At 67.9% G+C, this 114887-nt stretch carries 108 protein-coding genes, 1 tRNA gene and 3 rRNA genes (2 of these 112 only partly in view); 95 read left to right on the top strand and 17 right to left on the bottom strand.

Translation table 11 applies throughout. From position 1 onward, the window contains the following. Nucleotides 1-501, bottom strand: partial view of a fumarylacetoacetate hydrolase family protein gene (locus OSC27_RS03105; protein WP_267179945.1) — the 5' portion only. Its footprint begins 375 nt before the window's first position; only the first 501 of its 876 coding nucleotides appear in the window; it begins with the start codon at nt 499-501; its stop codon lies off the left edge, out of view. Nucleotides 502-569: 68 nt separating this feature from the next. Between OSC27_RS03105 and OSC27_RS03110 the strand changes: the two genes are divergently transcribed. Then, nucleotides 570-1493: an alpha/beta fold hydrolase gene (locus OSC27_RS03110; RefSeq protein WP_267179946.1), complete on the top strand. Its 924-nt coding sequence runs from the start codon at nt 570-572 to the stop codon at nt 1491-1493. Here OSC27_RS03110 and OSC27_RS03115 read toward each other — a convergent pair. Beyond that, complete coding sequence (locus OSC27_RS03115; protein WP_267179947.1) at nt 1484-2203, bottom strand: glycosyltransferase family 2 protein; 720 nt, start codon at nt 2201-2203, stop codon at nt 1484-1486. The two genes, OSC27_RS03110 and OSC27_RS03115, sit on opposite strands and share 10 nt — an antisense overlap. Before the next feature lie 194 nt (nt 2204-2397). Between OSC27_RS03115 and gdhA the strand changes: the two genes are divergently transcribed. Together gdhA and OSC27_RS03125 are read left to right on the top strand one after the other, a co-directional pair. Continuing rightward, complete coding sequence (gene gdhA / locus OSC27_RS03120; protein ID WP_416348803.1) at nt 2398-3753, top strand: NADP-specific glutamate dehydrogenase; 1356 nt, start codon at nt 2398-2400, stop codon at nt 3751-3753. A 439-nt stretch (nt 3754-4192) separates the two neighbouring features. Next, nucleotides 4193-4564 (top strand): FKBP-type peptidyl-prolyl cis-trans isomerase, encoded by a 372-nt coding sequence (locus tag OSC27_RS03125; protein WP_267179949.1) that lies wholly within the window; start codon nt 4193-4195, stop codon nt 4562-4564. 157 nt (nt 4565-4721) lie between these two features. Here the strand turns inward: OSC27_RS03125 and OSC27_RS03130 are convergent, their stop codons facing one another. Next, nucleotides 4722-6050 carry an MFS transporter gene (locus OSC27_RS03130; protein ID WP_267179950.1) on the bottom strand — a complete coding sequence of 443 codons (1329 nt, stop codon included), beginning with the start codon at nt 6048-6050 and terminating at the stop codon, nt 4722-4724. A 254-nt stretch (nt 6051-6304) separates the two neighbouring features. Between OSC27_RS03130 and OSC27_RS03135 the strand changes: the two genes are divergently transcribed. After that, a complete protein-coding gene (locus OSC27_RS03135) occupies nt 6305-6799 on the top strand; it encodes an adenine phosphoribosyltransferase (protein WP_416348819.1) in 495 nt (164 codons plus the stop codon). A gap of 6 nt (nt 6800-6805) precedes the next feature. Here OSC27_RS03135 and OSC27_RS03140 read toward each other — a convergent pair whose 3' ends face one another. Continuing rightward, entirely contained in the window at nt 6806-8032 is a 1227-nt protein-coding gene (locus tag OSC27_RS03140; protein ID WP_267179952.1) for a cobalamin-independent methionine synthase II family protein, read from the bottom strand. 282 nt (nt 8033-8314) lie between these two features. Beyond that, nucleotides 8315-9025: a TetR/AcrR family transcriptional regulator gene (locus OSC27_RS03145; RefSeq protein ID WP_267179953.1), complete on the bottom strand. Its 711-nt coding sequence runs from the start codon at nt 9023-9025 to the stop codon at nt 8315-8317. Nucleotides 9026-9111: 86 nt separating this feature from the next. Here OSC27_RS03145 and OSC27_RS03150 point away from each other — a divergent pair, with 86 nt between their 5' ends. From OSC27_RS03150 to OSC27_RS03200, 11 genes are all read left to right on the top strand, one after another. Then, nucleotides 9112-9987: an SDR family oxidoreductase gene (locus OSC27_RS03150; RefSeq protein ID WP_267179954.1), complete on the top strand. Its 876-nt coding sequence runs from the start codon at nt 9112-9114 to the stop codon at nt 9985-9987. A 132-nt stretch (nt 9988-10119) separates the two neighbouring features. Beyond that, nucleotides 10120-10389 carry a 30S ribosomal protein S15 gene (gene rpsO, locus OSC27_RS03155; protein ID WP_267179955.1) on the top strand — a complete coding sequence of 90 codons (270 nt, stop codon included), beginning with the start codon at nt 10120-10122 and terminating at the stop codon, nt 10387-10389. Between the two features lie 156 nt (nt 10390-10545). Next, nucleotides 10546-11313: a fructosamine kinase family protein gene (locus tag OSC27_RS03160; protein ID WP_267179956.1), complete on the top strand. Its 768-nt coding sequence runs from the start codon at nt 10546-10548 to the stop codon at nt 11311-11313. 170 nt (nt 11314-11483) lie between these two features. Continuing rightward, on the top strand, nt 11484-12686 hold the full coding sequence (locus OSC27_RS03165) for an LLM class flavin-dependent oxidoreductase (RefSeq protein ID WP_267179957.1): 1203 nt from the start codon (nt 11484-11486) through the stop codon (nt 12684-12686). After that, nucleotides 12683-13327 carry an FMN reductase gene (locus OSC27_RS03170; protein ID WP_267179958.1) on the top strand — a complete coding sequence of 215 codons (645 nt, stop codon included), beginning with the start codon at nt 12683-12685 and terminating at the stop codon, nt 13325-13327. The genes OSC27_RS03165 and OSC27_RS03170 overlap by 4 nt, the downstream gene beginning before the upstream one ends. Nucleotides 13328-13365: 38 nt before the next feature. Beyond that, the gene (locus OSC27_RS03175; RefSeq protein ID WP_267179959.1) at nt 13366-13797 is read left to right on the top strand and encodes a VanZ family protein; all 432 of its coding nucleotides are present in this window, start codon (nt 13366-13368) and stop codon (nt 13795-13797) included. 317 nt (nt 13798-14114) lie between these two features. Beyond that, a complete protein-coding gene (locus OSC27_RS03180) occupies nt 14115-16406 on the top strand; it encodes a polyribonucleotide nucleotidyltransferase (protein WP_267179960.1) in 2292 nt (763 codons plus the stop codon). Between the two features lie 388 nt (nt 16407-16794). After that, entirely contained in the window at nt 16795-17961 is a 1167-nt protein-coding gene (gene pdhA, locus OSC27_RS03185; RefSeq protein ID WP_267179961.1) for a pyruvate dehydrogenase (acetyl-transferring) E1 component subunit alpha, read from the top strand. After that, nucleotides 17958-18968: an alpha-ketoacid dehydrogenase subunit beta gene (locus tag OSC27_RS03190; protein ID WP_267179962.1), complete on the top strand. Its 1011-nt coding sequence runs from the start codon at nt 17958-17960 to the stop codon at nt 18966-18968. The genes pdhA and OSC27_RS03190 overlap by 4 nt, the downstream gene beginning before the upstream one ends. Next, on the top strand, nt 18965-20230 hold the full coding sequence (locus OSC27_RS03195) for a dihydrolipoamide acetyltransferase family protein (protein WP_267179963.1): 1266 nt from the start codon (nt 18965-18967) through the stop codon (nt 20228-20230). Before OSC27_RS03190 ends, OSC27_RS03195 begins: the two co-directional genes overlap by 4 nt. 100 nt (nt 20231-20330) lie before the next feature. Beyond that, nucleotides 20331-20984, top strand: coding sequence for a VOC family protein (locus tag OSC27_RS03200; protein WP_267179964.1), 654 nt, complete (start codon nt 20331-20333; stop codon nt 20982-20984). A 95-nt stretch (nt 20985-21079) separates the two neighbouring features. On the opposite strand, the gene OSC27_RS03205 is transcribed toward OSC27_RS03200, so the two are convergent. Then, on the bottom strand, nt 21080-21724 hold the full coding sequence (locus OSC27_RS03205) for a TetR/AcrR family transcriptional regulator (RefSeq protein WP_267179965.1): 645 nt from the start codon (nt 21722-21724) through the stop codon (nt 21080-21082). 89 nt (nt 21725-21813) lie between these two features. Between OSC27_RS03205 and OSC27_RS03210 the strand changes: the two genes are divergently transcribed. The 6 genes from OSC27_RS03210 (at nt 21814) to OSC27_RS03235 (ending at nt 29337) form a co-directional block, all read left to right on the top strand. Further along, a complete protein-coding gene (locus tag OSC27_RS03210) occupies nt 21814-23364 on the top strand; it encodes a carboxyl transferase domain-containing protein (RefSeq protein WP_267179966.1) in 1551 nt (516 codons plus the stop codon). Between the two features lie 5 nt (nt 23365-23369). After that, complete coding sequence (locus OSC27_RS03215; protein WP_267179967.1) at nt 23370-25529, top strand: biotin carboxylase N-terminal domain-containing protein; 2160 nt, start codon at nt 23370-23372, stop codon at nt 25527-25529. Beyond that, nucleotides 25526-26707: an acyl-CoA dehydrogenase family protein gene (locus OSC27_RS03220; protein ID WP_267179968.1), complete on the top strand. Its 1182-nt coding sequence runs from the start codon at nt 25526-25528 to the stop codon at nt 26705-26707. The genes OSC27_RS03215 and OSC27_RS03220 overlap by 4 nt, the downstream gene beginning before the upstream one ends. 44 nt (nt 26708-26751) lie before the next feature. Continuing rightward, nucleotides 26752-27225: a MaoC family dehydratase gene (locus OSC27_RS03225; protein WP_267179969.1), complete on the top strand. Its 474-nt coding sequence runs from the start codon at nt 26752-26754 to the stop codon at nt 27223-27225. After that, a complete protein-coding gene (locus OSC27_RS03230) occupies nt 27222-28037 on the top strand; it encodes an HpcH/HpaI aldolase/citrate lyase family protein (protein WP_267179970.1) in 816 nt (271 codons plus the stop codon). Before OSC27_RS03225 ends, OSC27_RS03230 begins: the two co-directional genes overlap by 4 nt. Before the next feature lie 241 nt (nt 28038-28278). Continuing rightward, nucleotides 28279-29337: an aldo/keto reductase gene (locus OSC27_RS03235; RefSeq protein WP_267179971.1), complete on the top strand. Its 1059-nt coding sequence runs from the start codon at nt 28279-28281 to the stop codon at nt 29335-29337. An 8-nt stretch (nt 29338-29345) separates the two neighbouring features. On the opposite strand, the gene OSC27_RS03240 is transcribed toward OSC27_RS03235, so the two are convergent. Then, nucleotides 29346-29936, bottom strand: a complete 591-nt coding sequence (locus OSC27_RS03240; RefSeq protein WP_267179972.1) for a TetR/AcrR family transcriptional regulator — start codon at nt 29934-29936, stop codon at nt 29346-29348. Nucleotides 29937-30118: 182 nt separating this feature from the next. On the opposite strand from OSC27_RS03240, the gene OSC27_RS03245 reads away from it, so the two are divergent. Together OSC27_RS03245 and OSC27_RS03250 are read left to right on the top strand one after the other, a co-directional pair. Beyond that, nucleotides 30119-31495 carry a M16 family metallopeptidase gene (locus OSC27_RS03245; protein WP_267179973.1) on the top strand — a complete coding sequence of 459 codons (1377 nt, stop codon included), beginning with the start codon at nt 30119-30121 and terminating at the stop codon, nt 31493-31495. Between the two features lie 30 nt (nt 31496-31525). Then, nucleotides 31526-32128 (top strand): histidine phosphatase family protein, encoded by a 603-nt coding sequence (locus OSC27_RS03250; protein ID WP_267179974.1) that lies wholly within the window; start codon nt 31526-31528, stop codon nt 32126-32128. Nucleotides 32129-32167: 39 nt separating this feature from the next. Here OSC27_RS03250 and OSC27_RS03255 read toward each other — a convergent pair whose 3' ends face one another. After that, the gene (locus OSC27_RS03255; RefSeq protein ID WP_267179975.1) at nt 32168-32728 is read right to left on the bottom strand and encodes a GNAT family N-acetyltransferase; all 561 of its coding nucleotides are present in this window, start codon (nt 32726-32728) and stop codon (nt 32168-32170) included. A gap of 70 nt (nt 32729-32798) precedes the next feature. Between OSC27_RS03255 and dapB the strand changes: the two genes are divergently transcribed. Then, nucleotides 32799-33590 (top strand): 4-hydroxy-tetrahydrodipicolinate reductase, encoded by a 792-nt coding sequence (gene dapB, locus OSC27_RS03260; RefSeq protein ID WP_323373899.1) that lies wholly within the window; start codon nt 32799-32801, stop codon nt 33588-33590. Then, nucleotides 33587-34042: a hypothetical protein gene (locus OSC27_RS03265; RefSeq protein ID WP_267179976.1), complete on the top strand. Its 456-nt coding sequence runs from the start codon at nt 33587-33589 to the stop codon at nt 34040-34042. The genes dapB and OSC27_RS03265 overlap by 4 nt, the downstream gene beginning before the upstream one ends. A gap of 21 nt (nt 34043-34063) precedes the next feature. Here the strand turns inward: OSC27_RS03265 and OSC27_RS03270 are convergent, their stop codons facing one another. Together OSC27_RS03270 and OSC27_RS03275 are read right to left on the bottom strand one after the other, a co-directional pair. Continuing rightward, entirely contained in the window at nt 34064-34981 is a 918-nt protein-coding gene (locus OSC27_RS03270; RefSeq protein WP_267179977.1) for a TIGR01777 family oxidoreductase, read from the bottom strand. Between the two features lies 1 nt (nt 34982). Then, nucleotides 34983-35408: an OsmC family peroxiredoxin gene (locus OSC27_RS03275; protein WP_267179978.1), complete on the bottom strand. Its 426-nt coding sequence runs from the start codon at nt 35406-35408 to the stop codon at nt 34983-34985. Between the two features lie 161 nt (nt 35409-35569). Between OSC27_RS03275 and dapA the strand changes: the two genes are divergently transcribed. From dapA to dapF, 12 genes are all read left to right on the top strand, one after another. Then, a complete protein-coding gene (gene dapA / locus OSC27_RS03280) occupies nt 35570-36547 on the top strand; it encodes a 4-hydroxy-tetrahydrodipicolinate synthase (protein ID WP_267179979.1) in 978 nt (325 codons plus the stop codon). 87 nt (nt 36548-36634) lie between these two features. Next, nucleotides 36635-38311 (top strand): ribonuclease J, encoded by a 1677-nt coding sequence (locus OSC27_RS03285; RefSeq protein WP_267179980.1) that lies wholly within the window; start codon nt 36635-36637, stop codon nt 38309-38311. A gap of 75 nt (nt 38312-38386) precedes the next feature. Further along, nucleotides 38387-41221 carry an FtsK/SpoIIIE family DNA translocase gene (locus OSC27_RS03290; RefSeq protein ID WP_267179981.1) on the top strand — a complete coding sequence of 945 codons (2835 nt, stop codon included), beginning with the start codon at nt 38387-38389 and terminating at the stop codon, nt 41219-41221. 4 nt (nt 41222-41225) lie between these two features. Further along, nucleotides 41226-41834, top strand: a complete 609-nt coding sequence (gene pgsA / locus OSC27_RS03295) for a CDP-diacylglycerol--glycerol-3-phosphate 3-phosphatidyltransferase (RefSeq protein ID WP_267179982.1) — start codon at nt 41226-41228, stop codon at nt 41832-41834. Next, a complete protein-coding gene (locus tag OSC27_RS03300; RefSeq protein ID WP_267179983.1) occupies nt 41827-42336 on the top strand; it encodes a CinA family protein in 510 nt (169 codons plus the stop codon). Before pgsA ends, OSC27_RS03300 begins: the two co-directional genes overlap by 8 nt. 177 nt (nt 42337-42513) lie before the next feature. After that, the gene (locus OSC27_RS03305; protein ID WP_267179984.1) at nt 42514-42825 is read left to right on the top strand and encodes a helix-turn-helix domain-containing protein; all 312 of its coding nucleotides are present in this window, start codon (nt 42514-42516) and stop codon (nt 42823-42825) included. Between the two features lie 177 nt (nt 42826-43002). Next, entirely contained in the window at nt 43003-43233 is a 231-nt protein-coding gene (locus OSC27_RS03310; RefSeq protein WP_267179985.1) for a DUF3046 domain-containing protein, read from the top strand. Between the two features lie 184 nt (nt 43234-43417). Then, nucleotides 43418-44494, top strand: a complete 1077-nt coding sequence (recA, locus tag OSC27_RS03315; protein ID WP_267179986.1) for a recombinase RecA — start codon at nt 43418-43420, stop codon at nt 44492-44494. 123 nt (nt 44495-44617) lie between these two features. After that, complete coding sequence (locus OSC27_RS03320) at nt 44618-45157, top strand: regulatory protein RecX (protein WP_267179987.1); 540 nt, start codon at nt 44618-44620, stop codon at nt 45155-45157. A 35-nt stretch (nt 45158-45192) separates the two neighbouring features. Further along, nucleotides 45193-46770 (top strand): tRNA (N6-isopentenyl adenosine(37)-C2)-methylthiotransferase MiaB, encoded by a 1578-nt coding sequence (gene miaB / locus OSC27_RS03325; protein ID WP_267179988.1) that lies wholly within the window; start codon nt 45193-45195, stop codon nt 46768-46770. Then, nucleotides 46757-47704 carry a tRNA (adenosine(37)-N6)-dimethylallyltransferase MiaA gene (miaA, locus tag OSC27_RS03330; RefSeq protein WP_267179989.1) on the top strand — a complete coding sequence of 316 codons (948 nt, stop codon included), beginning with the start codon at nt 46757-46759 and terminating at the stop codon, nt 47702-47704. The genes miaB and miaA overlap by 14 nt, the downstream gene beginning before the upstream one ends. Before the next feature lie 9 nt (nt 47705-47713). Beyond that, nucleotides 47714-48595 carry a diaminopimelate epimerase gene (gene dapF / locus OSC27_RS03335; protein ID WP_267179990.1) on the top strand — a complete coding sequence of 294 codons (882 nt, stop codon included), beginning with the start codon at nt 47714-47716 and terminating at the stop codon, nt 48593-48595. Nucleotides 48596-48668: 73 nt separating this feature from the next. Here dapF and OSC27_RS03340 read toward each other — a convergent pair whose 3' ends face one another. Beyond that, on the bottom strand, nt 48669-49298 hold the full coding sequence (locus OSC27_RS03340) for a class I SAM-dependent methyltransferase (RefSeq protein WP_267179991.1): 630 nt from the start codon (nt 49296-49298) through the stop codon (nt 48669-48671). A gap of 45 nt (nt 49299-49343) precedes the next feature. Here OSC27_RS03340 and hflX point away from each other — a divergent pair, with 45 nt between their 5' ends. Next, a complete protein-coding gene (hflX, locus tag OSC27_RS03345) occupies nt 49344-50921 on the top strand; it encodes a GTPase HflX (RefSeq protein WP_267179992.1) in 1578 nt (525 codons plus the stop codon). Between the two features lie 16 nt (nt 50922-50937). On the opposite strand, the gene lexA is transcribed toward hflX, so the two are convergent. Further along, nucleotides 50938-51618, bottom strand: coding sequence for a transcriptional repressor LexA (lexA, locus tag OSC27_RS03350; protein WP_267179993.1), 681 nt, complete (start codon nt 51616-51618; stop codon nt 50938-50940). A 332-nt stretch (nt 51619-51950) separates the two neighbouring features. Between lexA and OSC27_RS03355 the strand changes: the two genes are divergently transcribed. From OSC27_RS03355 to OSC27_RS03395, 9 genes are all read left to right on the top strand, one after another. Then, nucleotides 51951-52298, top strand: coding sequence for a LysM peptidoglycan-binding domain-containing protein (locus OSC27_RS03355; protein WP_267179994.1), 348 nt, complete (start codon nt 51951-51953; stop codon nt 52296-52298). Nucleotides 52299-52308: 10 nt separating this feature from the next. Next, entirely contained in the window at nt 52309-53394 is a 1086-nt protein-coding gene (locus OSC27_RS03360) for a histidinol-phosphate transaminase (RefSeq protein ID WP_267179995.1), read from the top strand. A 53-nt stretch (nt 53395-53447) separates the two neighbouring features. Beyond that, the gene (gene hisB / locus OSC27_RS03365) at nt 53448-54056 is read left to right on the top strand and encodes an imidazoleglycerol-phosphate dehydratase HisB (RefSeq protein WP_267179996.1); all 609 of its coding nucleotides are present in this window, start codon (nt 53448-53450) and stop codon (nt 54054-54056) included. Beyond that, nucleotides 54053-54685, top strand: coding sequence for an imidazole glycerol phosphate synthase subunit HisH (hisH, locus tag OSC27_RS03370; protein ID WP_267179997.1), 633 nt, complete (start codon nt 54053-54055; stop codon nt 54683-54685). The genes hisB and hisH overlap by 4 nt, the downstream gene beginning before the upstream one ends. A gap of 101 nt (nt 54686-54786) precedes the next feature. Beyond that, nucleotides 54787-55533 (top strand): bifunctional 1-(5-phosphoribosyl)-5-((5-phosphoribosylamino)methylideneamino)imidazole-4-carboxamide isomerase/phosphoribosylanthranilate isomerase PriA, encoded by a 747-nt coding sequence (gene priA / locus OSC27_RS03375; protein ID WP_267179998.1) that lies wholly within the window; start codon nt 54787-54789, stop codon nt 55531-55533. Next, entirely contained in the window at nt 55517-56353 is an 837-nt protein-coding gene (locus tag OSC27_RS03380; protein ID WP_267179999.1) for an SseB family protein, read from the top strand. Before priA ends, OSC27_RS03380 begins: the two co-directional genes overlap by 17 nt. A 146-nt stretch (nt 56354-56499) precedes the next feature. After that, nucleotides 56500-57318 (top strand): amino acid ABC transporter substrate-binding protein, encoded by an 819-nt coding sequence (locus tag OSC27_RS03385; RefSeq protein WP_267180000.1) that lies wholly within the window; start codon nt 56500-56502, stop codon nt 57316-57318. A gap of 46 nt (nt 57319-57364) precedes the next feature. Next, nucleotides 57365-58054 (top strand): amino acid ABC transporter permease, encoded by a 690-nt coding sequence (locus OSC27_RS03390; protein WP_267180001.1) that lies wholly within the window; start codon nt 57365-57367, stop codon nt 58052-58054. After that, nucleotides 58038-58838 carry an amino acid ABC transporter ATP-binding protein gene (locus OSC27_RS03395; RefSeq protein WP_267180002.1) on the top strand — a complete coding sequence of 267 codons (801 nt, stop codon included), beginning with the start codon at nt 58038-58040 and terminating at the stop codon, nt 58836-58838. Before OSC27_RS03390 ends, OSC27_RS03395 begins: the two co-directional genes overlap by 17 nt. 14 nt (nt 58839-58852) lie before the next feature. On the opposite strand, the gene OSC27_RS03400 is transcribed toward OSC27_RS03395, so the two are convergent. Beyond that, the gene (locus tag OSC27_RS03400; RefSeq protein WP_267180003.1) at nt 58853-59203 is read right to left on the bottom strand and encodes a DUF1844 domain-containing protein; all 351 of its coding nucleotides are present in this window, start codon (nt 59201-59203) and stop codon (nt 58853-58855) included. A 273-nt stretch (nt 59204-59476) separates the two neighbouring features. On the opposite strand from OSC27_RS03400, the gene infC reads away from it, so the two are divergent. The 18 genes from infC to OSC27_RS03490 all read left to right on the top strand — a co-directional run bounded on the left by infC (nt 59477) and on the right by OSC27_RS03490 (nt 77813). Next, the gene (gene infC, locus OSC27_RS03405; RefSeq protein WP_267180413.1) at nt 59477-60109 is read left to right on the top strand and encodes a translation initiation factor IF-3; all 633 of its coding nucleotides are present in this window, start codon (nt 59477-59479) and stop codon (nt 60107-60109) included. Further along, on the top strand, nt 60109-60303 hold the full coding sequence (gene rpmI / locus OSC27_RS03410; protein ID WP_267180004.1) for a 50S ribosomal protein L35: 195 nt from the start codon (nt 60109-60111) through the stop codon (nt 60301-60303). Before infC ends, rpmI begins: the two co-directional genes overlap by 1 nt. Nucleotides 60304-60329: 26 nt before the next feature. Continuing rightward, nucleotides 60330-60722 carry a 50S ribosomal protein L20 gene (gene rplT / locus OSC27_RS03415; RefSeq protein ID WP_267180005.1) on the top strand — a complete coding sequence of 131 codons (393 nt, stop codon included), beginning with the start codon at nt 60330-60332 and terminating at the stop codon, nt 60720-60722. Between the two features lie 108 nt (nt 60723-60830). Beyond that, complete coding sequence (locus OSC27_RS03420) at nt 60831-61652, top strand: TrmH family RNA methyltransferase (protein WP_267180006.1); 822 nt, start codon at nt 60831-60833, stop codon at nt 61650-61652. A 119-nt stretch (nt 61653-61771) separates the two neighbouring features. After that, nucleotides 61772-62557: an amino acid ABC transporter ATP-binding protein gene (locus OSC27_RS03425; protein WP_323373903.1), complete on the top strand. Its 786-nt coding sequence runs from the start codon at nt 61772-61774 to the stop codon at nt 62555-62557. A gap of 33 nt (nt 62558-62590) precedes the next feature. Beyond that, nucleotides 62591-63466: a glutamate ABC transporter substrate-binding protein gene (locus OSC27_RS03430; protein WP_267180007.1), complete on the top strand. Its 876-nt coding sequence runs from the start codon at nt 62591-62593 to the stop codon at nt 63464-63466. Nucleotides 63467-63566: 100 nt separating this feature from the next. Beyond that, a complete protein-coding gene (locus OSC27_RS03435; RefSeq protein ID WP_267180008.1) occupies nt 63567-64214 on the top strand; it encodes an amino acid ABC transporter permease in 648 nt (215 codons plus the stop codon). A 53-nt stretch (nt 64215-64267) separates the two neighbouring features. Continuing rightward, entirely contained in the window at nt 64268-65092 is an 825-nt protein-coding gene (locus tag OSC27_RS03440; RefSeq protein WP_323373904.1) for an amino acid ABC transporter permease, read from the top strand. Between the two features lie 71 nt (nt 65093-65163). Then, on the top strand, nt 65164-66204 hold the full coding sequence (pheS, locus tag OSC27_RS03445) for a phenylalanine--tRNA ligase subunit alpha (protein ID WP_267180010.1): 1041 nt from the start codon (nt 65164-65166) through the stop codon (nt 66202-66204). Between the two features lie 3 nt (nt 66205-66207). After that, nucleotides 66208-68886, top strand: coding sequence for a phenylalanine--tRNA ligase subunit beta (gene pheT, locus OSC27_RS03450; protein ID WP_267180011.1), 2679 nt, complete (start codon nt 66208-66210; stop codon nt 68884-68886). A gap of 215 nt (nt 68887-69101) precedes the next feature. Next, entirely contained in the window at nt 69102-70145 is a 1044-nt protein-coding gene (gene argC, locus OSC27_RS03455) for an N-acetyl-gamma-glutamyl-phosphate reductase (RefSeq protein WP_267180012.1), read from the top strand. Beyond that, nucleotides 70142-71290 carry a bifunctional glutamate N-acetyltransferase/amino-acid acetyltransferase ArgJ gene (argJ, locus tag OSC27_RS03460; RefSeq protein WP_267180013.1) on the top strand — a complete coding sequence of 383 codons (1149 nt, stop codon included), beginning with the start codon at nt 70142-70144 and terminating at the stop codon, nt 71288-71290. The genes argC and argJ overlap by 4 nt, the downstream gene beginning before the upstream one ends. Further along, a complete protein-coding gene (gene argB, locus OSC27_RS03465; RefSeq protein ID WP_416348804.1) occupies nt 71290-72234 on the top strand; it encodes an acetylglutamate kinase in 945 nt (314 codons plus the stop codon). The genes argJ and argB overlap by 1 nt, the downstream gene beginning before the upstream one ends. Then, nucleotides 72231-73439, top strand: coding sequence for an acetylornithine transaminase (locus OSC27_RS03470; RefSeq protein WP_267180014.1), 1209 nt, complete (start codon nt 72231-72233; stop codon nt 73437-73439). Before argB ends, OSC27_RS03470 begins: the two co-directional genes overlap by 4 nt. Nucleotides 73440-73466: 27 nt before the next feature. Further along, nucleotides 73467-74420 carry an ornithine carbamoyltransferase gene (gene argF, locus OSC27_RS03475; protein ID WP_267180015.1) on the top strand — a complete coding sequence of 318 codons (954 nt, stop codon included), beginning with the start codon at nt 73467-73469 and terminating at the stop codon, nt 74418-74420. 107 nt (nt 74421-74527) lie between these two features. Beyond that, nucleotides 74528-75724, top strand: a complete 1197-nt coding sequence (locus tag OSC27_RS03480) for an argininosuccinate synthase (RefSeq protein WP_267180016.1) — start codon at nt 74528-74530, stop codon at nt 75722-75724. A gap of 35 nt (nt 75725-75759) precedes the next feature. Further along, on the top strand, nt 75760-77217 hold the full coding sequence (argH, locus tag OSC27_RS03485) for an argininosuccinate lyase (RefSeq protein ID WP_267180017.1): 1458 nt from the start codon (nt 75760-75762) through the stop codon (nt 77215-77217). Further along, nucleotides 77214-77813 (top strand): DNA-3-methyladenine glycosylase, encoded by a 600-nt coding sequence (locus tag OSC27_RS03490; protein WP_267180018.1) that lies wholly within the window; start codon nt 77214-77216, stop codon nt 77811-77813. The genes argH and OSC27_RS03490 overlap by 4 nt, the downstream gene beginning before the upstream one ends. A gap of 64 nt (nt 77814-77877) precedes the next feature. Here OSC27_RS03490 and OSC27_RS03495 read toward each other — a convergent pair whose 3' ends face one another. Next, nucleotides 77878-78495, bottom strand: coding sequence for a hypothetical protein (locus OSC27_RS03495; RefSeq protein WP_267180019.1), 618 nt, complete (start codon nt 78493-78495; stop codon nt 77878-77880). After that, nucleotides 78492-79130 (bottom strand): DNA-binding protein, encoded by a 639-nt coding sequence (locus tag OSC27_RS03500; protein ID WP_267180020.1) that lies wholly within the window; start codon nt 79128-79130, stop codon nt 78492-78494. The genes OSC27_RS03495 and OSC27_RS03500 overlap by 4 nt, the downstream gene beginning before the upstream one ends. Before the next feature lie 131 nt (nt 79131-79261). Between OSC27_RS03500 and tyrS the strand changes: the two genes are divergently transcribed. From tyrS to OSC27_RS03640, 28 genes are all read left to right on the top strand, one after another. Further along, a complete protein-coding gene (gene tyrS, locus OSC27_RS03505; protein WP_267180021.1) occupies nt 79262-80569 on the top strand; it encodes a tyrosine--tRNA ligase in 1308 nt (435 codons plus the stop codon). Nucleotides 80570-81135: 566 nt separating this feature from the next. After that, a 16S ribosomal RNA gene (locus OSC27_RS03510) occupies nt 81136-82664 on the top strand. Between the two features lie 431 nt (nt 82665-83095). Next, nucleotides 83096-86208, top strand: a 23S ribosomal RNA gene (locus OSC27_RS03515). Between the two features lie 134 nt (nt 86209-86342). After that, nucleotides 86343-86459, top strand: a 5S ribosomal RNA gene (rrf, locus tag OSC27_RS03520). Together the 16S, 23S and 5S rRNA genes form the textbook arrangement of a ribosomal RNA operon. 147 nt (nt 86460-86606) lie before the next feature. After that, nucleotides 86607-87311 carry a hypothetical protein gene (locus OSC27_RS03525; RefSeq protein WP_267180022.1) on the top strand — a complete coding sequence of 235 codons (705 nt, stop codon included), beginning with the start codon at nt 86607-86609 and terminating at the stop codon, nt 87309-87311. Beyond that, nucleotides 87308-88000 (top strand): hypothetical protein, encoded by a 693-nt coding sequence (locus OSC27_RS03530; protein ID WP_267180023.1) that lies wholly within the window; start codon nt 87308-87310, stop codon nt 87998-88000. Before OSC27_RS03525 ends, OSC27_RS03530 begins: the two co-directional genes overlap by 4 nt. Continuing rightward, complete coding sequence (locus tag OSC27_RS03535; RefSeq protein WP_267180024.1) at nt 87975-88994, top strand: HAD-IIA family hydrolase; 1020 nt, start codon at nt 87975-87977, stop codon at nt 88992-88994. The genes OSC27_RS03530 and OSC27_RS03535 overlap by 26 nt, the downstream gene beginning before the upstream one ends. 233 nt (nt 88995-89227) lie before the next feature. Beyond that, nucleotides 89228-89503, top strand: coding sequence for a hypothetical protein (locus OSC27_RS03540; protein ID WP_267180445.1), 276 nt, complete (start codon nt 89228-89230; stop codon nt 89501-89503). Further along, the gene (locus OSC27_RS03545; protein ID WP_267180025.1) at nt 89496-90296 is read left to right on the top strand and encodes a TlyA family RNA methyltransferase; all 801 of its coding nucleotides are present in this window, start codon (nt 89496-89498) and stop codon (nt 90294-90296) included. Before OSC27_RS03540 ends, OSC27_RS03545 begins: the two co-directional genes overlap by 8 nt. A gap of 5 nt (nt 90297-90301) precedes the next feature. Further along, nucleotides 90302-91219, top strand: coding sequence for an NAD kinase (locus OSC27_RS03550; RefSeq protein ID WP_267180026.1), 918 nt, complete (start codon nt 90302-90304; stop codon nt 91217-91219). Between the two features lie 6 nt (nt 91220-91225). Then, nucleotides 91226-92968: a DNA repair protein RecN gene (gene recN / locus OSC27_RS03555; RefSeq protein WP_267180027.1), complete on the top strand. Its 1743-nt coding sequence runs from the start codon at nt 91226-91228 to the stop codon at nt 92966-92968. A 59-nt stretch (nt 92969-93027) separates the two neighbouring features. Next, the gene (locus tag OSC27_RS03560) at nt 93028-95565 is read left to right on the top strand and encodes a glycosyltransferase (protein ID WP_267180028.1); all 2538 of its coding nucleotides are present in this window, start codon (nt 93028-93030) and stop codon (nt 95563-95565) included. Between the two features lie 96 nt (nt 95566-95661). Next, the gene (locus OSC27_RS03565) at nt 95662-97350 is read left to right on the top strand and encodes a CTP synthase (RefSeq protein ID WP_267180416.1); all 1689 of its coding nucleotides are present in this window, start codon (nt 95662-95664) and stop codon (nt 97348-97350) included. Beyond that, nucleotides 97343-97999 (top strand): NUDIX domain-containing protein, encoded by a 657-nt coding sequence (locus OSC27_RS03570; protein ID WP_267180029.1) that lies wholly within the window; start codon nt 97343-97345, stop codon nt 97997-97999. Before OSC27_RS03565 ends, OSC27_RS03570 begins: the two co-directional genes overlap by 8 nt. Nucleotides 98000-98066: 67 nt before the next feature. Further along, nucleotides 98067-98966: a site-specific tyrosine recombinase XerD gene (gene xerD, locus OSC27_RS03575; RefSeq protein ID WP_267180417.1), complete on the top strand. Its 900-nt coding sequence runs from the start codon at nt 98067-98069 to the stop codon at nt 98964-98966. A 226-nt stretch (nt 98967-99192) separates the two neighbouring features. Beyond that, complete coding sequence (locus tag OSC27_RS03580) at nt 99193-100140, top strand: ParA family protein (protein ID WP_267180030.1); 948 nt, start codon at nt 99193-99195, stop codon at nt 100138-100140. Beyond that, the gene (locus tag OSC27_RS03585) at nt 100130-100972 is read left to right on the top strand and encodes a segregation and condensation protein A (RefSeq protein ID WP_416348820.1); all 843 of its coding nucleotides are present in this window, start codon (nt 100130-100132) and stop codon (nt 100970-100972) included. The genes OSC27_RS03580 and OSC27_RS03585 overlap by 11 nt, the downstream gene beginning before the upstream one ends. Beyond that, nucleotides 100965-101591, top strand: coding sequence for an SMC-Scp complex subunit ScpB (gene scpB / locus OSC27_RS03590; protein ID WP_416348805.1), 627 nt, complete (start codon nt 100965-100967; stop codon nt 101589-101591). Before OSC27_RS03585 ends, scpB begins: the two co-directional genes overlap by 8 nt. Further along, nucleotides 101578-102330 (top strand): pseudouridine synthase, encoded by a 753-nt coding sequence (locus tag OSC27_RS03595; RefSeq protein ID WP_267180031.1) that lies wholly within the window; start codon nt 101578-101580, stop codon nt 102328-102330. Before scpB ends, OSC27_RS03595 begins: the two co-directional genes overlap by 14 nt. Beyond that, nucleotides 102327-103439, top strand: coding sequence for a prephenate dehydrogenase (locus tag OSC27_RS03600; RefSeq protein WP_267180032.1), 1113 nt, complete (start codon nt 102327-102329; stop codon nt 103437-103439). The genes OSC27_RS03595 and OSC27_RS03600 overlap by 4 nt, the downstream gene beginning before the upstream one ends. Continuing rightward, nucleotides 103436-104131 carry a (d)CMP kinase gene (cmk, locus tag OSC27_RS03605; RefSeq protein ID WP_267180033.1) on the top strand — a complete coding sequence of 232 codons (696 nt, stop codon included), beginning with the start codon at nt 103436-103438 and terminating at the stop codon, nt 104129-104131. The genes OSC27_RS03600 and cmk overlap by 4 nt, the downstream gene beginning before the upstream one ends. A gap of 119 nt (nt 104132-104250) precedes the next feature. Then, the gene (gene der, locus OSC27_RS03610; RefSeq protein WP_267180034.1) at nt 104251-105783 is read left to right on the top strand and encodes a ribosome biogenesis GTPase Der; all 1533 of its coding nucleotides are present in this window, start codon (nt 104251-104253) and stop codon (nt 105781-105783) included. Between the two features lie 290 nt (nt 105784-106073). Further along, nucleotides 106074-107024 carry an NUDIX domain-containing protein gene (locus tag OSC27_RS03615; protein WP_267180035.1) on the top strand — a complete coding sequence of 317 codons (951 nt, stop codon included), beginning with the start codon at nt 106074-106076 and terminating at the stop codon, nt 107022-107024. A gap of 53 nt (nt 107025-107077) precedes the next feature. After that, the gene (locus OSC27_RS03620) at nt 107078-107500 is read left to right on the top strand and encodes a GNAT family N-acetyltransferase (RefSeq protein ID WP_267180036.1); all 423 of its coding nucleotides are present in this window, start codon (nt 107078-107080) and stop codon (nt 107498-107500) included. A gap of 39 nt (nt 107501-107539) precedes the next feature. Further along, the gene (locus tag OSC27_RS03625) at nt 107540-108310 is read left to right on the top strand and encodes a dienelactone hydrolase family protein (protein WP_267180037.1); all 771 of its coding nucleotides are present in this window, start codon (nt 107540-107542) and stop codon (nt 108308-108310) included. A 121-nt stretch (nt 108311-108431) separates the two neighbouring features. Beyond that, nucleotides 108432-108505, top strand: a tRNA-Pro gene (locus OSC27_RS03630). Between the two features lie 240 nt (nt 108506-108745). Continuing rightward, nucleotides 108746-109099 (top strand): sulfate permease, encoded by a 354-nt coding sequence (locus tag OSC27_RS03635; protein WP_267180038.1) that lies wholly within the window; start codon nt 108746-108748, stop codon nt 109097-109099. 275 nt (nt 109100-109374) lie between these two features. Next, nucleotides 109375-110520, top strand: a complete 1146-nt coding sequence (locus OSC27_RS03640) for a hypothetical protein (RefSeq protein ID WP_267180039.1) — start codon at nt 109375-109377, stop codon at nt 110518-110520. Between the two features lie 77 nt (nt 110521-110597). Here OSC27_RS03640 and OSC27_RS03645 read toward each other — a convergent pair whose 3' ends face one another. Continuing rightward, nucleotides 110598-111851, bottom strand: a complete 1254-nt coding sequence (locus OSC27_RS03645; RefSeq protein ID WP_267180040.1) for a helix-turn-helix domain-containing protein — start codon at nt 111849-111851, stop codon at nt 110598-110600. A 141-nt stretch (nt 111852-111992) separates the two neighbouring features. Between OSC27_RS03645 and OSC27_RS03650 the strand changes: the two genes are divergently transcribed. Next, nucleotides 111993-112994 carry an IS481 family transposase gene (locus OSC27_RS03650; RefSeq protein WP_267180041.1) on the top strand — a complete coding sequence of 334 codons (1002 nt, stop codon included), beginning with the start codon at nt 111993-111995 and terminating at the stop codon, nt 112992-112994. Here OSC27_RS03650 and OSC27_RS03655 read toward each other — a convergent pair. Beyond that, entirely contained in the window at nt 112991-113788 is a 798-nt protein-coding gene (locus OSC27_RS03655) for a hypothetical protein (protein WP_267180042.1), read from the bottom strand. The genes OSC27_RS03650 and OSC27_RS03655 overlap by 4 nt on opposite strands. Before the next feature lie 426 nt (nt 113789-114214). Here OSC27_RS03655 and OSC27_RS03660 point away from each other — a divergent pair, with 426 nt between their 5' ends. Further along, on the top strand, nt 114215-114887 hold the 5' portion of the coding sequence (locus tag OSC27_RS03660) for an AAA family ATPase (RefSeq protein ID WP_267180043.1). 326 nt of this gene lie beyond the right edge of the window; the window shows 673 of its 999 coding nt (coding positions 1-673); the start codon lies at nt 114215-114217; its stop codon lies off the right edge, out of view.

Raw genomic sequence — 114887 nt, forward strand, 5'->3', positions numbered from 1 at the left:
GTCGTTGACGACGGTGTAGCCGAAGACGTAGTCGAGCGCGTCACGAACCGAGACGTCGCGGGCGGGCCGGCCGATGATCACACCGAGTTCGGCCTCATAGTCCACCTGGTCCGAGAGGTCGGCGGGCCACGAGGTGGTGCCCTCGTGCCCGGTGAGCGAGTTGGGCCACAGCGAGAACACCGTCGCGGCTTTCTCCACGCGCAGCTTCAACTCGTCCGAATGCGCCGCATAGTTGGCGCCGATCGCGATGATCTGCGGCGGGCGCAGAACAGCGGATGCGTGACGCAGCGTCTCGACGGGCGGGCATGCGGCACCGGCATCCCTCGCCCGTTGAACGGCCGATTGCACCCGCTCGAGCTGATCACGCCCTCCCTCGAGCAGCTCCTGCAGGTCGCGCGGCGCGTCGTCGAGAGCCTCATCGACGAAGAGAGCGCGGCCGTCTTCGATGACGGCCAATCGTGGTCGGTGCTCGGCTTCAGTGCCGAGATGGGCGAATCTCACCCTCTCAGGCTATCGGGCATGCCGCCGTTCGCCCGCCCGCCGCCACGCGCTCGCGCTAGCGTGATGACGTGTCCACCCACGAACGTTCGCTGTCGAGTGCGCAGGCCGAGGCCGCCGCGCGCGACGCCCGTATCGGCGATGTCGACTGGAGCAGACTGCCCGACGGCGCCAGGCGGCTCCGGTTCGTGGCGCCCAGCGGCGCCCTCGCGGCGTTCAGCCTCGGCGACGAGGCGAACCCCCGCGTGGTGCTCGTGCCCGGCGCGACCGGGTCGAAGGAGGACTTCCTGCTGCTCGCGCCTCTTCTCGAGAGAGCCGGCTTTTACGTGCAGGCGTTCGACCTCGCAGGTCAGTACGAATCAGCGGATGCCGCGCCCGCCGACGGCGGCCGCTACGACGCCGACCTCTTCACGGCAGACCTCGAGGCGTTCCTCGCCTCAGGGCCGCCCGCGCATCTGCTCGGATACTCCTTTGCCGGCATCATCGCCCAGCTCGTCACGGTCGCGCATCCCGAACTCGTGCGCAGCCTCACCCTGCTGACAGCGCCGCCGCTGACGGGCCAGGCGTTTCGCCGAATCCGCTGGATCGGGTGGCTTGCCCCATTCCTGTCACCGCGCGTTGGCGCCTCGCTCCTGATCTGGGGCATCGTCACGAACAAGAACCGGGTGCCGCCGGGACGCCTGCGGTTCGTGCGCTCGCGGTTCGCCCGCACCCGTCGCTCGAGCGTCGACGACATGGTCGGCCTCATGATGAGAACACCGGATGTTCGCGATCGGCTCGTCGAAACCGGCATCCCTCTGCTGGTCGCTGTGGGCATGCGCGACCTGTGGCCGATCTCGCTGCACTCGCGTTTCGCCCGGCAAATCGGCGCGAGACTCGCGGTGTACCGCACCGGGCACAGCCCCTGTGAGACGGCGCCGCACCAGCTCGCCGCCGACATGCTCGCTCTCTTCGAGGAGGCGGAGGGTGGACTGCCGGCCCATCGTCAGCCGTAGCGCACGCGCCGGCGCCATGGGGCCTCTTCCGGCAGGTGCATGCGCAGAGTCGCATACGCCCAGCTGAGCCGGCGCCCGAGGCCGGTCCATGAGCTGAACGGGCGGGCCGAGATGCCCACGCGAAGTCCGTCGTCGTAGCGCACCACCTGGCCGGGCTCGAGATGCAGGCTCAGGTCGAGATCGTCGTGGATCTCGCGCAGCTCGCGATGCACGCTGCCGCGCACGCGCCGCCACACGTCGCGGCGCATCGCGAAGTTCGAGCCGAAGACGGGCGCATGGCCGAGCCAGATGGTCATCGCCCAGAAGTAGCCGCCGATGTACAGCGTCTGTCCGAGCCGCCGCACCAGGGCGTTGCCGTCGTAGAAGTCACCAGGCCCGGTCAGCAGGTCGATGTCCGGCGCGTCCGCGAACGCGGCCTCGATGCGCAGCAGCCAGTCGACGCCCGGCCGCGAGTCCGCGTCGAGCCGGGCGATGAGCTGCCCGCTTGCGGCGTCATAACCAGCGGATGCCGCGGGCCAGATCCCGACGGTCGGCTCCACCACCACGCGGGCGCCGGCCGCGCGTGCGACGGCGGCCGTCGCATCCGTACTGCCGTTGTCGACCACGACGATCTCGTCGGGCAGGCGGAGTCCCGCCTGCAGGTCTGCGAGGCATCGCTCGAGCATGACGGCGTCGTTACGCGCCGGGACCACAACCGAGATCGATGTCATCGACGAGGGAGCCTCCTGTGCGAGTGAGCGAGCGAGTGGGCGCCAGTGAGTGGCGCGAGCAAGTGGCGCGCGCGAGTGGCGCCGCTCAACCTGGCAGCCTACGCCGCTGCCGCTGACACACGCGAAGCGCTCTTTCGCGCATCCGCTAAAGTCGTCAATGCTCATCCCTTATGGAGAAAGGCTGTGTTCGCACCGTGCCACACGCTCGCATTGAATCGCTCTTCGAAGATGTTCTTCGCCGCAACGCGGGGGAGCCGGAATTCCACCAGGCCGCCCGCGAGGTTTTCGAATCACTCGGCCAGGTCATCGAAAAACACCCGCAATACGCGGATGCCTCCATTCTCGAGCGACTGTGCGAACCCGAACGTCAGATCATCTTCCGCGTGCCGTGGGTCGACGACTCCGGCCATGCGCGCATCAACCGCGGCTTCCGTGTGGAGTTCAACTCGGCTCTCGGCCCGTACAAGGGCGGGCTTCGGTTCCACCCGTCCGTCACGCTCGGCACCGTCAAGTTCCTCGGCTTCGAGCAGATCTTCAAGAACGCCCTCACCGGCCTGCCCATCGGTGGCGGCAAGGGCGGCAGCGACTTCGACCCGAAGGGCAAGAGCGAGCTTGAGATCATGCGCTTCTGTCAGTCGTTCATGACCGAGCTGTACCGCCACCTGGGCGAATACACGGATGTGCCTGCCGGCGACATCGGCGTGGGCGGCCGTGAGATCGGCTACCTCTTCGGCCAGTACAAGCGCATCACGAACCGCTACGAGTCCGGCGTGCTCACCGGAAAGGGCGTCGGCTGGGGCGGTTCGCGAGCCCGCACCGAGGCCACCGGCTACGGCGCCGTATTCTTCGCCGAGCAGATGCTCGCCACGCGTGGCGAGAGCTTCGACGGCAAGAAGGTGCTCGTCTCCGGCTCGGGCAACGTGGCGCTCTACGCCATCGAGAAGGTGCACCAGCTCGGCGGAACCGTCGTCGCGTGCTCGGATTCGACGGGCGTCGTGTACGACAGGGACGGGCTCGACTTCGAGCTGCTTCAGCAGGTGAAGGAGGTCGAGCGCGGGCGCCTCAGCGTCTACGCCGAGCGCCGCGGTGCCGCGTCGGAGTACCGCGCCGGCGGCAGCATCTGGAGCATCGCCGACGAGACGCGTATCGACGTCGCGCTGCCGTCTGCCACTCAGAACGAGCTCGACGAGGCAGACGCGCAGGTGCTCGTGAAGTCGGGCGTCGTCGCGGTAGCCGAGGGCGCGAATATGCCGTCGACCCCGGGCGCGGTGCGCGTGTTCTCGCAGGGCAATGTGCTGTTCGGGCCGGGCAAGGCCGCGAACGCCGGTGGCGTCGCGACGTCGGCGCTCGAGATGCAGCAGAACGCGTCGCGCGATTCGTGGAGCTTCGAGTACACCGAGGAGCGCCTTGCCGAGATCATGCGCAACATCCACGAGAGCTGCGCCGCGACGGCCGAGGAGTACGGCGAGCCGGGCAACTACGTGCTCGGTGCCAACGTCTCGGGCTTCACCAGGGTCGCCGACGCCATGCTCGCGCTCGGCGTCATCTGAGCGGAGGTCGACGCGGTCGGCCGGGCCGGACCAGGTGGTCGGGTCCGGCTAACGCGCGGGCCGGACCACCTGCGAGATGGGCGTCGCGAGAGCGGCGCCCCATCCATTGGTGAGGCGCCCATCCATTGGTTAAAAGACTCGTCGTCCGGTGGTGCGGCGATGCCTGCGACTCTCCCGGACGACGAGCTGACCTGTTAACTAGGGTGCGACAGTCGCGCGAGGAAATCAAGGCCTATTCGATGAGCAACCGCACTCGCCCTGACCATGCCGCTCACACCAACCCCTGCGGTCGCGGCCGAGAGGCCAAAAACGGCCCTTAAGACGCCGCCATAAGGGCGTTTTTTGGCCTCTCACGGGTCTGGGGGTGGCCTCTCACGGGCCTGGGGGAGGGGGAAGGCTCGATTAGCGTCGCGGTGCGAAACCGGGTTGGATGGATCCCATGAGCGATTCAACCAACGTGAAGCCCGAGATCGAAGCGCCCGAGGGCCCCGCACCCGCCGAACTCGTCGTCGAAGACATCGTGCCGGGTTCGGGAGCCGAGGCGGCGCCCGGCTCGACTGTCAACGTGCACTACGTGGGCGTCGGCTACGACTCCGGCGAGGAGTTCGATTCGTCGTGGAGCCGCGGTCAGTCCATCAACTTCCCCCTGACGAGCCTGATCCGCGGCTGGCAGGAGGGCATCCCCGGCATGAAGGTCGGCGGCCGCCGCAAGCTGACGGTTCCGCCGAGCCTCGCGTATGGCCCTGCCGGCGGCCACCCGCTGGGCGGCCAGACGCTCATCTTCGTCATCGACCTGCTCGGCGTCAGCTGACCTCTGCCGGTTGAGGAGGCGCGAAGCGCCGTCTCGAAACCCACCTCTGCAGCCGGTTGAGGAGGCGCGAAGCGCCGTCTCGAAACCCATCCCTGCAGCGGGTTGAGGAGGCGCGAAGCGCCGTCTCGAAACCCCCCGCGCACACCGCCCCCCCCTTCTACGGCTCCGGCGCAAACGAGTCGTACTGGCGGAATCCGCGCTGCACCCGCATGAGCACCGCCAGGATCACGACGATCGCGAACCCGCCGAGCGCCGGCGGGAACCACAGCGCGATCACTGTCGCCAGAATGCCCGCGTAGAGATCTCCGACGCGCGGTCCTCCGGTGACGACCACGGTGAACACGCCCTGGATGCGCCCGCGCACCGCATCGGGCACCGCGGTCTGCAGGATCGTCATGCGGAAGATCGCACTCACGTTGTCGGATGCGCCTGCCGCCGCGAGAAAGAGGGTGGCGAGAGCGAGTCCCGGCACGCTGACCCGGGCGAAGTCCGTCGTCGCGTGCGTCATGCCGCCCAGCTGCATGACGCCGAGAACGGCCCCGAACGCGAGGATCGACGCCCCGTATGCGGTGATGGCCCGCCCGATCGCCCGACCTTGCCTGCGCACGTGCCCGAGCGGCCCTGAGAACACGCTGCTGATGAGCGCGCCGATGGCGAAGGCCGCCGTGAGAATGCCGACCGTGACGGCGCCGCCGCCGAGCACGAGTGCGCCAACGGCGGGGAACAGCGCGCGCGGCTGCCCGAAGGTCATGGCCACGATGTCGACGATGAAGGTCATGCGCACGTTGGGCGCGCGACGAAGGAAGCGCGCCCCATCCGCCAGCGAACGCAGCCCTGGCTTCACGATGTCGCCCTCGGGAACGATTGACGGCAGTGTCGCAATGCCGAGGAACGCGCTGACGAACAGGACGACGTCGACCATGTAGGTCCAGCCATAGCCGACGCTGGCCACCAGCACGCCCGCCAGCGCGGGACCGAGCGTGATCATGACGCCCGAGCTGATGCCCGTGAGGGCGGATGCGGCCGGCAGCAGCCGGGCCGGCAGCAGGCGTGGCAGGATGGCCGCCCGCGTGCTGCCGATCACCGTCGAAGCCACGGCGTTCACCGTCGTGAGCAGGTACAGCGGCCACACGGACTCCACGTGCAGCCAAGCGAGTGCTGCGATGGTGGCCGTCGAACTCCACGCCACGATGGCCGAGACGAGGGCGATGCGACGGCGATCGAAGGCGTCGGCCAGCATGCCGCCGTAGAGCCCGAACACGATCATGGGCCCGAGGGCGAAGAGCGCGACGAGCGCGACGGCGAGCGTCGAGCCGGTGAGGTCGTAGATCTGCAGACCGACCGCCACGATGGTGAGCTGCGAGCCGATGCCGCTGATCGAGCTGCCGATCCACAGGCGCGCGAAGGCCGGGCTCTCGCGCAAGGGGGCGAGGTCGACGAAGAGGGGTTTGCGTACCGGAGCCTCGATCTCGACGGGCTCGGTCACGAGAGCGTGCCTGGGCGGTGCGGCATGATTCTCCATTCTGCCAGTGGGCTGTGGCGGCCGCGGGTGCGGTACCGGGCGCGGCCGCGGGTGCGGCAGCGGCAGCGGATGCGCCCGCGCACCAGCGCGGCGCGGCCCGGCACAGCGTCTAACGTTGAGACGTGACTGACGATTCCGCCTCCGGCGCCGACTCCGCCCCCACCTTCGACGGCGCCTCCGCTTCCGACGCGTCCTCCGCCTCCGCAAGCGTCGAGCGGCTGCTCGCGACGATCCCCGACTTCCCGGAACCCGGCATCCTGTTCCGCGACCTGGCCCCGGTCTTCGCCGACGCGCCGGCGTTTCGCGCCATCACCGACGAGCTTCTCGAGCGGTTCGAGGGGCGGTTCGACGCGGTCGCCGGCGTCGAGGCGCGCGGGTTCGTGCTGGCCGCTGCGGCCGCCTACGCATCCGGCACCGGCCTCGTCATTATCCGCAAGCCGGGCAAGCTGCCCGGCAATGTGCTCACCGAGCGCTACGACCTCGAATACGGCAGCGCCGAACTGCAGCTCGAGCCCGGCCACCTGCCTGCCGGCTCACGCGTGCTGATCCTCGACGACGTGCTCGCGACGGGCGGCACGCTCGCCGCCGCCGCGCACCTCACCGAGCGGGCCGGTTACGCAGTCGCGGGTTTCGGGGTTGTACTCGAGCTCGAGGGGCTCGGCGGGCGCGGCCGGCTGGGCGGTTACGAGACGCAGACGCTGCTCACCGTCTGAGGGCGTCTACTTCCAGAGCCGCTGCGTCGCGATCTCGGCGCCCTTACCGAGCGTCTCGAGCTTGGCCCACGCGATCTGAGGGTGGATGCGCCCGCCCAGCCCGCAGTCGGTCGAGGCGATCACGCGCTCGCGGCCGACAAGTGAGGCGAACCGCTCGATGCGCTCGGCAACGAGTTCCGGGTGCTCGACCACGTTCGTGGCGTGGCTGACGATGCCGGGCAGAATGAGCTTGCCGTCGGGCAGCGTCACGTCCTCCCAGACGCGCCATTCGTGCTCGTGCCGGGCGTTCGCGGCCTCGAACGAGTAGGCGCCGGCGTTGATCTCGAGCATGAGATCGACGATGTGGCGCAGTTCGATGTCGGTCGTGTGCGGGCCATGCCAGCTGCCCCAGCAGAGGTGGAATCGGATCTGCTCTTCGGGCAGCCCCCGCAGCGCATGGTTGAGAGCCTCAACGCGGATGCGCGTGAACGCCCGGTAGTCCTCGACGCTCGGTTCGGGGTTGACCTGGTCCCAGTTCTCGGCGATCGAGGGGTCGTCGATCTGCACTACGAGACCCGCGTCGATGATGGCCTTGTACTCCTCGCGCATCACGTCGGCCCACGCCCAGATGAACTCTTCCTCGGTGGCGTAATGCTCGTTGCCGATGCGGCTGGCCGAGCCGGGGGAGAGCGAGGTGATGAAGCCCTCAGTCAGGCCCGCGGCATCCAGTGCCGTCTTCAGGTTCGCGATGTCGGAGGCGATGGCGTCGTGCCCGATGTACGAGATGGGGCCGGTCGCCGTCGGGAACGCGGTGGCGTTGCGCCCGAGCGCGATCCCGCTCGTCGGGTCCTGGTACGCCTCGGCGAAGCGGGTCCAGTCGCGGCGGTCGGCGAACGAGGTGAGGCGCACGGCTCCGGGCTCGCTGCGCACGGGCTTCGCCATGATCGGGTTGTAGTCGGTGAGTTCGAGTCCCGCGGTGCGCTGGAACGAGTAGGTCCACCACGCGCCGTAGTCGATTGCGGCCGACATGGCCTTGCCGAACTCGCCGTCGTTCGGGAACGTGATGCCCGCCTGCTTCTGCCGCTCCACGATGTCGACGACGGCCTCGCGCTCGAGCCGATCGAACTCGGGCGTTCTGGCGAGAGTGAAGCCGTCTTCCTCGAACCCGCGCGCGTCGTTCGCGGCGATGAGTTCGGCGGTGCGCGGCAGGCTGCCGGCGTGCGATGTCTGGATTCGGTCAGTGCTGTCAAGCATGATGCCTCGTTTCGTCTGGGTCGTGTGGCCGCCGTGCCGGTGGGCCGGTAGCCGCCTGCACGGGACTCCGTCTGAGCGGGTGGCCGGCTCGGCTGGTAGCCGGTTCGACTTCGTGTATTCGATGGATGCCGGCGCCAGGCGCCGGTGCCGCAGCGATGCCCATGACAGGCGCGAGGCTTCGCGTGGTCGCTGCACCACTCAGGCTGCCACACATCGAAGCGGATGGCAGGGATTGCGTCACGGTGCGTAGCAGGGGGCCCTCGCGTAGCCCGGCTCCCCGGCTCAGTCAGCGGCGATGCGGTCGAGCCATTCCGCCATCAAAACGCGTTCTGCCTCGCTGAGCACGGAGGTTTCCGAAAGTCCAGCGCGCAACGCGATCGCTGCCGCGCTGATCCCAGCGCTCGGTGCGTCGTCGACATCGGTCAGCACGGCGCGCTTGATGGCGGCATAGATGGAATCGGCGAGAGCGGAGTCGCGGCGCTCGATCGGCATGGCCAGCAGCGCGAGTACGACACCCGTTCCGGCGGCGTGGATCATGTCGACCGCGCGCCGTTCGGTGACCGCGAGTCTTCCGGCAAGCGCGACCCGGTGCACCCGTTCTCGAAGAATGTCGATACCACCGGCCGAAGCGGTCAGGCGCTTGCCGCGTTCTGGCTCGGCAAGGAGCGTGAACAGGGCCGGATTGGCCAGGCCGAATCCGACGTGCGTGCTCCAGCCGCGATCAAGGTCCGCCAGCGCATCATCCGTCTGCACGCCCGATCGTTTGGTGTCGACGTACGCGGAGAACACGTGCTCGGCTACAGCATCGAGCAAGCCTTCTTTGTCGCCGAACAGCCGGTAGATCGTGGGCGCCTGCACACCGGCTGCCGCTGCGACGGATCGCGTCGTCACCGCGCCAACGCCGCCTTCGTTGATGAGCCGAGCGGCAACGTCGACGATGTCGGCGCGCGTGCGATTTCTGTCGTCGCCACGCCCGCCCATATCGCTCTCCATGCATCGATGGTAACAAGAATGCGTTATCACGGTATATATCGCTGCTAACGTTATTTGCGTTCCAATGGAAATCGAAGGGATTGAACATGATTGTCATCACCGGTGCAACAGGACAACTGGGTTCTCAGGTTGTGGAGCAACTGCTCAGACACGTTCCTGCCGAGCACGTCGGGGTCAGCGTTCGCAACACTGAGAAGGCCCGCGATCTCGCTGACCGCGGCGTCCGGGTGCGCAGGGGAGACTTCAACGACGCTGACTCTCTGGCTTCCGCGTTCGAAGGCGCGAAGCGAGTGCTCATCGTGTCGTCCAATTCCTCGGGACGTGAAGCGGTCGCACAGCACGCCATGGCAATCGATGCCGCTCGAGACGCGGGAGCAGAGCGCGTGCTCTACACCAGCCACCAGGGCGTCAGTGCGCAATCCGAGTTCGCTCCCATGCTCGACCACGCGGCGACGACGGCCTATCTGTCGACGCTCGGGACGCCGTTCACGACGCTGCGCAACGGGTTCTACGCGTCGACCGTTCCGCTTCTGCTCGGCCAGGCCTTACAGACCGGGGAGATTGTTGCGCCGGCAGATGGACCTGTCTCCTGGACCACCCATGCCGACCTCGCCGAAGCCGACGCAGCGATCCTCGCCGACCCAAGCCTCCTCGGCGACGGAGAGACACCGCCGCTGACCGCCCGCGACGCCCACGACCTTGACGACATCGCCCGGATGCTCACGGAGTTGACTGGCCGCAGTATTCGCCGGGTCGTGGTCGAAGATGAAGAGTGGGTTCTGAGCCTGATCGGTCACGGTGTTCCCGTGGCTCAAGCTCGGCTGCTCCTTGGAATGTTCCTCGGCTCCCGGAACGGTGAGTTCGCCGTCACCGATCCTGCGCTCGAGCAGGTGCTCGGCCGCCCCGCGCAGCCGATTAGTACCGTTCTCGGAGATCTCGTTTCCGGCTCCCGGGCCGCGTGACGAACCGCCCGCCGAGGAACGCCTCGTGCGGGTGCTAAACTCGTGCAGTTGCCGTGTGAACGGCCGCGGATAAAGAGAGCTCCGGCATCCTGCCGACGGGCACCGCGCAGCGAGAGAAAGGGGATCGAATCTATGGCACTTGAAGCAGATGTCAAGAAGGCGATCATCGAAGAGTACGCGACCCACCCCGGTGACACCGGATCCCCTGAGGTTCAGGTGGCAATCCTGACCAAGCGGATCACGGGCCTCACCGAGCATCTCAAGGAGCACAAGCACGACCACCACTCGCGTCGTGGCCTGCTTCTTCTGGTCGGTCAGCGTCGCCGCCTGCTCGGCTACCTGGCAGACATCGACATCAGCCGTTACCGCTCGCTCATCGAGCGCCTCGGACTGCGTCGCTAGTCTCACGGTAAGCCGCGCGAGCGGTTCCCACGGGTCTTCCCCACGGGATCTTCGTTCGACAACGCGAACTTCTTGCAAGGGCCGTCACCTATTCGGTGGCGGCCTTTTGCGTGCCCGGTGGTCGGCCCGGGCGGCCACGGGCGCATAGTGGACCTCGTGGACAGTCACACTCTCACGAAGACCAGGGCCGATGCACCGCCGGGCTTCTTCGAGGCCGAGGCCGCCGGGCTCAGCTGGCTCGCCGACGCGCACGGAGTGCGCACGGCCGACGTCATTGAGGTTGAGCCCGGCCGAATCGTTCTCGAACGCGTCCCCGAGACGCAACCGAGAGCGGATGCGGCGCGCCGGTTCGGCGCGGCACTCGCGCACACGCACGCGGCCGGTGCCGACGCCTTCGGGGCGCCGCCCGAGGGCTGGGACGGCCCGCTCTACATCGGTCGTCGCGAGATGCCCGCCGTGCACGAGCACTCGTGGGGTGCGTTCTACGCCCGCGACCGGGTGCTGCCGTTCCTGGCGGCGGCCGAGGCGGCGGGCACCGTCGATCGGCGGCAGGCCCGCGACATCCGCGAGGCATGTGAGCTGATCGCCGGCGGTGCGTTCGACGATGACGAACCGCCGGCCCGGCTGCATGGCGACCTCTGGAACGGCAACGTGCTCTGGGGCGTCGACGGGGTTGTTCTCATCGACCCGGCCGCGCACGGCGGGCACCGCGAGACCGACCTCGCGATGCTCGCCCTCTTCGGCTGCCCGTACCTGGACGACGTGCTCGCGGCCTACGACGAGGCGTCGCCCCTCGCCGCCGGGTGGCGCGAGCGCGTGCCGCTGCATCAGCTGCACCCGCTGGCGGTGCACGCGGCCGGGCATGGCGCCTCGTACGGGTTCGCCCTGCACGACGCGGCCCTCGCGGCGCTCGCCCTCGCGTGACCCACAGGACGCGGAACGGCAGGGAATACGAAGCCGAGCGACGGGTGGGCGGGTGGGAATACCAGCACGGCGCATTCGTTACATAGACCAGATACATGCAAACGCATGGAATAATGAAGGTCGCGGAGCGACACGAAAGACGCGAGTAAGAGGGCAGGACGATGGCGGACATGCAATTCGGAATCTTCACGGTCGGAGACGTCACCACCGACCCGACGACGGGCCGCACGCCGAGCGAGCACGAGCGCATCAAGGCCACGCTCGCGATCGCGCAGAAGGCCGAGGAGGTCGGCCTCGACGTGTTCGCGACGGGCGAGCACCACAACCCGCCGTTCATTCCGTCCAGCCCGACGACGACGCTCGGCTACCTGGCGGCGAAGACCGAGCGCATCCTTCTCAGCACCTCGACCACGCTCATCACCACCAACGACCCGGTGAAGATCGCCGAGGACTTCTCGGTGCTGCAGCACATCGCCGACGGTCGCGTCGACATCATGCTGGGCCGCGGCAACACGGGCCCCGTGTACCCGTGGTTCGGCGAGGATATTCGCCAGGGCATCCCGCTCGCCATCGAGAAGTACGCGCTGCTGCACAGGCTGTGGCGCGAAGAGGTCGTCGACTGGCAGGGCCAGTTCCGCACGCCGCTGCAGGGCTTCACCGCCACGCCGCGCCCGCTCGATGGCGTGCCGCCGTTCGTCTGGCACGGCAGCATCCGCAGCCCCGAGATCGCCGAGCAGGCCGCCTTCTACGGCGACGGATTCTTCTCGAACCACATCTTCTGGCCGGCGTCGCACACCGCGAAGATGATCGCGTTCTACCGTCAGCGCTTCGAGCACTACGGCCACGGCACGGCCGCGCAGGCCATCGTGGGTCTCGGCGGCCAGGTCTTCATGCGCAAGAATTCGCAGGATGCCGTTCGCGAGTTCCGCCCGTACTTCGACAACGCCCCGGTCTACGGCCACGGACCGAGTCTCGAAGAGTTCACCGCCGAGACTCCGCTCACAGTCGGCAGCCCTCAGCAGGTCATCGACCGCACGCTCGGTTTCCGCGACTACGTGGGCGACTACCAGCGCCAGCTCTTCCTCATGGACCACGCCGGCCTGCCCCTGAAGACGGTGCTCGAGCAGCTCGACCTGCTCGGTGAGGAGGTCGTGCCGGTGCTCCGACGCGAGTTTGCGAAGAACCGGCCCGCCGAGGTCCCCGACGCGCCCACGCACGCGTCACTCGTTGCTGCGGCCGAGCGCACGGCGGCGAGCGACACGGCGGCGAGCGACACGGCGGCGAGCGACACAGCGGGGGAGCGCACCGAGACCGCCGACGCCGCAGACGCGCCCGCGGCATCCGCTCACAACCCCTCGGAGGTGGCACGATGACCGGACTCTCGGCCACGAAGAAGCGCACGCTCGCCGTCGTCTCGGCCGGTCTCAGCCAGCCGTCGTCCACACGCATGCTTGCCGACCGGCTCGCGGCGGCCACCATCTCGCGACTCGAAGAGCAGGGCTACGAGGTCGAGGCGTCGACGTTCGAGCTGCGCGATGTCGCCCAGGACATCATGAACAACATGCTCACCGGGTTTCCGAGCGCGAAGCTCGAGGCGGTCATCGAGAAGGTGACTGGCGCAGACGGACTCATCGCGGTCACGCCCATCTTCACCACGAGCTACAGCGGCCTGTTCAAGTCGTTCTTCGATGTCATCGACAACCAGGCCATGGCCGGCATGCCCGTTCTCATCGGCGCCACGGCGGGAACTCCGCGCCACTCGCTCGCCCTCGACTACGCGCTGCGGCCCATGTTCACCTACCTGCACGCGACCGTGGTGCCCACCGGCGTGTTCGCCGCGTCGGAGGATTGGGGCAGCGGGGCGGATGCCGGCAGCACGCTGCCGGACCGGATCGAACGCGCGGCCGGCGAGCTGGCGCCGCTCGTGGCCGCCTCCGAGCGCAGCACCCAGGTGCGGGATCCGTTCACCCTCGACCGCTCCTTCAGCCCGATCGGCGGATTCCAGGCGCAGTAGCGCGGCATCCGCACAGCGGCATGCGGCATCATGGCAGCATGCTGCATCGCCACCCCGTGCTCGCGCTCATCACGGTGGCATACCTCGCGTTCGTCGGATGGCTGACGCTTGGCCCGCAGCCCGTCGACACGGCTCACGACAGCTGGCTGTGGCAGTTGCTGCGCGTCCTGCAGCAATACGACGCGACCTCGTGGATCACCTATTCCCGACTCGAGTTCGGCGCGAACATGGCGATGTTCTTTCCCGTCGGCCTGTTCTTCCTGCTGCTGCTCGGGCGGCGCTACTGGTGGCTGTCGATCTTCCTCGCGTTCGCCCTCACCGCGGGCATCGAGAGCGCCCAGCTGTCGATCCCTGGTCGAGTGTTGGATGTGCGGGACATCATCTCGAACACCACGGGCGGCGCGCTCGGCGTCTTCGTCGGGCTGATCCTCACCTGGCGGCCGACGGCGAGGAGCACACGCACGGCCTGAGCCGCAATACCGGGGTTCGCACAGGCCACTCTGGTAGTCTTTTCACGGTTGACCGGGCCATCCGGTCGCCAGACAATCGAATACCGAGCATTACATAACGGAGCAGGCCGGCACGAAGCTGGTCATCGGTGGTGATATCCCGTCTCGAACGGTGTATTTCTACTGTTGGCCAGAGCAGAAGCCAAAGCGCCTACCGCCCTCTCGGGCGAGCGCCCCTTCCTGCCCGCTCCTGCTCCTTGACGAGCCGCGCCCACACGGGGTGCGGTGCTTCGCGCCGGTTATGGCGAGAAGAGAACAACGTAAGGAGAAACCCCCCTATGGAGGGTCCAGAAATCAAGTTCGCCGAGGCCGTTCTCGACAACGGCAAGTTCGGCAAGCGCACGGTCCGGTTCGAGGCCGGCCGCCTCGCGCAGCAGGCCCAGGGCGCGGTCGCCGCCTACCTCGATGAGGACACCATGCTCCTCTCCGCCACGAGCATCGGAAAGCAGCCGAAGGACAACTTCGACTTCTTCCCGCTCACCATCGACGTCGAAGAGCGCAGCTACGCCGCGGGCAAGATCCCCGGCTCGTTCTTCCGCCGCGAGGGCCGCCCCTCGACCGAGGCCATCCTCGTCTGCCGCCTGATCGACCGCCCGCTCCGCCCGTCGTTCGTGACGGGGCTGCGCAACGAGGTTCAGGTCGTCATCACGGTGCTCTCGATCGCACCGGGTGAGTACTACGACTCGCTCGCGATCAACGCGGCATCCGCCTCGAGCCAGATCTCGGGCGTGCCCTTCTCAGGCCCGATCGCCGGCGTGCGCCTCGCGCTCATCCCCGGCGCGTCGAAGGCCGACGACCAGTGGGTCGTCTTCCCGAACCACGAGCAGGTGCAGGAGGCCGTCTTCGACCTCGTCGTCGCCGGCCGCGTCGTCACAGACAACAACGGCAACGACGACGTCGCGATCATGATGGTCGAGGCCGAGGCCACCGAGAACAGCTGGAACCTGATCAAGGGCGGCGCCACCAAGCCGAGCGAAGACGTCGTGGCCGAGGGCCTCGAGGCTGCGAAGCCGTTCATTCGCCAGCTGGTCGACGCGCAGGCCGAGCTCGCACGCCAGGCCGCGAAGCCGCTCGTCGAGTACCCCGTCTTCCTGCCGTACGCGCAGGAGACCTACGACGCCGTCGCCGGGTTCGCCTACGACGAGCTCGTGCAGGTGTACCAGATCGCCGCCAAGATCGAGCGTCAGGACGCGGATGACGCGCTCAAGGCGCGTGCCAAGGAGTTCATCGCGGGCAAGGTCGCGGCGGGCGAGCTGCCCGAGTCCGCGAACGGCGAGGTGTCGGCCGCGTACAAAGCGGTCACCAAGGTCGTCGTGCGAGGACGCATCCTTCGTGACGGCGTTCGCATGGACGGTCGTGGGCTTGCGGATATCCGCCCGCTCGACGCCGAGGTGCAGGTCATCCCGCGCGTGCACGGCTCCGCCATCTTCCAGCGCGGCGAGACCCAGATCCTGGGTGTCACCACGCTCAACATGCTGAAGATGGAGCAGCAGATCGACTCGCTGAGCCCGATCACCAAGAAGCGCTACCTGCACCACTACAACTTCCCGCCGTACTCGACCGGTGAGACCGGCCGTGTCGGCAGCCCGAAGCGCCGCGAGATCGGGCACGGCTTCCTCGCCGAGCGCGCGCTCGCGCCGGTGCTGCCGAGCCGCGAGGAGTTCCCGTACGCCATCCGCCAGGTCTCCGAGGCGCTGGGCTCCAACGGCTCCACGTCGATGGGTTCCGTCTGCGCATCGACCCTGTCGCTGCTGAACGCCGGCGTGCCGCTGCGCGCCCCGGTCGCCGGCATCGCCATGGGCCTCGTCTCCGACACCGTCGACGGCGAGACCCGCTACGCGGCGCTCACCGACATCCTCGGTGCCGAAGACGCCCTGGGCGACATGGACTTCAAGGTTGCAGGCACGAGCGAGTTCGTCACCGCCATCCAGCTCGACACGAAGCTCGACGGCATCCCGTCGTCGGTGCTCGATGCCGCGCTGAAGCAGGCGAAGGATGCGCGTACGACGATCCTCTCGGTGCTGAACGCCGCGATCGACCAGCCTGACGAGATGGCGCCTACCGCCCCCCGCGTCATCAGCGTGCAGATCCCCGTCGACAAGATCGGCGAGCTGATCGGCCCGAAGGGCAAGACGATCAACGCCATTCAGGACGAGACCGGTGCCGACATCTCGATCGAGGAAGACGGCACCGTGTACATCGGTGCGGTCGACGGCCCCTCGGCTGAGGCGGCGCGCGCGCAGGTCAACGCCATCGCCAACCCGACGAACCCGGAGGTCGGCGAGCAGTTCCTCGGAACGGTCGTGAAGATCGCCGCCTTCGGCGCGTTCGTCTCGCTGCTGCCCGGCAAGGACGGCCTGCTGCACATCTCTGAGGTGCGCAAGCTCGCCGGCGGCAAGCGTGTCGAGAACGTAGACGACGTGCTCGGTGTCGGCCAGAAGATCCTCGTGGAGATCACGAAGATCGACGACCGCGGCAAGCTGTCGCTCGCGCCGGTCATCGCCGACGAGTCCGGCAGCGACGCAAAGCCCGAAGGCGCGACGGAACCGGCTGAGGGCGCCGACGCGTAACACTGAGATCCACAACGGATGCCCGCCCCGCACTGCCGGGGTGGGCATCCGCTCGTTAACCCGCGCGTCTTCCTTCCTTCTCGAGGCTCCCGGGACCCGAAATTGGTTCCCGGACCCCCTGTAAGTGGTCCCGGGACGCTGTTTCGGGTCCCGGGACCGCTTAAGCGAGACGGGTGACCGGTGGCGAACGGCGACTGCGCAAAGTGACCGGATGAGCGCGGCCGGGAGTGCCGGTGGTGAGCAGATTGCGCACCGGCATCCGCTTCTCTTGTACACGCTGATGTGCGCGCGTAGCCTGAGGGCACTTTCGGCGACGAGGCCGAGGGTCGGGCGCGGGCGCCACAAGCGGCCGTGACCGTCATCGCGACAGCAAAGGTTGCGTGGACGAATGTCGACCGAGACAGTGTGGAGTGGGACGGCCAAGGAGCGCCTGGGCGCCGCAGACCTGCCGGAGCACACGGGCAGGGCGGCGTCGGATACCTCTGACGTTGTGCAGCTCATCACCGCGAGCGGAACCCGCATCGACGACCCGCAGTACTCGCCGTGGGTTGCTGACGTCACGAGCGAGCAACTGCTCTCGCTCTTCGAGGACATGGTCGTGGTGCGCCGGATCGACACCGAGGCGACCGCACTGCAGCGCCAGGGACAGCTGGGGCTCTGGCCGCCGTTGCTCGGCCAGGAGGCCGCGCAGGTCGGGTCCGCTCGGGCACTGCGCGACGATGACTTCGTCTTCTCCACCTACCGCGAGAACGCGGTCGCGTACTGCCGCGGTGTTGCGCCAACCGACCTCATGCGCGTGTGGCGCGGAACGGCGGCATCCGGCTGGAACCCATACGACGTGGGCATGGCGACGCCGCAGGTGATCATCGGCGCCCAGACCCTGCACGCCGTCGGCTACGGCCTCGGCCTGCAGAACGACGGTGTCGACTCGGCCGTCGTCTCGTACTTCGGTGACGGTGCGACGAGCCAAGGCGACGTGAGCGAGGCGCTCGTCTTCGCCGCGACCTACCGCACCCCCGTCGTCTTCTTCTGCCAGAACAATCAGTGGGCCATCTCAGAGCCCGTCACGCTACAGGCCCAGCGCGCCATCGCCGATCGAGCGCCTGGCTTCGGGATCCCCGCCGTGCGCGTCGACGGCAACGACGTGCTCGGGGTGCTCGCGGTCACGCGCGTGGCGCTTGAGCGGGCGCGGCGCGGCGAGGGGCCGACCTTCATCGAGGCGGTCACCTACCGCATGGGACCGCACACGACCGCCGACGACCCCACCCGGTATCGCGACCCCGACGAACTGACGCTCTGGGCCGCCAAGGATCCGATCGACCGGCTCGCCGAACTGCTGCGTGCCAGCGGCGACCTCACGAGCGAGCGTGAGCGCGCGGTGGGCGAGAGCGCCGACCGTGTCGCCGCCGAGGTGCGGGCCGGCTGCATGGGGCTCGCCGATCCTGAGCCGCTCGCCGTCTTCGACCACGTCTACGCCGAGCCGCACTCCGGCCTCGCGGCCCAGCGCGACGCCTACGAGCGCTACCTGGCCATGTTCGAGGCGCCGGCATCATGACGACCCTCACCATGGCGAAGGCGATCAACGCGGGCCTGAAGCAGGCCATGACCGACGACGACCGGGTCGTGCTCATGGGGGAGGACATCGGCACGCTCGGCGGCGTCTACCGGGTGACCGACGGGCTGCAGCGCGAGTTCGGCCAGCGCCGCGTCATGGACACCCCGCTCGCGGAATCCGGCATCCTCGGTGCCGCCGTCGGCCTCGCCTACCGCGGCTACCGGCCCGTGTGTGAGATCCAGTTCGACGGCTTCATCTACCCGGCGTTCGATCAGATCGTCAGCCAGGTGGCGCGCATGCACTCGCGCACGGCGGGCAACGTGCGCATGCCCATCACGATCCGCGTGCCGTTCGGCGGCGGCATCGGATCGGCCGAGCATCACTCCGACTCGCCAGAGGCCTACTTCGCGCACGCTGCCGGGTTGCGCGTGGTCGCCGTCTCGACGCCCCAGGACGCCTTCACGGTGATCCGCCAGGCCACCGCCTCGGACGACCCCGTGCTCTATTTCGAGCCCAAGCGCCGCTACCACGTGAAGGGCGAGGTCGACACGGATGCCGCGTTGTCGGCCGCGACGCCCATGGATCGTGCGCGCGTGGTCGTGCCCGGCACTGACGTGACCCTCGTCGCCTACGGTCCCATGGTCGCAACCGCCTGCGACGCGGCCATCGCCGCATCGGACGAGGGCGTCTCGATCGAAGTCGTCGACCTGCGTTCGCTCTCGCCCATCGACGTGGACACCCTCGTGGCCTCGGTGGCCAGGACGCGCAGGCTCGTCGTTGCGCACGAGGCCGCGCAGTCCGGCGGCCTGGGCGCCGAGGTCGCCGCCCTCGTGACCGAGCGCTGCTTCGACACGCTCGCCCACGCCCCGGTGCGCGTGACCGGCTTCGACATTCCCTACCCAGTGGCGAAGCTCGAGATGCAGCACGTGCCCGACCTCGACCGCATCCTCGATGGCGTCGATCGCGCCCTTGGCCGCGCCAACTCGCTGACGGGGGTGGTGGCATGACGACCGCGACGAAGGACTTCATGCTGCCCGACCTCGGCGAGGGCCTCACCGAGTCGCAGCTCGTCGCCTGGAACGTGCGCGTCGGCGACCGGGTCTCGCTCAACCAGTCCATCGCCGATGTCGAGACGGCGAAGGCGCTCGTCGAACTGCCCTCGCCATACGCGGGCGTCGTCTCCCGCCTCTACGTCGAGCCCGGCACCACGGTGGGCGTCGGCGAAAAGCTGCTCGCCTTCGACATCGACGAGACGGCGGATGCCGGTGAGACGCCCCCGCCCGCGGCAGCACCCCCGGCCGCCGCACCCCCAGCCACCGCACCCCCGACGGCAGCGCCCGCCGCGGCAGCATCCGCGGCGGCAGAGTCTCAGGCCGCAGAACCCGCGGCCGCTCCTCCCGCCGACGACTCCCCGCTGCCCAACCTCGTCGGCTACGGCGCAAAGGCCGAGACCGGCGCACGCCCTACCCGCCGCCCCCACACCCCGCCCACAGGCGGGCCCGGGAGTTCGCGCAGCGAGCGTCTCGAAACCCACCCCGCACGCCGGTCGAGCAGCTTGCAGCACGAGCGTATCGAAACCCGCACCCCCATCACCGGCGTGCGCCGCCACACCGCCGACGCGATGGTGCGCAGCGCTTTCACCGCCCCGCACGTCACGACGTTCCTCACGATCGACGTCACCCCGACGCTCGACCTGCTGACCCGCCTCCAGGGCTCTGGCGAGCTCGCAGGCCATCGCGTCACCGTCCTCACGGCAGTGGCGAAGGCGGTGTGTCTCGCGATCTCCCGCACCCCCGCCGTCAACGCGCACTGGGATGAGGAGGCGGGCGAGATCGTGCAGTTCGGAACGGTCAATCTCGGCATCGCGGCAGCGACCCCGCGCGGGCTCATGGTGCCAAACATCAAGAACGCCGAGGCCCTCACCCTGGCCGAACTCGCCGACGCGCTCACCGACCTCGTGACGACGGCGAAGGCCGGCCGCACGGGCCCCGAAGATCTGGCCGGCGGCACCATCTCCATCACGAACGTCGGCGTGTTCGGCGTCGACGCCGGCACGCCCATCCTGAACCCGGGCGAGGCGGCCATTCTCGCCCTCGGGGCCGTGCGGCGCCAACCGTGGGAGCACGAGGGCGGCATCGCGCTGCGCAGCGTCGTGACTCTGGCTCTCTCGTTCGACCACCGCCTGGTCGACGGCGAGCAGGGTTCCCGCTTCCTTGCGGATGTCGGACGCATCCTCTCCGATCCGGCTCGTCTCATCGCCATGATCTAGCCTCATCGCCAGGGTTGAGGGGGCGGGCCGTGTTCCCAGCGGCCCGGGTCACGGTCCGGCGGGTCTGGACTCCCGCGCACCGCTGGGGGAGAGTGGAGCCATGACCACTCTTACCCCGCAGGAGACAAGTGACCGCCTCGAGTCGACGGTCTTCGTGCACCTTGCCGGCGCCCTGCACGCCACGTACTCGACGAGCGACTTCGCCACGGCAGCCGCCCTCGTTGCCTCGATCGCCGTCGAAGCCGACGCCATGAACCACCACCCCGACGTGCGGCTCGGCTACGGCTCGGTCGGGGTCGAGCTCAGCTCGCACGACGAGGGCGGTGTCACCGATCGCGACATCGAGCTGGCAGAGAGAATCCAGGGCCTTGCGGATGCCGCCGGCGCGACCACCGAGCACGTGCACCCGTCCGGCTACGAGCTGGGCATCGACACGGTCGATGCCGAGCGCATCCGCCCGTTCTGGCGTGCCGCAATGGACTACGCGGAGCAGCCAGAAGACAACGGTGAGATCACGCTGGTGGACCCGCGGGGAGTCGGCCCGGCCATCTGGTTCCAGCACATGGACCCGCCGCGCACCGACCGCAATCGCATCCACCTCGACGTATACGTGCCGAGCGTCGAGGCCGAAGAGCGTGTGCGCTCGGTGCTCGAGAACGGCGGCACCCTGGTGACCGACGAGCACGCGCCGAGCTGGTGGGTTCTGGCCGACGTGGAGGGCAACGAGCTCTGCATCTGCACGTCTGAGAGCTGATCCGCTCAGCGTTCGCGCCAGCCGCTCAGCGTTCAGCCGCTCAGCGTTCAGCCGCTCAGCGTGTCAGCCGCTCAGCGTGTCAGCCGCTCAGCGTGTCAGCCGCTCAGGCCCGCCCACGCCATCTGCTCGAGCACGGGCCGCACGGCCGCGGCGTCGTCTGAACGCGCCCGCAGCCCCACGCTGTGCGGCGTCGAGTTGATGAGGCCGAACGTCGCCTGCACGCGGAAGCGCAGCTGCTCGGGTGCGAGTTCGGGCCTCAGCTGGGCGAGAACGCCCATCCACAGCTCGATGTAGCGGCGTTGCAGGCTGCGAACGGCCCGGCGCTCTGGCACCGCGAGGCTGTCGAGGTCGCGGTCCTGCACGCGAATGACGTCGGGCTTGCCGAGGGCGAAGGCAACGTGGAAGCGGATCAGCGCGTGCAGCGCCTCGTGCGGATCCGGCGCGCGCTCGACGACGTCGGTTCCGCCCGCGAGCAGATCCTCACTCACACCCACGAGCAGCGCGGCGAGCACGGCCTGCTTGCCGGCGAAGTGGCGGTACACCGCAGGCCCGCTCACGCCCGCAGCCATGCCGAGCTCATCCATCGTGACGCCGTTGAAACCGCGGCGGGCGAAGAGCCCCGCGGCCGCGTCGAGCAGGGTGCGGCGCCTCGTGGCCTTGGCCGCGCCGCGGGGGGTGAGGGGTTCGGCAAGGTCAGCCGCCGTGCCAGACGACTCCGTTCCGACCGCCTCGTGGCGCATCCGCTTGCCTCGCTCGCTCTCGACATTTCGGTTAATGAATACTAACGTGTGGAGTGAGTTAAGAACCATTAACCGAAAGCGGTGATGACGTGACGCAGCGCACCCTGGTCGACGAGCTGCACCGGCGCCTGGCGCAGGTCGCCCTCGGCGGGCCGGAGCGAAGCAGGCAGCGTCACCTCGAGCGCGGCAAGCTGCTGCCGCGCGAGCGCATCGACCGGCTGCTCGACAACGGCAGCCCGTTTCTCGAGATCGCACCGCTCGCCGCGTGGGGCATGTACGACGACGCGAGCCCGGCCGCCGGTGTCATCGCGGGCATCGGCCTCGTACACGGCCGGCACGTGCTCGTGATCAGCAACGATGCAACCGTCAAGGGTGGCACCTACTACCCGATGACGGTCAAGAAGCACCTGCGGGCGCAGGAGATTGCGCTCGAGAACCGGCTGCCGTGCGTGTACCTCGTCGACTCCGGCGGCGCGTTCCTGCCGATGCAGGACGAGGTGTTCCCCGACCGCGAGCACTTCGGCCGCATCTTCTACAACCAGGCGCGCATGTCGGCCGCGCGCATCCCGCAGATCGCGGCGGTGCTCGGCTCGTGCACGGCGGGCGGTGCGTACGTACCCGCGATGAGCGACGAGACGGTGATCGTGCGCGGGCAGGGCACCATCTTCCTCGGCGGCCCGCCTCTCGTGAAGGCGGCGATCGGCGAGGTCGTGACCGCCGAGGAGCTGGGCGGGGGAGAGCTGCACGCGCGCGTCTCCGGTGTGACCGACCACCTCGCCGACGACGACGAGCACGCGCTCGAGATCGTGCGGCGGATCGTCTCGACGCTTCCCGAGCCCGAGCCGCGAGCGTGGGCGATGCGCCCGCCCGCCGACCCCGCCGTGCCCACCGAGACTTTGGCCGACCTCGTGCCGGTCGACGTGCAGCAGCCCTACGACGTGCACGAGGTGATCACGCGGCTGGTCGATGCCGGCGAATTCCACGAGTTCAAGGCCGAGTACGGCGCCACGCTCGTCACCGGCTTTGCGCACATCGAGGGTCATCCCGTCGGTATCGTCGCGAACAACGGCGTGCTCTTCAGCGAGTCTGCGCTGAAGGGCGCGCACTTCATTGAACTGTGCGACCAGCGCGGCATCCCGCTCGTCTTCCTGCAGAACATCTCGGGCTTCATGGTGGGCACGGATGCGGAGGCCGGCGGCATCGCCAAGCACGGCGCGAAGATGGTGACCGCCGTCGCCACCTGCCGTGTGCCGAAACTCACCGTCGTCATCGGCGGCTCGTTCGGGGCCGGCAACTACTCGATGTGTGGTCGCGCGTATTCGCCCCGATTCCTGTGGATGTGGCCGGCCGCGCGTATCTCGGTCATGGGCGGGGCGCAGGCGGCATCCGTTCTCGCCACCGTCACCCGCGACACGCGTCAGGCGCGCGGCGAAGACTGGTCGGCCGACGAGGAGGCCGCGTTCCGCGCCCCCATCCTCGAGCAATACGAGCGGCAGGGCGACCCGTACTACTCGAGCGCGCGCCTCTGGGACGACGGCATCATCGACCCCGCCGACACCCGCACCGTGCTCGCTCTCGCGCTCGACGTGTGCTCACGCGCCCCGCTGCCCGAGCCGGCCTTCGGCCTGTTCAGGATGTGACGGCCATGTTCGACACCGTGCTCGTCGCCAACCGGGGTGAGATCGCCTGCCGCATCATGCGCACGCTGGCTGCGCTCGGCATCCGCTCGATCGCCGTCTTCAGCGAGGCGGACCGTGGGGCCAAACACGTGAGGCTAGCGGATGCCGCCGTCTGCATCGGCCCCGCGCCCGCCGCGGCAAGCTACCTCAACGTGGCCGCCCTCATCGCCGCAGCCCGCGCCACCGGGGCGCAGGCGATCCATCCCGGATACGGATTCCTCTCGGAGAGCGCCGGCCTCGCCGCCGCCTGCGCCGACGCCGGAATCGTGTTCGTCGGCCCCGGCGTGCACGCGCTCGAGGTCATGGGCGACAAGATCCGGGCGAAGGAGCAGGCGGAGTCTGCCGGTGTCGCCACCATTCCCGGCGAGGCGCGGCCCGGAATGAGCGACGACGCGCTCCAGGCGGCGGCGGAGCGCATCGGCTTCCCCGTGCTCGTCAAACCGTCCGCTGGCGGGGGCGGCAAAGGCATGCAGGTGGCGAGGAATGCGGCCGAGCTCGGTGAGGCGCTTCCGGCCGCGCGACGCGTGGCCGCATCCGCTTTCGGCGACGACACCCTCTTTCTCGAGCGCCTCATCGAGAGGCCGAGGCACATCGAGGTGCAGGTGCTCGCCGACACGCACGGCGCGATCGTGCACCTGGCCGAGCGCGAGTGCTCGCTGCAGCGCCGGCACCAGAAGGTCATTGAGGAGGCACCCTCCCCGGTCATTGACGAGCCCACCCGCGCCCGGCTCGGCGACGCGGCCTGTCGCATCGCCCACAGCGTCGACTACGTTGGCGCGGGAACCATCGAGTTCCTCATCTCTGACGAGCGGCCCGACGAGTTCTTCTTCATGGAGATGAACACCAGGCTGCAGGTCGAGCACCCCGTCACCGAACTCGTCACGGGCATCGACCTGGTCGAGCAGCAATTGCGGGTCGCGGCAGGCGAACCGCTCGCGTTCACGCAGGCCGACGTACGACGTGAGGGCCACGCCGTCGAGGCGAGGCTCTACGCCGAGAACCCCGAGCGCGGCTTCCTACCCACCTCGGGCACCGTGCTCGCCCTGCATGAGCCGAGCGGCGCCGGCGTGCGCGTCGACAGCGGGCTCGCCGTCGGCACCGTCGTCGGATGCGACTACGACCCCATGCTCGCCAAGATCGTCGCGCACGGCGCCGACCGGGCCGAGGCCCTCGCCCGGCTCGAGGCGGCGCTCGCGCACACCGTTGTGCTCGGCGTGCCGACGAACGCAGAGTACCTGCGCGCCCTCGTCGCCGACCCTGACGTGCGCGCGGGCCGTCTCGACACGGGGCTCATCGAGAACCGGCTCGCCGAGATGCGGTTCCGTACGGTCGGCGCCCCCGCGCTCGCCGCCGCCGCGCTCCTCATGCACGGCGAGGCGCAGAGGAACGCCCGGTCAGCGGCGCAGGCGCGCGCGAGCGGCCTCTGGCAGCAACCGAGCGGATGGCGCCTCGCCGGCTCGGTGCCCTCCTCGTACGCGCTGGCAACCGGCGCCGACGCGCCCCCCGTCGTGGTGCTTGTCGACTCCGGGAGGACTCCGGCGAGCCGCGCTGGGAGCGACGGCGAGAGCGATGCTGGGACCGACGGCGAGAGCGCGGCCGGGAGCGACGGCGAGAGCGCGGCCGGCAGCGGTGCTGCGACGGTCACCATCGACGGTGCGGCCTACCGAGTACGCCTCGAATCTGACTCCGCCCGCGGCGGTTCTGCACTCCTCGAGCTCGACGGGGTCGTGACCCCGCTGACGCTCGCGCGAGACGGGGATGACATCTGGGTGGCGGAGGAGGGCTGCACCTGGATGCTGCAGGTGCACAGCCGTGAGCGTCTGCTCGCCGAGCGCCGCGCCGGCATGCAGCGGGGCACCGGTGCGGCGGGCGGGGAGATCCGCACGCCCATGCCGGGAACCGTGGTGCAGGTGGCCGCCGCCGACGGCGACGAGGTGGCCGAAGGCGACACGATCGTGATCGTCGAGGCGATGAAGATGGAGCACAGACTCCGCGCCCCTCAGCCGGGAGTGGTTCACCTTGAGGTCGGCAACGGAGAGAGGGTGCGCGTCGATCAGGTCGTCGCCCGGGTCGTCGCCGCCGGCGGCGGCGACGCATCCGCTGGTGAGGAAAGAGGAGAGAGATGACCGAATCGTTCGCAAGGCTGGAGCTGAGTGAGGAGCAGCGCCGGCTCGCCGAGACGGTGCGCGACTTCGCCGACACGGTCGTGGCACCGGCGGCATACGAGTACGACACGAAGCGCAGCCTTCCGTACGGCATCATCGCGCAGATGGGCGAGCTGGGGCTGTTCGGCCTGCCGTTCAGTGAGGAGTACGGCGGCCAGGGCAAGGACTATGTCTCCCTGTGCCTCGCGGTCGAGCAGCTCGCGCGCGTCGACCAATCGCTCGCGGTCACCCTCGAGGCGGGCGTCGGCCTCGGCATGATGCCCGTGTACCGGCGGGGCACCGAGGAGCAGAAGCAGCGGTGGCTGCCGGACTTGACGGCAGGGCGCGCGCTGGCGGGCTTCGGGCTGACCGAGGCCGACGCAGGCAGCGACGCGGGCAGCACCCGCACGACGGCCGAGCTCGTCGACGGCGAGTGGGTCATCAACGGCTCGAAGCAGTTCATCACCAACTCGGGCACCGATATCACGAGCCTCATCACCATCACCGCGGTCACGGGCGAATCAACGCGAGCAGACGGCAGCGTGAAGAAGGAGCTGTCGGCCATCCTCGTTCCCGCGGGAACGCCCGGTCTCACGGTCGAGCCGGGCTACGACAAGGTGGGCTGGCACACGTCCGACACGCACCCGCTCACGCTCAATGACGTGAGGGTGCCGGAGCAGAACCTGCTGGGCGAGCGCGGGCGCGGCTACGCCGACTTCCTCACCAGTCTCGACGAGGGCCGGGTGGCGTTCGCCGCGCTCTGCACCGGCGTCGCGCAGGGCTGCCTGGAGGAGGCCGCGCGCTACGCGAAGAGCCGCACCGTCTTCGGCCGCACCATCGGCTCGAACCAGCACATTGCATTCACGATCGCGCGCATGCAGGCGCGAACACAGGCGGCCAGGCTGGCGTGCTACGACGCCGCGTTCAAGCTGGCGGCCGGCCGGCCGTTCAAGCTTGAGGCATCGATCGCGAAGCTCGTGGCGAGCGAGGCCGCCGTCGCGAACGCGCACGACGCGTCGCAGATCTTCGGCGGCTACGGGTTCCTCAACGCCAACGTCGTGGGCCGGCACTACCGTGACTCCAAGATTCTCGAGGTGGGGGAGGGCACGACCGAGGTGCAACTCATGGTCATCGCCCGCTGCCTCGGGTTCGAGGCGTAGGCGGCCCGAGCGCGACGAGGGGCCAGATCGATGGCGAGGAGACGATGAAAGAGATCGAGCAGCGAGGCCTGTACTACGAGGAGTTCGAGCTGGAGACGCGCTACCTGCACCGCCCCGGCCGCACGGTCACAGAGGCGGACAACGTGCTCTTCACGACCCTCACCATGAACCCGCAGGCGCTGCATCTCGACGCCGCGTTCGCGGCGACGCAGCCGTTCGGTGAGCGTCTCGTGAACTCGCTCTTCACACTCTCCACCATTGTCGGCGCGTCGGTCGCGCAGCTCACGCAGGGCACCACGGTCGCGAACCTCGGCTTCGGTGAGGTGACGTTCCCGCATCCGCTCTTCCACGGCGACACCCTCTATTCCGAGACGATTGTGGAGGCCAAGCGTCTCTCGGTGTCGCGGCCGGGTCAGGGCATCGTGACGTTCATGCACATCGGCCGCAATCAGCGTGACGAGGTCGTGGCGACGGCGCGGCGCTCCGCCCTGGTCTGGTGTCAGGGGCGGCGTCCATGACCGCGTTCGAGCTCGGCCCCGCGCTGCTCTTCTGCCCCGCCGACCGGCCGGACCGTTACGAGAAGGCTGCGGCCCGGGCCGACGCCGTGATCCTCGATCTCGAGGACGCTGTCACTCCCGACGCCCGCCCTGCCGCCCGCGAGGCGCTGCGCCGGCATCCGCTCGACGCCTCGCGGACCATCGTTCGCCTCAACGAGCTCGGCACCAACGACAGCAGAGCGGATGCGGCGGCCGCCTCCGCGGCCGGCTATCGGTACGTCATGGTGCCGAAGGCCGACGATCCGGATGCCGTGGCGGCGCTGGAGTTCGACGTGATCGCCCTGTGCGAGACCGCGGCGGGAGTGCTCGCGGCCGAGCGGCTCGCGGGCCTGCCGAACGTCGTGGCGCTCATGTGGGGAGCGGAGGATCTGGTGGCCTCGCTCGGCGGCACCTCGAGCAGGCACCCCGACGGCCGCTACCGCGAGGTCGTTCGGCACGCCCGCTCTGCGGTGCTGCTCGCGGCGGCAGCTGCAGGCAAGGCGGCGATCGACACGGTGCACCTCGACATCGCTGCACTCGAGGCGCTCGCCGATGAGGCCTCGGATGCGGCGGCGGTCGGCTTCACCGCATCCGCCTGCATCCACCCCGGGCAGGTCGAGACGATTCGGGCGGCCTATCGACCGAGCGCCGACGAGCTCGCGTTCGCGCGCGATGTTCTGGCGGCCGCCGAGGGCAGGCCGGGCGCGTTCGCCTTCCGCGGCAGTATGGTCGACGCGCCGCTTCTGCGTCACGCGAGACAGGTGGTTGCCCGCTCGCACAGGCACGTCGAGTAGCGCGAAGCGCGCGTCCCCCACATGCCGGTCGAGTAGCGCGAAGAGCGCGTCCCCAACATGCCGGTCGAGTAGCGCGAAGCGCGTATCGAGACCCGTCCGCCCCCTCATATCCAAAGATTTGATAACAGTTCACTCGTGGCGTCATGGCAACGTCCGAGGCGTGGCATACGCTACGGAATATCGGGGCGATTCGCAGCCCGCTCCGGTACAAGACGGCATGGCGCGGGGGTGGGAGGCAACAATGGCGCAGAGCCTGCCGCACCGCGTCAAGAACCTGCTCACGGGCGTCACGCCGGCCATCACGAGACCGCCTACGGGCCCCGTCGAGACACCAGACGACATCGACGGCCGCCTCGATCTCACCGGTCCGCTCTCCATCGTGGCGCGTCGCCGTCTCGGCGAATCCGACCTGACGGTGCACCCCGTCGCGCTCGGCGCGCGAGAGTTCGGCACGAGCGTCGAAGACGAGGTGGCCAGGCGCATCCTCGACCGCTATGTCGCCCTCGGCGGCAACCTCATCGACACGGCCGACTCCGCCGGTCAGGGCGCCAGCGAGACCGTCATCGGGGCGTGGCTGCGTGAGCGAGGAATGCGCGACACCGTCGTTCTCTCCACCAAGGTAGGCAGGCATGCGGATGCCTCGGGGCTCGGCCCCGTCAGCATCGTTCGTGCCGTCGAGGCCTCTCTCGCCCGTCTCGGCACCGACCACATCGACCTGCTCTACCTCGACGGGGAAGACGCGCAGGTGCCGCTCGACGAGAGCCTGTCGACGGTCGAGTGGCTCATCGAGACCGGCAAGGTGCGCTGGCTCGCCGCCACCGGATTCTCGGCTGAGCGGCTGATGGAGGCGCGCATCCTGGCCTCCACGGGCCTGCCGCGGCTCGTCGCCGTGCAGAGCCCGTACAACCTCATGCACCGCACGGAATTCGAGAGCGGGCTGCGCATCGTGGCGTCGGCCCAGGGTCTTGCGGTCATGCCGCAGGCGGCGCTCGCTCACGGGTACCTCTCGGGGGCATTCCGCTCGCGCGCCGATCTCGGTCAGGCGTCCCCGGCGTCTGCCGCCGCGGGTCAATACCTCGGCAGGCGGGGGAGCAGAGTGCTGGCAGCGCTCGATCGCGTGGCGGCCGAGCTCGACACGACCGTGACGAGCGTGGCGCTCGCGTGGCTCCTCGCCAAGCGAGCCGTCGTCTCACCCGTCGTGACGGTGCGAGCCCCGGGGCAGGTGGATTCGCTGGTACTGGCCGCAAGCATCCGCCTCACACGCTCGCAGATGCGTGAGCTCGATCGCGTCTCAGAGTGAGGGAGGGCTCAGGCCTCTGCTTCGGCCAGCAGCCGCTCCGTCGAACGGTGCAGCGCCGCGTTCGCAGCGATGGAGTCGCCGACGTAGCCGCCGGCGAGGGCTCCGTCGCGGGCCAGCAGGTAGTCGTCTGCGGCGTTGCCGGGCTGCGGGTGGCCGATCGCTCGCATGAGCGCCTCGATGCGGTCGGCATACCAGTCACGATGTGCCGTCACGGCAACTCGAACCGGGTGCGCCGGGTCGGCGAACTGGGCGGCGGCGTTGATGAACGGGCAGCCACGGAAGCCTGTGCGGGTCGCCTCGACGCCGATCTTGACGGTGAGGGCGCGGATGACCTCGCGCGGGTCATCGAGCCGCGCTTCGGCGTCGTCGAGGAACTCGCGGATCTCGCGGTCGCGGCCCTCGACATAGGCGATGATCAGCAGATCCTTGGAACGGTAGTGCTTGTAGAAGGTCGCCTTCGTGACATGCGCGGCGGCGATGATGCGATCGACACCCACCGTGTGGATGCCTTCCGTGTAGAAGAGATCGTCGGCGGTCGCGAGGATCTTCACCTTCGAGGGAGCGGGCGGCCGGATGGCCGATCGGGCAGTAGCGGCCATCCGGCGCGGCTCCTTGTTACTCGGAGGAGGCGTTCGGGTCGCCTCCGGCGGTTCCGCGACAGGTGCAAGGGTGGGCCGCGGAAGTTCTTCTCGCACCAGTATAGCCTAGACAGACCTGTCTGTTTGTCCCCAAATCGTACAGACAGGAGACGACGGTCGCCGCTGGCGTAGGGTGGAGGGTGATGAACGGCGCAGTTGACCTCCCGCTCGGCGCTGCCGAACTCACGTTTGCAGCCACGGGCGATGCCCTGGTCAGGCGAACCGTTCTGCCGAGCGGCGTGCGAATCCTCAGCGAACACGTGCCCGGCTCGCGCACGGCGACGATCGGCTACTGGGTAGCGGTCGGGTCGAGAGATGAAACGGGTCCTCGCCCCGCAGGGGCTGGCGTGCTCGGTCACGCGTCGAGCTTCGGGTCAACGCACTTCCTCGAACATCTGCTCTTCAAGGGCACGGGCAGCCGCAGTGCGCTGGACATCGCGGTGGCCTTCGACTCGGTCGGCGGCGAGCACAATGCCATGACCGCCAAGGAATACACCTGCTACTACGCCAAGGTGCTCGACCGCGACCTGCCGATGGCGGCCGACGTGCTGACAGACATGATCACCTCGTCGGTCCTCGACAGCACCGAGTTCGAGAATGAGCGCGGGGTCATCCTGGAAGAGCTGGCGATGGCCGAGGACGACCCGGCAGATGTGGTGAACGAGAGGTTCTTCGAGGCCGTTCTCGGCGCGCATCCGCTTGGCCGGCCCATCGGTGGCAGCCCAGACGCCATCCGGGAGGCGACGCGGGAGGCCGTCTGGGGCCACTACCGATCCAACTACCGGCCGCAGGATCTCGTCATCACGGCAGCGGGCGCAGTTGACCACGATCGCCTCGTCTCGGACGTACAGCGCGCCCTCGTCGCGGCCGGCTGGGATCTCGGCCGGCGGGCGGCACCCGTGCCGCGCCGCGACGGCACGCCGGCCGACGCCTCCGGCACCGGTCGCCTCGTCACGGTGCAGCGGCCCATCGAACAGGCGAACATCCTCGTGGGCGTGCCGGGCATCACGGCCGGAGACGAGCGGCGCATGACCATGAGCGTGCTCAACTCGATTCTCGGTGGCGGCATGTCGAGCAGGCTGTTCCAGGAGGTGCGTGAGAAGCGTGGCCTCGCCTATTCAGTGTACTCGTTCTCTGCCGCGTTCTCTGACGCCGGGGTGTTCGGCCTCTACGCCGGCTGCTCGCCGGCGAAGGCACACGATGTCTCAGAGCTGCTCCTCGCCGAGCTGCACAGAATGGCCGAGCATGGCGTGAGTGCCGACGAGATGTCCCGGGCGGTCGGCCAGCTCTCGGGCGGGTCCGCCATCGCCCTCGAAGACTCCGACACGCGCATGTCGAGGCTGGGCCGCGCCGAGATCACGCTTGGCGAGTTCATCGACCTCGACGAGAGCCTGCGCCGGCTTGCTCGCGTCACCGCCGACGACGTGCGCGAGCTCGCCGCCGACCTCGCCTCTCGCTCCGTCTCCGTCGCCGCCGTCGGCGCGGTGGAGGAGAGCGCGTTCGATTCGATCGTCTCCTGACCTCAACGCAACAGAAGAAAGAGCCGCTCGATGCCCCACTACCTCTACCTCGTGCGCCACGGCGAGCAGCAGGACGCCGAATACGGAATGCCGGACGGCCCCCTCTCAAGCCGCGGCAAGCGGCAGGCCACGCTCATCGCCGAGCGCCTTGGCGGCGTCCCCTTCACGAACACATTCCACTCGCCGCTCAACCGCGCTGCCGAGACCGCGGCCATCATGGCAGAGCGGATGCCGGCGCTGAATCCGCAGCCGTCGAGCCTCCTGTTCGACTGCATCCCGTCGGGGCCGTCCCCCGAGATGCCGAAGGCGTTCGAATCGTTCTACGGAGCCATCACCGAGGCCGAGATCGAGGCAGGCAGGGCACAGATGGCGGATGCGGTCGATGAGTTCTTCGCGCCGGGTCGCGGCGATCGACATGACCTTCTCATCACCCACAACTTCGTCATCGGCTGGTTCGTGCGCCACGTCTTCGACGCGCCCGCATGGCGATGGATGGGCCTGAACCAGGCCAATTGCGGCCTCACCATCATCCGGGTGCGCTCGGCCAAGCCACCCGTGCTCGTGGTGCACAACGACCTCGGCCACCTGCCGGTCGAGCTGCGCACGGGCCTGCCAGAGCTCCAGCCCGTCTGAGCTCCGGCCCGGCCGGGCTCCAGCCAGCCTGCGCAGTCGCTAGAGCGACTTGCGGTACCAGGTCGTCGCGTTCGGGTTGTCGTTGTATGGGGCGATGCTCTCGTAGCCACTCGCCCGGTACAGGCCGCCGGCCGCCTCGAGGCTGTCGTTGGTATCGAGCACGACCTCGCTCGCCCCGAACGCGGCCGCCCGCCGCTCCAGCTCGGTCAGCAGTGCACGCCCAAGACCGCGCCCACGCGCCGCCGGGCTCAGCCACAGGTGCTTCACCTCGAAGCGCACGCGCTCCGCGTTCTGCACGGTCTCGGCCTCGGGAGCGCGCAGCGTGGTCGCGCCATCAACGGTCTGCTCGACGAGGCGGCGCAGACCGGAAGGGGCGGCCTGCGGAAGGCGGCGAATGCCGCCGCATCCGATCGCCGTGTCATCGTCGTCGACGACAACGAGGAAGACGCCTTCGGGTGCGACGAACTGCTCGGGCGCGGGGAAGGTCGTGCGGTAGCTGCCCTGGGCCTCGGGGAAGGTTTGCGCCCGCTCGGCGAAGTACGAGGCAAGCAGGTTGTGCGCGGTCGCCTCGTCCACCGCGCTCTCGCGAAAGGTCGTCACGCCACAAGCGTATGCGTGCTGAGCACGCCTGCCGTCGAATGCCACCGCGCCCACCGGCTAGATTGTCTTGGTGACTATTCGCGTGGCCGTGACCGGGGCAACCGGCAAGCTCGGCTCGGTGGCCGTGAGGCTCATCGAGCAGGCAGACGACCTCGAACTCGTCGCCGCCCTCGACTCGCGCACCTCGCTCGAGGCCATGCGGGGCGCCGATGTACTGCTCGACGTGACGCTGCCCAGCGTGAGCGAGCGCATCGTGCGGTACGGGCTCGACGAGGGGCTCAACGTCGTCGTCGGCACGTCGGGCTGGTCGGCCGAACGCATCGCGGGCGTGGCTGGCGGCCTCGGCGCCGAACAGGGCGTCATCGTCATTCCCAATTTCTCTCTCGGCTCGGCGCTCGCAACCTCGTTCGCGGCCCAGGCGGCCACGTTCTTCGACTCCATCGAGATCATCGAGGCGCATCGCGCGACCAAGATCGACTCGCCCTCGGGAACCGCCGTTCGCACCGCCGAGCTCATCGGCGAGGCGCGGGCCCAAGTGGGTCCGCCGCTCGCGCCGCACTCCGACCAGCGCGCGCGGGGCCAGCAGGTGGCGGGCGTGCCCATCCACAGCATGCGGGTCAACGGCCTCGCCGCACGCCAGCAGGTGCTGCTCGGCGGCCAGGGCGAGACGCTCACGATCACGCACGACACCCTCGACTCGAGCGCATACGAGGCAGGAATCCTTCTCGCCCTTCGCCGCGCGGCCACGCAGCGCGGCATCACGGTCGGCCTCGAGAACCTGATCGACCTGTCGGGTGCGCCAACCGGCGGCCGTCCGTCGAAAACCGGTGCCCGCCCGGAGAAGAGCGGCCCCGCCGAATGAAGAATCGCGTCGCCGCCCTCGTCATGGCGGCGCTCCTGCTCCTCTACATCGTGCTGGTCGGCCAGCGCGCCATTCTGCTGCTCGCCTCCGGCAACGGCGTCGGCATCGCCATGGGTGTTGCGCTCATCGTCATGCCGATCGTGGCGGTGTGGGCGCTGGCACGCGAGCTGCTCTTCGGCCTGCACACCGAGCGGCTCGTCGCCATTCTCGACGCCGAGGGCGGGCTACCAGAGGAGGAGCTGCCGCATCGCGAAAGTGGCCGGCCGCTACGAGACGCCGCCGACGAGCAGTTCCCCGCGTTCGCGCACGAGGTCGAGCAGCAGCCCGAGAGCTGGCGCGCGTGGTTCCGGCTGGGGCTCGCGTACGACGCATCGGGCGACCGGCGCAGGGCGAGAGCCGCGTTGCGTCGCGCGATCGAGCTGCATCGGCGCGAGCCCGCGCATCCGGCCTGATCTCCGGCTGCCGCCAGACCCTCACCTGCCCAGCAGCGCCGCAACGGCCTTCTGCACCGTGTCATGCCGAAAGACGAAGCCGTCGTCGATGAGCCGCGTCGGAACGACCTTCTGGCTCGCGAGAAGCAGCTCACGGCCGGCATCGCGCAGGGCGAACTCGATGAGTCCCTCCGGCGCGCGCAGGCCATACGGCCGCCCCAGCTGACGCGCGAGCTCGCGAACCAGCACGTCTGCCGTCACGGGCGAGGGGCCGACCAGGTTCACGGCCCCCTCGACCCCCGAGCGCATAAGGTGACGGATGGCCGCAGCCTCGTCGTGCAGGCTGATCCACGGCCAGTGCTGCCCGCCCGTGCCGAGCGGCCCCGCGAGTCCCAGCCGAGCCAGGGGCAGCAGCGGCCGCATCGCACCGCCGTTGCCGAGCACGATGCCGCTGCGGACGAGCACGACGCGGGTGCCCTCGGGCGCGAGCCGAGCGGCCGTCTCCCACTCGTCGACGACATCGGCGAGAAACCCCTCGCCCTTCGGCGAGCTCTCCGTGAGCCGTGCACCGGGCCGGTCGCCGTAGTAGCCGACGGCGGAGGCGTTGATCAGGACAGCGGGCGGCCTCCGCGACATGCCCATCGCATCCGTCAGCGTGCGCGTCGCCTGCAGTCGCGACTGCCGGATCTCCTCCTTGTACCCCGCCGTCCACGGCAGGTGGGCGAGCGAGGCACCCGAGAGGTTGACGACGACGTCGACGTCGTCCATGAGCGTGAAGTCGATGATGTGCGCGCTCGGAGCCCAGTTGAACTCGGCCGCGCTGCCCGGTCGACGGCGCACGAGCCGCAGCACGGTGTCTCCCTCGCGCTCGAGCTGGCGCGCGAGCTCCGAGCCGATCATGCCGGACGCGCCGCAGATCAGAACCCGCAGGGGCCCGGTGCGGCGAGCCGATGCCGCCACGTCAGGCGAGGTCGGCTTCGAGCGTGACGGGGATGCCGCTGAGAGCCCGCGAGACGGGGCAGGTGCTCTTCGCCTCCTCGGCAAGACGCTGGAAGTCGTCCTCCTCGATGCCCGAGACGGTGGCGTTGACGAGCAGGTGGCTGCCGGTGATGCCCTGGGCCGGGTCGAAGGTCACGGCTGCCGTCACCTGGATGCTCTCCGGCGGCGTGCCGAACTGGCCGAGCAGGTTGGCGAACGCCATTGAGAAGCAGGCGGCATGGGCGGCGCCGAGCAGTTCCTCGGGGTTGGTCGTGTTGTCGCTTCCCTCGGAGCGCGCCTTCCAGGTCACGCCGAACTCGGCGGCGTGCGACGAGTCGAGGCTGAGCCGGCCGCTGCCCGACTTCAGATCCCCGCTCCAGACGGATGTCGCTTCGCTTGTCAGTGTCATGGGTGCCTCCTGGGCCGTGGCGCGATGCCGCAATCGCAGGCCGCGCGAGCTGACGTGGAGTGTTCAGCCTAGCGCCGCCGTGCCGTCGCTGTGCCCCGCATTGGGGGTATTCGAAGGTGTTCCGGTGCGCCGCGCTCAGAGCACCCGGTAGCCTGTATCTCGTGTCTACGATCGAGAACCCGTTCGGGCAGGTGCTAGTCGCGCTGGTGACTCCGTTCACCGCCGAGGGAGAGGTCGACTGGCCCGCCGTCGAGAAGCACATGGACGACGTGATCAACGACGGCGCCGACGGCATCGTGATCTCGGGCACCACGGGCGAGACATCGACCCTGACCGACGCCGAGAAGATCCGGCTCGTCGAGGTCGGCAAGCAGGTCGCCGGCGGTCGCGCCAGGATCATCACGGGCGGCGGATCGAACGAGACCGCGCACGCCATGCAGCTGGCCCGGCAGAGCGAGAAAGCGGGCGCCGACGGCAACCTCGTCGTCACGCCGTATTACAACAAGCCCACGCAGGCGGGACTCCTCACGCACTTCCGCATGATCGCCGACGCGACCGACCTGCCCGTCATCCTCTACGACATCCCAGGCCGCACGGGCGTTCCCATCGCCTACGAGACCATCCTGCGGGCGGCGAAGCACCCGAACATCGTCGCCATCAAAGACGCCAAGGGCGACTTCAGCCAGGTCTCCCGGGTGCTCAACCACACCGACCTGCTGTACTTCTCCGGCGACGACACGAACGTGCTTCCCCACCTCTCGATCGGCGCGACCGGGCTCATCGGCGTGACAAACAACATCGCCGCCCGGCCGTACCGCACCATGATCGACGCCGTCAACGCGGGCGATCTCGCCACGGCGACCGCCGCGCACAAGAAGCTCGAGCCGCTCGTGCGCGCCGTCATGACGCATGTGCCGGGCACCGTCGCCGCCAAGTACATCCTGCACGGCCTGGGCCGCATCAACAGCCCGCGCGTGCGCTTGCCGCTCGTCGGCCCGGAGGAGTGGGAGGCGGCGCAGATCGAAGACGAGATTGCGCTCGTCAACGACATCCCCGGCGTCGACTTCACCAACTTCCGCCCCGACCGCAACGCCGCCGCAGGCGGCGCGCTGCCCAAGGTGGCAGGCACCACGCGGTAGCGCCGTCAGGCGCCATCCGTCATCGACATCGACCGACACGCGCCTCGCGCACACGACAACTGCACATGTACGACAACTGGAGGGCCCATGCCCAATCTCGTCTCTGATCCGCCCGCTCTCACGCCGGGAACCCTGCGCGTCATCCCCACCGGCGGGCTCGGCGAGATCGGGCGCAACATGACGGTGTTCGAGATCGACGGCAAGATCCTCATCGTCGACTGCGGCGTGCTGTTCCCGGAAGAGAACCAGCCAGGAGTCGACCTGATCCTGCCCGATTTCGCGCCCGTCCGCGACCGCCTCGAAGACATCGTGGGAATCGTGCTCACACACGGCCACGAGGACCACATCGGCGCCGTGCCGTACCTGCTCAAGCTGCGCGCGGACATCCCGCTCATCGGCTCCGGCCTCACGCTCGCGCTCGTGGAGGCGAAGCTCAAGGAGCACCGCATCACGCCGTACAGCCTCACAGTGCACGAGGGGCAGAGCGAGAAGCTGGGCCCATTCGACCTCGAATTCGTGGCCGTCAACCATTCGATTCCGGATGCGCTCGCCGTGGCCATCACCACCGCCGCCGGCGTCGTGCTGCACACCGGCGACTTCAAGATGGACCAGCTGCCGCTCGACGACCGGCTCACCGACCTGCGGGCCTTCGCCAGGCTGGGGGAGAAGGGCGTCGACCTGTTCCTCGTGGACTCGACGAACGCGGACGTGCCGGGGTTCACCGCGCTTGAGCGCTCGATCGGTCCCGTGCTCGACAACGTGATCGCCCGGGCGCCGCGGCGCGTCATCGTCGCGAGCTTCTCGAGCCACGTGCACCGGGTTCAGCAGGTGCTCGACGCTGCCCACGCCAACGGGCGCCGGGTGGCGCTGCTGGGCCGCTCGATGGTGCGCAACATGGGGATTGCCGCCGAGCTCGGCTACCTCAGGGTGCCGGAGGGTGTGCTCATCGACTTCAAGAAGGCCGGCGACATTCCCGACAACAAGATCGTCTACATGTCGACCGGTTCGCAGGGCGAGCCGATGGCGGTGCTCGCGCGCATGGCCAACCTCGACCACCAGATCGAGGTGGGCGACGGCGACACCGTCATTCTCGCGTCGAGCCTGATCCCCGGCAACGAGAACGCCGTGTATCGCGTCATCGACGGGCTCACCAAGCTCGGCGCGACCGTCGTGCACAAGGGCAACGCGAAGGTGCACGTCTCCGGCCACGCGGCCGCCGGCGAGCTTCTGTACTGCTACAACATCCTGAAGCCGAAGAACGTGATGCCCGTGCACGGCGAGTACCGCCACCTGGTGGCGAACGCCAAGCTGGCGCAAGACACGGGGGTGCCCACCGAGAACACGATCCTCGCGGAGGACGGCAGCGTCATCGACCTGAAGGATGGCGTCGCGCGCATCGTCGGTCAGCTCGACCTCGGCTTCGTCTACGTCGACGGGTCGAGCGTTGGCGAGATCACGGATGCCGACCTCAAGGATCGCCGGATCCTCGGCGAGGAGGGCTTCATCTCGATCATCGTGGTCGTCGAGGCGGCGACGGGGCGCATCATCACGGGTCCGGAGATCCACGCGAAGGGCTTCGCCGAAGACGACAAGGTCTTCGACACCGTCAAGCCGAAGATCCAGGCGGCGCTCACCGAGGCGGCGCAGAACGGGGTGCGCGACCCGCACGCCCTCAGCCAGGTCGTGCGCCGCACGGTCGGCCGCTGGGTGTCGACGAGCTACCGCCGCCGCCCGATGATCGTGCCGCTCGTCATCGAGGCCTAAGCGGTTTCATCCGCTGACGTGACACCCGGTCCGGGCTAACCGTCGATGACGGTGGCGGAAGGTACCGTTTATTTCATGGCTACGAGCACCAAGTCGACCTCGCGCGCCCGGGGGGCGTCCACGCGGGGATCGTCCGGGCGCAAGAGTCCGAGCAAGACATCCGCGCAGAAGACGGTCAAGTACCCGGCGGCAGAGCAGAGGCCGTCCCTTGCCGGGCGCATCTGGATGGGCCTGGCGCACCTGACCGGCGGCGCGGCGCGGGCACTCGGCCCCGAGAAGCTCGAGAAAGAGGAACGCCGAGACGGACTGCCGTTCTTCGTCGTTCTGCTCGCTGTCGCGGGTGCGGTCGTCGAATGGTTCTTCATCAACGCCTCCGTCGCCCAGACCCTCGACGCCTGGACCTTCGGTGGCCTCTTCGGCCGCGTCGCGTTCGCGCTCCCGGTCATCATGCTCATCTTCGCCGTGTGGCTCTTTCGGCATCCGAGCTCCGTGCACGACAACACGCGCATCGGCATCGGCCTCATCCTGCTGCTCGTCACGGTCTCCGGTCTCTGCCACATCTTCAGCGGCCACCCCGAGCCGAGCGAGGGCATGCCGACGCTGGCTCGAGCGGGAGGCATCATTGGTTGGATGATCGCTGCGCCGCTCATCGCCCTCATCACGGGCGTCGGCGCCACCATCGTCGTGATCGCCCTGCTTGCGCTGAGTCTCTTCATCATCACCAAGACGCCGCCTAACAAGATCGGTGCGCGCTCACGCGAGCTGTATGCGTACCTCTTCGGGGCGCAGCTGCCCACTGAAGAGGAGCGGCAGGAGGAGAAGCAGGCGGCGAAGGCCTCCAAGACCACACAGGTCGAGCTGGACGGACTCGGCGACGACGCGGCCGACGACGAGTCCTCGCCAGGCGGGCCCCTCCCGTGGTGGCGTCGCAACAAGTCCCAGCGTGAGGAAGACCCGGCGTACGACAGCCCCATCGCGCAATCGTTCACCGACCTTCTCGGCCCGGCGGTTGCCGGGGGAGGCGAGTTCGACTCGGTGCTCGAGCAGCCCGTGCCCGATCCCGACGACGACCACTACAAGACCGAGGTCATCTCCGAGCTCAAACAGGCAGAAGACGCGCTCAAGCGCTTCACGGGCGAGGCTGACTCGCTCGGCGCTAGCGGGCTGCACGACGATGAGACGGATGCTGTGGCAGGCCCCAACGGCGGCACCGGCCCCGAGGCATCCGCTGTCGGCAACGCTGCCGCAGCCCCGCCCGCCCCGCCTGCCCCGTACCGACTGCCGTCGGTCTCCACGCTGTCGGCGGGTACCCCTGCCAAGAGCAGGTCGCAGGCGAACGACGATGTGGTGGCGGCGATCACCGACGTGCTGAAGCAGTTCAAGGTCGACGCGAAGGTCACGGGCTTCTCGCGCGGGCCGACGGTCACGCAGTACGAGGTCGAGCTCGGGCCCGGCGTCAAGGTCGAACGCGTGACGGCTCTCAGCAAGAACCTGTCGTACGCGGTGGCGAGCAACGAGGTGCGCATCCTCTCGCCCATCCCGGGCAAGAGTGCGATCGGCATCGAGATCCCTAATTCTGATCGCGAGACGGTCTCGCTCGGTGACGTGCTGCGTTCCTCCGCCGCGACCAAGAGCGCGCATCCCATGACGATCGGCGTCGGCAAAGACGTGGGCGGCGGGTACGTCGTCGCCAACTTGGCGAAGATGCCGCACCTTCTCGTCGCGGGGGCGACGGGTTCGGGCAAGTCGAGCTTCGTCAACTCGATGATCACGAGTCTGCTCATGCGCGCCAAGCCGGCCGACGTGCGCATGGTGCTCGTCGACCCGAAGCGAGTCGAGCTCTCCATCTACGCGGGCGTGCCGCACCTCATCACTCCCATCATCACGAACCCCAAGAAGGCGGCCGAGGCGCTGCAGTGGGTCGTCAAAGAGATGGATATGCGTTACGACGACCTGGCGAGCTTCGGGTTCCGTCACATCGACGACTTCAACAAGGCCGTCGTGAACAACGAGATCGTGCTGCCTGCCGGCAGCGAGCGCGTGCTCAAGCCGTACCCTTACCTCCTCGTGGTGGTCGATGAGCTCGCTGACCTCATGATGGTCGCGCCTCGTGACGTGGAGGATTCGATCGTGCGCATCACGCAGCTCGCGCGCGCGTCCGGCATCCACCTCGTCCTCGCCACGCAGCGCCCGAGCGTCGACGTCGTCACCGGCCTCATCAAGGCCAACATCCCGTCGCGCCTGGCATTCGCCGTCACGAGTGTCACCGATTCCCGCGTGATCCTCGACCAGCCGGGCGCCGACAAGCTCATCGGCCAGGGAGACGCGCTGTTCCTTCCCATGGGCGCCTCGAAGTCGATTCGCGTGCAGGGCGCGTGGGTGAGCGAGGGCGAGATCGCGCGGGTTGTCGAGCACGTGACCGCGCAGGCGCGCCCCGAATACCGGCAGGATGTCGCGGCGGCAACCGAGAGGAAGGCGATCGATTCCGACATCGGCGACGACCTGGAGCTTCTGCTCGCGGCCGCCGAGCTCGTGGTCTCGACGCAGTTTGGTTCCACCTCTATGCTGCAGCGCAAGCTGCGCGTCGGGTTCGCCAAGGCGGGCCGACTCATGGACCTGCTCGAATCGCGCGAGATCGTCGGGCCGTCGGAGGGGTCCAAGGCGCGCGACGTGCTCGTGACCGCCGAGCAGTTGCCCGGCGTGCTCGCGCGGCTTCGCGGCGAGGATGGCCCGGCAGGTACCGGTGGGGCGGCAAGCCCGGGCGGCTCTGCCGCCGCATCCGATCCGACCCACCCCCACGCCCCGGATGACCGTTACGGCGACGACCCGGTCGCCGCGCAGACGGTGGGCTACCCTGAAGAAGATGGGCCCTCAGACGAGGATGCCTGGCAACTGACCGGCAGGGACTGACCGCATGACGCACGCCGACGGCGCCGACGAGCCCGGCGCCGCCCTCCCGCCGAGCAACTGGAACCTGCCGAACCTCATCACGATCGTGCGGATCCTGTTTGCGCCGGTATTCCTTTGGCTTCTTCTGGCGGATGCCGGCGCCGACGGCCCCATGCGCTGGATCGCGGCGGTGCTCTTCATCGTCGGCATCGCGACCGACGGCGTCGACGGCGCGATCGCCCGAGGCCGCGGCCTCGTCACCGAGCTCGGCAAGCTGCTCGACCCGATCGCCGACAAGATCCTCACCGGCGCGGCCCTGGTGGCGCTGTCGATCCTCGCTGAGCTGCCGTGGTGGGTGACCATCGTCATCCTCGTTCGCGAATGGGGCATCACGCTTATGCGCTTCCTCGTCATCAACGAGGGCGTCATCGCCGCGTCGCGCGGGGGCAAGCTGAAGACCGTCATGCAGTCGGTGGCCATCTCGTTCGCGCTTGTGCCGCTGTGGCTGTTCTTCGGTGACTGGATCTACTGGGTCAACGGCATCCTCATGACGATCGCCGTCATCCTCACCGTCGTCACGGGCCTCGAGTACGTCGTCAACCTTGTTCGCAGCCGCCGGTCCCGCCATGGCTGAGCACGGCGCAAGGCCAGCGGATGCGGCAGCCGACCTCATCGCCGAACTCACCGCGCGCGGCCTCACCGTAGCGCTCGCGGAGTCGCTCACGGGCGGAGCGCTCGCCGCCGAACTGACCCGGCCGGCCGGCGCATCGGCCGCGATCCTGGGCGGCCTCGTGGTGTACGCCACTGAGCTGAAGCACACGCTCGCCGCCGTCGATTCAGAGCTGCTGGCAGAGCACGGCCCGGTGCATCCGGCGGTTGCGGCCCAACTCGCAGCGGGAGTGCGCCATCGTCTCGCCGTCTCCGGCAGGCCGGCGGATATCGGCGTCTCAACCACCGGCGTCGCCGGCCCCGCCTGGCAATCCGGCCGCGCGCCCGGAACGGTCTTCGTCGGAATCGACTCGCCACGGGGGTCGCGGGTGGTCTCATTGCAGCTGACCGGGGACCGGGCGCGCATCCGTGCCGCGGTCGTCGCGCACGCGGTCGCCGAACTGCAGGAGGAAGTGGCTCGGCTCTGAGCTCTCCTGAACCGTCATCACGGGAATACGACTCACGATGGGGCCGTTACAGCCGATGGTTCACAACAAAACTCCAGTCGCTTTCGATTAATGTTGTGGGTAAGGGATGCGTGTAATGTGGGGCATTCCAACAGCAATAGACGTCGACGGCAGGCAGGTAAAGAAGGGGAGGCTCCAATGATTCTCGTACGTCAGGAAATCGGCGACGTACTCAGGGACTTCCGCCTGCAGAAGGGCCGGACCCTGAGGCAGGTCGCCAGTAGGGCAAGCGTGGCGCTCGGTTACCTGAGCGAGGTCGAGCGCGGTCAGAAGGAGGCGTCGAGCGAGATCCTCGCCTCGGTGGCCGACGCACTCGAGACGCCGATCTCGGTCATCATGCGTGAGGTGGGGGACCGCCTGGCCGTGCTCGAGGGCATCGAACCGATGATCCCCGACACGGTGCCAGACGAGTTCGTCTCGGCAATGGATGTCGATCTCGTCGCACGCTGAGCACCGTATCAAGGCATGAAGGGCGCTTCCGGCGGTTGCCGGAAGCGCCCTTCTCTCATATCCCGACCACGTTGGCCCCGGAGCGCGAAGCGCGTCTCGAAACCCACGCCTCTACGTGGGCCCGGAGCGCGAATCGCGTCTCGAAACCCCACCCGCCCCAACCCCTAAGGTGATCCCATGCGACTGAGCGAGTTCCGCCGGGCGATCGACGATGAGTTCGGCCTCGCCTACGGCGGCGTCGTCATGCGCGACCTCGTGATCCCTGAGCTCGGCCAACGCACGCCGGAGGCGGCGCTGGCGGCCGGCGTGCCCGCGCGTGATGTCTGGCTCGCGGTCTGCGCGGCCACTGACGTGCCGCGCTCCCGCTGGTACGGAGCGGGCCTTCCTGCGCCGAAACCGGCATCCTGACCCGCAGGAATGTACGACACGCCGAGGGGCGCAGTCTCGAAGATACGTTCGGTTCTTGATACGCTCTTCACAGCGGCGTTCGGCGGGGCATTCTCCACCGTTCACCGGGCCGTGCGACCGGAATGTCGGAGCCTCCGCGTACAGTCGGTCTCGTCAGTGAAGCCCAGGAGAAAAGAGTCGTCACATGCCATCATCAGCCGACCGCGAGAAGGCCCTTGAAACGGCCCTCGCCCAGATCGACCGCCAGTTCGGCAAGGGCTCGGTCATGCGCCTCGGCAGCGACGAGCGTGCACCGGTCGAGGTCATTCCCACCGGTTCCATCGCGCTCGACGTGGCGCTCGGAATCGGTGGCCTGCCGCGCGGCCGCATCGTCGAAATCTATGGGCCGGAATCCTCAGGTAAGACCACGCTGACCCTGCACGCCATTGCGAACGCGCAGCGCGCGGGCGGCATCGCCGCCTTCGTCGACGCTGAGCACGCGCTCGATCCCGAGTACGCCAGGAAGCTCGGCGTAGACATCGACTCGCTTCTGGTCTCACAGCCCGACACGGGCGAGCAGGCGCTCGAGATCGCCGACATGCTTGTGCGAAGCGGGTCCATCGACCTCATCGTGATCGACTCGGTCGCCGCCCTCGTTCCCCGCGCAGAGATCGAAGGCGAGATGGGTGACTCGCACGTCGGCCTCCAGGCCCGTCTCATGTCGCAGGCGCTGCGCAAGCTCACCGGCGGTCTCAACCAGACCAACACCACCATGATCTTCATCAACCAGTTGCGCGAGAAGATCGGCGTGTTCTTCGGCAGCCCCGAGACCACGGCCGGTGGTAAGGCGCTCAAGTTCTACGCCTCCGTGCGTCTTGACATCCGTCGTATCGAGACGCTGAAAGACGGGACGGATGCTGTGGGTAACCGCACGCGCGTCAAGGTCGTCAAGAACAAGATGGCGCCGCCATTCAAGCAGGCCGAGTTCGACATTCTGTATGGCGTCGGGATCTCCCGTGAGGGCAGCCTCCTCGACTTCGGCGTGGAGCACGCCATCGTCAAGAAGTCCGGTGCCTGGTACACCTACGAGGGCGACCAGCTGGGTCAGGGCAAGGAGAACTCGCGCAACTTCCTGATCGCCAACCCCGACATCGCGAACGAGATCGAGCAGAAGATCAAGGTCAAGCTCGGTATCGTCGCCGACCCGAACGCTACCGCGGCCGTGGCCGAGGGAACGGTCGACTCGATCACCGACAAGCTGGCAGCACGCAAGGGCGCATAGCGGGCGGCACAACGCAAGGAGCACGCCGACATGGTGAGTTTCCATCCTTCGGATGACTCCGCTCACGAGCATCTGGCGCCCGTGAGCTACCTCCCCAGCGCCCAGCAGCAGCCGACCTGGGCCGTGCCGGGTGAGGAACGCGGCTCGTCCGAGGCGCGTCCCATTGGGGAAAAGACCAGGGAGAAGACCAAGGCATCGAATGTCTCAATGCATCAGCTGGCGAGGCGTGGCATGTCCCGGTGGGAGCTTGAGCAAGTGCTCGCCAAGCGCGAGGTGGAGCCGCACCTGGCCGCGGCCGAGCTCGACCGGCTCGAAAGCGTCGGGCTGTTGGACGACGCGGCGTTGGCCGTGACGCTGGTCTATACACAGCACACGCGGCGTGGCCTCGGCCGTGCCGCCATTGCGCAGGAGCTGAGGCGACGCCACATCGATGGGGCAATCATCGAAGACGCCCTGTCGGAGATTGCGGAAGACGATGAGCTCGAGCGCGCCACGGAACTCGCGCTGAAGCGCGTTCCGCAGTTGCGCAGCGTGGATGACGAGGTGGCTGAGCGTCGGTTGAACGGCTATCTCGCTCGCAAGGGCTACGGCTCATCCACGGTGCGGCAGGCGGTTCAGGCGGCAATGGCAACACGGCGTTCCTCCGGCGTTCGATTCGTGTGAGGCCATCGCGTGCTCGCACGTAAACTAGTGCCACTATGAGCAGCACTACACCTCACGGCGTCGTGATCGCACCGTCGCCCGCGGCCAGGGACGAGGCCGGTCATTCGCGCACCTATGAAGTGCGCACCTTCGGCTGTCAGATGAACGTGCACGACTCTGAGCGCCTGAGCGGCTCGCTCGAGGCCGCAGGCTACGTGCCCGCGAACGGCGCCGAGGCCGACGTCGTCGTCATCAACACGTGCGCCGTGCGCGAGAACGCCGACAACAAGCTCTACGGCAACCTCGGCCACCTCGCGTCGGTCAAGCGCCGCCACGAGGGTATGCAGATCGCTGTCGGCGGCTGTCTCGCCCAGAAGGACAAGGGGGTCATTCTCGACAAGGCGCCGTGGGTCGACGTCGTCTTCGGCACGCACAACATGGGATCGCTGCCGAGCCTGCTTGAGCGTGCGCGCCACAACGATGAGGCGCAGATCGAGATTCACGACGCGCTCGAGACGTTCCCTTCCACGCTGCCCACCAAGCGGGATTCCAGCTACAGCGGCTGGGTCTCCATCTCGGTCGGCTGCAACAACACGTGCACGTTCTGCATCGTGCCGTCGCTTCGCGGTAAGGAGAAGGATCGTCGCCCGGGCGACATCCTCGCTGAAATGCACGCTCTTGTCGATGACGGGGTGGTGGAGATCACCCTGCTGGGCCAGAACGTGAACTCGTACGGGGTCGAGTTCGGCGACCGTCAGGCGTTCGGCAAGCTCTTACGCTCGGCTGGCGCCATCGAGGGCCTCGAGCGCGTTCGGTTCACCAGCCCGCATCCCGCTGCTTTCACCGACGACGTCATCGACGCTATGGCTGAAACCCCGAACGTGATGCCCCAGCTGCATATGCCGCTGCAGTCCGGCTCCGACCGAATCCTGAAGGCGATGCGCCGCTCGTATCGCTCGCAGAAATTCCTCGGCATCCTCGACCGGGTTCGGGCGAAGATCCCGGATGCCGCGATCAGCACCGACATCATCGTCGGGTTCCCCGGCGAGACCGAGGAGGACTTCGAAGACACGCTTCGCGTGGTGCGCGAGGCGCGCTTCGCATCCGCGTTCACGTTCCAGTACTCGATCCGTCCAGGCACTCCCGCCGCAACCATGCCCGATCAGGTACCCAAGCAGATCGTGCAGGAGCGCTACGAGCGGCTCGCTGCCCTGCAGGAGGAAATCTCCTGGCTCGAGAACCAGCGGCTCATCGGGCACGAGGTCGAACTGCTCGTCGCGAACGGTGAAGGCAAGAAGGATCAGGAGACGCACCGGCTCACCGGGCGAGCCCGCGACAGCCGCCTGGTGCACTTCGAGGTGCCGTCAGGCAGCCCCGTTCCACGCCCGGGCGACATGGTGACGACGAGAATCTCGCAGGCCGCGCCATTCCATCTCCTCGCAGATTCTCCCACCGGGGCGCCGCTGCAGATCCGCCGCACCCGGGCGGGCGACGCATGGGATCGCGCCCAGAGCGAATCCTGCGCGGTTGACTCGCACGGCAGCCAGCCACAGGCAGGCAGGGTCTCGCTCGGGCTTCCCTCCCTGCGCGTCGCCACCACTCCCATTTACGATCCGGCGGATGGCGAACGCTGACGCGCATCGCGGGCACGAGCTGATCGCGATCGTCGGCCCGACCGGCACAGGCAAGACCGACCTCTCCCTCGACATCGCCGAGAGCATCCGCGCGCGGGGCGGCCGCGCCGAGATCGTGAACGCCGACGCGATGCAGCTCTACCGCGGCATGGACATCGGCACCGCCAAGGTGCCGGTGGCCGAGCGCCGCGGCATCCCGCACCACATGCTCGACGTGCTCGAGGTGCGCGACGACGCGAGCGTCGCCTGGTACCAGCCGCGGGCGAGACGAATCATCGACGAGATCATCGGCCGCGGTGCCATGCCCATCCTCGTCGGCGGATCCGGCCTGTACGTCTCATCGGTCATCTTCGACTTCGCCTTCCCCCCGCGCGACCCCGATGTGCGCGCGCGCCTCGAGCGCGAGCTCAACGAGCACGGTCCTGGCGTGCTCCACGCCCGCCTTCGCGAACGCGATGCGGCAACCGCCGACCGGGTCGATCCCGCCAACGGGCGCCGCATCGTGCGCGCGCTCGAGGTGAACGAGCTCGCGGCCTCCGGCCACGGGGGAGCGCTGCCCGACGAGCCGGCGCCCTGGAGGCCCGCGCGCGTCCTCGGCCTGCGCATGCCAAGGCTCGACCTCACCGCGCGCCTCGACGCCCGCGTTGAGACGATGTGGCGCAACGGGCTCCTCGACGAGGTCGCACGACTCATCCCGGCCGGCCTCGAGAGCGGATCGACGGCCAGCCGCGGCATCGGCTACGCGCAGGCGCTCGACCAGCTGCGCGGCCGCCTCGATGAGGCGTCTGCCATCGCCGCGACGCAGCAACTGACCCGCCGCTACGCGCGGCGTCAGGTCAGCTGGTTTCAGCGTTACCGCCACATATCCTGGCTGGATGCCGGCACGCAGGGCGTCGCCCAGGCGGCCATGCGGGCTCTCGACGCGCGCCCCTAGACTTGGCGAATGGCCACAACTCTCCACTTCACGAAGGGTCAGGGGACCGGCAACGACTTCGTCCTGTTCGCCGATCCTGACGGTGAGATCGATCTGACGCCCGCCCAGATCGCCGACATCTGCGACCGGCACTTCGGCGTCGGAGCCGACGGTGTGATCCGCGCCGTGCGCTCTCGAAACCTGCCTGCCGGCGAAGCCGCGCTGAGCGAGGACCCGGCCGCCGAGTGGTTCATGGACTACTCAAACGCCGACGGCAGCATCGCCGAAATGTGCGGCAACGGCATCCGCGTCTACACGCGCTTTTTGCTGGAGAACGGGCTTGCCGAGCTCGCGGGCGGCGACACCCTCGTAATCGGCACGAGGGCTGGCGTGCGCGACGTGCAGAGCAGCCGAACCGGCTTCCAGGTCGACCTCGGCCGCTGGTCTCTCGACGGTGGGGAACCTCTCGTGCGGGCGCGGGAGCTCGAGGTCGCCCGCCCCGGGCTGGGCATCGACGTCGGCAACCCGCACGTGGTCGTCGCAGTGGCCGACGACGCCGAACTCGACGGAATCGACCTCGGCTACGTGCCCCAACTCGAGCCGCAGCCCACAGCAGGGGCCAACGTGGAGTTCGTGGTTCCCGCCGATCCGCTGGTGAAAGACGGCATCGGGCGCATCCGCATGCGTGTGCATGAGAGGGGCAGCGGAGAGACACTCTCGTGCGGCACCGGCGCGGCCGCCGCGGCTCTCGGCGTGCGGCACTGGGCGGGCAGCGGCGCGCCGGACCAATGGCGCGTGCAGGTGCCGGGCGGGGTCGTCGGCGTGCGCATGTTCCCCACGGAAGACGGTGAGCACGTCGCGCTCTCCGGGCCAGCCGAGCTGGCGTTCTCCGGCTCCCTCGAGCTCGTCTAGGTATCGAGCGCATCGAGCCCGTTCAGATCTCCGGCTCGTCTAGGCCTCGAGCCCGTTCAGATCTCCGGCTCGTCTAGGCCTCGAGGCCGTCCGCCCGTCGGCGAACGCGCAGCACGCGGTAGCCTTTGGCCGTCGCGGCGCGCGTCGTGGTGAAGTGTCCTGGCAGCGTCGTCGCCAACCAGCGCTGCAGCGAGTCGGAGCCGAGATTGCGCTGCACGACGAGCCATGCGTCGGCGCCGGGCTCCAGCCGCGGCAGCCATCCGGTCATCAGATTGTGCAGTTCGTCCTTGCCGACACGGATCGGCGGGTTCGACCAGATGGTCGTGAAGGCCACGTCGTCGGGAACATCCCCGGGCAGCACGGCGTTGACGTTCTCGAGGCCGGCGGCGTCCGCGTTGCGCCTGACGACGTCGAGGGCGCGCTGGTTGACGTCGACCGCCCACACTCTGGCATGGGGCGACTCGAGAGCGAGCGTGAGGGCGATCGGCCCCCAGCCGCAGCCGAGGTCGAGCAGGTCACCGCCCGGAGGGGGAGCAGGAGTGTTGCGCAACAGAACCTGCGTGCCGCTGTCGATGCGGTCGGGGCTGAAGATGCCGCCGACGGTGCTCAATTCGAGGGTTCGGCCGGCGAGCGACACCGTGAGCGGGCGTGGAGTCGGATCGCTCCCGGGTGACGACGTGAAGTAGTGCTCTCCGGTGGGCATAGCTAGAAACGTACCGCACGAGACGAGGAACTAGGCTTGGTGAGAATGACGAAGGCAACGAACGACGACCGTGAGAACGGCGTGGCCGGCGACGGCGCCGATTCCGCTCGTTCGGCGAGCGGCGACGACGTGATCGAACGCGTGCTCGCGCATGCGGATGCCCGAGCGGGCGGCTACTCACTCTTCACAACGGGCGCCCAGGCACTGCACGCACCCGATTCGAACCGCGACGAGCGCGGCGACCACGACGGTGACCAGTATGACCGCGAGGAGCGCGCGGCGCTCCGTCGCGTGGCCGGACTTTCCACTGAGCTCGAGGATGTCACCGAAGTCGAGTACCGGCAGCTGCGCCTCGAGCGCGTGGTGCTGATCGGCGTGTACTCGCAGGGCAGCCAGTCTGATGCCGAGAACTCCATGCGCGAGCTTGCGGCGCTCGCGGAGACCGCGGGCGCCGTCGTGCTCGACGGCCTCCTGCAGCGACGGCCGCATCCCGACCCGAGCACCTACTTCGGTCGCGGCAAGGCCGACGAGCTGCGGGGCGTTGTCGCGTCGCTCGGCGCCGACACCGTGATCGCCGACACCGAGCTTGCACCGAGCCAGCGCCGTGCGCTGGAAGACGTGGTGAAGGTCAAGGTCATCGACCGCACGGCGGTGATCCTCGACATCTTCAGCCAGCACGCCAAGAGCCGCGAGGGCAAGGCCCAGGTTGAGCTTGCCCAGCTCGAATACCTGCTGCCGCGCCTGCGCGGCTGGGGCGAGTCGATGTCCCGCCAGGCGGGCGGCCAGGTCGGCGGAGCGGGCGCCGGCATGGGCTCGCGCGGCCCCGGCGAGACGAAGATCGAACTCGACCGCCGCCGCATCCACACACGCATGGCGAGACTGCGCAAGCAGATCGCCGGGTTCAAGCCGGCGCGCGAAGCCAAGCGTGCCAACCGCCGCCGCAACCAGGTGCCCTCAGTCGCAATCGCCGGGTACACGAACGCCGGCAAGTCGAGCCTGCTGAACCGCATCACCAAAGCGGGCCTGCTCGTCGAGAACGCGCTGTTCGCGACGCTCGACGCCACCGTGCGGCGCTCCGAGACCTCCGACGGTCGCCTGTACACGCTCACCGACACCGTCGGTTTCGTGCGCAACCTTCCGCACCAACTCGTCGAGGCGTTCCGGTCCACGCTCGAGGAGGTCGCGGACGCCGACCTCATCGTGCACGTCGTCGACGCCTCGCACCCGGATCCCGCCAGCCAGATCGCGACGGTTCGCGACGTGATCGGCGAGGTCGGGGCGCGCGACATCCCTGAGCTCATCGTCTTCAATAAGGCCGACCTCATCGGTGACGACGACAGGCTCGTGCTGCGTGGCCTCGAGCCGGGCGCCGTGTTTGCGTCCGCGCGAACCGGCGAGGGCATCGACGACGTTCTGGCAGCAATAGAGCGGATGCTGCCAGACCCCTCGGTCGAGATCGACGTCGTGATCCCATACGACCGCGGTGACCTCATCTCGGCGCTGCACGAACGAGGTCGCGTGCTCTCGACCGAGTACGTGGAGGCAGGCACGCGCGTTCGCGCCCTGGTCATGCCGGATGCCGAAGCGATCTTCAGCGAGTACCGTCCGTCGCAGCAGGCCTGAGCCCGCGACCAGCGGCTCAGACCGCGCGCATCACCGCGACGACCTTGCCGAGAACCTCAGCGAAGTCGCCGAGGATGGGCTCGAAGTTGCTGTTGCGGGGCAACAGCCACGTGTGGCCGTCACGCTGGCGGAACACTTTGACGGTCGCCTCGTCATCGAGCATTGCCGCGACGATATCGCCGTTCTCGGCCGTCTTCTGCTGGCGCACGACCACCCAGTCGCCGTCGCAGATGGCGGCGTCGATCATCGACTCGCCCACCACTTTGAGCATGAAAAGGTCGCCGTTGCCCACGAGCTGACGAGGTAGCGGGAACACCTCGTCGATCTGCTGCTGGGCGGTGATCGGGATGCCCGCGGCAATGCGGCCCACGAGGGGGACCATCGCGGCGTCGCCAACCGGCGTCACGGCATCCGCGTCGACGGATGTGCTCGACGGCAGGTCGATGAGAATCTCGAGAGCGCGAGGTCGATTCGGGTCACGGCGCAGGTAGCCGCTCAGCTCCAGCTGGTTGAGCTGGTGGGTCACGCTTGAGAGTGACGCGAGGCCGACGGCGTCGCCGATCTCGCGCATGCTCGGCGGATAGCCGCGGGAGGCGACGGACTGCGCGATGACCTCGAGGATGGCGACCTGCTTGTCGCTCAGGTTCTTGCGCCGCCTGGTTCCGCCTCGTTCTTTCGCCACTCCGTTGTCGCTCATCCTGTGTCCCTTCGCGAAGACCCCATCCTGCGGATGGCGAATGTCAGTGGTGCCTGATTGTGTTCCTTCAGACAATCGAAACTGTATCCGCCCAGGCAGCCGGAGACAAACATCTGTTCGAGTGTGTCGTGCGAAAGGGTGTTGTGGAGGAGATGCGGTGGGGCTTGCAGCGCCGATTGATCGAAGGTATATTCGAAACAGATGTTCTATTCGCCCAACGCCGACAGGCGGGCGATGAGACTGAGAGGTCGTACGACATGAGCACGGCAACCCTTACAGCAGGCCCGCTTTCCGCGCGCTCGGCATCCAGAGGCGTCACGATCGAGCCACGTGTGAGCCAACGAGAATCAGCCTCTGGGCCGGCCGCGGCGCACACCCGTCTTCACCTGACCCGGCGCGGGCGCGTCGTTCTGACTGCCCTGGTCTCCGTCCCTCTCGTTGCCGCCGCCCTGTTTTTCTCACTGAACGGCGGCGGCGCTCTGGCTGCAGGCGGGTCGCAGGCGCACTTCACCTACGCGACGGTGCAGAACGGTGACTCGCTCTGGAACATCGCCGAGCGGATCGCGCCGTCGAGTGACCCCCGCGAGGTCATCGCGGACATCGTCTCGCTCAACCAGCTCTCCAGTACGGTCGTCTCGCCGGGCCAGCGCATCGCGATTCCGCTCGAATACGCCCGGTAGCATGTGCTGAGTGACCACACTCGCCGACCTGCCGATTCGTGACGATCTTCGGGGCCAGTCCCCGTATGGCGCACCGCAGTTGCACGTCCCCGTGGCGCTGAACGTCAACGAGAATACGCACGGCCTTCCCGATGACGTCATTGACGACATCGTCGGCGCCCTCGCCGCCGCAGTGCGGGGTGCCAATCGGTATCCGGATCGGGAGTTCACGGCGCTGCGCGAGGCGCTGGCCGGCTATCTCGGCGACGCGGTGCGGCCGGAGAACATCTGGGCCGCGAACGGGTCGAACGAGGTGCTGCAGCAGCTCCTGCAGGCGTTCGGTGGCCCAGGGCGCAGCCTCCTCGGCTTCTCGCCGACATATTCCATGTACCCGCTCCTGGCGTTGGGCACCGGAACCGAGTGGGTGTCCGCGTCTCGCGCAGAGGGGTTCGTGCTCACCGCTGACCGCGCGGCCGAACAGGTACGCCAGGCGCGGCCCGACATCGTGATCCTGTGCGCCCCGAACAATCCCACGGGTACGCCGCTCGACCTCGACGTCGTCACGGCGGTCTACGACGCCACCGACGGTGTCGTGATCGTCGACGAGGCATACGCCGAGTTCATGCCGGCCGGCACGCCGTCGGCCGTCACCCTGCTCGAGGGTCGCGAGCGCCTCGCGGTCTCGCGCACCATGAGCAAGGCGTTTGCGTTCGCGGGGGTGCGCCTCGGCTATCTCGCCGCCGACCCGGCACTCATCGACGCCCTGCGCCTCGTGCGGCTGCCTTACCACCTCTCGGCTCTCACGCAGGCGGCCGCCTGCGCGGCCCTCCGGCACGCAGACGAGATGCTCGCCATGGTCGGCGAGATCGCTGCGCAGCGTGATCGCATCATCACCCAGCTGACTCGGATGGGCTTCCACCCGTACCCGAGCGGCAGCAACTTCGTACTCTTCGGCGGGGTCGCCGAGCCGCGTGCGGTGTTCGACGCGCTGCTCGCACAGGGCATCCTCATTCGAGACCAGTCCATTCCCGGGCACCTTCGCGTCACCGCGGGCACGGAGGCGGAGACCACCGCTTTCCTGAACGCCATGGAGCCGTTCGCGCCTGCGGGGGAGTGACCCCGGCGCCGTCGGCGGCGTAACGCGCGCGCGTGCCGCTAAAATCGGGAACCATGAGCCCGTCAGCGCGCACCGCCCAGCTTCGACGAGAGACGAGCGAGTCCAGCATCGAGCTGTCGCTCGACCTCGACGGCTCGGGCGAAAGCGACATCCGCACCTCGGTGCCGTTCTTCGACCACCTCCTCACGGCGTTCGCCCGCCACTCGCTCACCGATCTGACCGTGCGCGCCGAGGGCGACATCGAGATCGACGTGCACCACACGGCCGAAGACGTCGGCATCGTGCTCGGCCAGGCTCTTCGCCAGGCGCTCGGCGACAAGAGCGGCATCTCCCGGTTCGGTGATGCCCTCGTGCCCCTCGACGAGGCGCTCGTGCAGGCCGTCGTCGACATTTCGGGGCGACCGTACCTCGTGCACTCTGGCGAGCCGGCGGGCTTCGAGTTCCACCTCATCGGCGGCCACTTCACCGGGTCGATGGTGCGGCACGTCTTCGAGGCCATCACGTTCAACGCCGCGCTGACCACCCACATCCGGGTTCTCGGCGGCCGCGACCCGCACCACATTGCGGAGGCCGAGTTCAAGGCCTTCGCGCGCGCGTTCCGCCAGGCGAAGGCGCTCGACCCGCTCGTCACCGGCGTGCCCTCGACGAAGGGTGCGCTGTGACTGCGCCATCCGTCGTCGTGTTCGACTACGGCACGGGTAACGTGCACTCCGCGGCGAAAGCGCTCGAATCCGCCGGCGCCCGCGTGCGACTCACCGACGACCGAACCGCCGCCATGGAGGCGGACGGCCTCGTCGTTCCCGGCGTCGGCGCGTTCAGCTCGGTTGCCGACGCCCTGCGGTCGGTGCACGGCGACGAGATCATCGGTCGCAGACTTGCGGGTGGCCGGGCCGTTCTCGGCATCTGCGTCGGCATGCAGGTGCTGTTCGAGCGCAGCGTTGAGCGCGGTTCACGCGCAGACGGGCTCGGCGAGTGGCCGGGGGAGGTGCGCGCCCTCGAGGCCGACATTCTGCCGCACATGGGCTGGAACACGGTCGATGCACCCGAGGAGTCGGTGCTGTTCTCCGGCATTCGCAACGAGCGCTTCTACTTCGTGCACTCGTTCGCCGCGCAGGAGTGGGAACTCGAGGCTACGGGCCGCCACCAGCCGCCGGTGCTGACGTGGGCCGAGCACGGCAGCCGCTTCCTGGCCGCAGTTGAGAACGGGCCGCTCAGCGCCACGCAGTTCCACCCCGAGAAGTCCGGCGAAGCCGGCATCCGTCTGCTGCGCAACTGGCTGGGGGCCGTGTAGTTCACGCCGTGGCCTAGAGTTAGAGGCTGCGCCGGGCAGCACATGGCCGGCCGTCTGCGATCACCGCGCACGGGCACCCGGCGCGCCACACGAGGATGATGATGAGCGAATTCAACAGGATGCCGCGGCTCGTGCTGCTGCCGGCCGTCGACGTCGCGGGCGGCAAAGCCGTGCGACTGACGCAGGGCGAGGCCGGAAGCGAGACGAACTACGGCGACCCGGTCGATGCCGCGGCCGACTGGGCCGACCAGGGCGCCGAGTGGATCCACCTCGTCGACCTCGACGCCGCCTTTGGGCGAGGCGACAACCACGGGGTTCTGAAGAAGGTCATCAAGCAGGTCAAGGGCGTCAATGTCGAACTCTCCGGCGGCATCCGCGACGACGCGTCCCTTGAGTCCGCGCTGGGCATCGGGGCCAAGCGCATCAACCTCGGCACGGCCGCGCTCGAGAACCCCGAGTGGGCCGCGAACGTCATCGGGCAGTACGGCGAGGCGGTCGCGGTCGGGCTCGACGTGCGCGGCACCACACTCGCTGCCCGCGGCTGGACCAAGGAGGGCGGCGACCTCTGGCAGGTCATCAACAGGCTCGAGGATGCGGGCTGCGCCCGGTACGTGGTCACCGACGTGACCAAAGATGGCACTCTTCAGGGGCCCAACCTTGACCTGCTGCGCCAGGTCATGGAGCGCACGGAGCGGCCCGTCGTGGCCTCCGGCGGCATCTCGAATCTTGACGATATCGCGGCCCTGCGTGAACTGGTGCCGCTCGGTCTCGAGGGTGCGATCGTCGGCAAGGCCCTCTACGCCGGCGCGTTCACGCTGCCGGAGGCGCTGGATGTCGCCGGAGACTGACGGCCCAAGGCCGCTCCCCGCGCACATTGCGGCGAGCCTGGCCAGGTCCGCGAACCCAGCCGCGTCCGGGAATCTCGCCGACTCGGCTGGACAGCCGTGGGCGGGCCGGCATTTCGACGGCAACGACTTCGGCGACGATGACGGCAGCGCCCCCGAGCGCCTGATACGCGCGCTGGCCGAATTCCGCGCCGGCAGCGTCGCAGCGGATGCGGTGGTCGACGCCATGCGCGGCGTGCGCCTTCTGATTCCGCTCGTGGCCCAGCTCGGCGAGGCGGGTCTCGATGAGCACGGCCGCACCGTCGACAAGACTCAGGAGCTGGCCATCGTGACGGTCGAGGCGCCGGACGGTCGCGCGGCGCTCCCCGTCTTCTCGTCGGTGACCGCGATGCAGGCGTGGAATGCCACGGCACGGCCCGTTCCGGCCGACGGAGTGCGGGTGGCGCTCGCCGCGGCGGGCGAGCAGACCGATCTCGTCGTCCTCGACCCGACAAGCGACACCGAGTTCGCCGTGCGCAGGCCCGCCGTGTGGGCGATGGCCAAAAGCGAGCCGTGGCGCCCGCCTCATGCCGATCCCGTCGTGCGAGAGGCGTTTGACGCGTCGATCGGCACCGAGCTTGGCGTGATCGGCATCGACCTGCTCGCAGGCGACGCGGACGCGCGGCTCGCGGGACCCGAGCTGATCGTTCAGCTTCGGCTCGTGCAGGGGCTCACCGAGGCAGAGCTCGATGCCGTGCTCGCCCGGCTCGCGCAGCGATGGGCGTCCGACGACGTCATCGCCACGCGCGTCGACTCCCTCGGCGTGCAGCTGCTGCCGAGCTGAGCGGTCCGCCGACTCGAGGCCCTGCGGCGTAACCCCACGTAACACGGGAATGCGCTCCCGGTTCGTCGCGTTTACCGTGACGCGCCCTCAGGGCGCGGCGCGCATCCGTTGCGTTCCGCTTGTCTCCCGTCTTACGAAAGGCCATCATGAAACTCCGTCTCGCCGTCGCCGGTTCGATTGCCGCGCTCCTGACACTCGGGCTTGTCGGCTGCTCGGCCACCGGCTCGGGCGATACGGGCGCGTCGAACGTCCAGGGCAGCGCAGACCTCAAGGCCGCGGCCGCGACGTCGACGGGCATCGTCGTGGGAACCGAGGGCACGTACAAGCCCTTCTCCTACCACGACACCACCACGAACCAGCTCACCGGCTACGACGTCGACGTCACGAAGGCGGTTGCCAAGAAGCTCGGTGTGAAGGTGACGTTCCGCGAGACGCAGTGGGACGGCATCTTCGCCGCCCTTGATTCCAAGCGCATCGACGTGATCGGCAACCAGGTGTCCATCACCCCTGAGCGCAAGGCCAAGTACAGCTTCAGCACTCCATACACCGTGTCACCCGGCGTCATCATCACCCGAGCCGACGATACGTCCATCACGAGCTTTGCCGACCTCAAGGGCAAGACGACCGCGCAGTCCAACACGAGCGACTGGTATGCGCTCGCGCAGAAGTCGGGCGCCAAGGTCGAGGCGGTCGAGGGCTGGGCGCAGGCAATCGCGCTGCTGCAGCAGGGTCGAATCGACGCCACCGTCAACGACAAGCTCACGCTCCTCGACTACGAGAAGCAGAACCCGAACGTGAAGCTGCGCATCGCGGCCACCGCGGACGACCCGGCAGAGAACGCCTTCGCCTTCCGCAAGGGCAGCACCCTTCCGAAGGACTTCGACAAGGCGCTCGCCGAACTGCGCGCCGACGGCACGCTTGCGAAGATCTCGAAGAAGTACTTCGGCGAGGACGTGTCACAATAGGCCGCGTGAGCCGCCGCATCCTGTCGAGACCCTCGGGCGTGCACGAGTGACGCCCGAGGTCGGCACGCTCCCGTACTACTGGGATCTCGTCATCCATTCCCTCGGGCCCATCGCGCTGGGCGGGCTGACCGGGACCATCCCGCTCTCGCTCGTCACCTTCGCGGTCGGCCTCGTCATCGCGATCGTCATCGCGCTCATGCGGCTCTCGGGCAGCCGCGTGCTGCGCGGAATCGCCCGCGTGTATGTCTCGATCATCCGCGGCACTCCCATGCTGGTGCAGCTTTTCGTCGTGTTCTACGGGCTGCCGTCGCTCGGAATCACGCTCAATCCGTGGCCGAGCGCCATCATCGCGCTCTCGCTCAACGTCGGCGGTTATGCCTCCGAGGTGGTGCGCGCCGCCATCCTCGCCGTGCCGCGCGGCCAGTGGGAGGCCGGCTACACCATCGGCATGACCACGGGCCAGGCCATGCGCCGCATCGTCCTGCCGCAGGCCGCGCGGGTCTCAGTGCCGCCCCTGTCGAACACGTTCATCAGCCTGGTGAAGGACACCTCGCTCGCCTCGGTGATCCTCGTCACCGAGCTGTTCCGCGAGGCCCAGCAGATCGCGGCGGCATCCAGCGAGTTCCTCGTGCTGTACATCGAGGCGGCCGTCGTCTACTGGTTCATCTGCATGCTGCTCGCCGCCGGCCAGTCGGCCATCGAGAAGAGACTGGACCGCTATGTCGCCCACGCCTGAGAACGCCAGCAGAGCGGATGCGCCCCGCGCCGCACCCCGCCTCGCCGTCCGCGGGCTGCACAAGTCCTTCGGCGCCCACGAGGTGCTGCGCGGCATCGACCTCGAGGTCGGCGTCGGGCGCGTCGTTGTGCTCATCGGTCCGTCCGGATCGGGCAAGACCACGTTGCTGCGCTGTCTCAACGCGCTGGAGATCGCCGATTCCGGCACGGTTCGCATCGACGAACTCGAGGTCGACTTCTCGCAGCCGGTCGGCAAGGCCCGCATCACCCGGCTGCGCCGCAGCTCGGCGATGGTCTTCCAGCACTACAACCTGTTCCCCCATAAGACGGTTCTCGAGAACATCATCGAGGGGCCGGTTCAGGTGCAGAAGCGTTCGGTTGCTGAGGCGACAGCCGAAGCGGATGCGCTGCTGGAGAAGGTGGGGCTCGCCGACAAGCGCGACGTCTATCCCTTCCGCCTTTCCGGCGGCCAGCAGCAGCGCGTGGGGATCGCCCGTGCGCTCGCGCTCAGGCCCAACGTGATCCTCTTCGACGAGCCGACGAGCGCCCTCGACCCTGAACTCGTCGGCGATGTTCTCGGCGTCATGCAGGCACTGGCCCGCGAGGGCTGGACCATGGTCGTCGTGACCCACGAACTGGCGTTCGCGCGGCAGGTCGCAGACGAGGTGCTGTTCCTCGACGGCGGTGAGATCGTGGAGCGCGGGCATCCGCAGCAACTCTTCACCGAGCCGCGCGAGGCGCGCACGAGGCAGTTCCTCAGCCGCATCCTCAACCCGCTCGACTGATCAGCTCGCTGGCCTCAGTTCACCGGCCCGGTGTACTTCTCGCCCGGCCCCTTGCCCGGGGCGTCGGGAACTGACGATGCCTCGCGGAACGCGAGCTGCAGCGACCGCAGCCCGTCGCGCAGGCTGCGCGCGTGGTGGTCGCCGATCTCAGGGGATGCGGCGGTCACGAGGCCGGCGAGCGCGGTGATGAGCTTGCGCGCCTCGTCGAGGTCGATCTGCTCGCCTGGATCGTCGGCGAGGCCGCATTTGACGGCTGCCGCGCTCATCAGGTGCACGGCGGTCGTCGTGATGACCTCAACGGCAGGCACCTCCGCGATGTCCCGTGTTGCTTCGTCGGTTGCATCGACGCCGGATGTGTCGCTCACTCACGTTCCTCTGTTAGACTGCCTCAGGCTCCGGGGCTTCATGTCCCGGTACGAAAGTGGAGATTCTCCCACCCGCGCTTGACCGCTTACAAGGTTACCGGGTAGTTCGCACTCCGCCGACTCGGTGCAGATCGAGACGGTAGCCAGGGTGCCGTGCCAGGGTTCGAGACGCACATCGCGAGTCCCAGGGTGCGTGAATCTCCTCTCTCGCCGCCGAACGGCAACCGCCGATCGGCGTGGCTGAAGAACATCGCTCAAGCAGAGGAGAAACGCATCAGCGATCCCCGTACCAATGACCGTATCCGCGTCCCCGAAGTCCGTCTCGTCGGCCCAAGCGGAGAGCAGGTCGGCGTCGTGAAAATCGAGGTCGCCCTTCGTCTCGCGCAGGAAGCCGATCTGGACTTGGTTGAGGTCGCTCCCAACTCCAAGCCTCCTGTGGCGAAGATCATGGATTACGGCAAGTTCAAGTACGAGGCTGCGCAGAAGGCCAAGGAGGCCAGGCGCAACCAGGCGAACACGATCCTGAAAGAGGTTCGTTTCCGCCTCAAGATCGACAAGCACGACTACGAGACCAAGCGCAAGCGCGCCGAGGGCTTCCTCAAGGCCGGTGACAAGGTCAAGGCCATGATCCTGTTCCGTGGCCGTGAGCAGTCCCGCCCCGAAATGGGCGTCAAACTGCTGCAGCGCTTCGCAGAAGACGTTGCCGAGTTCGGCTCTGTCGAGTCCACACCCACCATCGACGGTCGCAACATGGTCATGGTCATCGGCCCGTTGAAGAACAAGTCCGAGGCCAAGGCCGAGGCGAACGCCCACCGTGCCGCCGCAAAGCAGGCGCACAACACCTCGCCCGACGAGGCACAGAACCAGAACCCCTCGCCCTCCGAGGCGACGAACGAGGAGAAATAATGCCCAAGCAGAAGACGCACTCCGGTGCCAAGAAGCGCTTCAAGATCACCGGCAGCGGCAAGGTCATGAAGCAGCAGTCCGGCATGCGCCACAACCTCGAGGTGAAGGCGACCGACCGCAAACGTCGCCTCAACCAGGAGCAGGTGCTGTCCCCGGCCGACGCGAAGACGGCCAAGAAGCTGCTCGGCAAGTAACCCCCGACACCTAGGAAGAGAAGAACATGGCAAGAGTGAAGAGGGCGGTCAACGCCCACAAGAAGCGTCGGGTCATCCTGGAGCGCGCCGAGGGCTACCGCGGGCAGCGTTCGCGCCTGTACCGCAAGGCCAAGGAGCAGGTCACCCACTCGCTGGTCTACAGCTACCGCGACCGCAAGGCGCGCAAGGGCGACTTCCGCCGCCTGTGGATCCAGCGCATCAACGCCGCGAGCCGCCAGAACGGCCTGACCTACAACCGTCTGATCCAGGGCCTGAACCTGGCCGGCGTCGAGGTCGACCGTCGCATCCTCGCCGAGCTCGCGGTCAACGAGCCCGCGACGTTCTCGGCTCTGGTCGAGACCGCGAAGAAGGCACTGCCGGCAGACACGTCGGCGCCGAAGGCACAGCCGGCCGCGTAGCCGAACAGGCGATACGACCGAACGGTCGCGAAGGAGGGGGAGCGCGTCACGCGCTTCCCCTCCTTCGCGCATCCGCTCTGCCCGTGCTGCCGTCGATAGACTCGGCACATGCTGGAGAATCCCCGGTCGCCCCGCGTGCGCGCCGTCGCCAAGCTCGCCAAACGGTCCGCCAGGGCTGAGACCGGGCTCTTCCTGCTCGAGGGTCCCCAGGCGGTCACCGAGGCGCTCGCGTACCGGCCAGAGCTGCTCGTCGACCTCTTCGTCACACCCACGGCACTTGAGCGGCATCCCGAGCTGACGGATGCGGCGCAGAGCGCCGATCTCGGCATCACCTTCGTCGCCGAGGACGTGCTCGGCTCCATGGCCGACACCGTGACGCCGCAGGGCGTTGTCGCCGTCTGCCGGCAGTTCCCCGTTGCGCTCAAGGAGATCTTCGCGGCCGCGCCGCGCCTCATTGCGGTGCTTGAGGAGGTTCGAGACCCAGGAAACGCCGGCACCATTATTCGCGCGGCGGACGCTGCCGGTGTCGACGCCGTCATTCTCACCGGGCGCACCGTTGATCTCTACAACCCCAAGGTGGTGCGCTCCACCACTGGATCGCTCTTCCACGTGCCGGTCGCGGTCTCGGCGACGCTCGACGACGTGCGGGCCCGGCTGGTTGCGGCCGGCGTTCAGCTGCTCGCTGCGGATATCAAGGGCGAGAGCCTGCTCGACGCCCGTGTCGCCGGAGCGCTCGCCCCCGCAAGTGCCTGGCTGTTCGGCAACGAGGCGCGCGGGCTCAGCGACGAGTATCTGGCGATCGCCGATCGGGTCATCTCGGTGCCCATCTACGGCCTGGCTGAGTCGATGAACCTCGCGACGGCGGCATCCGTCTGCCTGTACGAGAGCGCCTTCGCCCAGCGCAGCGTCGAGGGAACCGGGCGCGCTTAACCTCTGAAGCAGGGTTGCGCAACCGCTTGGCGGGTGCGCAAACGAGCAAGGTTGCAGAACGGCGGCGACACGGCTCGGGTGATTGACGGCGTATTCATAGCTGTGGTTGGGTATGCCCCATGGATCCATCCCGCACGGCGGTCCCTGAATCCGCCGACACCGCCGTCGGCAGGCCTCTGGTCGTCATCGAGCATGTCAACAAGCACTTCGGAGAGCTGCACGTTCTGAAGGACATCACGACGCAGGTCGCCCGTGGCGAGGTTGTCGTCGTGATCGGCCCGAGCGGCTCCGGCAAGTCCACGCTGTGCCGCGCCATCAACCGGCTGGAGACGATCGACAGCGGCACCATCTCGATCGACGGCACACCGCTGCCCGCAGAGGGGGCCGCGCTCGCCAGGCTTCGAGCGGATGTCGGTATGGTCTTCCAGTCGTTCAACCTCTTCGCGCACAAGACGATCCTCGAGAACGTCACCCTCGGCCCGCGCAAGGTGCGCCATCTCTCGAAGGCCGACGCCGACCGGCGCGGAATGGAGATGCTCGAGAGGGTCGGGGTGGCCGACCAGGCCGGCAAAATGCCCGCGCAGCTCTCGGGCGGCCAGCAGCAGCGCGTGGCCATTGCCCGTGCGCTCGTCATGGACCCCAAGCTGATCCTGCTCGACGAGCCGACGTCTGCACTCGATCCCGAGATGATCAGCGAGGTGCTTGACGTCATGGTCGGCCTCGCTCGCGACGGCATGACCATGGTCGTCGTTACGCACGAGATGGGCTTCGCGAGAAAGGCCGCCGACCGCGTGCTGTTCATGGCAGACGGCGAGTTGGTCGAAGAGGCGACGCCGGAGGCGTTCTTCAGCAATCCACAGTCTTCGAGGGCGCAGGACTTTCTCTCGAAAATCCTCACCCACTGAATCGGTGGGCGAGACAACAGCAAGGAGAACAGCATGAGACTCAAAAAAAGAGGCCTACTGGTTTCCGCACTGGCCGTGGCAGGCATCCTCACGTTCACAGCGTGTTCGGGTGACGCGGGCGGCAACGCGGGGGACGCACCGAAGCCGGAGACGTCGAGCTTTCCGTCCGGCTCGACCATGGCGAAGCTGCAGAAGCAGGGGTCGATCACGATCGGCACCAAGTTCGACCAACCACTCTTCGGTTTGCAGGGTCCGGATGGCACTCCGGTCGGCTTCGACGTGGAGATGGGCAAGCTCATCGCGTCGAAACTTGGCATTCCCGCCGACAAGATCGAGTGGAAGGAGACGGTCTCCAAGAACCGCGAGCCGTTCATCGAGAACGGCACGGTCGACATCGTCGTCGCCACGTACACGATCAACGATGAGCGCAAGCAGGTCGTCTCGTTCGCGGGTCCGTACTACACCGCAGGCCAGGACCTGCTGGTGCTGAAGGGCAACCCCGACGGCATCAAGAGCGTCGACGATGTCAAGGGCAAGCCGGTCTGCACGGTCTCGGGCTCCACCTCGCTCGAGAACATCAAGCAGTACACCGACAACATCATCACCACCGACACGTACTCCAACTGCCTGGAGCCGCTGCGCAACGGCAAGGTTGTCGCCGTCACGACCGACAACGTGATCCTCGCCGGTCTCGCATCGCAGAACGAGGGTGAGTTCGAGGTCCTCGACAAGCCGTTTACCTCGGAGCCGTACGGCATCGGCCTGAAGAAGGACGACGACCAGTTCCGCACCTTCATCAACGACGTGCTCGAGGAGTCGTACAAGGACGGCGCCTGGGCCAAGGCGTGGGAGGCCACGGCCGGCAAGGTGCTGAAGACGCCTGAGCCGCCGACGGTCGACCGGTACTGATCGAAGCGGGGGCCGCCGTGCGCACACGGTGGCCTCCGCGGGCCGGGGCGCGGTGACGCGCCCGGCTCATCCGCCCTGAACCTCATGCGAAAGGTGGCCTGTGGACGCCGTCATCGATAGCCTGCCGACCTATCTCAAGGGGTTCGTCGGCACGCTCGAGCTGCTCGCGATCTCCGGGGTCGGCGCGCTGATCCTCGGCACCATCGTGGCCGGCCTGCGCATCTCGCCGATCGCGTCTCTGCGCACGTTCGCGGCGGTCTATACCGAGGTGCTGCGCAACATCCCGCTGCTGCTGGTGCTGTTCTTCTGCGGGGTCGTGCTTCCCTACCTCAAGGTTCCGCTCGACTACTTCCCGCTCGCGCTCATCGGGCTCACGCTCTACACCTCGCCGTTCGTGGCCGAGGCCGTGCGCTCGGGCGTCAACGGCGTTCCGGTCGGCCAGGCCGAGGCCGCGCGCAGCATTGGGCTACGGTTCGGTCAGACGCTCTCGCTCATCGTGATGCCTCAGGCCATTCGCATGGTGATCCCGCCGCTCATCAATGTGATCATCGCGCTGGCGAAGAACACGTCGGTCGCCGGCGGATTCTTCGTCTATGAGCTGTTCAAGGCCGCGAACGACATCACCAACCTGCGCGGTGACGCCGTCATCGTGCTGCTGCTCGGCATCGCCGTGCTCTATCTGGTGATCACTGTGCCGCTCGGGCTGATAGCCGGGGCGGTCGAGCGAAGGGTGGCGGTGCTGCGATGAGCGCCAGTGTGCTGTACGACGCGCCGGGTCCGATTACTCGCAGGCGCTCCCGCGTGACCTCGATCATCGGCACCGTCGTGATCCTCGCGATTCTCGCCTGGTTCATTTACACCATTGCCGCGCCGCGCACTCTTGCGAACGGCGCGACCGTTGTCGGGCTGCTCGACGCATCCCGTTTCGACATCCTCTCCGACCCACAGCTCTGGCAGGCCGTGGGCCGAGGGCTTGTGCAGACGCTGAAGATGGCGGCGGTCGGCGGCGCGCTTGCCCTCGTGATCGGGGTCCTCTTCTCGTTCGGGCGCACCGCTCGAAGCGCGGCCGTACGGGTGCCGACGGCGGTGGTGCTCGAGTTCCTGCGCGGCATGCCCGTGCTGCTCATGATGCTCTTCATTCTGCTCGTGTTCGCGACGGGGTCGTACTGGGCCGGCGTGGTGGCGCTCGCCGTGTACAACGGCGCGCTCATCGGCGAGATCCTGCGTGCTGGCATCCAGTCGCTGCCGCGAGGCCAGCGTGAGGCCGGCCTTGCCATCGGCCTCACTCCCGTGCACACCCGCATGATCATCGAGTTCCCGCAGGCGTTCCGGCAGATGCTGCCAATCCTCGTCGCGCAGCTCGTGGTGCTGCTGAAGGACACCTCGCTGGCGTACATCGTCGGCTATCCCGAGCTGCTTCGCACGGTCACCAACCTCGGTAACTTCTACGGCAGTCGGTACACCTTCACGCTCTTCTTCATCGCGTTCGTCATCTACCTCACGATGAACCTGCTGCTCTCCTGGTTCGCCCGCCGGCTCGCCAGGCGAAGTGGCGGGCGAGCGGCGGCACTGGCGCGGATGCCCGGCGCGGGAATGGGAACAGGCGCGCCCGGGGGAGGCGCGTAGGCGCATGGTCACCGGCCGTGCCCGCCTCGACGAGCGAGCCAGCGGCTGGGCTGGCACTAAACTTGGGCCTCGTGTCCGAACCCATTGAGATCTCCGAGCAGTCGGTCGGCCAGGCCGTCGAGGTGGCGCTGGCCGCCATCGCCGCCGCCCAGGATTCGACCCAGCTGAAGGCCGTGCGCTCTGCGCATCTGGCCGAGTCCTCCGCGCTCGCCAGGCTGAACGCGAGCATGCGCACTGTGCCGAACGAGCAGAAGGCGGCCGCGGGCAAGCTCGTCGGTCAGGCGCGTGCGCGTGTCAATCAGGCGTTCTCCGCACGCGAGGCAGAGATCGTCGAGGCGGAGGACGCCCGTCGTCTGGCCGAGGAGGCCGTCGACGTCACAGCGCTCGCAAGCCGGTGGCGGCCGGGAGCCCGCCATCCGCTGAACCTGCTGCAGGAGCGCATCGCCGACGTCTTCGTGGGCATGGGCTGGGAGGTCGCCGAGGGCCCAGAGCTCGAGAGCGAGTGGTACAACTTCGACGCCCTCAACTTCGACGAGGACCACCCCGCCCGCGCCATGCAGGACACCTTCTTCGTCGAGCCCGCCGACGCGCACCTCGTGCTGCGCACGCACACGTCGCCCGTGCAGCTGCGCGCCCTGCTCGCCGGCGAGCTGCCCGTCTACCGTGTGGCTCCGGGCCGCGTCTACCGCACCGACGAGCTCGATGCCACGCACACCCCGGTGTTCCATCAGATCGAGGGCATCGCGGTCGACAAGGGCCTCACCATGGCGCACCTGCGCGGCACACTCGACCACTTCGTCAAGGCCATGTTCGGCGACGAGGCCACGGTTCGCCTGCGCCCCAACTACTTCCCGTTCACCGAGCCGAGCGCCGAGCTCGACCTGTGGCACCCCACGTTCAGCCAGGGCCCGCGCTGGATCGAGTGGGGCGGCTGCGGCATGGTCAACCCCAACGTGCTGCGCTCGGCCGGCATCGATCCCGACGAGTACTCGGGCTTCGCGTTCGGGGTGGGCGTCGAGCGGGCCCTGATGTTCCGCAACGACGTGAAGGACATGCACGACATGGTCGAGGGCGACATCCGCTTCAGCCAGCAATTCGGAATGGTGGTGTAGCTCATGCGGGTTCCGCTCAGCTGGCTTGCCGAGTTCGTCGACCTTCAGCCGGGCACCACGCCGGAGCAGGTGCATGCCGCGCTCGTGCGCGTCGGGCTCGAAGAGGAGGAGATCCACCGCTTCGAGGTGAGCGGCCCCGTCGTCGTCGGTCAGGTGCTCGACTTCGTCGAGGAGCCGCAGAAGAACGGCAAGACCATCCGCTGGTGCCAGGTGCAGGTCGCGCCAGAGGGCGAGAGGGCAGCGGATGGCGGCGACGCCGTGCATGGCATCGTCTGTGGCGCGCACAACTTCCTCGTCGGCGACAAGGTCGTGGTGACGCTGCCCGGCGCGGTGCTGCCCGGACCATTCCCCATCGCGGCGCGCAAGACGTACGGGCATGTCTCCGACGGCATGATCGCCTCGGTGCGCGAGCTCGGGCTCGGCGACGACCACGAGGGCATCCTGCGGCTGTCGACCCTCGGGCTCGACCCCGAGGTGGGCGCCGACGCGATCGCGCTGCTCGGCCTCGACGATTCGGCCGTCGAGATCAACGTGACGCCCGACCGCGGTTACGCGTTCTCGATTCGCGGCGTGGCCCGCGAGTACGCGCACTCCACCGGCGCCGTGTTCCGCGACCCCGCCCTCACGCGGGCCCCGGAGCCCGCCGCAGAGCGGGTTGAGGAGCGCGAAGCGCGTCTCGAAACCCGCACCCCAGCCGAAGAGCGGGTTGAGGAGCGCGAAGCGCGTCTCGAAACCCGCACCCCCGCAGAAGAGCGGGTTGAGGAGCGCGAAGCGCGTCTCGAAACCCACATCCCCGCCCTGCACGTCACCCTCGACGACACCGCCCCCATCCGCGGCCGCCAGGGCGCCACGGTCTTCGTCACGCGCGTCGTTCGTGACGTTGATCCCGCCCGGCCGACCCCGCCATGGATGACCTCACGTCTCACGCTCGCCGGCATCCGCTCACGCGCGCTCATCGTCGACGTCACGAACTACGTGATGCTCGAGCTCGGCCAGCCGATACACGCGTACGACCTCGACCGCCTCACGGGCGACATCACTGTGCGCCGCGCGCAGCCGGGGGAGACGCTGGTCACGCTCGACGACGCGACGCGCGAGCTGAACGGTGAAGACCTCGTGATCGCCGACGCCTCGGGCGCCATCGGGCTCGCCGGCGTCATGGGCGGCGCGTCGACCGAGATCGGCGCCGATACCCGCAACGTGCTCATCGAGGCCGCCAACTTCGACCCCGTCTCCATCGCGAGAACGGCGCGTCGCCACAAGCTGCCGAGCGAGGCGTCCAAGCGCTTCGAGCGCGGTGTCGACCCTCGCGTGGCCGAGGCCGCCGCCGCCCGTGTCGTGCAGCTGCTCGAGACGCTCGCAGGCGGCCGAGCGGATGCGCGTGGTTCCGTCATCGACGAGTCGACCCCGCGGCATCCCATCGACCTTGTGCGCGGCTACGTCTCCTCTCTCATCGGGGTCGATTACACCGACGACGAGATCCGGGGTTCGCTCAGCGAGATCGGAGCCGAGCTCGAGGTGACCGAGACCGGCCTCGCTGTGACCCCGCCGAGCTGGCGCCCGGATCTCGCGGCCCCGTGCGACCTGGCCGAGGAGGTCGCCCGCATTGTCGGTTACGATCGCATCCCCTCGGTGCTTCCGGTCGCGCCGCCCGGCCGCGGCCTCAGCCGTTCGCAGCAGTTGCGCCGCCAGGCGTCGGCAGCTCTGGCGGATGCCGGACTCACCGAGGTGCTCGCCTACCCCTTCGTCGACGCCAACGCGAACGACACCTTCGGCTCGCCGGTCGGCGAGAGCGTGCGCGCGATGCGGCTCGCGAACCCGCTCGACGCCAGCGCACCGTTCCTGCGCGTCTCGCTGCTCCCGGGCCTCCTCGACGTGGCGAGGCGCAACCTCTCGCGTGGCTTCACCGACCTTGCGGTGTATGAGGCGGGATTGGTCTTCCTGCCACAGGATGGCGTGCAGTACGGCAGCAGCGCGCTGCCGGTCGGTGCCGCGCTGCCCGCAGCCGACACCCTCGCCGCGCTGAACGCCGGCATCCCGCCGCAGCCGCGGCGCATCGCCGCGGTGCTGCTCGGCAACACCGTCGACAGACAGCCCGAACAGCCCCCCGTGCCGGTCGGGGTCGCGGATGCGATCGCGGTCGCCCGCCAGGTCGGGCACGCGATCGGCGCGACGATCGACGTCGTGCAGGGCAGCCACGGCGCCCTGCATCCGGGCCGCACTGCCGAACTCGTCGTGAACGGCGCCGAGCGCGCACACCACGTCGGCTATGCCGGCGAGCTGCTGCCGGCGCTCGCCGCCGAACTCGACCTTCCCCGCGTTGTGGCGGTCGTCGAGCTGGACCTCGACCTGCTGATCCACCTCGCGTCGAGCCACGTCGAGGCGAGGCAGATCGCCGACTATCCGGCGGCCACGCAGGATCTCTCCCTCGTGGTGCCGATCTCGGCAGCGGCCGGCGACGTGCACACCGCGGTCGTGCAGGGTGCGGGACCGCTGCTCGAGGATGCGCGGCTCGTCGACGACTACCGGGGCAGCGGAGTGCCGGAGGGCGCCAAGAGCCTCACCTTCGCGCTGCGCTTCCGCGCAAGCGACCGCACGCTGACCGCGGCGGAGGCGAGCGGGGCGAAGCTCGCCGGTGCGGCGCTGGCGGCCGAGCGCTACGGCGCCACCATACGGGAGTAGACGGCAACGATTCGTGCGCTCGAGTCGCGAGGGGTTATGCTCGCCTCATGGCTTTCGAGGCGCGCACCCTTTCGACGCGAGGCATCTCCGCCCGCGTGCTGCGCCGACGCCTGGTCGCGGGCCGAATCTAGGCGACGTGCGCTGAAGGGCCTTGTGGTCCGTGCAGTGGGCGCCGCCGACACGATCCCCTGTCGCCCACTCAATAAGGTAGAAGCATGACTTTCTCCGTTGCCGTCGCCGGCGCGAGCGGCTACGCCGGCGGTGAGGTGCTGCGCATCCTCGCCGCCCATCCCGACTTCGAGGTGGTGACGGTCACCGCCAACGCGAACGCGGGCAGACCGCTCATCGAGCACCAGCCGCACCTGCGCTCTCTCTCACACCTCACGCTCGTCGCGACCACGGCCGAAAACCTTGTCGGCCACGATGTGGTCTTCCTGGCTCTGCCGCACGGCGCTTCCGGCGCTCTGGCGGAGGCGCTCGACGATCGCACCCTGGTGGTCGACTGCGGCGCCGACCATCGGCTCGAGAACGAGGCCGACTGGTCCGCGTTCTATGGCGGGCAGCACTTCGCCGCGTGGCCGTATGCGGTGCCCGAGCTGCCCACGACGACCGGCAAGCAGCGCGAGCGGCTCGTGGGTACCCGGCGCATCGCCGCACCCGGCTGCAATGCCAGCGCGGTGTCACTCGCGCTCGCGCCCGGCATTCGCGCCGGCGTCATCGAGCAGCACGACATCGTCACGGTGCTCGCGGTGGGCCCGTCGGGCGCGGGCAAGAAGCTCGAGGTGCCGTACCTCGCGAGCGAACTGCTCGGGTCAGCGGCCCCGTACGCGGTCGGCGGAACGCACCGGCACATCCCCGAGATCCAGCAGAATCTCCGCCTGGCAGGCGCGAGTGACCCCACCCTCTCGTTCACCCCTGTGCTCGTTCCGATGGCGCGCGGCATTCTCGTCACCGCAACTGCGCGCCTGGTTGCCGGTGCGTCGCCGGCCGACGTGCGCAAGGCGTGGAGCGACGCGTATGACGGCGAACCGTTCGTGCAGCTGCTGCCAGAGGGTTCGTTCCCGCGCACGGCAGACGTGCTCGGCGCCAACACCGCGCTCATCGGCCTCGCGGTCGACGAGGCGGCGGGGCGCGTGGTCTCCGTGCTCGCGATGGACAACCTCGTGAAGGGCACCGCCGGCGCGGCCGTGCAGTGCGCCAACATCGCCCTCGGCCTCGACGAGAGTGCCGGCCTGTCAGTGAATGGAGTCGCACCGTGAGCGTCACCGCAGCATCGGGATTCGTCGCGGCAGGCGTTGCCGCAGGGCTCAAGTCGACGGGCGCCCTCGATCTCGCCCTCGTCGTCAACACCGGGCCGCAGAAGGCCGCCGCGGCCGTGTTCACGAGCAACCGCGCGAAGGCCAACCCCATCCTCTGGTCCCAACAGGTCATCGACGACGGCACCGTCGAGGCGATCGTGCTCAACTCGGGCGGCGCCAACTGCTTCACCGGCTCGCAGGGCTTCCAGACCACACACGCCACGGCCGAGGCGGTCGCGGAGGCGCTTGATCTCTCGGCGGGCGACGTACTCGTCTGCTCGACCGGCCTCATCGGCGAGCAGCTCGATCGTGAGAAGCTCATCGTCGGCGTTCGCGCCGCCGCGGCATCCCTGTCTGACGACGGCGACGCCCCGGCCCGGGCCATCATGACGACCGACACCCATCCGAAGACGGCCGTGCGCACAGCAGACGGCTGGAGCATTGGCGGCATGGCCAAGGGCGCCGGCATGCTCGCGCCCGGTCTCGCCACCATGCTTGTCGTCATCACGACGGATGCTGCGCTGACATCCCGTGAGCTCGAGGAGGCCCTGCGCGCCGCAACCCGCGTCACGTTCGACCGCCTCGACTCCGACGGCTGCATGTCCACCAACGACCAGGTGACCCTGCTCGCATCGGGAGCGAGCGGTGTGACGCCGCAGCCCGAACGCTTTCAGGCCGAACTCACCGCGCTCTGCGCCGACCTCGCCTCACAGCTCCAGTCCGACGCCGAGGGAGCGAGCCACGACATCGCCATCGAGGTCACCGGAGCCGCCACTGAGGACGACGCCGTCGAGGTTGCCCGCTCCGTCGCCCGCAGCAACCTCTTCAAGGCCGCGGTCTTCGGCAACGACCCCAACTGGGGCAGGGTGCTCTCGGCCATCGGCACCACGAGCGCCGCATTCGACCCGTACGACGTCGACGTGAGCATGAACGGCGTGCGGGTCTGCCACGCGGGCGAGCCGGACCGCCCACGCGACGAGGTGGACCTCACGCCCCGCGCCGTGCACGTCGGCATCGCGCTTGGCGTGGGCGACGCCACCGCGACGATCCTGACAAGCGACCTCACGCACGAATACGTGCACGAGAACAGCGCGTACGCGAGCTGATGATGATGCAGAGCGTCGCAGAGCAACAGAACCAGGCGGAGGCGGCCGTCAAGGCCGGCACGCTCATCGAGTCCCTGCCGTGGCTCAAGCGGTTCCACGGGCAGAAAATCGTCGTCAAGTTCGGCGGAAACGCCATGGTGTCGCCCGAGTTGCAGCGGGCGTTCGCCGAAGACATGGTCTACCTGCACTACGCGGGCATCCATCCCGTGGTCGTGCACGGCGGAGGACCGCAGATCTCGGCCATGCTGGAACGCCTCGGCATCCCCACCGAGTTCCGCGGCGGCTACCGCGTGACGACACCCGAGGTCATGGACGTCGTGCGCATGGTGCTCACCGGCCAGGTGAGCCGCGACCTCGTGAGCAACATCAATGAGCACGGCCCGCTCGCCGCCTCCCTCTCGGGCGAAGACGCCGGCCTCTTCCAGGGCCAGCGCAGGGGAGCGGTCGTCGACGGGGTGCCGGTCGACCTCGGCCTCGTCGGCGATGTCGTCGGCGTCGATCCCGAGGCGGTCATCGCGCAGATCGAGGCGGGGCGCATTCCGGTCGTCTCCTCCATCGCGCCCGATGGCGAGGTGCCCGGCCAGAGCCTCAACGTGAATGCGGATGCCGCCGCGAGCGCCCTTGCGGTCGCCCTCGGCGCCGCGAAGCTCGTCGTGCTGACCGACGTCGCGGGCCTCTACAGCGACTGGCCCGACCGCGACTCCCTCGTCTCCGTGATCGATACGGACGAGCTGCGCGGCATGCTGCCGAGCCTCGAGTCCGGCATGATCCCGAAGATGACCGCGTGTCTCGACGCCGTCGAGGGCGGCGTGGCGAAGGCGGCCATCATCGACGGGCGCGTGCCGCATTCGATCCTGCTCGAGATCTTCACCACGCGCGGCATCGGAACCGAGGTCGTCCTGCCTGCGCCCACGAACGGCCCCCTGGGAGGTTCCCCCGCATGACCATCACCGATATCGCGTGGCCCGAGCGGTATTCCGCGCACATGATGAAGACCATCGCCACGCCGCAGCGCATGCTCGTGCGCGGCGAGGGCTGTCGGGTGTGGGATTCCGAAGGCAGGGAGTATCTCGACTTCCTCGCCGGCATCGCCGTCAATGCGCTCGGCCACGCGCATCCGGCCCTCGTCTCCGCTGTGAGCGCGCAGGTCGCCACCCTCGTGCACGTCTCCAACTATTTCGCCACCCCGCCGCAGGTCGAGCTCGCCGAACGGCTGTGCCGGCTCACGGGAGCGGGCGAGGGCGGCCGGGTCTTCTTCTGCAACTCCGGTGCCGAGGCCAATGAGGCCGCCTTCAAGCTGGCGCGCCTGAACCGCAGGGCCGGCCCCAGCCGCATCCTGGCCCTGAAGAACTCGTTCCACGGTCGCACCATGGGTTCGATGGCGCTCACCGGCAAGCCGCAGATGCGCGAGCCGTTCGAGCCCATGCCGCCGGGTGTCGAGCACATCGACTCGACCATCGAGGCGCTCGAGGCGGCCATCGACGACACCGTCTCGGCCCTCATCGTCGAGCCCATCAAGGGGGAGGCCGGCGTCATCGACCTTCCCGCGGGCTACCTGGCACGGGCGAGGCAGCTGACCGAACAGCACGGCGTGCTGCTCATCATCGACGAGATCCAGACCGGCGTCGGCCGCACAGGGGCCTGGTTCGGCCACCAGCATGAGGGCATTGTTCCGGATGCGCTCAGCCTCGCCAAGGGCATGGCCGGTGGCGTCCCGATCGGCGCCCTCGTGACCTTCGGGTGGGCATCCGATCTCCTGGGGCGCGGACAGCACGGCAGTACCTTCGGCGGCAACCCCCTTGCGACCGCGGCGGCCAACGCCGTTCTCGGCGAGATCGAGGCCTCCGACCTTGTCGGCAACGCGGCGCGGCGCGGCGACGAACTGCGCGGCATCGTCGACGACCTGCGCGACGAGCCGGGCGGAGACGTGCTCGGCGAGCTGCGCGGGCGCGGCCTGCTCATCGGCATCGGCCTGAACCGGCCCGCCGGGCACGCCATCTACGAGGCCGCCCTCGAGGCGGGTCTCATCGTCAACGCACCCAACGAATCGACCATCCGGCTCGCGCCGCCGCTCATCGTCGGCGACGCCGAACTCGATGAATTCCGGCAACGCTTCGCCCAGGCACTCGCCGCCGTGGCCGATCACTGAGCCGCAACTGCAAACGAAGGCACTCGCATGAAAACCATCACCGCAACGCGGCACTTCCTCCGCGACGACGACATCACTCCGGCCGAGCAGGCCGAGATCCTCGACCTCGCCGTCGCCATGAAGGCCGACCGCTTCGGCCATCAGCCCCTCGCCGGCCCGCAGACCGTGGCTGTCGTCTTCGACAAGACCTCGACGCGCACGCGGGTATCGTTCGCCGTCGGCATCGCCGATCTCGGTGGTGTTCCGCTCATCATCGACAGCCAGTCGAGCCAGCTGGGCGGCAAGGAATCCGTCGCCGACACCGCACGCGTGCTCGAGCGCATGGTCGCCGCAATCGTCTGGCGCACCTACTCGCAGGCCGGTCTGGAAGAGATGGCGGCCGGCACCACGGTGCCCGTCGTCAACGCGCTATCCGACGACTTCCACCCGTGCCAGCTCCTCGCCGACCTGCTCACGATTCGCGAGCAGCGCGGCAGCCTCGCCGGTCAGACGCTCACCTATTTCGGCGACGGCGCGAACAACATGTCGCACTCCTACCTGCTGGCATGCGCGACCGCGGGCATGCACGTGCGCGTCGCCGCCCCGGCCGACTATCAGCCGTCGTCGCGCGTCGTGGACCGTGCCCGCGCCATCGCGGGAACCACGGGCGGCTCCGTCGAGCTGTTTACCGACCCGCGCGCTGCGGCAACGGGCGCCGACGTGCTCGTCACGGACACCTGGGTCTCGATGGGCCAGGAGGCCGAGAAGGCGTCGCGCCAGGCGGCCTTCGGCGAGTACCGAGTGGATGCTGCGCTCATGTCCGTCGCCGCGTCCGACGCGATCTTCCTGCACTGCCTGCCGGCATACCGCGGCTACGAGGTGACCGAAGACGTCATCGACGGACCGCGGAGCGTCGTGTGGGACGAGGCGGAGAACCGCCTGCACGCACAGAAGGCCCTCCTGGCCTGGCTGCTCGCGAAGAACAAGACGCCAGTCGAGTAGCGCGAATCCCCTGCCGGTCGAGTAGCGCGAAGCCCCTGCCGGTCGAGTAGCGCAAAGCGCGTATCGAGACCTCACACCTTAAACTGATTCACACACGAAGGAGAACCATGGCGGAACGCGTCGTCCTCGCATATTCGGGCGGGTTGGATACATCGGTCGGCATCGGCTGGCTCAAGGATGCGACCGGCAAGGAGGTCGTCGCACTCGCGGTCGACGTCGGCCAGGGCGGCGAAGACATGGAGGCGATCCGTCAGCGCGCGCTCGACTGCGGCGCCGTCGAGTCGGTGGTCGTCGACGCCAAGGACGAGTTCGCGAGCGACTACCTCATGCCGGCTCTGAAGGCGAACGCGCTCTACCAGAAGCGCTACCCGCTGGTTTCCGCGCTGTCCCGCCCGGTCATCGCCAAGCACCTCGCCGAGACGGCGAAAGCACTCGGCGCCGACTCGGTCGCGCACGGCTGCACGGGCAAAGGCAACGACCAGGTGCGCTTCGAGGCCGCCGTCGCCGCGCTCGCGCCGGATCTGACCTCGCTCGCGCCTGTGCGCGACTTCGCTCTCACGCGCGACAAGGCCATCGTCTACGCGGCCGAGCACAACCTGCCGATCGTGCAGTCGAAGAAGAGCCCGTACTCCATCGACCAGAACGTGTGGGGCCGCGCAGTCGAGACCGGCTTCCTCGAAGACCCGTGGAACGCCCCTATCGAAGACCTCTACACCTATACGAAGAACCCTGCCGAGGCGGGCGCTCCCACCGAGGTCACGGTCACCTTCACCGAGGGCATGCCCACTGCCATCGACGGCTCGCCGGTCTCGCCGCTCGAGGCCGTGCAGCTCATGAACACCCTCGCCGGCGACCAGGGCGTCGGGCGCATCGACATCGTCGAGGACCGTCTCGTCGGCATCAAGAGCCGTGAGGTATACGAGTCTCCCGCCGGCATCGCGCTGATCGCGGCGCACGAGGAGCTTGAGAACCTCACGGTCGAGCGCGACCTCGCCCGGTATAAGCGCGGCGTCGAGGCCAAATGGTCCGAGCTGGTCTATGACGGGCTCTGGTTCTCCGGCCTCAAGCGCGCCCTCGACGTGTTCATCGACGAGACCCAGAAGTACGTGACGGGTGACATCCGCCTGACGCTGCATGCGGGCACCGCGGTCGTCACCGGCCGTCGATCGGCGGCCAGCCTGTACGACTTCAACCTGGCTACCTACGACACGGGCGACACGTTCGACCAGTCGCTGGCCAAGGGCTTCATCGAGCTGTGGTCCCTGCCGAGCAAGATCTCGGCTCGCCGCGACCTCGAGAGCTGACGAGTGCTCGTGCGCAGGGCAGCAGGGATGACCGCATGAGCGACGACGCAACGAGGGGCGCCGGGCGCCCCTCCGGCACGCGAGAGGGCGCCCTCTGGGGTGCCCGGTTCGCCGGAGGCCCGTCGGCAGAGCTCGCCGCGCTCAGCAAGTCGACGCACTTCGACTGGCAGCTCGCGCCGTACGACATCGCCGGTTCCCGAGCCCACGCGCGAGCGCTGGCGACCGCCGGCTACCTGACGAGCGATGAGCTCGATGCCATGCTCGCCGCTCTCGACATCCTTGAAGCGGATGTCGCCTCCGGCGAACTCGTCGCTGCCGACACCGATGAGGACGTGCATGGCGCGCTCGAGCGCGCCCTCATCGAGCGGGCGGGCGCGGAGCTCGGCGGCAAGCTGCGGGCCGGGCGAAGCCGGAACGACCAGATCGCCACGCTCATCCGCCTCTATCTTCGCGACCACGCCGAGATCATCGCCGAGCGTCTCGTGCAGCTCATCGACGCTCTCGCGTCGCAGGCGGAGGCGCACGGCAGCGCCATCATGCCGGGCCGCACGCACCTGCAGCACGCGCAGCCGGTGCTGCTCGCCCACCACCTGCTTGCGCACTGCTGGCCGCTTGTGCGCGACCTCGAGCGCATCGCCGACTGGCGAGAGCGGGCCGACGTCTCGCCGTACGGCTCGGGCGCGCTGGCGGGCAGCACGCTTGGCCTCGACGCGGTCGCGGTGGCGCACGATCTCGGCTTCGCCACCAGCGCCGAGAACTCCATGGATGGCACGGCCGCCCGTGACGTCGTCGCCGAGTTCGCGTACATCGCCGCGCAGATCGGCGTCGACGTCTCCCGCCTGGCCGAGGAGATCATCCTCTGGAACACCCGCGAGTTCGACTTCGTCACCCTCGACGACGCCTACTCCACCGGGTCGTCGATCATGCCGCAGAAGAAGAACCCCGACATCGCCGAGCTTGCTCGCGGCAAGTCGGGCCGCCTCATCGGCAACCTCACCGGCCTGCTCACCACGCTCAAGGGCCTGCCGCTCGCCTACAATCGCGACCTGCAGGAGGACAAGGAGCCGCTCTTCGACTCCGTCGCCACCCTCGAGGTTCTCCTTCCCGCCTTCGCGGGCATGGTCGCCACGCTGCGCTTCAATACCGAGCGGATGGCGGCTCTCGCGCCCCAGGGCTTCTCCCTGGCCACCGACGTTGCAGAATGGCTCGTCACGCAGCGCGTTCCGTTCCGGAACGCCCACGAGATCACGGGCGCGCTGGTGAAGGCGGCCGAGGAGCGCGGCGTCGAGCTCGACGAACTGAGCGATGACGAGTTGTCGAGCGTCTCCGCGCAGCTGACCCCGGCGGTCCGCGAGGTGCTCACGGTGCAGGGGTCCGTCGCGAGCCGAGACGGTGCGGGGGGCACGGCGCCGGTGCGCGTCGCCGAGCAGCGTGTGCGCCTCGTCGAGCGCGTTCGGGCCGTGAGCATCCGCCTCGGCATCGAGGGCGCGTGACAGATCGTTCCTTCCTCGAGGCGCCGGCCGTCGAGGTCGCCCCGCGGCTCCTCGGCGCGGTGATCCGCCACGAGAGCGACGACGGCGTCGTCGCCATCCGCCTCACCGAGCTCGAGGCGTACCTCGGCGACGGCACCGATCCCGGCTCACATGCCTTCCGCGGTATGACGAAGCGCAACGCCACGATGTTCGGCGAACCGGGTCACCTCTACGCCTACTTCACGTATGGCATGCACACGTGCGGCAACATCGTGTGCTCGCCGAGCGGCACGGCCTCGGGAGCGCTCATGCGCGGCGGCGAGGTGGTCGAGGGGCACGAGCTCGCACGGGCCAGGCGCTCCACGAGTAAGAACCGGCACGACCTCGCCCGCGGCCCGGCCCGGCTTGCGGTCGCCCTCGGCATCCGGCTTGCAGACAACGGCTCCGATCTCTTCGCGCCGCCGTTCTCGCTCGAGCTGCCGCACGCGCCCTTCGACTACCTCAGCGGCCCGCGAACGGGCGTGAGCGGGGAGGGCGGCACCGAGAAGTACCCGTGGCGATTCTGGCTGCCGGATGAGCCCTCCGTCTCGCCGTACCGCCGGCATCCGAAGGCCTGAATCGCCGGCGACGGGTGCGGATCGCCGGCGGCGGGTGCGGGTCGCCTGCGACGGCTGGCGACGCTCAGCGGTTCGCGAGGAGGAACACGCCGGCGCATGCGCTCGCCCAGATGAGGCTGACGAGCGTGCCGATGATGAAGCGCTCCTTCGCCTCCGGAGCGTTCAGTTCGCTGAAGCGGCCGACGCCCTTGATGGCGATGAGTACGGCAAGCGCGCCGGGGAAGCCGGCCATGAGCGCGCCCGCCGTCGCCAGCCGCTCGAGCAGGCCGATGGTTGTGCCGCCCCGGAGCACCTCATGCGACGCAGACGCATCCGCGCGTACGTCGTGGTCCTGTGCAGCCTGTGGCACGACGATCCCTCCGTGTGCGCCGGCGACGCTGTCGCGCGAGGCCAGTGCGAGCACGAGCTGAACGGCCGGGCCTCCGCCGAGCACCGCGAGCGCGAGCGCGGCGATCCCGATCAGGGCCCCGGCGGCGTCGGGCAGCCGCGGCCCGGGCAGCGCCGCCATGAGAAGGCAGACGCCGAGCGCGCCGGCTGCGGCATACACGAGCCCTCGGCGCGGTCGCCGGAGCGTGAGGGCGATGCAGCAGATGGCGGCCATGACGAGCAGCAGCACGACGGCCCAGTACAGAACCGGCGCGAGGGCCACGAAATGGTACGGATGCGGCGGGTGCACTCTCATGCGCTCTCTCCTCGTCGCGTGGCACGGTCCACGTCTGCCAGCAGCCTAGTCAGCGCGGGGATCGCCGCCGCCTCGATCTTCAGGCCCGCCACCCGCGCTCGCGCATTCGCCGCGGGCGCGCTGATTCCGAGCCGCCTGGCCGCCTCGTTCTGCGGCATTCCCGTCACCATGAGGTCGTAGAGCTCCCAGCCGGCATCCGACCGCCGCGAACGCAGCGCGAGCAGCAGGTTCAGCAGCGCCTCCGTCTCCTGTGCCAGTGCCGACACCGAGTGGTCGTCGCCCGACTCGCTCTGCGCCGCGAGTGCGACGCGCGTCTGGGCTCGCTTGGCCCGAACGACGGCGTCCCTGGCGGCGAAGAACGCCGGCCCGCTCGCCGCACGTGCATTCTCCGGCAGGGGAGTGCGTACCGGCCCGCAGCCGAGCCCCACACTCCATTCGTCGGTGCGCGTGAGTGAGAGCACGATCGACAGAGCGGATGCCGCGTCGCCGCTCACCGCCTGCAGTTCGTCGCCGGCGTTGCGATCCGCGGGCAGCGCGAGCTGCGAGCCGAACTCGTCGTTCAGCATCGAAAGCGTGGGGGCCACGGCATCCGGTCGATTGCGACTGTTCACCTGATCGGCGGTAACGACGAACACGGTGCTCCTCTCATAAAGCCCAGACCATTAATCACCATACCTTAAGCCCACATCATTAATCCACTCCAATAAAGCCCTCAGGCAGAATCTCAGCCCACGATGCTTCCGTGCTCGCTGGTACTGTAACTGTCGTGTCCGACTCGGTGATCCTCTCCGCCCAAGCCAACGACGATTCCTTCGATGACATCTGGGAGGAACTACAGTGGCGGGGCCATGTGCATGTCTCCACCGACCCGGAGGCGCTGCGCGACGCGCTGCGATCGGGTCCTCTCACCTACTACTGCGGCTTCGACCCCACGGCGGCCAGCCTGCATCTCGGCCACCTCGTGCAGCTCATCATCATGCGCCGCCTGCAACTGGCCGGGCATCGGCCGCTCGGCCTTGTCGGCGGCTCTACCGGCCTCATCGGCGATCCCCGTCCGAGCTCGGAGCGCACGCTCAACGAGAAGGCCGTCGTCGCCGGCTGGGTTGAGACCCTGCAGCAGCAGGTCGCTCGCTACCTGAGCTTCGAGGGCGGCAATGCGGCCGTGCTCGTCAACAACCTCGACTGGACCGCCCCGCTCGGCGCCATCGACTTCCTACGTGACATCGGAAAGTACTACCGCGTCGGCACGATGCTGAAGAAAGATGCCGTCAGCGCGCGCCTGAACTCAGAAGCCGGCATCAGCTACACCGAGTTCAGCTACCAGATTCTGCAGGGCCTCGACTTCCTGGAGCTCTACCGCAGCTACGACTGCGTGCTGCAGATCGGCGGAAGTGACCAGTGGGGCAACCTCACGAGCGGAACGGATCTGATCCACCGCGTCGAGGGTCGCTCGGTGCACGCCTTCGGCAGCCCTCTGCTCACGAAGGCCGACGGCACGAAGTTCAGCAAGAGCGAGGGCAGCGCGATCTGGATCGATCCGGACCTCACGAGCCCATACGCGTTCTACCAGTTCTGGATCAACTCCGACGACTCCGAGGTCATCGATCGCCTGAAGATCTTCACGTTCCTCACGCGCCACGAGATCGAGCGACTCGCAGAGTCGGTGCGAACCGAGCCGCGTAAGCGAGAGGCGCAGCGCGTGCTCGCTCGGGAAGTCACCACTCTGGTCCACGGAGTTCGGGCGACGGATGCGGCCCACGCCGCGTCCCTCGCTCTCTTCGGCCAGGGAGACCTCGGCGCACTCGACCCCGCCACGCTCGCCGCCGCGCTCCGGGAGCTGCCGAACACCACCGCCGAGCCCTCGGCCGGCGTCGCGCAGCTGCTGGTGCAGACCGGCCTCACCAAGAGCCTGGGCGAGGCGAGGCGGGCCATCGATCAGGGCGGCGTCTACCTGAACAATGCCACGGTCACGGATGCCGCAACGCCCGTCGGCGAGGGGGCGCTCCCCGGCGACGTAGCTGTCCTGCGCCGCGGCAAGAAGACCCTCGCCGGTGTCTTCATCGCACGTGTCTGAGGGCGACACGCCCGGGATGCAGCGGTGATTTGCACCGCCACGAGGGCGTGCGTAAAGTACTTACTTGTCACCCCAAAGGTGCGGGAAAGCCGAAGAGCTTCCCGGCCTCAAGCGGGACCAATCCAGACCACGATCACCTTTCAATTTGAGAGGCCGATCGAGATGTCTTAGGATAAAAACCCACTCACGAAGCAGTTGATTCGGATTCGAATCGTGCGATGGTCTGTGTCCAATTGTGGACCGGCCGGAATCGATCGAAAACGCCGATTTGACAGGGAAAACGAGGGTGGTAAGGTAGAGAAGTTGCCCCGAGTAGAAAGCCGAGAGGCTGAAAATCGGGAGCGTCCGATCCTTGAGAACTCAACAGCGTGCACAATGTCAAATGCCAAAAACCTCGGCATTGACGACGACTTCGGTCGTTGATTCAATGCGAGATTCCTTTGGATTAGAACAAGAATGTCAGTAGATATTCGAAACTAGTCAGACAAACTCGCAGGGGACCAGGTCGCAAGACCCATCCTCTGCACTAGATGTGCCGGCCGCTTCGGTGGTCGTGCAATCAAACATTTACGGAGAGTTTGATCCTGGCTCAGGACGAACGCTGGCGGCGTGCTTAACACATGCAAGTCGAACGGTGAAAGACGGAGCTTGCTCCTTCTGGATCAGTGGCGAACGGGTGAGTAACACGTGAGTAACCTGCCCTTGACTCTGGGATAAGCGCTGGAAACGGCGTCTAATACCGGATACGACTCTCGGAGGCATCTCCTGAGAGTGGAAAGAATTTCGGTCAAGGATGGACTCGCGGCCTATCAGGTAGTTGGTGAGGTAACGGCTCACCAAGCCGACGACGGGTAGCCGGCCTGAGAGGGTGACCGGCCACACTGGGACTGAGACACGGCCCAGACTCCTACGGGAGGCAGCAGTGGGGAATATTGCACAATGGGCGCAAGCCTGATGCAGCAACGCCGCGTGAGGGACGACGGCCTTCGGGTTGTAAACCTCTTTTAGTAGGGAAGAAGCCTTCGGGTGACGGTACCTGCAGAAAAAGCACCGGCTAACTACGTGCCAGCAGCCGCGGTAATACGTAGGGTGCAAGCGTTGTCCGGAATTATTGGGCGTAAAGAGCTCGTAGGCGGTTTGTCGCGTCTGCTGTGAAAACTGGAGGCTCAACCTCCAGCCTGCAGTGGGTACGGGCAGACTAGAGTGCGGTAGGGGAGATTGGAATTCCTGGTGTAGCGGTGGAATGCGCAGATATCAGGAGGAACACCGATGGCGAAGGCAGATCTCTGGGCCGTAACTGACGCTGAGGAGCGAAAGCGTGGGGAGCGAACAGGATTAGATACCCTGGTAGTCCACGCCGTAAACGTTGGGAACTAGATGTGGGGTCCATTCCACGGATTCCGTGTCGCAGCTAACGCATTAAGTTCCCCGCCTGGGGAGTACGGCCGCAAGGCTAAAACTCAAAGGAATTGACGGGGGCCCGCACAAGCGGCGGAGCATGCGGATTAATTCGATGCAACGCGAAGAACCTTACCAAGGCTTGACATACACGAGAACGCCCTAGAAATAGGGAACTCTTTGGACACTCGTGAACAGGTGGTGCATGGTTGTCGTCAGCTCGTGTCGTGAGATGTTGGGTTAAGTCCCGCAACGAGCGCAACCCTCGTTCTATGTTGCCAGCACGTAATGGTGGGAACTCATAGGAGACTGCCGGGGTCAACTCGGAGGAAGGTGGGGATGACGTCAAATCATCATGCCCCTTATGTCTTGGGCTTCACGCATGCTACAATGGCCGGTACAAAGGGCTGCAATACCGTAAGGTGGAGCGAATCCCAAAAAGCCGGTCTCAGTTCGGATTGAGGTCTGCAACTCGACCTCATGAAGTCGGAGTCGCTAGTAATCGCAGATCAGCAACGCTGCGGTGAATACGTTCCCGGGCCTTGTACACACCGCCCGTCAAGTCATGAAAGTCGGTAACACCCAACGCCGGTGGCCTAACCCGCAAGGGAGGGAGCCGTCTAAGGTGGGATCGGTGATTAGGACTAAGTCGTAACAAGGTAGCCGTACCGGAAGGTGCGGCTGGATCACCTCCTTTCTAAGGAGCAACTGGCACCCTCGGGTGTCCAGGCGCCGGATCTGAGCCAGTGCTTGTCACAACGACAGGCCACGGTCTCAGCCGGTTAGCTCATGGGTGGAACATTGACATTGGTGCGGAGCCGAACGGCTCGAGGTCAGTACGCTCTTCACGAGTTGGAACGCCTCGTTTCACTAGGCATCGCACATGCACGCTGTTGGGTCCTGAGGGACCGGACACCGAGATTCCTCGGTGACTGAACCTCTGGACCTTTTCGTGTCGGCATAATGGCCGGCCGGAATGGTACCGACCGTACTTTGAGAACTACACAGTGGACGCGAGCATCTTAGATCTGAGGCCTTCGGGCTTCGGATCACAAAGATCTAGATTTATATAGATCATTGGTCAATCTTCACCAGGCAACTGGTGACGATCGATTCAAACTCATGTGATTTCAAGTTTCTAAGAGCAAACGGTGGATGCCTTGGCATCTGGAGCCGAAGAAGGACGTAGTAATCTGCGATAAGCCTCGGGGAGCTGATAAACGAGCTTTGATCCGAGGATCTCCGAATGGGGAAACCCCGCTGGGCCCGTAAGGTGACCCAGTGACTCCCGCCTGAATATATAGGGCGGGTAGAGGGAACGTGGGGAAGTGAAACATCTCAGTACCCACAGGAAGAGAAAGCAAAAGCGATTCCGTTAGTAGTGGCGAGCGAAACCGGAAGAGGCTAAACCGATCATGTGTGATAGCCGGCAGGCGTTGCATGGTCGGGGTTGCGGGACTTTTCTGCTGCTTCTGCCGAAGCGCAAGGGTTAGAAAGTTGTATAGACGAATGGCATTGAAAGGCCAGTCACAGAGGGTGCCAACCCCGTAGTCGAAATGCAGCAATCGCCCGAAGAGTATCCCAAGTAGCACGGGGCCCGAGAAATCCCGTGTGAATCTGTCAGGACCACCTGATAAGCCTAAATACTCCCAGATGACCGATAGTGAACAAGTACCGTGAGGGAAAGGTGAAAAGTACCCCGGGAGGGGAGTGAAATAGTACCTGAAACCGTTTGCTTACAAACCGTTGGAGCCTCCTTGTAGGGGTGACAGCGTGCCTTTTGAAGAATGAGCCTGCGAGTTAGCGATATGTGGCGAGGTTAACCCGAGTGGGGTAGCCGTAGCGAAAGCGAGTCTGAATAGGGCGATTCAGTCGCATGTCCTAGACCCGAAGCGAAGTGATCTATCCATGGCCAGGTTGAAGCGACGGTAAGACGTCGTGGAGGACCGAACCCACTTCAGTTGAAAATGGAGGGGATGAGCTGTGGATAGGGGTGAAAGGCCAATCAAACTTCGTGATAGCTGGTTCTCTCCGAAATGCATTTAGGTGCAGCGTTGCGTGTTTCTTGCCGGAGGTAGAGCTACTGGATGGCCGATGGGGCCCAAAAGCTTACTGACGTCAGCCAAACTCCGAATGCCGGTAAGTGAGAGCGCAGCAGTGAGACGGTGGGGGATAAGCTTCATCGTCGAGAGGGAAACAACCCAGATCACCAACTAAGGTCCCTAAGCGCGTGCTAAGTGGGAAAGGATGTGGAGTTGCAGTGACAACCAGGAGGTTGGCTTAGAAGCAGCCACCCTTGAAAGAGTGCGTAATAGCTCACTGGTCAAGTGATTCCGCGCCGACAATGTAACGGGGCTCAAGCACGCCACCGAAGTTGTGGCATTGACATTAGTGGTTGGCCTTCGTGGTCCAGCCGTGTTGATGGGTAGGAGAGCGTCGTGTGGCGAGTGAAGCGGCGGTGTAAACCAGCCGTGGACGCCACACGAGTGAGAATGCAGGCATGAGTAGCGAAAGACGGGTGAGAAACCCGTCCTCCGGAAGACCAAGGGTTCCAGGGCCAGGCTAATCCGCCCTGGGTAAGTCGGGACCTAAGGCGAGGCCGACAGGCGTAGTCGATGGACAACGGGTTGATATTCCCGTACCGGCGAAGAACCGCCCAAGCTAATCCAGTAATGCTAAGAGTCCGAAGCCCTTACTCGAACCCTTCGGGGGGAGAGTTTGGGTCTAGCACTCGACCCTATGCTGGTGCGGCTAGCGTATTAACAGGTGTGACGCAGGAAGGTAGCCGATCCGGGCGATGGTTGTCCCGGTGTAAGGATGTAGGGCGAGAGATAGGCAAATCCGTCTCTCATACAGCCTGAGATCTGATGCATAGTCCTCACGGACGAATTCGGTGATCCTATGCTGCCAAGAAAAGCATCGACGCGAGGTTCTAGCCGCCCGTACCCCAAACCGACTCAGGTGGTCAGGTAGAGAATACTAAGGAGATCGAGAGAATCGTGGTTAAGGAACTCGGCAAAATGCCCCCGTAACTTCGGGAGAAGGGGGGCCTGAGGCGTGTACGGACTTGCTCCGGAAGCGTTTGAAGGCCGCAGAGACCAGTGGGAAGCGACTGTTTACTAAAAACACAGGTCCGTGCCAAGTCGCAAGACGATGTATACGGACTGACGCCTGCCCGGTGCTGGAAGGTTAAGAGGAAGGGTTAGCTTCGGCGAAGCTCAGAATTTAAGCCCCAGTAAACGGCGGTGGTAACTATAACCATCCTAAGGTAGCGAAATTCCTTGTCGGGTAAGTTCCGACCTGCACGAATGGCGTAACGACTTCCCAGCTGTCTCAACCGCGAACTCGGCGAAATTGCACTACGAGTAAAGATGCTCGTTACGCGCAGAAGGACGGAAAGACCCCGTGACCTTTACTACAGCTTGGTATTGGTGTTCGGTGTGGCTTGTGTAGGATAGGTGGGAGACTGTGAAGCTGGCACGCTAGTGTCGGTGGAGTCATTGTTGAAATACCACTCTGGTCACTCTGGATATCTAACTTAGAACCGTGATCCGGTTCAGGGACAGTGCCTGGTGGGTAGTTTAACTGGGGCGGTTGCCTCCCAAAAAGTAACGGAGGCGCCCAAAGGTTCCCTCAACCTGGTTGGCAATCAGGTGGCGAGTGTAAGTGCACAAGGGAGCTTGACTGTGAGACTGACAGGTCGAGCAGGGACGAAAGTCGGGACTAGTGATCCGGCAGTGGCTTGTGGAAGCGCTGTCGCTCAACGGATAAAAGGTACCTCGGGGATAACAGGCTGATCTTGCCCAAGAGTCCATATCGACGGCATGGTTTGGCACCTCGATGTCGGCTCGTCGCATCCTGGGGCTGGAGTAGGTCCCAAGGGTTGGGCTGTTCGCCCATTAAAGCGGTACGCGAGCTGGGTTTAGAACGTCGTGAGACAGTTCGGTCCCTATCCTCTGCGCGCGCAGGAAATTTGAGAGGATCTGACCCTAGTACGAGAGGACCGGGTTGGACGAACCTCTGGTGTGTCAGTTGTTCCGCCAGGAGCACCGCTGATTAGCTACGTTCGGGATGGATAACCGCTGAAAGCATCTAAGCGGGAAGCCGGCCTCAAGATGAGATTTCCACGCCTTCGGGCGAGAGGCTCCCAGCTAGACTACTGGGTTGATAGGCAGGATGTGGAAGCGAGGACTAAAGACTCGTGCAGCTGACCTGTACTAATAAGCCGATAACTTGATAACACTTTCTATATGAATGCTTGCGTCCACTTTGTGGTTCTCGATGTACGGTCGAGAACCGAGAAACCGCTGGTCGGTTTGCGTTTCGGCGCAGACAACGACCCGGTTGCTCGTTCACTTTGATACATCAATAGTGTTTCGGCGGCCATAGCGAGAGGGAAACGCCCGGTCACATTCCGAACCCGGAAGCTAAGACTCTCTGCGCCGATGGTACTGCAAGGGGGACCTTGTGGGAGAGTAGGACACCGCCGGACTTCTTTGTGAAATGGCCACCCATCGCTGGGTGGCCATTTTGCGTTAACGCGTTACTGATTCGCCAGGAAGAGGGGAAGCCATCGTGAGCGATTCTTCGTCGGACGATCGCGAGTCGGATCACGGCCGGAACCGGAGCGGTCGGGGCGGTGGCGAGGGCGCTCGACGGAGCACGCCTCGCGGAGAGGACGCTCGACGGAGCACGCCTCGCGGAGAGGGCGGCCGAGACGAGCGCCGACGGCCCGGTGACAGCGACCGCAAGCCGCGCGATGGTGATTCCGGTCGCGGTTCATCCGATCGACGTGCTGCACCTCGTCGAGACAGGGATGCGCGACCGGCGCGCGACGGGGACGGCCCAAGGCGCGATGGGGACGGTCCAAGGCGCGACGGTGACGGTGCCAGGCGCGACGGACAGGATCGACGTGGCCGGGGTGAGCAGGGACCGTCCGGACGTGACGGCGAACGTGGCGGCAAACAGCACAGCGAACGCTCCGGGCGCCCGAGCCGGGAGCGGGGCCAGGGCGCTGCGGGTGAGGGGCGCTCCGGTTATCCGCGGCCGGCAGAGGGACGGCCATCGAGCGGCCGATCGAGTGGCGCGAGCCAGAGGTCTTCCGGCGGCACGGCGCGTTTTGGTGCTCCGCGCTCGGGGAGCGGTCGTGCACCCTCCGGCAATCGGGGCGGCCGCGATGGCGCTCGTGGTGGCGATCGTCTGTGGACTCGTGGGGGAGCGCCGGCGCGAGGTGACCGTGATGCGCGCGATGCCGAACGCCAATTCACCGAAGAGGAGTTGCGTGCCCGCTCGCTGCGTTCCGTGCGCCCTCGGCACGAGGATCCCGAACTCCCGGAGGATGTGACGGCGCGCGACCTCGACAAGGTCGCTCGTGCGGAGCTGAAGACGCTGAGCAAGGATAACGCCGACGAGGTCGCGAAGCACCTGGTCATGGTGGGACGCCTGATCGACGAGGATCCGTCCCTGGCGCACCGGCACGCCCTTTCAGCAGAGCGACGCGCCGGGCGGGTGGCGGTCGTGCGCGAGACGCTCGCAATAACCGCCTACGCGATCGGTGATTTTGCACTCGCGCTGCGCGAGTTGCGCACCTACCGCCGCATTTCAGGATCGGATGACCAGGTACCTCTCATGGTCGACAGCGAGCGGGGAGTGGGCAGGCCAGACCGAGCCCTGGAGCTCGGCCGATCCGTCGATCGTGACGCCCTGCCCAATCCGGTACAGGTATCGCTCGCGATCGCAATGTCCGGTGCCCGGCTCGATCTCGGGCAGCCGGATGCCGCGCTCGCCGAACTGGAGATACCGCAACTCGACCCCGAGCGTGCGTTCTCGTACAGTCCTGATCTCTTCCGTGCATATGCGGAAGTGCTCGCGGAGCTGGGCAGAGCAGACGCCGCCGCCGAATGGATGCTGCGCGCGGAGCGTGCGGATGACGCCCTCGATGCGGCCGACGACAGCGGGCTCGACGAGACGGTCGAGGTCATCGAGGAGGAGATTTCGGAGGACGGCGATGGCCCTGCGACGCCGGGCAACTGACGACACGTCGACGCCGCTTGACGGCGTCGACGTCATCCTTGCCGACCTTGACGGAGTCGTATACCGCGGAGAGCATGCGATAGCGCATGCCGTCGAGAGCCTCAACGCGGCGTCACGGTCGGCGCGGGTCGGCTACCTGACAAACAACGCGTCGCGAACCGACACGGCCGTCGCTACGCACCTGAGCGATCTCGGGTTGACGGTTGCTCCGGCCGACGTGGTGACCTCGCCTCAGGCCGCGATGCGGCTGCTGGCGAGGCGCGTCGAGCCGGGCGCGACGGTGCTCGTGGTAGGCGGCGATGGGCTCGTCGACGAGCTGACCAAGGCGGGGTACGGGGTGACGCGATCCGCGGACGACGGACCGGCTGCCGTCGTGCAGGGGTTCTCGAAGGATGTCGGCTGGCGCGACCTCGCGGAGGCGTCGTTCGCGCTCGGCAGCGACGCAGACATGCCCTGGATTGCGACGAACACCGACTGGACGCTTCCGGTCGAGCGGGGGCTGGCGCCGGGAAATGGCACGCTCGTCTCGGCCGTGCACAGCGCGGTCGGGCGGCTGCCGGAGGTGGCGGGCAAGCCGGAGACGCCCATCTTCGACGCCGCCACGGAACGGTTCGCGGCGCGGCATCCGCTCTTCATTGGAGACCGGCTCGACACCGACATTCTCGGGGCGAACCGAGCAGGCATGGACTCGCTGATGGTGCTCACCGGCGTCGACCACGCCAAGCAGCTGATCGCCGTGGACCGGAACAGTCGGCCGACGTTCATCGTGGAGGATCTGCGGGGGTTGCACGAGGCGTACCCGAAGACGGTCTTCAGCCGCGATCGGCGGTCGGCGACCGTGCGCAACGCGACCGTGCGCGTCGCCGGGAATCTCGTCGAAATCGTGAAGGACGGGGACTCGAGCATCGATCTGCTTCGCGCGGCCTGCGCCGCGATCTGGGAGAGCGGACAGGCCATCTACGCGCTTGACGTGCCGGAGCGCCTGTACACGTGACGGCAGGGTGCGGGGCGGTCGAGTTCGAGCGCGCCGTCGCTGCATACGTCTCGACGCATATGGTGCGCGCACGGGATGCCGGCGACGACGGCGAGATGGTGTGGTTCGCCACAGGTGCGCCCCACGATGAGCTGAACGCCGTGCTGCGGCTTTGCGCCGGAGGGTCAGAGAGGTGCAGCGTTTCAGGCGGCAGGCGTGAGGATGCGTGCGAAGCGAGTGGGTAGGCTGTGCGTGTGGCAGAGATCGAGCGCGACGAGATCGGGCGGGATGTCCGCGCGCCCGAGCCGCAGGGCGCGGTTCAGGACGGCGCGGGTTCAGATGGCGCGGTTCCGGATGGCGCGGTTCCTGCCGGCGCAGGCCAGGATCGCACGGTCGATGGCGCCCTGCTCTCCCGCCTGCCGCTGATCGAGGAGCAGCCGCTCGACGGGCGTGCCGAGGCGTACGCGCAGCTGCACGAAGAGCTGCGGTCGCGGCTCGAGGGCGGAGACCTCTCGAAGCGGCATGGCTGACGCGCGCCTCGACGTCGCCCTCGCCGAGCGCGGCCTTGCGCGGTCCCGCACGCATGCGGCGCGACTCATCGCCGACGGCGTTGTGAGTGTCGACGGCCGCGCGGCGACTCGCGCGTCCATGCGCGTCGCCGACGACGCGATGGTGGAGATTGCGGCACGCGACCACTACGTGAGCCGGGCCGCGCACAAGCTGATTGCGGCGCTCGACGCATTCCACGTGGATGTCGCGGGGCGCCTCGCCATGGACGTCGGCTCGTCGACGGGCGGCTTCAGCCAGGTACTGCTTGAGCGCGGGGCCGAGCGCGTGATCGCGCTCGACGTGGGCCACGACCAGCTCGCGCCCGAACTCGCCTCGGAGCCGCGGCTTAGCCCCTTCGAAGGGGTCAACGCCCGCTATCTCACGGCCCAGATGCTGGCGTCGCTCACGGGGAGTGACGAGCGGCCCACCCTCGTCGTCGCGGATCTCTCCTTCATCTCGTTGCGGCAGGTGATTCCGGCCCTCGTGGCGACGGCAGCGGCCGGCGCCCAGTTCGTGCTGCTCGTGAAGCCCCAGTTCGAAGTGGGGCGGAGCAGCATCCGCGAAGGAGTCGTTCATGACGCGGGGCTGCGAGCGGATGCCGTGGCGGGCGTGCTGTGGGCGGCGCACGACGCGGGGCTGAAGACGTGCGGCGTCATCTCCTCCCCAATCGTGGGTTCCAACGGGAATCATGAGTATCTCGTGCTGCTCGACGCGGCGCATGGGACGAATCCGACAGAATGGTTGCAGCAGATCACGGCGATGGTGGGAAGGTGACGGCGATGGCAGCAGCGGCCCGATACATCCTGGTCGTCGCGCACACAGGTCGTGACGACACGATCGCGGCGGGCATCAGAGTCTGCCGGCAGCTGTTGGAGGCGGGTGCAACGCCCGTGCTGAGCGTCGACGAGCATCGCGATCTGCTCGCCGCGCAGCCGGATCTCGGTTCGCTGGCGGTGCTCGGCGTCGACGTCGAGGCAGAGGCGCTTGAGCTCGTGATCGTGCTCGGCGGCGACGGCACCATTCTGCGCGCGGCCGAGATGGTGCGCGGCTGCCAGGCGCCGCTGCTCGGGGTGAACCTGGGCCACGTCGGGTTCCTCGCCGAGAGCGAGCGCGACGATCTTGCCGAGGCCGTGCGCCGCGGGCTGGATCGCGACTACGAGGTCGAGGAGCGCATGACGCTCTGGGTGCGCGTGAAGGTCGGCAGCGAGGTCATCTACGAGAGCTGGGCGCTGAACGAGGCGACCGTCGAGAAGGCGAGCCGCGAGCGGATGCTGGAGGTCGTCATCGAGGTCGACGGCCGGCCGCTCTCCAGCTTCGGCTGCGACGGCGTCGTCATGTCGACGCCGACGGGTTCGACCGCGTATTCGTTCTCCGCCGGCGGTCCCGTGGTGTGGCCGGGGCTCGAGGCGATGCTGCTGGTGCCGCTGAGCGCGCACGCGCTGTTCGCCAGGCCACTCGTAGTCGACGCCGGCTCGTCGCTCGCGGTCGAGGTGCTCGAGCGAACCGACTCGAACGGCATTCTGTGGTGCGATGGCCGGCGCGCGCACGACCTGCCGGGAGGCGCACGAGTGGTCGTGCGGCGCTCGCCGGTGCCTGTTCGGCTCGCGCGCCTGCACCGCGGCGCTTTCACCGACCGGCTCGTGCGCAAGTTCAGCCTGCCCGTCACGGGATGGCGCGGGCCGGCGGGGCGGGAGTAGCCCGGCGTGATCGACGAGATCTCCATCCGGAACCTCGGCGTGATCGCCGAGGCATCCCTGCCACTGGGCCCCGGGTTCACGGCACTCACCGGTGAGACCGGGGCGGGCAAGACCATGGTCGTCACGGCGCTCGGTCTGCTGCTCGGCGACCGCGCCGACGCCGGTGCCGTGCGGCAGGGGGCTCCGCAGGCGCTCGCCGAGGGACGGTGGCGCGTTCCCGCCGACGGCGAGGTGGCCGAGCGCGTGCGGGATGCAGGCGGCGACGTGGATGCGGACGGGCCGAGTGCGAGCGACGCCGAGCTCGTGCTCAGCCGTACCGTCTCGGCCGAGGGGCGCAGCAGGGCGGTCGTCGGGGGCCGGGGCGCGCCGGTCGGCGTGCTGGCCGAGCTGGGGGAGAGGCTCGTGGTTGTGCACGGGCAGTCCGACCAGGTGCGACTTCGCTCGGCGACCGCGCAACGCGACGCGCTCGACCGGTTCGGCGGCGAGCCGCTTGCCGATGCCATCGAGAACTACCGCCGTGTCTACGAACGCTGGCGGGCGAACCAGGCCGAGCTCGACGAACTCATCGACGATGAAGCGCGGCGCCGCGCGGAGGCAGACGGGCTGCGCACCGCGATGGCCGAGATCGAGGCCGCCGCGCCGCAACCCGGTGAGGACGAACAGCTCACCGAACGCATCGAGCGGCTGACCAACCTGGAGGAACTGCGCGTGGCCGCGGCCACGGCACGCGAGAGCGTCTCCGCGGAAGAGATCGACGCCGCCGATGTGGTCGGTCTCATCGAGAACGCACGACGCGCGCTCGAGCGGGTGAGCATGCACGACCCCGAGCTCGCGCCCATCGCCGCCGGTCTCAGCGAGGCGGGCTATCTCGTGGCCGATATCGCCGCCCAGCTCTCCAGCTACCTTGCGGCGCTCGATGCCGACGGCGCACGCGAGCTCGAAGTGCTGCAGGAGCGACGGGCCGAGCTCGCCTCGCTCACGCGCGCGTACGGTCCGAGTCTCGACGACGTGATCGCGTACGGCGAGAGCGGGGGAGCGCGGCTCGCGGAACTCGACGGCGACACCGAGCGCATCGAGTCGTTGCGAGGTGAGGTCGACGCGGATGCGGCGCTGGCGGCAGAGCTCGCGGCATCCGTCACCGGACTGCGTCGCGAGGCGGCCGACGCGTTCGGCGAGGCCGTGACCGCGGAGCTCGCGGCGCTCGCCATGCCGGACGCCCGGTTGATGGTCGAGGTGAGCGAGCGCGACGAGTTCGCGCCCTCCGGACGCGACCAGGTGACGATGCTGCTGCAGCCACACGCCGGCGCGGAGCCGCGACCGCTGGGTCGCGGCGCATCCGGTGGTGAACTGTCCCGTGTGATGCTCGCGATCGAGGTGGTCATCGCCGGCAGCGACCCCGTACCCACGTTCGTGTTCGATGAGATCGACGCGGGAGTGGGCGGGGCATCGGCGATCGAGATCGGGCGCCGGCTCGCCCGGCTGGCGCGCACGGCGCAGGTGATCGTGGTGACGCACCTGGCGCAGGTGGCCGCGTTCGCGAACAACCACCTGAGCGTTGTCAAGGGCGGAGACGGGCAGGTGACCGCCTCGAGCGTGCGGCAGCTCGCCGGCGACGAGCGGCTGGCCGAGATGACGCGGCTGCTCTCCGGTCTGCCCGATTCAGCCAGCGGTCTCGAGCATGCCCGCGAACTGCTCGCGCTCGCCGACGAGGCGCGGCAGGAGAGCGAGAGCGCCGTCGGGGCGGCCTGAGGCGGGCGCATACCCTGCTCCAAGGGTTCTCACACCGGGCGTGGATAAACTCCACGACTATGCGAGTCCCCCGCCCCGCCGCCCTTCTCAAGCGGGCCAAACGCGCCGGCCGCTACGAGGTGCACGCGTATTGGCGGCGCAGGCCGATCGTGCCGAACACGGTTCTGTACGAGTCGTTCTCGGGCAACGGCATGCTCGACAACCCCGAGGCGATCTTCCGCGCGCTGCTCGCGGCGCCCGACCTGGCGCACCTGAAGCACATCTGGGTGCTCTCCGACATGCGGCAGTACGCCTCCACCATCGCCGAGTTCGCCGGTGACGACCGCGTGAGCTTCGTGAAATACCGTTCCAGCGCCTACTTCCGCGCGCTCGCGACCAGCAACTACCTCGTCAACAACGCCACGTTCCCCGCCGACTTCGGCAAGCGACCCGGGCAGGTCTACCTCAACACGTGGCACGGCACCCCGCTGAAGCGCATGGGCTACGACATCGCCGGCGGCGCGCTCGACACCGCCAACATCGTGCGCAACTTCGTCTCGGCAGACTACCTGCTCGCCGCCAACGAATTCATGGCGCGGCAGATGTACGAGTCGGCGTACAAGATGGAGAACATCTACCGCGGGCTCATCGTGGAGGAGGGGTACCCGCGCATCGACCGGCAGCGGCTGAATGGCGCGGAGGCGGCATCCGCTCGAGCGAGGCTTGAGGATGCCGGGCTGCCACTCGGCGACCGCGAGATCATCCTGTACGCACCCACCTGGAAGGGCGGCTCGTTCGGCCGCCCCGACGACGACGTGGACGAGCTGCTCGCGCGCGTCGACCGGCTCGAGTCGCTCATCGACACCGACCGCTACGTGGTGCTGTTGAAGACCCACCAGATCGTGCACAGGCTCGTGAAGGACCGGCCGGAACTGCGCCGCATGCTCGTGCCGAACGAACTGCCCACCAACGTGATCCTCGGCGTGAGCGACATGCTCATCACCGACTACTCCAGCATCTACTTTGACTTTCTCGCGACCGGCCGGCCGGTGCTGTTCCTCACCCCCGACATCGACGAGTACGCGGGCTATCGCGGGCTGTACTTCGAGCCGGACGAGTGGCCCGGCCCCGCAGTGCGCACGGTGGACGAGCTGGCCGAGCACGTGCGGCAGATCGCGAGCGGCGAAGGCCTGCCCACCGGCATCCGTGCCCGATACGAGGCCGCGCGCGAGGCGTTCTGCCCGTTCGAGGACGGCCACGTGAGCGAGCGGGTGATCGACATTGTCTTCCGCGGCAATGTCGACGGGCACCGGGTGCGCCGGGCCGCAACGGACGGCCGGCCCTCGATTCTGCTGTACGCCGGCGGCATGCGCCCGAACGGCATCACGACCTCGATGCTCAACCTGCTCGACCACCTCGACTACGACCGCTACGACGTGTCGGCGTTCTTCGCCAAGTCGCGCAATGCGGTGCATATCGCCAAGCAGCGCGAGCTGAACCCGAACGTGCGGCAGTTTCCGCGCGTAGGCGGCATGAACGGGTCGAAGGTGACCCAGCTGGCGCGCCACCTCTCGTTTAGGCGCGGTCAGATCGAGCAGCACCGCACCGACCCGAAGCAGCGGATGCTGTGGGACGACGAGTGGGTGCGTTGCTTCGGTGACAGCCGCTTCGACTACGTGGTGGACTTCAGCGGGTACGGCCCGTACTGGGCGATGCAGCTGCTGCACTCGCCGGTGGCGACCCGATCGATCTGGCTGCACAACGACATGCTCGCCGACGCCGAGCGCGAGATTCGCGGGCACAAGCCCAACAAGCGCAGCCTCGACGCCGTGTTCGACCTGTACCGCGAATACGATCACCTCGTGTCGGTGTCGCCTGCACTCACCGAGATCAACCGGCGCAACCTGGCAAAGGTCGCCGGCCCAGAGAAGTTCCTCTCGGCGCAGAACACCGTCAACTCGGCCCGCATTCTGCGGGAGGGCGCCGTCGACCTGCGGGTGATGCTGAGCGATCCCGAGACGGGGGAGCTGCCCGCCTGGGCGCTCGATCTCATCGAGGGGCCGAAGCGCACCACATTCGTGAGCGTCGGGCGGCTCTCGCCGGAGAAGAACCAGGCCAGACTGATCCGGGCATTCGCTGCCGTGCACGCCCAGCGCGCCGACACCCGGCTGCTGCTCATCGGTCACGGGCCGCTCGTGGGCGAGCTGGAGGCGCTCATCGCCGAGCTCGGCCTGACGGATGCGGTGTACCTGACGGGCCTGCAGTCGAACCCGTACGCCATCATGGCCGCAAGTGATTGCTTCGTGCTCTCGAGCAATTACGAGGGTCAGCCCATGGTGATCCTCGAGGCCCTCACGCTCGGCCTGCCCGTCGTGACCGTCGACTTCGGCTCGGCGAAGGACGCGCTGCCCGCCGGCGTCGGCCTCGTGGTGCCGACGAGCGATGAGGATCTGGCCGAGGGGATGCGCGCCTTCCTCGCCGGGGACGTCACCGCCGGCGACTTCGACCCCGACGAGTACAACAGACGAGCCATGCAGCAGTTCTATCGCGCGATCGGCGTTGAGGCGCCGGTGGCGACGCGGGGCGGCGGCACCGCATCCGATTCTCTGGGGGCCTGAGGCCCGTCTCTGGGGGCGTGAGGCCCGCTCCCTGGGAGGCGCGAGGCGAGGCTCGGCGCAAACGCCCGGCTGCTGCTGTTAGGATGAAAGCCCGTGGTGGATAACGAAAACGCGGGGCTCACAAACGGCACTACCAAGCACATCTTCGTGACGGGTGGTGTCGTTTCTTCGTTGGGCAAGGGGCTGACCGCCGCCAGCCTCGGAAATCTTCTGACCGCGCGCGGCTTACGCGTCGTGATGCAGAAGCTCGACCCGTATCTGAACGTGGACCCGGGAACGATGAACCCGTTCCAGCACGGCGAGGTGTTCGTCACCGACGACGGCGCCGAGACCGACCTGGACATCGGGCACTACGAGCGGTTCCTCGACATCAACCTGACCCAGGCGGCGAACGTCACAACCGGGCAGATCTACTCGCAGGTGATCGCCAAGGAGCGGCGCGGCGAGTACCTGGGCGACACGGTGCAGGTGATTCCACACATCACCGACGAGATCAAGCGGCGCATGCGCCTGCAGGCGAGCGAAGAGCCGAAACCCGACGTGATCATCACCGAGGTCGGCGGCACGGTCGGCGATATCGAGTCGCAGCCGTTCATCGAGGCGGCCAGGCAGGTGCGGCACGAGCTCGGCCGGCAGAACTGCTTCTTCGTGCACGTCTCGCTCGTTCCGTTCATGAACGCCTCTGGCGAGCAGAAGACGAAGCCGACGCAGCACTCGGTGGCGGCGCTGCGCTCGCTGGGAATCCAGCCGGATGCGCTCGTGCTGCGCAGCGACCGGCCCGTCTCCGAGTCGAACAAGCGCAAGATCGCGCTCATGTGCGACGTGGATGAGAAGGCCGTGGTGAACACCGTGGACCTGCCGAGCATCTACGACATTCCCTCGACGCTGCACGAGCAGGGTCTCGACGAGTACATCATGGAGATGCTCGGCCTGACGGCCGGCGAGCTCGACCGTTCCAGCTGGGACGAGCTGCTCGAGGCCGTGCACGATCCCAAGCATGACGTGACCATCGGCGTCGTCGGCAAGTACATCGACCTGCCCGACGCGTACCTGTCGGTGATCGAGGCGCTGCGGGCGGGCGGCTTCGCGCACCGGGCGAAGGTGCACCTGAAGTGGATTCCGTCTGACGAGTGTGAGACGCCCGAGGGCCAGGCGCGTAACCTGGCCGACGTCGACGGCATCTGTGTGCCGGGCGGGTTCGGGATCCGTGGCATCGAGGGCAAGCTGGGCGCGCTGCGGTTCGCGCGCGAGAACGGGATTCCGGCGCTGGGGCTGTGCCTCGGTCTGCAGTGCATGGTCATCGAGTACGCGAGGAACGTCGCCGGGCTCGCCGGCGCATCCTCGTCGGAATTCGACCCCGACACCGAATACCCGGTGATCGCGACCATGGCCGAGCAGGTCGACATCATCGCGGCGGGCGACCTGGGCGGCACCATGCGACTCGGGCTGTACCCGGCCGCGTTCAGCGAGGGGTCGATCGTCGCCGAGCTGTACGGCGCGCCCGAGGCGTCCGAGCGGCACCGACACCGCTACGAGGTCAGCAACGTGTACCGCGAGCGCATCGCCGCGGCCGGCATGCAGTTCAGCGGCACGTCGCCGGACGGCAGCCTCGTGGAGTACGTGGAACTGCCGCGCGACGCGCACCCGTTCTACGTGGGAACACAGGCGCACCCGGAACTGCGGTCGCGGCCGAACCACGCGCATCCGCTGTTCCGCGGCCTGATCGGGGCCGCGCTCGATCGGCAGGAGGCGAGCAGACTGTTCGAGGTGAACGACGATGAGTGAGACGGATGCCGCGGGCGACGACTTCGTGCTTCGCGACGAGCCGTACCAGGTGCAGCAGCTCTCGCGTGAGACGGCGTTCGAGGGCACGATCTGGAACGTGGATCGTGACACGTTCAGACTGCATGACGACGAGCTGACGCGCGAGTACCTCGATCACACCGGTGCGGTGGCGATCGTGGCGCTCGACGACGAGGACCGGCTGCTGGTGATTCGGCAGTACCGGCACCCGGTGCGCTCGAGGCTGTGGGAGATCCCGGCGGGGCTGCTCGATGTGACGGATGAGCCGCCGCTCGCCGCCGCCCAGCGTGAGCTCGCCGAGGAGGCCGACATGACGGCCTCCACGTGGAGCGTGCTCGCCGAGTTCTACACCTCGCCCGGCTCGAGCAGCGAGGCGATCCGCATCTACCTGGCGCGCGGGCTCGCGGCGACCGAAGAGGCGTACAAGCGGCACGGCGAGGAGGCCGGTATCGAGGTGCGCTGGGTGCCGCTCGACGACGCCGTCTCTGCGGTGCTCGAGCGGAGGGTGCAGAACCCGTCGATGGTGGTGGGAGTGCTCGCGGCGGCCGAGGCAAGGCGGCGCGGATGGGCGACGTTGAGCGGGCCGGAGACGGCGTGGCCCCGGCATCCGAAGTGGGCGGCGCGGCACTGAGCCGCTCGGGCGGATCGGGCGGATCGGGCGGATCGGGCGGCGAACGGGTGAGCGGCAGGTGACTGTCATCGAGAAGGCCGTCGACAATTACCTGCGGCACGTGGCGATCGAGCGCGGACTCTCGAACAACACGGTTGCCGCGTATCGTCGCGATCTCGTCGGCTATACGGCGTGGCTTGACGCTCAGGGCGTTCACGAGCCGGGAGAGATCACGGCGCAGCACGTGCAGGGCTTCTCACGGCATCTCGCGACGCGTGACGAGTCGCCGCTGACCGCGTCGTCGCTTGCGCGCGTGCTGTCGAGCGTGCGCGGCTGGCACCGTTTTCTGCTGGAGGAGCAGGTGGTGGGTGAGAACGTCGCCGCGGAGACGAAGCCGCCGAAGCTCGCCAGCAGGCTGCCGAAGGCGATCTCGATCGAGCAGGTGCAGGCGCTGCTGGCGGCGACGGATGGCGAGGATCCGCGGGCGCTGCGTGACAAGGCGCTGCTCGAGCTGCTGTACGCCACGGGCGCGCGGGTCAGTGAGGCCGTCGACCTCAACGTGGACGACGTGATCGACGCCGAGATCGTGCGGCTCACGGGCAAGGGCAGCAAGCAGCGCATCGTGCCGCTCGGCAGCTACGCCCGCGCGGCGATCGACGCGTATCTGGTGCGGGCGCGGCCGCTGTTCTCCGCGCGCGGCAAGGCGACGCCGGCGCTGTTTCTCGGCGTTCGCGGGCAGCGCGTGTCGCGGCAGAACGCCTGGCTCATCATCAAGGCGGCGGCCGAGAGGGCGCAGCTGAGTGCGTCGGTGTCGCCGCACACCCTGCGGCACTCGTTCGCGACGCATCTGCTGGCCGGCGGCGCCGACGTTCGCGTGGTGCAGGAGCTGCTGGGGCACTCGTCTGTCGCGACGACGCAGATCTACACGCTCGTGACCGCGGATGCGCTGCGCGACGTATATACCCAAGCGCATCCCAGAGCGCGCTAAAGCTGAGAGCGGCCGGGTTTACGTCGGTTGAGGAGGCCGCGGAGCGGCTGCCTCGAAACCCGGCGGAGGTGGTGGGTTTCGAGACGACGCTGCGCGTCTCCTCAACTCGCTCGTGCGGCGGTGCGACCACGGGTTCGGCGCGGCGTTCGTTAGACTCGGAGGCGCGGGAATCCGCGTGCAACACTTTTGGGAAGCGAGGACGTCGCAGGTGGCGCGCAATAACGAGATGCGAACGGAACTTCCCGGCTTCATCGATGCTTCTGCCGGCGATGCGTCGGCCGGTGGCGCCTCCTCGTCCTCGAAGACCGGCACCCTTGTTGCGGGCGACGACGCCCCGCGTCTCGGCCCGACCGGTCGCCCTGCGCACGAGTTCGCCGAGCCGAAGCCGCTGAAGAGTCACGGCCCCGCCCGCATCATCGCCCTGTGCAACCAGAAGGGTGGCGTCGGCAAGACCACGACGAGCATCAACCTGGGCGCATCCATCGCCGCATACGGTCGACGCGTGCTCGCCATCGACTTCGACCCGCAGGGCGCTCTCTCGGCCGGCCTCGGGGTCGAGACCCACGACGTTCCGACCATCTACGACCTGCTGCTGTCGAGCTCGAAGGACCCGAAAGACACGATCCAGCACACGGGCGTGCCGGGTCTCGATGTGATCCCCGCCAACATCGACCTGTCGGCGGCCGAGGTGCACCTCGTGAACGAGGTCGCCCGCGAGCAGATCCTTTCGCGAGTTCTGCGCAAGGTCGCGAACGACTACGACCTGATCCTGGTGGACTGCCAGCCCTCGCTCGGCATCCTCACCGTCAACGCCCTCACGGCGGCGCACGGCGTGCTGATCCCGCTCGAGTGCGAGTTCTTCGCGCTGCGTGGCGTCGCCCTGCTCGTCGAGACGATCGAGAAGGTCAAGGACCGCCTGAACCCGGTGCTCGAGCTCGACGGCATTCTCGCGACCATGTACGACTCGCGCACGCTGCACTCCCGCGAGGTGCTCGAGCGCGTCGTCGATGCCTTCGACTCGCGCGTTCTCGAGACCGTGATCACCCGCACGGTCAAGTTCCCGGATGCCTCCGTCGCAGCCATGCCTATCATCCAGTTCGCGCCGGAGCACCAGGCCGCGGCTGCATACCGTCAGCTCGCGAGGGAACTGATCGCGCGTGGCGCTGTCGCCTGAGCACGCCGTCACGGGCGCCGGCGCAGCGGATGCGGCATCCGCTGATGAAGACAACCGTTCGTTTCGCGTGGCGCTCGGCAACTTTGAGGGGCCGTTCGATCTGCTGCTGTCGCTGATCACGAAGCACGAGCTCGACATCACGGAGATCTCGCTGAGCCGGGTGACGGACGAGTTCATCGCCTACCTGCGCGCGCTCGAGGGCGAGGATCGGCTCGACGAGGCCAGCGAGTTTCTGGTGGTGGCCGCGACGCTGCTCGACCTGAAGGTGGCGGGGCTGTTGCCGCAGGGTGAGCTCGTCGACGCCGAAGATGTGGCGCTGCTCGAGGCGCGCGACCTGCTGTTCGCGCGGCTGCTGCAGTACCGGGCGTTCAAGGAGGCCTCCGCGTGGTTCGGCGAGCGGCTCGAGGGGGAGTCGAGTCGGCACGCGCGCAGCGTGCGGCTGGAGGACAAGTACCGCAGGCGCACGCCCGAGCTCGTGTGGACGCTGACGCTTGAGGACTTCGCGGCGCTGGCGGCGCTGGCGCTGACGCCGCGGGAGATTCCGGTGGTCGGGCTTGATCATCTGCACGCGCCGCTGGTGAGCATCCGTGAGCAGGCGGCCACGGTGGTGGCCCTGCTGCGTTCGGGGGAGCCGCACACGTTCCGCCAACTGATCGCCGGCACCGACATGAAGGGGCAGGTCGTGGCGCGGTTCATCGCCGTGCTCGAGCTGTACCGGCACGCGGCCGTGTCGTTCGAGCAGATCGAGCCGCTTGGCGAGCTGACGATCCGCTGGACCGCGGAGCAGTGGTCCCAGGAGAACCTGGCGAACCTGGGGGCGGACTATGACTGAAACGATGGGCGAGAGCGTGACCGAGAGCGGCGTGGAGGGCCAGCGCGAGGCCGTGAATGCGCCGGCGATCGACGTACGCCGTGCGCTCGAGGCGATTCTCATGGTGTCGGATGAGCCACAGAGCCTCGTGAGCCTGGCGACCGCGCTCGGCAGCCCCGTGGCCGCGGTGCGCCAGGCGATCGAAGAACTCGTGCGCGACTTCGACGGTGTGGGTGACGGCGGCACCCGGCGCGGCTTCGAGCTGCGCGAGGTGGGCGGCGGTTGGCGCATCTACGTGCGGGCCGAGTATGACGACGTGATCGCCGACTTCGTGCTCTCGCAGAACCCGAGCCGGCTCTCGCAGGCGGCACTCGAGACGCTCGCCGTCATCGCATACAAGCAGCCGATCAGCCGCGGGCAAATCGCGTCGATCCGCGCCGTGAACGTGGACTCAGTGGTGCGCACGCTGCTCGGCCGCGGGCTCATCACCGAGCTGTTCACCGACAGTGAGACCGGGGCGATCAACTACGGCACGACCGATCTGCTGCTGACCCAGCTCGGCGTCAACTCGATCGATGAGCTGCCGAAGATCTCGCCGCTGCTCGCCGACGGCATGGAGGGATTCGATGGAATCGGATAAGCCCGAGGGCGAGCGGCTGCAGAAGGTCATGGCTGCCGCCGGCGTCGCGAGCCGACGCGTGAGCGAGGAGATGATCAGCGCGGGCCGGGTGCGGGTGAACGGAAAGGTCGTCACCGAGCTCGGCCGCCGCGTCGACCCCACCGTCGATGAGGTTGCCGTCGACAACGTGGCCGTGCAGCTCGACCCCTCCCGGCGCTACGTGATGCTCAACAAGCCGACGGGCGTCGTGTCGTCCCTGAAGGATGAACACGGCAGGCCCGACCTGCGGCGCTTCACCGACGATTACGAGGAGCGGCTGTTCAACGTGGGCCGCCTCGACGCCGACACCTCCGGGCTCCTGCTGCTGACGAACGACGGCGCGCTCGCCCACGTGCTTGCGCACCCGTCGTTCGGTGTGACCAAGACGTACATCGCCCGGGTCGCCGGCGTGGTGACGCCGCAGGACGTCGCCCGTCTCACGAAGGGCATCGAACTCGACGACGGCCCGATCGTCGCCGACAAGGCACGGCTTCTGGAGCGCAGCCGCGACAGCAGCCTCGTGGAGATCGTGCTGCACTCGGGCCGCAACCGCATCGTGCGCCGCATGCTCGACGCCGTCGGCCACCCCGTGAACGACCTCGTTCGCCGCCAGTTCGGGCCACTGCACCTCGGCACGCTCGCCGTGGGGCAGGCCCGCGACCTCACCAGGGCGGAGCTCGGCGAGCTGCTGACAATCTCGCGCCAGGGGGCAGAGGAATGACCGCGCACACCTCCCGGCTGACCGGCCAGGTTCGCGTTGTCGGCGCAGGCCTGCTCGGCGCCAGCATCGGCCTCGGCCTGAAGGCGCGTGGCGTCGACGTCATTCTCGACGACGCCTCGCCCGCCAACCTGCGCCTCGCCATCGACTACGGCGCAGGCCGGCTTTCGCGAGCGGATGACGCCCCCACCCTCGTCGTCGTGTGCGTGCCGCCCGACCTGACCGCCCGGGTGGTCGCCGCCGAGCTCAAGGCCCACCCCGCTGCGGTGGTGACGGACGTGGCCAGCGTGAAGGTCGGGCCGCTGTCGGAGGTGGAGCGGACGGCCGAGTCGCAGACGACGGGCGGCGTCGATGTGGGGCGCTACGTGGGGTCGCATCCGCTGGCTGGTCGCGAACGCGGGGGAGCGATCTCGGCGCGCGCCGACCTCTTCATCGGCCGGCCCTGGGTGGTGTGCACGCGGCCCGAGCTCTCGCGCAGCCGCACGCAGGTCGTCGAGTCGCTCATTCTCGACCTCGGTGCCGTGCCCGTCGAGTTGAACACGGTGGCGCACGACGCCGCCGTCGCGCTCGTCTCGCACGCGCCGCAGCTGGTAGCGACGCTCATGGCGAAGCGCCTCATGGGCTCGTCGGATGCCGCGCTCGGCCTCGCCGGCCAGGGGCTGCGCGACGTGACCCGCATCGCGTCGAGCGATCCCGAGCTGTGGGTACAGATTCTGGGCGCGAATGCCCCGGCCGTGGCCGAGATTCTGCGCGGTGTGCGCGATGACCTCGACACGGTTCTGGGCGCGCTCGACGACCCGGAGGCATCCGGTGCCCGTCGTGCGCTGGCCGAGGAACTCGCGGCGGGCAACGCCGGCGTCGCCCGGCTGCCGGGCAAGCACGGCCAGGATCGCCGGTTCGCGCAGGTGGTCGTGATGGTCGAGGACGCGCCGGGCGAGTTGGGGCGGCTCTTCACCGAGATGGGCGAGATCGGCGTGAACCTCGAGGACCTCAGGCTCGAGCACTCGCCCGGCGCCGCGATCGGGCTCGCCGAGATCGCCGTGCTGCCCGAGGCGCAGCAGCGCACCATCGATGAACTGTCGGCACGCGGCTGGAGGATCGCCGGATCATGACTCACACCTCCCTCATCGTGGCCGTCGACGGGCCCGCGGGCAGCGGCAAGTCGAGCGTGAGCAAGGCCGTCGCCGCCCGGCTCGGCTACGCGTACCTCGACACGGGCGCCTGCTACCGCGCGCTGGCCTGGTATGTCGGCTCGCGCGGCATCGATGAGACGGATGCTGCCGCAGTCGCCTCGTCGCTCGCCGGCTTCGTGCTGAGCATCGGCACCGAGCCCGGCGGGTACCGGGTCGTCGTGGGGGAGGGTGCCGGCACGGACGTCAGCGGCGGCACCGATGTCACGGAGGCGATTCGCGAGCCGCGGGTCTCCGGGCTCGTCAGCGCGATCGCCCGGGTGCCCGAGGTGCGCGAGCAGCTGACGGTGCTCTTCAGGCAGATCATGGCCGGCACCGAGCGGCCCGGCATCGTGGTCGAGGGTCGGGACATCACGACGGTGGTGGCGCCGCACGCGCCCGTGCGCATCCTCTTGACCGCGGACCCCGACGTGCGGGCGGCGCGCCGCGCCGCGGAGCTCACGGGCGAAGACGCGGCCGTCGTCGGACAGCAGCTGCACCGGCGGGACGAGGCCGACTCGCGCGTCGTCGACTTCATGACGGCCGCCGAGGGCGTGACCACGGTCGACTCGACGGCGCTTGACTTCGATGAGACGGTGGATGCCGTGGTGGCCGTGATCGAGCGCAACGCCTGAAAGCAGGTCGAGGAGTGGCCGCAGGCCACGTCTCGAAACCGGGTGCTGGATTTCGAGACGGCCTTCGGCCTCCTCAATCCGCGTGCCGTCGTTAGCATTCCGCCCCGTAGGCTTGGGGTATGCCCACACCCTCCGATTCCGACGAGCTTTTCGACGGTCCCGACGACACGTCTGAGGGCGACGAGCTCGCCTCGCGCCTGGCCGAGCTCGACGACGACCTCGCCACGCAGCGTGCGGCCGCCCTGCGCACCGGCCTCGAGGACTACGAACTCGACGAGGTCGACCGCGGCATCCTCGACGCGGCGACCGAAGACCCGGATGCCATCGCGTACCTGCCGGCGCTGCCGGTGCTCGCGATCGTGGGCCGGCCGAACGTGGGCAAGTCAGCGCTCGTGAACCGCATCCTCGGCCGCCGCGAGGCCGTCGTCGAGGACACCCCCGGCGTCACCCGTGACCGCGTCTCGTACCGTGCCGAGTGGAACGGGCGCCACTTCACCATCGTCGACACGGGCGGCTGGGAGCCGGACGCCAGAGGCATCAACGCGTCGGTCGCCGCCCAGGCCGAGGTGGCCATCGACCTCGCCGACGCCGTGCTGTTCGTGGTCGACGCCAACGTGGGTGTGACCGCCACCGACGAGCACGTCGTGCGCCTGCTGCGCAAGACGAATCGCCCGGTCTTCGTGGCCGCGAACAAGGTGGACGACACCCGGCAGGAGCCGAACGCGGCCGCCCTGTGGTCTCTTGGGCTGGGAGAGCCGCATCCGGTCTCTGCCCTGCACGGCCGCGGAGTGGCCGACCTGCTCGACGAGATCATCGGGAAGCTGCCCGAGGTCTCTGCGGTCGCGAAGGAGGAGGTCGGCGGTCCTCGGCGCGTGGCGATCGTGGGGCGCCCGAACGTGGGCAAGTCGAGCCTGCTGAACAAGGCCGCGGGCGAGGAGCGGGTGGTGGTCAACGAGTTGGCCGGAACGACGCGTGACCCCGTGGACGAGCAGGTGGAGCTGGGCGGGCGCGTCTGGCGGTTCGTCGACACCGCCGGCATCCGTCGTCGTGTGCATCTGTCGCAGGGGGCCGACTTCTACGCCTCGCTGCGCACGAGCACGGCGCTCGAGAAGGCCGAGGTCGCGGTCGTGATTCTCGACGTGAGCGAGCCGATCAGCGAGCAGGATGTGCGCATCATCGACCTCGTGCTCGAATCCGGCCGCGCGCTGGTGCTCGCGTTCAACAAGTGGGACCTGCTCGACGACGAGCGCCGGCGCTACCTGGAGCGGGAGATCGAGCAGGATCTCGCGCACGTGTCGTGGGCGCCGCGCGTGAACATCTCGGCGCGCACCGGGCGGCACCTGGAGAAGCTGGTGCCCGCGCTGGAGTTGGCGCTCGAGTCGTGGGATACGCGCATCGCGACGGGCAAGTTCAACGCGTTCCTGGCGGAGCTGACGGCCGAGCACCCGCACCCGGTTCGCGGCGGCAAGCAGCCGCGCGTGCTGTTCGGCACGCAGGCGTCGTCGCGGCCGCCGACGTTCGTGCTGTTCACGACCGGGTTCCTCGACCCTGGGTACCGGCGGTACATTCAGCGCCGGCTGCGCGAGATCTACGGGTTTGAGGGGACCCCGATCGTGGTGAATATGCGGGTGCGGGAGAAGCGGAAGCGCTGACACGGAGGCGGGTTGAGGAGGCGCGAAGCGCCGTCTCGAAACCCTGAACCGAAAGCAGGAAGATGAGCGTCGAAGTGATCGATTTCTCCTGCTTTCGGTGGCGGGCCAGCTCGGGGTTCGTTGCGTACGGGGTGTTAGGTTTCGAGACGTCGGCTTTGCCGACTCCTCAACCCGCGTCTCGCTCGACCTCTCAACCCGCGTCGCGCTCGACCCTCAATCCGCGTCGCGCTCGACCCTCAATCCGCGTCTCGCTCGACCCTTCAATCCGCGTCGCGGCATAGTCTGGGGGCGTGACCCTTCCGCCGCCTCCGCACCTGCCGCGGGATCCCGGCGATGCGTGGGTCGAGGGGCCGGATGGCCGAAAGTTCTGGGGGCGGTTCGGCGCCGCGGGGCTGCTGGCGCATGACGAGCGGCGCGGCATCCTTCTGCAGCATCGCGTGGAGTGGAGCCACTTCGGCGGCACCTGGGGGTTGCCGGGTGGCGCGCGTAAGCAGGGGGAATCCGCGGTCGACGGCGCTCTGCGCGAGGCGAACGAGGAGGCAGGAGTGCCGCGCGAGAGCCTGCAGCTGCGTTTCGCGAGCGTGCTCGATCTTGGCTTCTGGTCGTACACGACGGTGGCCGCGCGGGTGGTCGAGCCGTTCGAGCCCGTGATCGGCGACCCCGAGAGCCTCGAGCTGCGCTGGGTTCCCGTCGCCGAGGTCGACTCGCTGCCGCTGCACCCCGGCTTCGGGGCGGCGTGGCCGGCGCTTCGGGCTGAGCTCGGCCGCCGCGTCGTGCTCGTCGTCGACATGGCGAACGTGGTGGGATCGCGGCCCGACGGGTGGTGGAGGGATCGGCGGGGCGCCGCCGAACGGCTCGCTGCTCAGGTGGCGACGCTCGCTCAGGCGGGCGTCGCGGCGCAGCGATTGGACCTTCCGCTCGAACGGTGGTGGCCGCAGTGGGCGCTGGTGGTCGAGGGGCAGGCTCGCGACGCGGATGTCGCCGCGGCATCCGCTGGCACTGCTGGCACTGCTGGCACTGCTGGCACTGATGGCACTGATGCGCCGATGCGCGTGGTGCGCGCCCTGCACTCGGGCGATGATTCGATCGTCGACACCGTGCGCGAGCTTCGGCAGGACGACCCGGCGGCGCAGGTGATTGTGGTCACCTCCGACCGCGAACTGCAGGAACGCGTGGCGGCCCTCGGTGCCACGGCGCGCGGTGCCGGCTGGCTGCTCGACCAGCTGCGGATGACTCCATAGCCTGGAGAGCCTCGCCCGAGGCCGCGTCGGCTGCGCTCTGGTTGGATTGGCCCATGGTGACAATCCGAATCGCGACCGCAGCCGAGCTCGATCTGCAGGATGTGCTGGATCTGTACAACTCGGTGGGATGGTCTGCTTACACCGACAAGCCGGAGGCGCTGGGTGCGGCGTTGGCGGGGTCGTCTCTGATCGTCGAGGCGCGGCTCGGGACAGAGCTCGCGGGTCTGGCGCGCGTCATCTCCGACAACGCGACCATCTGTTACCTCCAGGACATCCTGGTGCGGCCGAGCCACCAACGGGAAGGTATCGGGCGCATGCTGGTCACGGAGGCGCTGGCCCGTTTCGCGCACGTGCGGCAGAAGGTGCTGCTGACCGATGATGAACCGGGGCAGAAGGCGTTCTACGATTCCCTCGGCTACCGTTCGACGACGGAGTTCGGCGATGGAACGCTGCGTGCGTTCGTGCGGTTTGACTGACGATCGCGCGCCCGGCCCCGACGTGCCTAGAGTGAAAGCATGACTCTTTCGCCCGCCCACGAGGAACTTCTCGCCACCGTCCCGCTGTCGTCTGAGTCCCGCATCGAGACCTCTGACGTTGCATACGGCCATGAGGAGGCGGAGCTCGAGGGCTACTTCGCCTACGACGCGGCGGCCGAGCGGCCACTGCCTGGCGTGCTCATCGTGCATGACTGGACCGGCGTCGGCGATACGGTGAAGATGCGAGCGCAGATGCTCGCGAGGCTCGGGTTCGCAGCGTTCGCCGCCGACGTGTACGGCCGCGGCATCCGCCCTCAGGGTGCCGACGCGTCGGCCACAGCGCGCGGCTTCTACGCGGATCTTCCGCTGCTGCGAGCGCGCGTGGCGGCGGGCTTCGCCGAGCTCGCCGCGAACACGGCGGTCGACTCGTCGCGCCTGGCCGTGATCGGTTACTGCTTCGGCGGCAGTGCGGCTCTCGAGTTCGCTCGCACCGGGGCGGATGCGCGTGGCGTCGTCAGCCTGCATGGCGGCCTCATCGCGCACGACCCCAGCGACGCGAGCGCCATTCGCGCCAGCCTGCTGATCCTCACCGGGGGAGCGGACCCGGTCGTGCCCGACACCGACATCGCCGCCTTCCAGGACGAGCTGCGCGCCGCCGGCGACATTGACTGGCAGGTCACCACCTACAGCGGAGCCCCACACGCCTTCACCGTGCCCGGCCCCAACTACCGCCCCACAGCGGATGCGCGAGCATGGCACGCCATGCTCGCCTTCCTCCACGAGGTGCTCGCCGCCCCGCCGGTCGAGTAGCGCCTGCGGCGCGTATCGAGACCCCCAGCCTCCGCCGGTCGAGTAGCGCCTGCGGCGCGTATCGAGACCCCCATCGCACCCGCTAAGATGGTCGAGTTGCCATTCGCGAACGCGAAGGCATCGGGATGTGGCGCAGCTTGGTAGCGCACTTGACTGGGGGTCAAGGGGCCGCAGGTTCAAATCCTGTCATCCCGACAAAAAGCCTAGGTGAGAAGCAGTTTTCTCGCCTGGGCCTCGTCTTTCTTGACCCTCGGTGTTCTGGTCCCCTGAAGTCATGGTTACTTGGATTAGTGTTCCCCCTCACGCGCGTTCCAGTTGCGAGGGGGGACCAGACGTGGCCCATTCCTTGCGGAAGTAGGGGACCAATCCAGGCACGACGAGCCGCCGGTCCGCGATCTCTTCCTTCGCCGCTCTTGACGAGAGAAGAGGATCGCCGTGTTCCGACTCATCTGGGCCGCCAGCGTTCGAGTGCACCACCTGCTGCGCTGGGCACCGACCAATCTCCTGCTTGACCGCATCCGCACTCGACGCGGGCTCAAGTGGGGCATCCCGGCGATGCTCCTCGCAGCCCCCCTCCTGCTCGCCGCGGCCACTTGCGCCGCAGGCATCCGGGACGGTGGCCCGGGCTGGCTCAACCTGGCCGTCGGCCTCTTCATCTGGGATGCGTTGAAGTTCCTCGTGATGGGTCCGGTCAGCTTGGTCGTCCTCGCGCGTGTCCACGCGGTGGAAGCTCTTGAGCGTCGCCACGCAAGACGGCAGGCGCGAGCTGAGCAGGCGGTCCACGTCTAGAAGCTCCGGCCGCGCGCGGCGAAAGGGGGGTGCTGATTCGGCAGCGCCCTCTTCGTATCGCGGCACGACCTCCAGCCTGCCGAAGCCGTCTCCGGGCTATAATTCACGTGGGCGGTCTGGACTGCCTGTCTCCGAGTCTGAGTCCCCACGCGGCGAAGACGTCGAGGACAACCGCTGATGCGGAATCCAGAGAAGCACTACCTGTTGGTTCGAGATCTCTCTCATGTCACAGGGCTGGTAGGCGTGGGGTGCATAGCCCGGAACAAGAGATTGAGATGACTCCCAGCAACAACACTCCGAGCCGCGCGTTCCAGCAGGATGCGCGTGCCTGGTCGGCCTTCACCGGCACGAACTACACATCCGCGCTGCGGCAGATGAGCTCCCCGTTGACCCAGGGTCTCCTTGGTCCGCGGGTCATCGCACGGCGGCTGATCGCCGCACTCAGCGATCACGAACTGATCGGCGCGCACGGCGGCGCTCCTCGTCTCGGCGAGAACGGCGTCCGCTCCGACTCGCCATGGAGCTTCAACGGAAAGACCGACTACATCCAGCTCGCCCTCATCACGGACATGCTGCGGATGTTCACGCCCACCTCGGGCTCTGAGGCTTCTGAGGTCGGCAGCTACTCCTTAAAACACACCGCGGAGTGGTTCCTCAGCCCGCACTTCTCCTATGTGTCCAATGGCCGACTGATCTGGGCGGCAGCAGCGCTGGGCCTCCCGATCACGGACCCGGACGGGGACGGTCCGAACCTCCTGATCGGCATCTCCGAGCGCGAGCATGACTACGTGCGCCGGATGGTCGGCTCCGGCCAGGTGCGACCGCGGGCCAGCCACTACCGCCCCGCCGGGTACGAGCACCTGCGCGAAGCACTTGCGCGGGCAGCCGCCGGCGAGCTCATCACTGAGGGCTGGGTCCGGCCGGATCCGGTCGCCGAGCCGGCTCCGTTCCACGACTGGCTCGTCCAACAGGCCCGCCGCAACGACGTCGTGGGCGATCTCGCGGGCGACTACTCGGCCGGTGTCCGCGACAGCGATCACCGCGTCGCCCGCACCGCCGACGAGCTTCTGGCGATCTTCCACGAGGTATCTCACTCGCCCTCGGCCTACGACGCCGTAGTCACCTCGATCGCGGAGTGGATGCGGACGGAACCTTCGCCGGCCCCTATCCGAACGGAGCCGGTCGGTGGAGACGCACACGACCACGAGGGCTGGGGCGCCGGTGCCGGAACGGTGGAGCGCTACGAGTTCCTGTGCCCCTGCGGGGACGGGACGATCGTGGAAGAGCACGACAATATCCCGGGCTTCTGGGAACATGACGTGCGGATCCTCTGCGACAAGTGCCGAGCAGAATGGCTCTTCGTCGAGGGCAGGGGTGTCCGGGACTGGGCTCTGGAACCCGTCGCGGCAAGGGCCGCCTGACAGTCGAAGCAAGAACCGTGCGCCGCACCGAGCCGGTGCAAATCCGACTCGGTGCGGCGCTTGCGGGGGAGTCGCGACTACGCCGACGCGTCTCGGGCAGGCGGCTGGATCATTAACACGTGCGAGATGCCGCCCTGATTCACGCAGTCCTGAGCGAAGTCGTGAACGTGCCAGAAGAAGTCCGCTGCCGGCTCGATAGCGTTCACGGTTGTCTCAACCGGCGTGTAGCGGTGTAGCGGGACCGAAACGCCCTCGTAGGTGAAGCCCATGTTGTCCTTCGTCAGGATCGTTATCGGCTGCTGACCCGTCCATTCGATCCCCAGGCGAACGTCGTATTCGTCGTTGTCGGTTGCCTCCGCGGTGGTTCTCATGAGTGCCATCAGATCGGCGATGGCGCACTCGATCGCGGCAGACTCCACCTGCCAGCCCTCGAAGTACCCGTCGCTGCTCATGCGATGCCCACCGACAGCCGCCGTGACCGTCACAGACCCGTCACTGTGGATGCTCATCCACGCCTCCTTCCAGACCGAACGTTCGCCGGTCGCCGAGTTCACGGCCACCCAGCGGCGCAACCCGGGACGCGGGTTATCGCGGTCCACATTCTCCAGTGGGTGGATGCCTCCGCGCCCGGCATAGGTTAGGGCCAGCCCCACGGTCTTCGTCAGCACCCCGCGCGCATCCTCGCGAGTCAGCCGGTCACGGAAGCGAGGGATGCGCGGGTGAGCAACCGCGACCAGCCAGGCGCGCTTGTCAGAATCTCGACCTGCTGCCGCCTCGCCGTACAGCGCGTCCAATGCCTCTGTCGCATGTCGACGCTCCTCGAAACGAGCCCGGTACATCGCCTCGATCTGGCGCTCCTTCATCCACACCGTGTCCGAGTCATTTCGCACTGGAGCCGCGAAGTAGTCGTTCTTGTAGATCAGGTGCGGCCCGTCGATGCTCGCTGGCACTTCCACCACGACCGCCCGATTGCCCTCGTCTCCAAGGCGATAGACATTCAATCCGAACACTGGCGGCGAGATGGCGGTGATCGCGGCGCTCCGCAATGAGCGCTCGTAGGCTTCGTCGAGCTCGCCCACGTCGATTCGTTCGGTCGCTGCCTTCTGGGACTCGCGGACGCCGAACACGATGATGCCGCCGCCGCTGTTCGCCATCGCGGCGACGTCCTTCGGGAAGTCCGTCTGGGGCAGGCCCTTCGCCGGCGGCAACTCCGACTTCCAATCCAGGTCATCCGCCTCCATGACACCTGCGGCCACCGCTGCATCGAGCAGCGCATCAGTCAGCGGTCCCGGCGCAAGGCCGAGCGCACGGTGGAGCGCGGTGAAGGTCATGCTCCAAGACTAGAAGAGGAGCGCAGACGTGACCCGGAGCCTAGATGTACTTCCCCGGCGGGTTGTGAACATGTGAGGTAAGGCGAAGACCTCCGGGCAGGATGTGGGTTACCACACTCACTCCTGACCACGGAGGTCTTCGTGACTCACGCTAACGCGCCTTTGACGCCGGAGGGGCGTCGTCGTCTTGCTGTTCTCGTCGTCGATCGAGGCTGGCCGTTGCGGCGCGCCGCGGAACGGTTCCAGTGCTCGCCGGCGACGGCGAAGCGGTGGGCCGACCGGTATCGGGCCGGGCTGCCGTTGACGGACCGCAGCTCGACGCCGTTGTCTTCTCCGAATCAGCTGCCGCGCAAGACCGAGCGGCGGATCGTGTCGCTGCGGTTCACCAGGCGGTGGGGACCGCATCGGATCGCGTATCACTTGCATCTGGCCCGGTCCACGGTCGGCCGCGTGCTCGCCCGGTACGGGATGCCGAAGCTGGCGAACATCGACCAGGCGACCGGGCTGCCGATGCGCAAGCCGAAGCCGAAGCGGTACGAGCTCGCCCAGCCGGGGCAGCTGGTGCACGTGGATATCAAGAAGCAGGGCCGGATCCCCGACGGCGGTGGGTGGCGCCTGCACGGCAGGGGGTCCGTGCAGGACCGGGCTGCCGGTGTCGCCCGAGGTAAGGCGACACGTGCCGGCGCGGCCGGCTCCCGCGGCTACCGGTACCTGCACCACGCCGTCGATGACAAATCCCGGGTCGCGTACTCGGAGATCCTCGACGACGAGCGCAAGGAGACCGCCGCCGGGTTCTGGACCCGTGCGAACGCGTTCTTCGCGAGCCTGGGCGTGACCGTGACCGCGGTGATGACCGACAACGGCGCCTGCTACCGGTCCCACGCGTTCGCTGACGCCCTCGGAGAGAACGTCAAGCACAAGTGGACCAGGCCCTACCGGCCGCAGACCAACGGGAAAGTCGAGCGCTTCAACCGCACCCTCGCCGCGGAATGGGCCTACGCGAAGCCCTACGCCAACGAAGCCGAACGGACCGCCGCCTACGAGATCTGGCTACACCACTACAATCACCACAGACCCCACACCGGCATCGGCGGCCAGACCCCCTCAGAACGCGTTCACAACGTCACGGGGAAGTACACCTAGACGACCCCGTTCAGGATGAACCGGATGGCGGCTACGATCGCCTGCATCCGAATCTGAGCCTCGGTCTGGTTGCTCATGCCGGGGTGGGAACCGTTCGTGTGACTCATGCCCCACAGGCCTTTGAGGTAGTCGTGCTCGTGATCGTTGAGTACCTTCTTGCCGTGAAGTACGTCGAGAGCTTGCCCACCGGAGTTCCCGGTCCAACCAAACTTCGTCCGAGCAACCTCAATGAGCACATCCTCGTACGTCGCCCGAAGCTGGCCGTTCGCGGCTTCCCATCGCCCCGCCGTGAGGGACTGAAAGGCCTGGTCGAAGTGATTCGCAGCAATGTCCATCCCATGCGACTTGAGATCCGCGGCCAACGCGGTCGCATTCGCCGCAAGCGGCACATCTTCGTCCCCGAGGGGTGATATCTTCCAAGTCCGCTTTACCGTGGGCGAACCCCAGAAGCCCGGAGCTTCGTCCTCAGTTTCGACGGCGATCGCGTCATAGCCGTCAGCGCGCAGCGACAGGCCAAGCTCCGTCGCCCAGGACGGCATCTCACCTTGCGAAGCGAGCCGGTTGAGCACGGTATCTGCCAGCGCCAGGAGCTTGGGCCACCTCTTCTTGGCCAGCGCATCCTTCACGGCGGCGGCAGCGCGCTTGTCCCGCGCTATTGACTTTCCCGCGCGATCCACCTGCCCCGGGTCGCCATCGGCGATCCCTGCTTTCAGAAGCTCCGTCGAGAGCGACGCATGGCCGAACTCAGATGCCGCCTGCGCGATCAGACCGACCGTTCGCTGCGAGAGGGGCATATTCCGAGTTTATCGTCGGCGCTCTACACGTCAGCTCGTTGCTCAGCGGGCGGACGCCTTCAAGGTCGTAGCCTCATCAAGGTCCGGCTCATTGCGCTGAGGGACTAACAGCGTTGTTGGAGCGTCCCCCGCCGTCCGTCGATGAGGAGTCTTGTCGGCGGACGATGGCCTCCGCCGCTGCGAGCGGTGGCCGCGTTTCGGGATGGACCGGAAGAGGAGTGCGTTGGTCTGTTGCGCGGTTTCGATCAGGTGCGGGGCTCCGGCGCGCGGCAGCTCAGCGGCTGTCGGAGGGGGCGAGTTCAATAGGCCTCCTGTCGCCACGGCGTGAGGCGTGGTGCCCGCTGAGGCAAGGTGACGATAGCTAGACTGGGGACAGCCTGCCGAACCTGGTCAGGACCAGACTCGTGCGCCGAAGGAGGTCAGGCCGTGGCAACCAACGACCAGCTCAAAGCGCTCGTGAAAAGCCATGCAGACGGCGATGACGCTCAGTTCTACGCGGTCGCGATGCAGGTCGCTGCGAAGGCCGCGCGCGCAGGACAGTCGAACTTTGCCCAAGATCTTCGCGACCTCGTGGACGACCTGCGCAAGCGAGCCACAGCTCCGTCGCGCGTCGCGGCCGTCGTGCCCGTCACCCAACCTCGAGGCGAACTGGGCTCGCTGCTGACCGTCAGCTACCCAGACGCGCGCCTCGGCGATCTTGTCCTGTCTGACGATCTGAGCGCACGTCTGAACCACGTCCTGCTTGAGCAACGTCAGCGCGACACGCTCGCTCGCCACGGACTTCGCCCCGCTCGACGGCTCCTGCTGATCGGACCACCCGGTACTGGCAAGACCTCGACCGCGCGAGTGCTCGCCGGTGAACTCGGATTGCCTCTGTTCGCGATTCGCCTGGACACGATTATCACCAAGTTCATGGGGGAGACCGCGGCGAAGCTTCGCCTGATCTTCGACGCGCTCGTTGAGACGCGGGGGGTCTATCTATTTGACGAAGTGGACGCGCTCGCTGGAGACCGCGCGGCAGCGAACGACGTCGGCGAGATCCGTCGAGTCCTGAATTCGTTTCTCCAGTTCCTAGAAGAGGACACCTCGGAAAGCGTCA

Source organism: Microbacterium sp. STN6, from assembly GCF_026410545.1.
Lineage (GTDB): Bacteria > Actinomycetota > Actinomycetes > Actinomycetales > Microbacteriaceae > Root112D2.

Excerpts from the sequence above, each read along its gene's own strand:
- miaB (WP_267179988.1), top strand. The coding sequence starts at position 45,193 with ATGAGCAGCACTACACCTCACGGCGTCGTGATCGCACCGTCGCCCGCG.
- OSC27_RS03310 (WP_267179985.1), top strand. The coding sequence starts at position 43,003 with ATGCGACTGAGCGAGTTCCGCCGGGCGATCGACGATGAGTTCGGCCTC.
- OSC27_RS03125 (WP_267179949.1), top strand. The coding sequence starts at position 4,193 with ATGAGCGATTCAACCAACGTGAAGCCCGAGATCGAAGCGCCCGAGGGC.
- OSC27_RS03300 (WP_267179983.1), top strand. The coding sequence starts at position 41,827 with ATGGCTGAGCACGGCGCAAGGCCAGCGGATGCGGCAGCCGACCTCATC.
- OSC27_RS03205 (WP_267179965.1), bottom strand. The coding sequence starts at position 21,724 with ATGCGCCACGAGGCGGTCGGAACGGAGTCGTCTGGCACGGCGGCTGAC.
- pgsA (WP_267179982.1), top strand. The coding sequence starts at position 41,226 with ATGACGCACGCCGACGGCGCCGACGAGCCCGGCGCCGCCCTCCCGCCG.
- OSC27_RS03225 (WP_267179969.1), top strand. The coding sequence starts at position 26,752 with ATGAAAGAGATCGAGCAGCGAGGCCTGTACTACGAGGAGTTCGAGCTG.
- dapF (WP_267179990.1), top strand. The coding sequence starts at position 47,714 with ATGGCCACAACTCTCCACTTCACGAAGGGTCAGGGGACCGGCAACGAC.
- OSC27_RS03550 (WP_267180026.1), top strand. The coding sequence starts at position 90,302 with ATGGCAGCAGCGGCCCGATACATCCTGGTCGTCGCGCACACAGGTCGT.
- OSC27_RS03425 (WP_323373903.1), top strand. The coding sequence starts at position 61,772 with ATGGATCCATCCCGCACGGCGGTCCCTGAATCCGCCGACACCGCCGTC.
- OSC27_RS03495 (WP_267180019.1), bottom strand. The coding sequence starts at position 78,495 with ATGAGAGTGCACCCGCCGCATCCGTACCATTTCGTGGCCCTCGCGCCG.
- OSC27_RS03165 (WP_267179957.1), top strand. The coding sequence starts at position 11,484 with ATGCAATTCGGAATCTTCACGGTCGGAGACGTCACCACCGACCCGACG.
- rplT (WP_267180005.1), top strand. The coding sequence starts at position 60,330 with ATGGCAAGAGTGAAGAGGGCGGTCAACGCCCACAAGAAGCGTCGGGTC.
- OSC27_RS03395 (WP_267180002.1), top strand. The coding sequence starts at position 58,038 with ATGTCGCCCACGCCTGAGAACGCCAGCAGAGCGGATGCGCCCCGCGCC.
- priA (WP_267179998.1), top strand. The coding sequence starts at position 54,787 with ATGAGCGAATTCAACAGGATGCCGCGGCTCGTGCTGCTGCCGGCCGTC.
- lexA (WP_267179993.1), bottom strand. The coding sequence starts at position 51,618 with ATGAGCGACAACGGAGTGGCGAAAGAACGAGGCGGAACCAGGCGGCGC.
- OSC27_RS03285 (WP_267179980.1), top strand. The coding sequence starts at position 36,635 with ATGCCCAATCTCGTCTCTGATCCGCCCGCTCTCACGCCGGGAACCCTG.
- OSC27_RS03340 (WP_267179991.1), bottom strand. The coding sequence starts at position 49,298 with ATGCCCACCGGAGAGCACTACTTCACGTCGTCACCCGGGAGCGATCCG.
- argB (WP_416348804.1), top strand. The coding sequence starts at position 71,290 with ATGATGATGCAGAGCGTCGCAGAGCAACAGAACCAGGCGGAGGCGGCC.
- scpB (WP_416348805.1), top strand. The coding sequence starts at position 100,965 with ATGACTGAAACGATGGGCGAGAGCGTGACCGAGAGCGGCGTGGAGGGC.
- OSC27_RS03220 (WP_267179968.1), top strand. The coding sequence starts at position 25,526 with ATGACCGAATCGTTCGCAAGGCTGGAGCTGAGTGAGGAGCAGCGCCGG.
- OSC27_RS03380 (WP_267179999.1), top strand. The coding sequence starts at position 55,517 with ATGTCGCCGGAGACTGACGGCCCAAGGCCGCTCCCCGCGCACATTGCG.
- OSC27_RS03625 (WP_267180037.1), top strand. The coding sequence starts at position 107,540 with ATGACTCTTTCGCCCGCCCACGAGGAACTTCTCGCCACCGTCCCGCTG.
- OSC27_RS03140 (WP_267179952.1), bottom strand. The coding sequence starts at position 8,032 with ATGCTTGACAGCACTGACCGAATCCAGACATCGCACGCCGGCAGCCTG.
- OSC27_RS03430 (WP_267180007.1), top strand. The coding sequence starts at position 62,591 with ATGAGACTCAAAAAAAGAGGCCTACTGGTTTCCGCACTGGCCGTGGCA.
- OSC27_RS03640 (WP_267180039.1), top strand. The coding sequence starts at position 109,375 with ATGACTCCCAGCAACAACACTCCGAGCCGCGCGTTCCAGCAGGATGCG.
- OSC27_RS03290 (WP_267179981.1), top strand. The coding sequence starts at position 38,387 with ATGGCTACGAGCACCAAGTCGACCTCGCGCGCCCGGGGGGCGTCCACG.
- OSC27_RS03535 (WP_267180024.1), top strand. The coding sequence starts at position 87,975 with ATGGCCCTGCGACGCCGGGCAACTGACGACACGTCGACGCCGCTTGAC.
- OSC27_RS03250 (WP_267179974.1), top strand. The coding sequence starts at position 31,526 with ATGCCCCACTACCTCTACCTCGTGCGCCACGGCGAGCAGCAGGACGCC.
- argH (WP_267180017.1), top strand. The coding sequence starts at position 75,760 with ATGAGCGACGACGCAACGAGGGGCGCCGGGCGCCCCTCCGGCACGCGA.
- OSC27_RS03645 (WP_267180040.1), bottom strand. The coding sequence starts at position 111,851 with ATGACCTTCACCGCGCTCCACCGTGCGCTCGGCCTTGCGCCGGGACCG.
- pheT (WP_267180011.1), top strand. The coding sequence starts at position 66,208 with ATGCGGGTTCCGCTCAGCTGGCTTGCCGAGTTCGTCGACCTTCAGCCG.
- OSC27_RS03545 (WP_267180025.1), top strand. The coding sequence starts at position 89,496 with ATGGCTGACGCGCGCCTCGACGTCGCCCTCGCCGAGCGCGGCCTTGCG.
- OSC27_RS03215 (WP_267179967.1), top strand. The coding sequence starts at position 23,370 with ATGTTCGACACCGTGCTCGTCGCCAACCGGGGTGAGATCGCCTGCCGC.
- OSC27_RS03145 (WP_267179953.1), bottom strand. The coding sequence starts at position 9,025 with ATGGAGAGCGATATGGGCGGGCGTGGCGACGACAGAAATCGCACGCGC.
- OSC27_RS03170 (WP_267179958.1), top strand. The coding sequence starts at position 12,683 with ATGACCGGACTCTCGGCCACGAAGAAGCGCACGCTCGCCGTCGTCTCG.
- hflX (WP_267179992.1), top strand. The coding sequence starts at position 49,344 with ATGACGAAGGCAACGAACGACGACCGTGAGAACGGCGTGGCCGGCGAC.
- OSC27_RS03200 (WP_267179964.1), top strand. The coding sequence starts at position 20,331 with ATGACCACTCTTACCCCGCAGGAGACAAGTGACCGCCTCGAGTCGACG.
- OSC27_RS03655 (WP_267180042.1), bottom strand. The coding sequence starts at position 113,788 with ATGCCCCTCTCGCAGCGAACGGTCGGTCTGATCGCGCAGGCGGCATCT.
- OSC27_RS03620 (WP_267180036.1), top strand. The coding sequence starts at position 107,078 with ATGGTGACAATCCGAATCGCGACCGCAGCCGAGCTCGATCTGCAGGAT.
- OSC27_RS03580 (WP_267180030.1), top strand. The coding sequence starts at position 99,193 with ATGCGAACGGAACTTCCCGGCTTCATCGATGCTTCTGCCGGCGATGCG.
- OSC27_RS03385 (WP_267180000.1), top strand. The coding sequence starts at position 56,500 with ATGAAACTCCGTCTCGCCGTCGCCGGTTCGATTGCCGCGCTCCTGACA.
- OSC27_RS03180 (WP_267179960.1), top strand. The coding sequence starts at position 14,115 with ATGGAGGGTCCAGAAATCAAGTTCGCCGAGGCCGTTCTCGACAACGGC.
- OSC27_RS03420 (WP_267180006.1), top strand. The coding sequence starts at position 60,831 with ATGCTGGAGAATCCCCGGTCGCCCCGCGTGCGCGCCGTCGCCAAGCTC.
- rpsO (WP_267179955.1), top strand. The coding sequence starts at position 10,120 with ATGGCACTTGAAGCAGATGTCAAGAAGGCGATCATCGAAGAGTACGCG.
- OSC27_RS03175 (WP_267179959.1), top strand. The coding sequence starts at position 13,366 with ATGCTGCATCGCCACCCCGTGCTCGCGCTCATCACGGTGGCATACCTC.
- OSC27_RS03240 (WP_267179972.1), bottom strand. The coding sequence starts at position 29,936 with ATGGCCGCTACTGCCCGATCGGCCATCCGGCCGCCCGCTCCCTCGAAG.
- OSC27_RS03235 (WP_267179971.1), top strand. The coding sequence starts at position 28,279 with ATGGCGCAGAGCCTGCCGCACCGCGTCAAGAACCTGCTCACGGGCGTC.
- OSC27_RS03150 (WP_267179954.1), top strand. The coding sequence starts at position 9,112 with ATGATTGTCATCACCGGTGCAACAGGACAACTGGGTTCTCAGGTTGTG.
- OSC27_RS03265 (WP_267179976.1), top strand. The coding sequence starts at position 33,587 with ATGAAGAATCGCGTCGCCGCCCTCGTCATGGCGGCGCTCCTGCTCCTC.
- OSC27_RS03245 (WP_267179973.1), top strand. The coding sequence starts at position 30,119 with ATGAACGGCGCAGTTGACCTCCCGCTCGGCGCTGCCGAACTCACGTTT.
- recA (WP_267179986.1), top strand. The coding sequence starts at position 43,418 with ATGCCATCATCAGCCGACCGCGAGAAGGCCCTTGAAACGGCCCTCGCC.
- OSC27_RS03570 (WP_267180029.1), top strand. The coding sequence starts at position 97,343 with ATGAGTGAGACGGATGCCGCGGGCGACGACTTCGTGCTTCGCGACGAG.
- OSC27_RS03195 (WP_267179963.1), top strand. The coding sequence starts at position 18,965 with ATGACGACCGCGACGAAGGACTTCATGCTGCCCGACCTCGGCGAGGGC.
- der (WP_267180034.1), top strand. The coding sequence starts at position 104,251 with ATGCCCACACCCTCCGATTCCGACGAGCTTTTCGACGGTCCCGACGAC.
- OSC27_RS03600 (WP_267180032.1), top strand. The coding sequence starts at position 102,327 with ATGACCGCGCACACCTCCCGGCTGACCGGCCAGGTTCGCGTTGTCGGC.
- argC (WP_267180012.1), top strand. The coding sequence starts at position 69,102 with ATGACTTTCTCCGTTGCCGTCGCCGGCGCGAGCGGCTACGCCGGCGGT.
- OSC27_RS03595 (WP_267180031.1), top strand. The coding sequence starts at position 101,578 with ATGGAATCGGATAAGCCCGAGGGCGAGCGGCTGCAGAAGGTCATGGCT.
- hisB (WP_267179996.1), top strand. The coding sequence starts at position 53,448 with ATGAGCCCGTCAGCGCGCACCGCCCAGCTTCGACGAGAGACGAGCGAG.
- cmk (WP_267180033.1), top strand. The coding sequence starts at position 103,436 with ATGACTCACACCTCCCTCATCGTGGCCGTCGACGGGCCCGCGGGCAGC.
- OSC27_RS03190 (WP_267179962.1), top strand. The coding sequence starts at position 17,958 with ATGACGACCCTCACCATGGCGAAGGCGATCAACGCGGGCCTGAAGCAG.
- OSC27_RS03560 (WP_267180028.1), top strand. The coding sequence starts at position 93,028 with ATGCGAGTCCCCCGCCCCGCCGCCCTTCTCAAGCGGGCCAAACGCGCC.
- argF (WP_267180015.1), top strand. The coding sequence starts at position 73,467 with ATGAAAACCATCACCGCAACGCGGCACTTCCTCCGCGACGACGACATC.
- OSC27_RS03305 (WP_267179984.1), top strand. The coding sequence starts at position 42,514 with ATGATTCTCGTACGTCAGGAAATCGGCGACGTACTCAGGGACTTCCGC.
- OSC27_RS03470 (WP_267180014.1), top strand. The coding sequence starts at position 72,231 with ATGACCATCACCGATATCGCGTGGCCCGAGCGGTATTCCGCGCACATG.
- OSC27_RS03480 (WP_267180016.1), top strand. The coding sequence starts at position 74,528 with ATGGCGGAACGCGTCGTCCTCGCATATTCGGGCGGGTTGGATACATCG.
- OSC27_RS03115 (WP_267179947.1), bottom strand. The coding sequence starts at position 2,203 with ATGACATCGATCTCGGTTGTGGTCCCGGCGCGTAACGACGCCGTCATG.
- rpmI (WP_267180004.1), top strand. The coding sequence starts at position 60,109 with ATGCCCAAGCAGAAGACGCACTCCGGTGCCAAGAAGCGCTTCAAGATC.
- pdhA (WP_267179961.1), top strand. The coding sequence starts at position 16,795 with ATGTCGACCGAGACAGTGTGGAGTGGGACGGCCAAGGAGCGCCTGGGC.
- miaA (WP_267179989.1), top strand. The coding sequence starts at position 46,757 with ATGGCGAACGCTGACGCGCATCGCGGGCACGAGCTGATCGCGATCGTC.
- OSC27_RS03230 (WP_267179970.1), top strand. The coding sequence starts at position 27,222 with ATGACCGCGTTCGAGCTCGGCCCCGCGCTGCTCTTCTGCCCCGCCGAC.
- OSC27_RS03275 (WP_267179978.1), bottom strand. The coding sequence starts at position 35,408 with ATGACACTGACAAGCGAAGCGACATCCGTCTGGAGCGGGGATCTGAAG.